The sequence below is a fragment of the Litoreibacter albidus genome (assembly GCF_900107015.1).
GTDB classification, from domain to species: domain Bacteria; phylum Pseudomonadota; class Alphaproteobacteria; order Rhodobacterales; family Rhodobacteraceae; genus Litoreibacter; species Litoreibacter albidus.
The window spans coordinates 560,082-672,580 of the sequence record NZ_FNOI01000002.1; the positions used below are offsets into that span (position 1 = coordinate 560,082).

The 112,499-nt window shown below is 57.4% G+C and carries 109 protein-coding genes (2 of these 109 cut by a window edge); 44 read left to right on the forward strand and 65 right to left on the reverse strand.

The window, feature by feature from the left end:
- Window positions 1-883, reverse strand: the 5' end (the start) of a protein-coding gene (locus BLW66_RS07790; protein ID WP_089946556.1) for an NADP-dependent malic enzyme. The gene continues 1,376 nt to the left of window position 1, outside the view; 883 of the gene's 2,259 nt are visible here — the first part of the coding sequence; it begins with the start codon at window positions 881-883; its stop codon lies beyond the left edge, outside the window.
- A 160-nt stretch (window positions 884-1,043) separates the two neighbouring features.
- On the opposite strand from BLW66_RS07790, the gene mutS reads away from it, so the two are divergent.
- A complete protein-coding gene (gene mutS, locus BLW66_RS07795) occupies window positions 1,044-3,662 on the forward strand; it encodes a DNA mismatch repair protein MutS (RefSeq protein ID WP_089946557.1) in 2,619 nt (872 codons plus the stop codon).
- Here the strand turns inward: mutS and BLW66_RS07800 are convergent.
- Both BLW66_RS07800 and hrcA read right to left on the reverse strand, forming a co-directional pair.
- Complete coding sequence (locus BLW66_RS07800) at window positions 3,648-4,199, reverse strand: nucleotide exchange factor GrpE (protein ID WP_089946558.1); 552 nt, start codon at window positions 4,197-4,199, stop codon at window positions 3,648-3,650. The genes mutS and BLW66_RS07800 overlap by 15 nt on opposite strands.
- A gap of 8 nt (window positions 4,200-4,207) precedes the next feature.
- Window positions 4,208-5,269: a heat-inducible transcriptional repressor HrcA gene (gene hrcA / locus BLW66_RS07805; RefSeq protein ID WP_089946559.1), complete on the reverse strand. Its 1,062-nt coding sequence runs from the start codon at window positions 5,267-5,269 to the stop codon at window positions 4,208-4,210.
- 96 nt (window positions 5,270-5,365) lie between these two features.
- Here hrcA and rph point away from each other — a divergent pair, with 96 nt between their 5' ends.
- The 3 genes from rph to hemW are packed head-to-tail and all read left to right on the forward strand — an operon-like array spanning window position 5,366 to window position 7,841.
- Window positions 5,366-6,079, forward strand: a complete 714-nt coding sequence (gene rph / locus BLW66_RS07810) for a ribonuclease PH (RefSeq protein WP_089946560.1) — start codon at window positions 5,366-5,368, stop codon at window positions 6,077-6,079.
- A gap of 3 nt (window positions 6,080-6,082) precedes the next feature.
- Window positions 6,083-6,691, forward strand: a complete 609-nt coding sequence (gene rdgB / locus BLW66_RS07815; protein WP_089946561.1) for an RdgB/HAM1 family non-canonical purine NTP pyrophosphatase — start codon at window positions 6,083-6,085, stop codon at window positions 6,689-6,691.
- Window positions 6,681-7,841, forward strand: a complete 1,161-nt coding sequence (gene hemW, locus BLW66_RS07820; protein WP_089946562.1) for a radical SAM family heme chaperone HemW — start codon at window positions 6,681-6,683, stop codon at window positions 7,839-7,841. The genes rdgB and hemW overlap by 11 nt, the downstream gene beginning before the upstream one ends.
- Before the next feature lie 5 nt (window positions 7,842-7,846).
- Here hemW and BLW66_RS07825 read toward each other — a convergent pair whose 3' ends face one another.
- The 7 genes from BLW66_RS07825 to hemJ form a co-directional block, all read right to left on the reverse strand.
- The gene (locus tag BLW66_RS07825) at window positions 7,847-8,728 is read right to left on the reverse strand and encodes a ParB/RepB/Spo0J family partition protein (protein ID WP_089946563.1); all 882 of its coding nucleotides are present in this window, start codon (window positions 8,726-8,728) and stop codon (window positions 7,847-7,849) included.
- Between the two features lies 1 nt (window position 8,729).
- Window positions 8,730-9,530, reverse strand: a complete 801-nt coding sequence (locus BLW66_RS07830) for a ParA family protein (RefSeq protein WP_089946564.1) — start codon at window positions 9,528-9,530, stop codon at window positions 8,730-8,732.
- Window positions 9,531-10,157 (reverse strand): 16S rRNA (guanine(527)-N(7))-methyltransferase RsmG, encoded by a 627-nt coding sequence (rsmG, locus tag BLW66_RS07835; RefSeq protein WP_089946565.1) that lies wholly within the window; start codon window positions 10,155-10,157, stop codon window positions 9,531-9,533.
- Between the two features lies 1 nt (window position 10,158).
- Entirely contained in the window at window positions 10,159-12,024 is a 1,866-nt protein-coding gene (gene mnmG / locus BLW66_RS07840; protein ID WP_089946715.1) for a tRNA uridine-5-carboxymethylaminomethyl(34) synthesis enzyme MnmG, read from the reverse strand.
- A gap of 11 nt (window positions 12,025-12,035) precedes the next feature.
- The gene (gene mnmE / locus BLW66_RS07845) at window positions 12,036-13,316 is read right to left on the reverse strand and encodes a tRNA uridine-5-carboxymethylaminomethyl(34) synthesis GTPase MnmE (protein WP_089946566.1); all 1,281 of its coding nucleotides are present in this window, start codon (window positions 13,314-13,316) and stop codon (window positions 12,036-12,038) included.
- Between the two features lie 31 nt (window positions 13,317-13,347).
- Window positions 13,348-14,619, reverse strand: a complete 1,272-nt coding sequence (gene rho, locus BLW66_RS07850; protein ID WP_089946567.1) for a transcription termination factor Rho — start codon at window positions 14,617-14,619, stop codon at window positions 13,348-13,350.
- 124 nt (window positions 14,620-14,743) lie between these two features.
- Window positions 14,744-15,196 carry a protoporphyrinogen oxidase HemJ gene (gene hemJ / locus BLW66_RS07855; protein WP_089946568.1) on the reverse strand — a complete coding sequence of 151 codons (453 nt, stop codon included), beginning with the start codon at window positions 15,194-15,196 and terminating at the stop codon, window positions 14,744-14,746.
- A 395-nt stretch (window positions 15,197-15,591) separates the two neighbouring features.
- On the opposite strand from hemJ, the gene BLW66_RS07860 reads away from it, so the two are divergent.
- From BLW66_RS07860 to dnaQ, 4 genes are read left to right on the forward strand one after another with little or no spacing between them, the layout of a single operon-like run.
- A complete protein-coding gene (locus BLW66_RS07860; protein ID WP_089946569.1) occupies window positions 15,592-16,191 on the forward strand; it encodes a Maf family protein in 600 nt (199 codons plus the stop codon).
- Window positions 16,188-17,021 carry a shikimate dehydrogenase gene (locus BLW66_RS07865; protein WP_089946570.1) on the forward strand — a complete coding sequence of 278 codons (834 nt, stop codon included), beginning with the start codon at window positions 16,188-16,190 and terminating at the stop codon, window positions 17,019-17,021. The genes BLW66_RS07860 and BLW66_RS07865 overlap by 4 nt, the downstream gene beginning before the upstream one ends.
- A complete protein-coding gene (coaE, locus tag BLW66_RS07870) occupies window positions 17,018-17,617 on the forward strand; it encodes a dephospho-CoA kinase (protein ID WP_089946571.1) in 600 nt (199 codons plus the stop codon). Before BLW66_RS07865 ends, coaE begins: the two co-directional genes overlap by 4 nt.
- Complete coding sequence (dnaQ, locus tag BLW66_RS07875; RefSeq protein WP_089946572.1) at window positions 17,610-18,296, forward strand: DNA polymerase III subunit epsilon; 687 nt, start codon at window positions 17,610-17,612, stop codon at window positions 18,294-18,296. The genes coaE and dnaQ overlap by 8 nt, the downstream gene beginning before the upstream one ends.
- A 1-nt stretch (window position 18,297) precedes the next feature.
- Here dnaQ and secB read toward each other — a convergent pair whose 3' ends face one another.
- On the reverse strand, window positions 18,298-18,798 hold the full coding sequence (gene secB / locus BLW66_RS07880; protein WP_089946573.1) for a protein-export chaperone SecB: 501 nt from the start codon (window positions 18,796-18,798) through the stop codon (window positions 18,298-18,300).
- 69 nt (window positions 18,799-18,867) lie between these two features.
- Window positions 18,868-19,356: an FxsA family protein gene (locus BLW66_RS07885; RefSeq protein ID WP_089946574.1), complete on the reverse strand. Its 489-nt coding sequence runs from the start codon at window positions 19,354-19,356 to the stop codon at window positions 18,868-18,870.
- Window positions 19,357-19,474: 118 nt separating this feature from the next.
- Here BLW66_RS07885 and BLW66_RS07890 point away from each other — a divergent pair, with 118 nt between their 5' ends.
- Genes BLW66_RS07890 through BLW66_RS07900 form a run of 3 tightly spaced genes read left to right on the forward strand, consistent with a single transcriptional unit; the run spans window position 19,475 to window position 21,763 of the window.
- Window positions 19,475-20,131, forward strand: coding sequence for a Tim44/TimA family putative adaptor protein (locus BLW66_RS07890; RefSeq protein WP_089946575.1), 657 nt, complete (start codon window positions 19,475-19,477; stop codon window positions 20,129-20,131).
- Window positions 20,132-20,175: 44 nt separating this feature from the next.
- Window positions 20,176-21,165 (forward strand): murein transglycosylase A, encoded by a 990-nt coding sequence (gene mltA / locus BLW66_RS07895; RefSeq protein WP_244508578.1) that lies wholly within the window; start codon window positions 20,176-20,178, stop codon window positions 21,163-21,165.
- A 4-nt stretch (window positions 21,166-21,169) separates the two neighbouring features.
- Entirely contained in the window at window positions 21,170-21,763 is a 594-nt protein-coding gene (locus BLW66_RS07900; RefSeq protein WP_089946577.1) for a Smr/MutS family protein, read from the forward strand.
- Here BLW66_RS07900 and BLW66_RS07905 read toward each other — a convergent pair.
- The 3 genes from BLW66_RS07905 to hslU are packed head-to-tail and all read right to left on the reverse strand — an operon-like array spanning window position 21,725 to window position 25,384.
- Window positions 21,725-22,969 carry an MFS transporter gene (locus tag BLW66_RS07905; protein ID WP_089946578.1) on the reverse strand — a complete coding sequence of 415 codons (1,245 nt, stop codon included), beginning with the start codon at window positions 22,967-22,969 and terminating at the stop codon, window positions 21,725-21,727. The two genes, BLW66_RS07900 and BLW66_RS07905, sit on opposite strands and share 39 nt — an antisense overlap.
- Window positions 22,969-24,060 (reverse strand): alpha/beta hydrolase, encoded by a 1,092-nt coding sequence (locus BLW66_RS07910; protein ID WP_089946579.1) that lies wholly within the window; start codon window positions 24,058-24,060, stop codon window positions 22,969-22,971. Before BLW66_RS07910 ends, BLW66_RS07905 begins: the two co-directional genes overlap by 1 nt.
- 4 nt (window positions 24,061-24,064) lie before the next feature.
- The gene (gene hslU / locus BLW66_RS07915; RefSeq protein WP_089946580.1) at window positions 24,065-25,384 is read right to left on the reverse strand and encodes an ATP-dependent protease ATPase subunit HslU; all 1,320 of its coding nucleotides are present in this window, start codon (window positions 25,382-25,384) and stop codon (window positions 24,065-24,067) included.
- A gap of 158 nt (window positions 25,385-25,542) precedes the next feature.
- Between hslU and BLW66_RS07920 the strand changes: the two genes are divergently transcribed.
- Window positions 25,543-25,926 (forward strand): DM13 domain-containing protein, encoded by a 384-nt coding sequence (locus tag BLW66_RS07920; RefSeq protein WP_089946581.1) that lies wholly within the window; start codon window positions 25,543-25,545, stop codon window positions 25,924-25,926.
- Here the strand turns inward: BLW66_RS07920 and BLW66_RS07925 are convergent, their stop codons facing one another.
- The 6 genes from BLW66_RS07925 to rimP all read right to left on the reverse strand — a co-directional run bounded on the left by BLW66_RS07925 (window position 25,927) and on the right by rimP (window position 33,034).
- Complete coding sequence (locus BLW66_RS07925) at window positions 25,927-27,012, reverse strand: hypothetical protein (protein ID WP_089946582.1); 1,086 nt, start codon at window positions 27,010-27,012, stop codon at window positions 25,927-25,929.
- Window positions 27,005-27,562, reverse strand: coding sequence for an ATP-dependent protease subunit HslV (gene hslV / locus BLW66_RS07930; RefSeq protein ID WP_089946583.1), 558 nt, complete (start codon window positions 27,560-27,562; stop codon window positions 27,005-27,007). The genes BLW66_RS07925 and hslV overlap by 8 nt, the downstream gene beginning before the upstream one ends.
- A gap of 120 nt (window positions 27,563-27,682) precedes the next feature.
- On the reverse strand, window positions 27,683-30,181 hold the full coding sequence (gene infB, locus BLW66_RS07935; protein WP_089946584.1) for a translation initiation factor IF-2: 2,499 nt from the start codon (window positions 30,179-30,181) through the stop codon (window positions 27,683-27,685).
- Window positions 30,178-30,813, reverse strand: coding sequence for an RNA-binding protein (locus BLW66_RS07940; protein WP_089946585.1), 636 nt, complete (start codon window positions 30,811-30,813; stop codon window positions 30,178-30,180). The genes infB and BLW66_RS07940 overlap by 4 nt, the downstream gene beginning before the upstream one ends.
- Before the next feature lie 23 nt (window positions 30,814-30,836).
- On the reverse strand, window positions 30,837-32,459 hold the full coding sequence (gene nusA / locus BLW66_RS07945) for a transcription termination factor NusA (protein WP_089946586.1): 1,623 nt from the start codon (window positions 32,457-32,459) through the stop codon (window positions 30,837-30,839).
- A complete protein-coding gene (rimP, locus tag BLW66_RS07950) occupies window positions 32,459-33,034 on the reverse strand; it encodes a ribosome maturation factor RimP (protein ID WP_089946587.1) in 576 nt (191 codons plus the stop codon). The genes nusA and rimP overlap by 1 nt, the downstream gene beginning before the upstream one ends.
- Window positions 33,035-33,247: 213 nt before the next feature.
- On the opposite strand from rimP, the gene BLW66_RS18190 reads away from it, so the two are divergent.
- Window positions 33,248-33,382: a hypothetical protein gene (locus BLW66_RS18190; protein WP_280140668.1), complete on the forward strand. Its 135-nt coding sequence runs from the start codon at window positions 33,248-33,250 to the stop codon at window positions 33,380-33,382.
- Between the two features lie 53 nt (window positions 33,383-33,435).
- On the opposite strand, the gene BLW66_RS07955 is transcribed toward BLW66_RS18190, so the two are convergent.
- The 6 genes from BLW66_RS07955 to pip all read right to left on the reverse strand — a co-directional run bounded on the left by BLW66_RS07955 (window position 33,436) and on the right by pip (window position 40,448).
- Window positions 33,436-33,603: a YegP family protein gene (locus BLW66_RS07955; protein WP_089946588.1), complete on the reverse strand. Its 168-nt coding sequence runs from the start codon at window positions 33,601-33,603 to the stop codon at window positions 33,436-33,438.
- Between the two features lie 295 nt (window positions 33,604-33,898).
- Window positions 33,899-35,443 (reverse strand): ABC transporter substrate-binding protein, encoded by a 1,545-nt coding sequence (locus BLW66_RS07960; RefSeq protein WP_089946589.1) that lies wholly within the window; start codon window positions 35,441-35,443, stop codon window positions 33,899-33,901.
- 77 nt (window positions 35,444-35,520) lie between these two features.
- Window positions 35,521-37,167, reverse strand: coding sequence for an ABC transporter ATP-binding protein (locus tag BLW66_RS07965; protein WP_089946590.1), 1,647 nt, complete (start codon window positions 37,165-37,167; stop codon window positions 35,521-35,523).
- The gene (locus tag BLW66_RS07970; protein WP_089946591.1) at window positions 37,164-38,363 is read right to left on the reverse strand and encodes an ABC transporter permease; all 1,200 of its coding nucleotides are present in this window, start codon (window positions 38,361-38,363) and stop codon (window positions 37,164-37,166) included. The genes BLW66_RS07965 and BLW66_RS07970 overlap by 4 nt, the downstream gene beginning before the upstream one ends.
- Window positions 38,360-39,358, reverse strand: a complete 999-nt coding sequence (locus tag BLW66_RS07975) for an ABC transporter permease (RefSeq protein WP_089946592.1) — start codon at window positions 39,356-39,358, stop codon at window positions 38,360-38,362. The genes BLW66_RS07970 and BLW66_RS07975 overlap by 4 nt, the downstream gene beginning before the upstream one ends.
- Window positions 39,359-39,470: 112 nt before the next feature.
- Complete coding sequence (gene pip / locus BLW66_RS07980; RefSeq protein ID WP_089946593.1) at window positions 39,471-40,448, reverse strand: prolyl aminopeptidase; 978 nt, start codon at window positions 40,446-40,448, stop codon at window positions 39,471-39,473.
- 71 nt (window positions 40,449-40,519) lie between these two features.
- On the opposite strand from pip, the gene ubiG reads away from it, so the two are divergent.
- Entirely contained in the window at window positions 40,520-41,260 is a 741-nt protein-coding gene (ubiG, locus tag BLW66_RS07985) for a bifunctional 2-polyprenyl-6-hydroxyphenol methylase/3-demethylubiquinol 3-O-methyltransferase UbiG (RefSeq protein ID WP_089946594.1), read from the forward strand.
- Here ubiG and BLW66_RS07990 read toward each other — a convergent pair.
- The 3 genes from BLW66_RS07990 to BLW66_RS08000 all read right to left on the reverse strand — a co-directional run bounded on the left by BLW66_RS07990 (window position 41,257) and on the right by BLW66_RS08000 (window position 42,912).
- Complete coding sequence (locus BLW66_RS07990; protein WP_089946595.1) at window positions 41,257-41,697, reverse strand: MarR family winged helix-turn-helix transcriptional regulator; 441 nt, start codon at window positions 41,695-41,697, stop codon at window positions 41,257-41,259. The genes ubiG and BLW66_RS07990 overlap by 4 nt on opposite strands.
- A 204-nt stretch (window positions 41,698-41,901) precedes the next feature.
- Window positions 41,902-42,156: a glutaredoxin 3 gene (grxC, locus tag BLW66_RS07995; RefSeq protein WP_089946596.1), complete on the reverse strand. Its 255-nt coding sequence runs from the start codon at window positions 42,154-42,156 to the stop codon at window positions 41,902-41,904.
- A 36-nt stretch (window positions 42,157-42,192) separates the two neighbouring features.
- Window positions 42,193-42,912 (reverse strand): ComF family protein, encoded by a 720-nt coding sequence (locus tag BLW66_RS08000; protein ID WP_089946597.1) that lies wholly within the window; start codon window positions 42,910-42,912, stop codon window positions 42,193-42,195.
- A gap of 122 nt (window positions 42,913-43,034) precedes the next feature.
- Between BLW66_RS08000 and BLW66_RS08005 the strand changes: the two genes are divergently transcribed.
- A complete protein-coding gene (locus BLW66_RS08005) occupies window positions 43,035-43,805 on the forward strand; it encodes a methyltransferase domain-containing protein (RefSeq protein ID WP_425283327.1) in 771 nt (256 codons plus the stop codon).
- Window positions 43,806-43,816: 11 nt separating this feature from the next.
- Entirely contained in the window at window positions 43,817-44,860 is a 1,044-nt protein-coding gene (gene hemH, locus BLW66_RS08010) for a ferrochelatase (protein ID WP_089946599.1), read from the forward strand.
- Here hemH and BLW66_RS17900 read toward each other — a convergent pair.
- From BLW66_RS17900 to BLW66_RS08025, 4 genes are all read right to left on the reverse strand, one after another.
- Window positions 44,857-44,994: a hypothetical protein gene (locus tag BLW66_RS17900; protein WP_170833432.1), complete on the reverse strand. Its 138-nt coding sequence runs from the start codon at window positions 44,992-44,994 to the stop codon at window positions 44,857-44,859. The genes hemH and BLW66_RS17900 overlap by 4 nt on opposite strands.
- 94 nt (window positions 44,995-45,088) lie before the next feature.
- Window positions 45,089-45,487 carry an 8-oxo-dGTP diphosphatase MutT gene (mutT, locus tag BLW66_RS08015; protein ID WP_089946600.1) on the reverse strand — a complete coding sequence of 133 codons (399 nt, stop codon included), beginning with the start codon at window positions 45,485-45,487 and terminating at the stop codon, window positions 45,089-45,091.
- Complete coding sequence (argJ, locus tag BLW66_RS08020) at window positions 45,484-46,719, reverse strand: bifunctional glutamate N-acetyltransferase/amino-acid acetyltransferase ArgJ (RefSeq protein WP_089946601.1); 1,236 nt, start codon at window positions 46,717-46,719, stop codon at window positions 45,484-45,486. Before argJ ends, mutT begins: the two co-directional genes overlap by 4 nt.
- Window positions 46,720-46,739: 20 nt before the next feature.
- A complete protein-coding gene (locus BLW66_RS08025; protein ID WP_089946602.1) occupies window positions 46,740-47,588 on the reverse strand; it encodes a peptidylprolyl isomerase in 849 nt (282 codons plus the stop codon).
- Window positions 47,589-47,768: 180 nt separating this feature from the next.
- Here BLW66_RS08025 and secA point away from each other — a divergent pair, with 180 nt between their 5' ends.
- The 3 genes from secA to BLW66_RS08040 all read left to right on the forward strand — a co-directional run bounded on the left by secA (window position 47,769) and on the right by BLW66_RS08040 (window position 52,973).
- Window positions 47,769-50,459 carry a preprotein translocase subunit SecA gene (secA, locus tag BLW66_RS08030; RefSeq protein WP_089946603.1) on the forward strand — a complete coding sequence of 897 codons (2,691 nt, stop codon included), beginning with the start codon at window positions 47,769-47,771 and terminating at the stop codon, window positions 50,457-50,459.
- Window positions 50,460-50,545: 86 nt separating this feature from the next.
- A complete protein-coding gene (locus tag BLW66_RS08035) occupies window positions 50,546-51,409 on the forward strand; it encodes a hypothetical protein (RefSeq protein WP_139254546.1) in 864 nt (287 codons plus the stop codon).
- Between the two features lie 13 nt (window positions 51,410-51,422).
- Window positions 51,423-52,973: a phosphate ABC transporter substrate-binding/OmpA family protein gene (locus tag BLW66_RS08040; protein WP_342027816.1), complete on the forward strand. Its 1,551-nt coding sequence runs from the start codon at window positions 51,423-51,425 to the stop codon at window positions 52,971-52,973.
- A gap of 2 nt (window positions 52,974-52,975) precedes the next feature.
- Here the strand turns inward: BLW66_RS08040 and radC are convergent, their stop codons facing one another.
- From radC to sfsA, 3 genes are read right to left on the reverse strand one after another with little or no spacing between them, the layout of a single operon-like run.
- Window positions 52,976-53,725 carry a RadC family protein gene (radC, locus tag BLW66_RS08045; RefSeq protein WP_089946605.1) on the reverse strand — a complete coding sequence of 250 codons (750 nt, stop codon included), beginning with the start codon at window positions 53,723-53,725 and terminating at the stop codon, window positions 52,976-52,978.
- Window positions 53,726-53,768: 43 nt separating this feature from the next.
- Window positions 53,769-54,581: a type I methionyl aminopeptidase gene (map, locus tag BLW66_RS08050; protein ID WP_089946606.1), complete on the reverse strand. Its 813-nt coding sequence runs from the start codon at window positions 54,579-54,581 to the stop codon at window positions 53,769-53,771.
- 48 nt (window positions 54,582-54,629) lie between these two features.
- Window positions 54,630-55,364, reverse strand: coding sequence for a DNA/RNA nuclease SfsA (gene sfsA, locus BLW66_RS08055; RefSeq protein ID WP_089946607.1), 735 nt, complete (start codon window positions 55,362-55,364; stop codon window positions 54,630-54,632).
- A gap of 46 nt (window positions 55,365-55,410) precedes the next feature.
- Here sfsA and BLW66_RS08060 point away from each other — a divergent pair, with 46 nt between their 5' ends.
- Genes BLW66_RS08060 through BLW66_RS08075 form a run of 4 tightly spaced genes read left to right on the forward strand, consistent with a single transcriptional unit; the run spans window position 55,411 to window position 58,366 of the window.
- Window positions 55,411-56,142, forward strand: a complete 732-nt coding sequence (locus BLW66_RS08060; protein WP_089946608.1) for a competence/damage-inducible protein A — start codon at window positions 55,411-55,413, stop codon at window positions 56,140-56,142.
- A complete protein-coding gene (locus BLW66_RS08065) occupies window positions 56,129-56,833 on the forward strand; it encodes a GNAT family N-acetyltransferase (protein ID WP_244508580.1) in 705 nt (234 codons plus the stop codon). Before BLW66_RS08060 ends, BLW66_RS08065 begins: the two co-directional genes overlap by 14 nt.
- A 13-nt stretch (window positions 56,834-56,846) precedes the next feature.
- Window positions 56,847-57,416, forward strand: coding sequence for a peroxidase-related enzyme (locus BLW66_RS08070; RefSeq protein ID WP_280140669.1), 570 nt, complete (start codon window positions 56,847-56,849; stop codon window positions 57,414-57,416).
- Window positions 57,413-58,366, forward strand: a complete 954-nt coding sequence (locus BLW66_RS08075; RefSeq protein ID WP_089946610.1) for an OmpA family protein — start codon at window positions 57,413-57,415, stop codon at window positions 58,364-58,366. Before BLW66_RS08070 ends, BLW66_RS08075 begins: the two co-directional genes overlap by 4 nt.
- A 30-nt stretch (window positions 58,367-58,396) precedes the next feature.
- Here the strand turns inward: BLW66_RS08075 and BLW66_RS08080 are convergent, their stop codons facing one another.
- From BLW66_RS08080 to ilvD, 7 genes are all read right to left on the reverse strand, one after another.
- A complete protein-coding gene (locus BLW66_RS08080; protein WP_089946611.1) occupies window positions 58,397-59,308 on the reverse strand; it encodes a LysR family transcriptional regulator in 912 nt (303 codons plus the stop codon).
- A 144-nt stretch (window positions 59,309-59,452) separates the two neighbouring features.
- Entirely contained in the window at window positions 59,453-60,319 is an 867-nt protein-coding gene (locus tag BLW66_RS08085; RefSeq protein WP_089946612.1) for a zinc transporter ZntB, read from the reverse strand.
- On the reverse strand, window positions 60,316-62,340 hold the full coding sequence (locus BLW66_RS08090; RefSeq protein ID WP_089946613.1) for an NADPH-dependent 2,4-dienoyl-CoA reductase: 2,025 nt from the start codon (window positions 62,338-62,340) through the stop codon (window positions 60,316-60,318). The genes BLW66_RS08085 and BLW66_RS08090 overlap by 4 nt, the downstream gene beginning before the upstream one ends.
- 85 nt (window positions 62,341-62,425) lie before the next feature.
- Complete coding sequence (locus tag BLW66_RS08095; RefSeq protein WP_089946614.1) at window positions 62,426-62,806, reverse strand: hypothetical protein; 381 nt, start codon at window positions 62,804-62,806, stop codon at window positions 62,426-62,428.
- 11 nt (window positions 62,807-62,817) lie between these two features.
- Complete coding sequence (locus tag BLW66_RS08100; protein ID WP_089946615.1) at window positions 62,818-63,591, reverse strand: DUF6478 family protein; 774 nt, start codon at window positions 63,589-63,591, stop codon at window positions 62,818-62,820.
- A 111-nt stretch (window positions 63,592-63,702) separates the two neighbouring features.
- On the reverse strand, window positions 63,703-64,326 hold the full coding sequence (locus tag BLW66_RS08105; protein WP_089946616.1) for a hypothetical protein: 624 nt from the start codon (window positions 64,324-64,326) through the stop codon (window positions 63,703-63,705).
- Between the two features lie 45 nt (window positions 64,327-64,371).
- Window positions 64,372-66,105, reverse strand: coding sequence for a dihydroxy-acid dehydratase (ilvD, locus tag BLW66_RS08110; RefSeq protein WP_089946617.1), 1,734 nt, complete (start codon window positions 66,103-66,105; stop codon window positions 64,372-64,374).
- 122 nt (window positions 66,106-66,227) lie between these two features.
- On the opposite strand from ilvD, the gene BLW66_RS08115 reads away from it, so the two are divergent.
- The 3 genes from BLW66_RS08115 to BLW66_RS08125 are packed head-to-tail and all read left to right on the forward strand — an operon-like array spanning window position 66,228 to window position 69,374.
- The gene (locus BLW66_RS08115; protein ID WP_089946618.1) at window positions 66,228-67,130 is read left to right on the forward strand and encodes a CPBP family intramembrane glutamic endopeptidase; all 903 of its coding nucleotides are present in this window, start codon (window positions 66,228-66,230) and stop codon (window positions 67,128-67,130) included.
- Between the two features lie 55 nt (window positions 67,131-67,185).
- Window positions 67,186-68,106 (forward strand): acetyl-CoA carboxylase, carboxyltransferase subunit beta, encoded by a 921-nt coding sequence (gene accD, locus BLW66_RS08120; protein WP_089946619.1) that lies wholly within the window; start codon window positions 67,186-67,188, stop codon window positions 68,104-68,106.
- Window positions 68,103-69,374, forward strand: coding sequence for a bifunctional folylpolyglutamate synthase/dihydrofolate synthase (locus tag BLW66_RS08125; protein WP_089946620.1), 1,272 nt, complete (start codon window positions 68,103-68,105; stop codon window positions 69,372-69,374). Before accD ends, BLW66_RS08125 begins: the two co-directional genes overlap by 4 nt.
- Here the strand turns inward: BLW66_RS08125 and zapE are convergent.
- Window positions 69,371-70,453 (reverse strand): cell division protein ZapE, encoded by a 1,083-nt coding sequence (gene zapE, locus BLW66_RS08130; protein ID WP_089946621.1) that lies wholly within the window; start codon window positions 70,451-70,453, stop codon window positions 69,371-69,373. The two genes, BLW66_RS08125 and zapE, sit on opposite strands and share 4 nt — an antisense overlap.
- Window positions 70,454-70,538: 85 nt before the next feature.
- Here zapE and BLW66_RS08135 point away from each other — a divergent pair, with 85 nt between their 5' ends.
- Window positions 70,539-71,777, forward strand: coding sequence for an MFS transporter (locus BLW66_RS08135; RefSeq protein ID WP_089946622.1), 1,239 nt, complete (start codon window positions 70,539-70,541; stop codon window positions 71,775-71,777).
- A 28-nt stretch (window positions 71,778-71,805) separates the two neighbouring features.
- Here the strand turns inward: BLW66_RS08135 and BLW66_RS08140 are convergent, their stop codons facing one another.
- Genes BLW66_RS08140 through mbfA form a run of 5 tightly spaced genes read right to left on the reverse strand, consistent with a single transcriptional unit; the run spans window position 71,806 to window position 76,108 of the window.
- Window positions 71,806-72,714: an ornithine cyclodeaminase family protein gene (locus BLW66_RS08140; protein WP_089946623.1), complete on the reverse strand. Its 909-nt coding sequence runs from the start codon at window positions 72,712-72,714 to the stop codon at window positions 71,806-71,808.
- On the reverse strand, window positions 72,711-73,331 hold the full coding sequence (locus tag BLW66_RS08145; RefSeq protein ID WP_089946624.1) for an HAD family hydrolase: 621 nt from the start codon (window positions 73,329-73,331) through the stop codon (window positions 72,711-72,713). The genes BLW66_RS08140 and BLW66_RS08145 overlap by 4 nt, the downstream gene beginning before the upstream one ends.
- A complete protein-coding gene (gene fghA, locus BLW66_RS08150) occupies window positions 73,328-74,158 on the reverse strand; it encodes an S-formylglutathione hydrolase (RefSeq protein ID WP_089946625.1) in 831 nt (276 codons plus the stop codon). The genes BLW66_RS08145 and fghA overlap by 4 nt, the downstream gene beginning before the upstream one ends.
- Before the next feature lie 9 nt (window positions 74,159-74,167).
- Window positions 74,168-75,091 (reverse strand): AEC family transporter, encoded by a 924-nt coding sequence (locus BLW66_RS08155; RefSeq protein WP_089946626.1) that lies wholly within the window; start codon window positions 75,089-75,091, stop codon window positions 74,168-74,170.
- Window positions 75,092-75,133: 42 nt separating this feature from the next.
- Complete coding sequence (gene mbfA / locus BLW66_RS08160; protein WP_089946627.1) at window positions 75,134-76,108, reverse strand: iron exporter MbfA; 975 nt, start codon at window positions 76,106-76,108, stop codon at window positions 75,134-75,136.
- A 162-nt stretch (window positions 76,109-76,270) separates the two neighbouring features.
- Here mbfA and BLW66_RS08165 point away from each other — a divergent pair, with 162 nt between their 5' ends.
- Window positions 76,271-76,537 carry a hypothetical protein gene (locus BLW66_RS08165; protein WP_089946628.1) on the forward strand — a complete coding sequence of 89 codons (267 nt, stop codon included), beginning with the start codon at window positions 76,271-76,273 and terminating at the stop codon, window positions 76,535-76,537.
- A gap of 122 nt (window positions 76,538-76,659) precedes the next feature.
- On the forward strand, window positions 76,660-77,277 hold the full coding sequence (locus BLW66_RS08170) for a TetR/AcrR family transcriptional regulator (protein ID WP_089946629.1): 618 nt from the start codon (window positions 76,660-76,662) through the stop codon (window positions 77,275-77,277).
- A 46-nt stretch (window positions 77,278-77,323) separates the two neighbouring features.
- Here BLW66_RS08170 and BLW66_RS08175 read toward each other — a convergent pair whose 3' ends face one another.
- Window positions 77,324-78,436, reverse strand: coding sequence for an S-(hydroxymethyl)glutathione dehydrogenase/class III alcohol dehydrogenase (locus BLW66_RS08175; protein ID WP_089946630.1), 1,113 nt, complete (start codon window positions 78,434-78,436; stop codon window positions 77,324-77,326).
- A 107-nt stretch (window positions 78,437-78,543) separates the two neighbouring features.
- Here BLW66_RS08175 and BLW66_RS08180 point away from each other — a divergent pair, with 107 nt between their 5' ends.
- From BLW66_RS08180 to BLW66_RS08205, 6 genes are all read left to right on the forward strand, one after another.
- Window positions 78,544-78,813, forward strand: coding sequence for an I78 family peptidase inhibitor (locus BLW66_RS08180; protein WP_089946631.1), 270 nt, complete (start codon window positions 78,544-78,546; stop codon window positions 78,811-78,813).
- Window positions 78,814-78,866: 53 nt separating this feature from the next.
- Complete coding sequence (gene mtgA, locus BLW66_RS08185; RefSeq protein WP_089946632.1) at window positions 78,867-79,625, forward strand: monofunctional biosynthetic peptidoglycan transglycosylase; 759 nt, start codon at window positions 78,867-78,869, stop codon at window positions 79,623-79,625.
- A gap of 57 nt (window positions 79,626-79,682) precedes the next feature.
- Window positions 79,683-80,348: an FtsZ-binding protein FzlA gene (gene fzlA / locus BLW66_RS08190; RefSeq protein ID WP_089946633.1), complete on the forward strand. Its 666-nt coding sequence runs from the start codon at window positions 79,683-79,685 to the stop codon at window positions 80,346-80,348.
- Window positions 80,349-80,398: 50 nt separating this feature from the next.
- Entirely contained in the window at window positions 80,399-81,373 is a 975-nt protein-coding gene (queG, locus tag BLW66_RS08195) for a tRNA epoxyqueuosine(34) reductase QueG (RefSeq protein ID WP_244508599.1), read from the forward strand.
- A complete protein-coding gene (locus BLW66_RS08200) occupies window positions 81,373-82,242 on the forward strand; it encodes an SDR family oxidoreductase (protein WP_089946635.1) in 870 nt (289 codons plus the stop codon). The genes queG and BLW66_RS08200 overlap by 1 nt, the downstream gene beginning before the upstream one ends.
- Window positions 82,243-82,414: 172 nt before the next feature.
- Complete coding sequence (locus tag BLW66_RS08205; RefSeq protein WP_342027817.1) at window positions 82,415-82,810, forward strand: L,D-transpeptidase family protein; 396 nt, start codon at window positions 82,415-82,417, stop codon at window positions 82,808-82,810.
- A gap of 10 nt (window positions 82,811-82,820) precedes the next feature.
- Here the strand turns inward: BLW66_RS08205 and dalA are convergent, their stop codons facing one another.
- Complete coding sequence (dalA, locus tag BLW66_RS08210) at window positions 82,821-83,330, reverse strand: divisome-associated lipoprotein DalA (protein ID WP_089946636.1); 510 nt, start codon at window positions 83,328-83,330, stop codon at window positions 82,821-82,823.
- Between the two features lie 158 nt (window positions 83,331-83,488).
- Here dalA and BLW66_RS08215 point away from each other — a divergent pair, with 158 nt between their 5' ends.
- Entirely contained in the window at window positions 83,489-84,091 is a 603-nt protein-coding gene (locus BLW66_RS08215; protein ID WP_089946637.1) for a L,D-transpeptidase, read from the forward strand.
- A 156-nt stretch (window positions 84,092-84,247) separates the two neighbouring features.
- Window positions 84,248-84,427, forward strand: coding sequence for a hypothetical protein (locus tag BLW66_RS08220; protein ID WP_089946638.1), 180 nt, complete (start codon window positions 84,248-84,250; stop codon window positions 84,425-84,427).
- Between the two features lie 72 nt (window positions 84,428-84,499).
- Here BLW66_RS08220 and rlmN read toward each other — a convergent pair whose 3' ends face one another.
- The 3 genes from rlmN to BLW66_RS08235 form a co-directional block, all read right to left on the reverse strand.
- Window positions 84,500-85,693, reverse strand: coding sequence for a dual-specificity RNA methyltransferase RlmN (rlmN, locus tag BLW66_RS08225; protein WP_089946639.1), 1,194 nt, complete (start codon window positions 85,691-85,693; stop codon window positions 84,500-84,502).
- A gap of 42 nt (window positions 85,694-85,735) precedes the next feature.
- Entirely contained in the window at window positions 85,736-86,350 is a 615-nt protein-coding gene (locus tag BLW66_RS08230) for a Hint domain-containing protein (protein WP_089946640.1), read from the reverse strand.
- 95 nt (window positions 86,351-86,445) lie between these two features.
- The gene (locus tag BLW66_RS08235) at window positions 86,446-86,976 is read right to left on the reverse strand and encodes an invasion associated locus B family protein (protein WP_170833433.1); all 531 of its coding nucleotides are present in this window, start codon (window positions 86,974-86,976) and stop codon (window positions 86,446-86,448) included.
- Between the two features lie 167 nt (window positions 86,977-87,143).
- On the opposite strand from BLW66_RS08235, the gene BLW66_RS08240 reads away from it, so the two are divergent.
- On the forward strand, window positions 87,144-88,136 hold the full coding sequence (locus BLW66_RS08240) for an asparaginase (protein ID WP_089946641.1): 993 nt from the start codon (window positions 87,144-87,146) through the stop codon (window positions 88,134-88,136).
- A gap of 3 nt (window positions 88,137-88,139) precedes the next feature.
- Here BLW66_RS08240 and BLW66_RS08245 read toward each other — a convergent pair whose 3' ends face one another.
- Window positions 88,140-90,251: an ATP-binding protein gene (locus BLW66_RS08245; RefSeq protein ID WP_089946642.1), complete on the reverse strand. Its 2,112-nt coding sequence runs from the start codon at window positions 90,249-90,251 to the stop codon at window positions 88,140-88,142.
- A gap of 127 nt (window positions 90,252-90,378) precedes the next feature.
- Here BLW66_RS08245 and BLW66_RS08250 point away from each other — a divergent pair, with 127 nt between their 5' ends.
- Together BLW66_RS08250 and pbpC are read left to right on the forward strand one after the other, a co-directional pair.
- Window positions 90,379-95,814: an alpha-2-macroglobulin family protein gene (locus BLW66_RS08250; RefSeq protein ID WP_089946643.1), complete on the forward strand. Its 5,436-nt coding sequence runs from the start codon at window positions 90,379-90,381 to the stop codon at window positions 95,812-95,814.
- Entirely contained in the window at window positions 95,811-97,838 is a 2,028-nt protein-coding gene (pbpC, locus tag BLW66_RS08255) for a penicillin-binding protein 1C (RefSeq protein ID WP_089946644.1), read from the forward strand. Before BLW66_RS08250 ends, pbpC begins: the two co-directional genes overlap by 4 nt.
- Here the strand turns inward: pbpC and BLW66_RS08260 are convergent, their stop codons facing one another.
- Entirely contained in the window at window positions 97,839-99,014 is a 1,176-nt protein-coding gene (locus BLW66_RS08260) for an acetyl-CoA C-acyltransferase family protein (protein WP_170833434.1), read from the reverse strand.
- An 83-nt stretch (window positions 99,015-99,097) separates the two neighbouring features.
- On the reverse strand, window positions 99,098-99,913 hold the full coding sequence (locus tag BLW66_RS08265; protein ID WP_089946646.1) for a metallophosphoesterase family protein: 816 nt from the start codon (window positions 99,911-99,913) through the stop codon (window positions 99,098-99,100).
- A 164-nt stretch (window positions 99,914-100,077) separates the two neighbouring features.
- Between BLW66_RS08265 and BLW66_RS08270 the strand changes: the two genes are divergently transcribed.
- The gene (locus BLW66_RS08270) at window positions 100,078-101,103 is read left to right on the forward strand and encodes an SDR family NAD(P)-dependent oxidoreductase (protein ID WP_089946647.1); all 1,026 of its coding nucleotides are present in this window, start codon (window positions 100,078-100,080) and stop codon (window positions 101,101-101,103) included.
- Here BLW66_RS08270 and BLW66_RS08275 read toward each other — a convergent pair.
- On the reverse strand, window positions 101,100-101,660 hold the full coding sequence (locus BLW66_RS08275) for a DUF2585 family protein (protein ID WP_089946648.1): 561 nt from the start codon (window positions 101,658-101,660) through the stop codon (window positions 101,100-101,102). The genes BLW66_RS08270 and BLW66_RS08275 overlap by 4 nt on opposite strands.
- Before the next feature lie 138 nt (window positions 101,661-101,798).
- Between BLW66_RS08275 and BLW66_RS08280 the strand changes: the two genes are divergently transcribed.
- Window positions 101,799-103,367, forward strand: a complete 1,569-nt coding sequence (locus tag BLW66_RS08280; protein WP_089946649.1) for a pentapeptide repeat-containing protein — start codon at window positions 101,799-101,801, stop codon at window positions 103,365-103,367.
- 63 nt (window positions 103,368-103,430) lie between these two features.
- On the opposite strand, the gene serA is transcribed toward BLW66_RS08280, so the two are convergent.
- Window positions 103,431-105,026: a phosphoglycerate dehydrogenase gene (gene serA / locus BLW66_RS08285; protein ID WP_089946650.1), complete on the reverse strand. Its 1,596-nt coding sequence runs from the start codon at window positions 105,024-105,026 to the stop codon at window positions 103,431-103,433.
- 73 nt (window positions 105,027-105,099) lie between these two features.
- Window positions 105,100-106,239, reverse strand: a complete 1,140-nt coding sequence (locus BLW66_RS08290; RefSeq protein WP_089946651.1) for a phosphoserine transaminase — start codon at window positions 106,237-106,239, stop codon at window positions 105,100-105,102.
- Between the two features lie 157 nt (window positions 106,240-106,396).
- Here BLW66_RS08290 and serB point away from each other — a divergent pair, with 157 nt between their 5' ends.
- On the forward strand, window positions 106,397-107,269 hold the full coding sequence (serB, locus tag BLW66_RS08295) for a phosphoserine phosphatase SerB (protein WP_089946652.1): 873 nt from the start codon (window positions 106,397-106,399) through the stop codon (window positions 107,267-107,269).
- On the opposite strand, the gene BLW66_RS08300 is transcribed toward serB, so the two are convergent.
- The 4 genes from BLW66_RS08300 to BLW66_RS08315 form a co-directional block, all read right to left on the reverse strand.
- Window positions 107,266-108,048, reverse strand: a complete 783-nt coding sequence (locus BLW66_RS08300) for a carnitinyl-CoA dehydratase (RefSeq protein WP_089946653.1) — start codon at window positions 108,046-108,048, stop codon at window positions 107,266-107,268. The genes serB and BLW66_RS08300 overlap by 4 nt on opposite strands.
- On the reverse strand, window positions 108,045-110,066 hold the full coding sequence (locus tag BLW66_RS08305) for an acetate--CoA ligase family protein (RefSeq protein ID WP_089946654.1): 2,022 nt from the start codon (window positions 110,064-110,066) through the stop codon (window positions 108,045-108,047). Before BLW66_RS08305 ends, BLW66_RS08300 begins: the two co-directional genes overlap by 4 nt.
- A gap of 3 nt (window positions 110,067-110,069) precedes the next feature.
- Window positions 110,070-111,233, reverse strand: coding sequence for an acyl-CoA dehydrogenase family protein (locus BLW66_RS08310; RefSeq protein ID WP_089946655.1), 1,164 nt, complete (start codon window positions 111,231-111,233; stop codon window positions 110,070-110,072).
- A gap of 104 nt (window positions 111,234-111,337) precedes the next feature.
- Entirely contained in the window at window positions 111,338-112,087 is a 750-nt protein-coding gene (locus BLW66_RS08315; RefSeq protein ID WP_089946656.1) for a class II aldolase and adducin N-terminal domain-containing protein, read from the reverse strand.
- Between the two features lie 100 nt (window positions 112,088-112,187).
- On the opposite strand from BLW66_RS08315, the gene ade reads away from it, so the two are divergent.
- Window positions 112,188-112,499 carry the start of an adenine deaminase gene (gene ade / locus BLW66_RS08320; protein ID WP_089946657.1) on the forward strand. The gene runs 1,491 nt beyond the window's last position, so only the first 312 of its 1,803 coding nucleotides appear in the window; the start codon lies at window positions 112,188-112,190; its stop codon lies beyond the right edge, outside the window.

Genomic DNA, 112,499 nt, shown 5'->3' on the forward strand with positions numbered 1-112,499 from the left:
TTTCCGGATCAGGGTTCGCCATCGCAAAGATAACGGGGTTGTCCGCCATCGACTTCACCATGTCCTGCGTGACCGCGCCCTTTGCCGATACGCCAAGGAAAACGTCAGCGCCAGTCATCGCCTCTTCAAGCGTGCGCTCCTTCGTGTTCGCGGCGTGCGCGGACTTCCACTGGTTCATGCCCTCGGTGCGGCCTTGGAAGATCACGCCTTTCGTGTCGCATACAATACAGTTGTCATGCTTGGCACCCATGGCCTTAATCAGCTCAATACACGCAATGCCCGCAGCGCCTGCCCCGTTCAAAACAATCTTGCAGTCCTCGATTTTCTTGCCAGTTAAGTGCAGCGCATTCAGCAGCCCGGCAGCGCAAATCACGGCAGTGCCATGCTGGTCATCGTGGAAGACGGGGATGTCCATTTCTTCACGCAGCCGTTGCTCAATTATGAAACATTCCGGCGCCTTGATGTCCTCCAGGTTGATGCCGCCAAAGCTGGGCCCCATCAATCGGACTGCGTTAATGAATTCGTCCGGATCTTCGGTATCCAACTCCAGATCAATGGAATTCACGTCAGCGAACCGCTTAAACAGAACCGACTTACCTTCCATCACCGGCTTAGAGGCGAGCGCCCCCAGATTGCCAAGGCCAAGGATCGCGGTGCCGTTTGAAATCACCGCCACCATGTTGCCTTTGGTCGTATAGTCATACGCCAGTTCTGGGTTTTCGGCGATTGCCTCTACTGGAACGGCGACACCGGGTGAGTATGCCAAACTAAGGTCGCGCTGCGTCGCCATCGGGGTGGAAGCGTTGATCTCTAACTTCCCCGGCGTCGGCTCCAAATGGTAGGATAGTGCCTCTTCATCGGTGACGCGGTTTTTCTTTGACATGAACGGTTTCTCCCTTGAGCCAACGCCAAAGATAGCCAGCTTGCAGCCGCTCGACAACACGCCTTGGAATTCGGGGTTTCGCCCCCCCGCACGGACCTTTAGAATTCGCGCAAACACCAGGGGTGAAGTCTTGAACGTCGCTAATGCATCCGTAACGCCAATGATGGCGCAATATCTGGACATCAAAGCCCAGTATCCTGACGCGCTACTCTTCTATCGGATGGGTGACTTTTATGAGTTGTTCTTCGACGATGCGGTCGCAGCGGCGGAAGCGCTTGATATTGCGTTAACCAAACGCGGCAAGCACTTGGGCAATGACATCCCGATGTGTGGCGTGCCCTTCCACGCGGCGGAGAATTACCTGTTAACCCTAATCCGCAAAGGGTTTCGGGTCGCCGTTGGGGAACAACTGGAAAGCCCCGCCGAGGCCAAAAAGCGCGGGTCAAAGTCCGTCGTCAAACGCGACGTTGTACGGTTGGTTACGCCAGGCACGTTAACCGAAGACAGCTTGCTGGAACCCCGCCGCCATAATTTTCTGGCGGCGTACTCCGAAATCCGTGGTGAGGGCGCGATCGCATGGGTTGATATCTCAACCGGTGACATGCGTGCAGGCCCCTGTTCCCGCATGCGCCTGTCGCCGGAGCTGGCACGGCTAGCCCCAAGCGAAATCTTGGTGTCTGATTCCGACTTCGACGAGCTGTCGCCGATTGTGGATGAAACAGGCTCTGCCATCACACCGCTGAGTAAAGGCAGTTTCGACAGTACATCTGCCGAAAAACGCCTTATTAGTCTCTATTCGGTCGGATCTCTGGACGCATTCGGGACATTCTCGCGCTCTGAAATAGCTGCGCTTGGGGCGTTGGTCGATTACTTAGATATCACCCAGAAAGGTAAGCTGCCCTTATTGCGACCACCGGTACGCGAAGCCGCCAACCGAGTAATGCAGATCGACGGGGCTACCCGCCGAAATCTGGAGCTTTCACAAACGCTTAGCGGATCACGTAAAGGTTCTCTGCTCGACACAATTGACAGGACGCTAACGGCGGGCGGTGGGCGTCTTCTTGACAGAAAGCTCTCGAGCCCCTCCACTGACCTGAGCGAGCTTCAGGATCGACTTGATGCCGTTGAGGCATTCTCCACCGCTGCAAGCCTGCGCACCGACCTGCGCGATGCCTTGCGCAAAGTGCCGGACATGGATCGGGCTTTGTCACGGATCGCCGTGAATAGGGGCGGCCCTAGGGACTTGGTGTCGCTTCGGACAGGGCTAGAACAGTGTCTAACACTGCATAAAATGCTTTCCGACGCTCGTTTGGCCCCAGCGGTGGAGCGCGCTGTCACTGACCTTGGCGGGCACGACGATATTCTTGGTTTACTGCAACAAACGTTGAACGCGGAAGTGCCCTTGCTTGCGCGGGATGGCGGGTTCGTAGCATCGGGCTACCACGCGGAGCTTGATGAGATGCGTCAACTCCGCGACGACGGCCGCAAGATCATCGCAGAACGTCAGGCACAGTACGCCGCCGAAACGGGCATTTCTGCATTGAAGATCAAGCATAACAACGTTTTGGGCTACTTTATTGAAACAACGGCGGCCCATGCCGAGAAGATGCTGGCCCCGCCCCTGTCGGATCACTTCATGCACCGCCAGACCACCGCCAACGCAATCCGGTTCACAACCCTAGAGCTGTCGGAACTTGAAACGAAGATTCTGAACGCTGGCGGTCGCGCCACCGCTATAGAATTGCAGGTGTTCACAGACCTATGCGCCCGCGTGCTGGACGTCAGCGCGAACCTCTTCGCTGCTGCCGGCGCGCTATCACAGATCGACGTATTCGCGGCACTCGCTGACTTGGCCGCGTCAGAGGATTGGGTCCGCCCCAAAATCGACGATTCACGTGCCTTTGCCATCACAGGCGGCCGCCACCCCGTGGTTGAGAAGGCGTTGAAAGATCAAGGTGCCGCACCGTTCATCGCGAACGGGTGCGATTTGTCTGCTGCAGCGAACGCGTCCAGTATTTGGCTGCTCACCGGTCCCAACATGGCAGGTAAGTCGACGTTTTTGCGGCAGAACGCGATTATCGCTCTTTTGGCCCAAATAGGGTCTTATGTGCCTGCTGACTCTGCCCACATCGGATTGGTTTCACAGCTGTTCAGCCGCGTCGGCGCGTCCGATGATCTGGCGCGCGGGCGCTCTACCTTTATGGTGGAAATGGTCGAAACGGCCGCCATCCTGAACCAAGCAGACGAACGGGCCTTGGTCATCCTTGATGAGATCGGCCGCGGCACCGCAACTTACGACGGCCTTTCGATCGCATGGGCCACGCTTGAACATTTGCACGCCACGAACACCTGCCGTGCCCTGTTTGCGACGCACTATCACGAGTTAACCGCCCTTGCTGGCAAGCTTCCCGGCGTGGAGAACGCCACGGTTACCGTGAAAGAATGGGACGGTGACGTTATCTTCCTGCACGAAGTAAAGCGCGGCGCCGCCGACCGATCCTACGGGGTGCAGGTCGCAAAGCTGGCGGGCCTGCCATCATCGGTGATTGATCGGGCGCGCGTGGTGCTAGAACAACTGGAAAAAGGGGAACGTGAAGGCGGGGCGCGCCAGAAAGCGTTGATCGACGACCTGCCGTTGTTCGCATCCGCGCCTGCACCGAAACCAGTCGCAAAAACGTCGCCCGCCGACGACCGACTAAAAGAAATCTCGCCCGACGAATTAACGCCGCGCGAGGCCTTGCAGTTACTTTACGAATTGAAAGACTTAAGCGGGGGTTGAGGAAACCCCGACCTGTGCGGGCCGCAGCAAGCGGTCGTGCAACAGGAAGCCTTCGGCCATCACTTGGATGATGTCACCGGCTTTGGTGCCTGGTAGCGGTGCTTCAAACATCGCTTGGTGCAGTTGTGGGTCAAAGCGGTCGCCCACTTCGGGAACAACTGGTTCGATCTTGTGTTTGCCGAAAACGTGGATCAATTCACGCAGCGTAAGCTCTACACCCTCGAAGACGGCTTTCGCCGCTTCGCGCTGTGCGTCGTCAGCGGCGTCCAGCGCACGGCGTAGGTTGTCATAGACCGGCAGCATATCTTTAGCCAACTTCGTGCCGCCATACTGCTCTGCTTCACGGCGGTCGCGCTCCCCACGTTTGCGTGTGTTTTCAACGTCAGCCATCGTGCGCAGGAGGCGGTCTTTCAGCATGTCGCGCTCTTCAATCAGCGCCTGCAGTTCATCATTTTCTTCCATGATATCTACAGTCTCTTCGGCCATGGCCTCCAAGTGATCTGTTTGGAAATCATCTTCTTTGTTCGCGTCAGACATTTGTACCTCTACCCGCCGTCCGAAATCAGTTTACCAACCATCTGCGCCGTATAATTCACGATGGGCACGATACGCCCGTAGTTCAGTCGTGTCGGGCCAATCACGCCCACTGCGCCGATGATCTTACGATCAGAGTTCATATAGGGAGAGACCACCAAAGAGGAACCCGAAAGTGAAAAGAGTTTGTTCTCAGAGCCAATAAAAATGCGCACACCGTCGCCTGCGTCGGTCAACTCCAGAAATTCGGCAATGTCACGCTTACGCTCTAGGTCGTCAAACAGCGCACGCACCCGCTCCAGCGCGCTTGAATCCTCCGCGCTCTCGATCAGATTCGATCTACCGCGCACGATAAGTCGCTCGATCGGCTCGCCCTCATTTTCCCAAACGGCCAATCCCGTTTCGACAAGATCCTGCGCCAGAACGTCCAACTCTTGTCGGCGCGATTTGATTTCGTTGGCGATGCGCCCGCGCAGTTCTGAGATGGTAGAGCCAACGGCGAGCGCATTAAGGAAGTTCGCCGCCTCCCGCATGGATGACGGTGTTTGCCCGATGGGCGGGGTGAACACGCGGTTTTCCACGTGGCCATCGGCGAAGACCAGCACGACCAGCGCCCGCTCCGCTGCCAGACTGACGAACTCAATATGTTTAATCGGTGCTTCATGCTTCGGTGTCAGCACGAGGCTGGCCCCGTGGGTCAACCCCGACAGCGCAGAACCGATCCTGTCGAGCATCACCCCCACATCGCGGTCGTTGCTGCCCAGCGTCGCATCCAGCTTTTCGCGGTCTTGATGCGTGACCTCGTCCATCTCTAGCAATCCGTCGACAAACATCCGCAAACCGGCTTGCGTTGGAATGCGCCCCGCAGAGACATGCGGGCTATCCAGAAGCCCCAACATCTCAAGGTCTTGCATCACGTTTCTAATAGTCGCAGCGCTCACACTTTCGGATAATGTGCGCGTCAACGTTCTGGAGCCAACTGGCTCCCCACTGGACAGGTACGATTCCACAATCCGTTGAAAAACCTCACGGCTACGGGCATTCATTTGGGACAAAGAGGTATCCTGGGTCATAGTCCTACTTCTCTCGCGGTGGTCTCATCCGTCAATGTGGCTTGCAACCTAGCGTATCACAAGGGTATCTGGACCCGTTCCAACAGGAGAATTGCCATGCGCCCCTCTGGCCGCCAGCTTGACGAAATGCGTTCCATCACAATCGAAACCAATGTGACCCGCCACGCGGAGGGTTCTTGTTTGATTAAGTGCGGCGATACGCATGTTTTGTGCACCGCATCAGTTGATGAGCGCGTTCCATCCTTCTTGCGCAATTCGGGCCTGGGCTGGGTGACTGCCGAATACGGCATGCTGCCCCGTGCGACGCACACGCGGATGAATCGCGAAGCCAAACGCGGCCAATCAGGTCGCACGCAGGAAATTCAGCGCCTTATCGGTCGTTCTTTGCGTGCTGGCGTTGATCGCGTTGCCATGGGCGAGCGTCAGATCGTCGTTGATTGTGATGTCATCCAAGCCGACGGCGGAACACGCTGCGCGTCGATCACTGGCGGTTGGGTCGCCCTTCGCTTGGCCGTTAACGCCCTGATGAAGGCTGGCGACATCAAAACCGACCCCCTTACCGATCACGTTGCAGCGGTCAGCTGTGGCATCTACGCGGGCCAGCCGGTTCTTGATCTGGACTACCCAGAGGACAGCGACGCCGGAACAGACGCCAATTTTGTCATGACCGGCAGCATGGGCCTGATTGAGGTCCAAGGATCAGCCGAAGGCGCAACATTCAGCCGCGCCGAGCTGAACCAGTTGATGGATCTTGCGGAAAAAGGCGTCGCGGAGCTGACCGCCGCACAAAAAGCAGCTGTTGAGGGCTAAGTCATGCGGAAATTTACTGGCGATACGTTGCTGGTGGCGACCCACAACGCGGGCAAACTGGAAGAAATTTCGGCGCTACTAGAACCTTACGGCATCAAAGTCACGTCAGCCGCAGATCACAGCCTGCCAGAACCCGATGAAACCGAAACGACCTTTGCTGGTAACGCGCGGATCAAAGCGCACGCTGCGGCAAAGGCCACAGGTTTACCGGCGTTGGCCGACGACAGTGGGATCGAGGTTGACTGCCTAAACGGCGCGCCCGGCGTCTATACAGCCGACTGGTCAGAAACACCGAACGGCCGCGACTTCGTGCTCGCTATGACGAGAACTCATGATGAGGTCATCAAAACCGGTGCGCCGGCCCCTTGGACCGCCCGTTTCTGCGCCACGCTCGTTTTGGCATGGCCCGATGGCCACGACGAGGTATTCGCGGGAACCATGGCAGGCCAACTGGTTTGGCCAATGCGCGGCGATCAAGGGCACGGCTACGACCCGATCTTCAAGCCCAACGGCTACGACATCACATTTGGCGAGATGGACCGTTGGGAGAAAAACAAGATCAGTCACCGCGCCAAGGCCTTTGCCAAACTGGTAAAAGCCTTTGAATCCTGAGAACTGGCAACGCGCCGGCTTTGGCGTCTACGTCCATTGGCCGTTCTGTCAGGCAAAATGCCCCTATTGTGATTTTAACAGCCACGTCTCGAAGAATGTGGACCAAACCGCGTGGGTTAGAGCCTATTTGAGCGAATTAGACCGGCTGGCCGCGGTTACGCCTGACCGCATCGTCAGCACCATTTTCTTCGGTGGTGGCACGCCAAGCTTGATGCTGCCCGAAACGGTTGATGCAATTATTGGGCGTATACGGAAAAACTGGCGGTGTACCAATGACATAGAGGTCACGCTTGAAGCGAACCCTACCTCAGTAGAAGCCTCTCGGTTTCGAGGGTTTCAGCTCGCGGGCGTCAACCGTATATCTATGGGCATTCAGGCTCTAAACGACCCCGACCTCAGACGCTTAGGCAGGCTCCACACTGTTAAAGAGGCAGAGCAAGCCTTTGATGTAGCGAGGAATATTTTTGAACGCGTCAGTTTCGATCTAATCTATGCACGTCAGGATCAAACCGCCCGCGACTGGGAAGCGGAGCTTACCCGTGCGCTTGATATGGCAGCGGACCACCTGTCTCTCTATCAACTGACCATTGAGGATGGCACTGCCTTTGGCGACCGGTTTGCACGCGGGGGGCTTGCCGGGCTGCCAAGCGAAGATTTGTCCGCTGATCTCTTCGAGATCACTCAAGACCTGACCGAACAACACGGCTTTTCCGCATATGAAGTGTCTAATCACGCCAAAGCGGGTCAAGAATCGCGCCATAACCTTGTATATTGGCGTGGCGGCGATTACGTCGGCGTCGGCCCAGGTGCGCACGGACGTTTTGATGCAAACGGTGCGCGCTACGCGACGGAGACCTATCTGGCGCCAACCAAATGGCTGGACGAAGTCAGTTCGCGTGGAAATGGTGAAAGTGTCAAAAACGCGCTCTCAAAAGAAGAGCAGGCCTTAGAGTATCTTCTAATGTCCCTCAGGCTAGCCGAAGGCTGTGACTTAGATCGGCTATATAGCTTAGATGTAAATGCTATTTCATCAAATAAAATCAACGAGTTGTCCGAATCTGGCCACCTAGTCGCGAATGCCGGACGCATAGCGGTACCCGCGAATTCGCGTATACTGCTGAACTCTATATTGGCAAGATTACTGGCGTAACGCCGCTAGTTTCCTGCCAATATGCGGCACAGCTCGTCTAGTTGCTCAAAGTCTTTGTAGCTGATGGTAATTCGCCCACCTTCGGTGCCCGCTTTGTGATCGATGCTAACTGGCATCTTCAAAGTCGCCGACAGATCGCCCTCCAACGCCTTAGTATCAGCGTCTTTTTCTTTCTGGGCCTTTGGCTTTACGGCCTTTGGGCCAGCCAAGCCAACCTTCGCCAACCGCTCCGTTTCGCGAACAGATAACCCGTTTTTCACCACCTTACGGGCGAGCTCGCTCGCGTTGTCCGTCGTGATCAGCGCGCGCGCGTGCCCGATCGTCAGATCCCCCTGCCTTAAAAGCAAAACGACATCATCAGGCAAATTTAGCAGCCGCATCAAATTCGCGATATGGCTCCGGCTTTTACCAAGGGCGCTGGCAAGCTGCTCTTGGGTGTGACCAAATTTATCTTGCAGTTGACGGTAGCCCATCGCCTCTTCGACAGGGTTCAGATCCGCCCGCTGGATGTTCTCGATAATCGCAATTTCAAGGACTTCCGTGTCGTTGAGTTCGCGCAAAACCACAGGCACTTCATGAAGTTGCGCCATTTGCGCTGCGCGCCACCGCCGCTCCCCTGCGACAATCTCAAACCTGTCCGCATGCTTAGGATGGACACGAACGATCAGGGGCTGAATGATACCCTTCGTGCGGAGCGATTCTGCCAGCTCTTCCAGGTTCTCTTTTACAAAATCACGGCGCGGCTGGTCCGGGTTCGGCTCGATCCGTTCAATCGGAACGATGCGTTCACCGACACCTGAACTGCTCTCTGACTTAGACGGCGTAGCCACATCAATATCCGCCATCAATGCGGATAAGCCGCGCCCCAAACCACGTTTTTCCACCATTTTAAGCTCCGTCCTGAAGTCTGTGCCGTTTAAGAATTTCTGTCGCTAGTGACTTGTAGGCGACCGCCCCAAGCGAGCTCGGGTCGTAGTTTATCACCGGCAAACCGTAAGACGGTGCCTCACTAAGCCGAACATTCCGCGGAATCATTGTTTTGAAAACCAACTCACGAAGGTTCTCGCGCACGTCCAACTCGACTTGATGGCACAAGTTGTTGCGCCTATCATACATGGTGAGCACAACACCTTCCATGCGAAGCCGCTTGTTTGCGGTTTCCCTAATCTCACGAATTGAAAGCATCAGTTGGGACAACCCCTCTAACGCAAAAAATTCCGCCTGAAGGGGCACAAGAACTGAATCTGACGCAACCATGGCGTTTAACGTCAGAAGGTTCAATGAAGGTGGGCAATCAATCAGAATATAGTCCAAGCCAAGCGCGTCCACATCCGGCCCAGCTAAGGCATCGTTGATGAGGAATATTCGTCGCGCCGTCGACACCAGTTCAATATCGGCAGAGCTTAGGTCAGAGTTTGCTGGGGAAATCAGGAGGCCCGGTACAGCGGTTTCTCTGAGTATCTCGCTCAGCGGCGTTTCGTTCAGCAGTAAGTCATACGTCGTTTTCTGGCGGTCCGAGTGGTCCACGCCAAGCCCAGTCGACGCGTTTCCCTGAGGGTCCAAGTCAATAATAGCGACTTTCATCCCTTTAGCCGCCAGTGAAGCGCCCAGGTTTATGGTCGTTGTCGTCTTGCCAACGCCGCCTTTTTGGTTTGCGACAGAGATGATTTTTGGTGGCTTAGTCGCCATTTATGCCGCTCGCTTTAATTTCTTTATTGTTAGAAGCGCAGAGGATGGGTTTGTTTTGCTCTGCTGCGTCGTTACGTCAAATTCCCACACCTTTGACGCCCTGTCTAGCTCCGTTAGATGCTGTTCGCCCTTTAAAAACAAGCCCGTCCCATCAGGCCTTAGGTGTCGCTCCGTCATGATAAACAGATCCGCGAGCGGCGCGAGCGCCCTTGCTGTGACCACATCAGATGACAACGGCGCTATGTCCTCTACCCGCTTCGCATGGATGTTTACTGTTAACCCCATTTCTCGTGCCGCCGTTGACAAAAAAGAAGCCTTTCGGACATCCGACTCAATCAATGATACGCTGAGGTTTGGAAGCTTTTCGGCCGCTATCGCGGCGATCACCAGTCCTGGAAATCCACCACCGGAGCCGAAATCGCTCAGGTTTTCGCTTCCCTGAGGTATTGCATCGAAAACCTGCGCGGAGTCCAAGAAATGCCGTGACCAGACCGAGTCAACTGTCGATCTCGCAACCAAGTTAATTTTAGAGGTCCATTTTCTCAGGACATTTTCATATGTTTGAAGCCGCTCTAGTGTTTCACGTGAAACATTTTGTTGGTCAGCGAACAGTTCTTTATCAGTCATACTATCCAACGCGTGCCTTCAAAACCTTCAGGCGCCCTAAGATCAAAGTAAGTGCGGCTGGCGTTACGCCGTCCACCTTCGCTGCCTGCGCTAGCGTCTCAGGTCGCGCCTTAGATAGCTTCGCCTTAAGCTCGTTTGATAAACCCGTAAGCTCCGTAAAATCAAAATCTATAGGAATTACAACGGCTTCATCCCGCTGCAAGGTCTCGGCATCCCTCGTCTGCCGCTCGATATAACTCGCGTAAAGCGCGTCTCTAGAGATTTGAGTAACGATCTCGGGCTCAACTGTATCTTCAGGCGGAAGAAGTGGCCTGATGTCATCCACAGTAATGTCAGGAAAGGACAGTAGCTCGAAAGCCGTCCTACGTTTACCGTCTTTCTTAACAGAAAGCCCCGCGCGCTCCGCTTCTTGAGGGGAGAGGCAAACAGCCTCCATACTCGACCGCAGCTTCGTCAGTTTAGATTTCTTCACCTCAAACTGGTTACGACGAACAGAACCGACACATCCGACTTGAATCCCCTTATCAGTCAACCTCTGGTCAGCATTATCCGCGCGGAGTGACATACGGTACTCCGCTCGCGACGTGAACATCCGGTAGGGTTCCTGTACCCCTCGAGAAATCAGATCGTCGATCATGACGCCGATATACGCCTCTGAACGGCTGATGATGAAATCATCAAGTCCCTGAGATTTGCGAGCAGCGTTGATACCCGCAATCAAACCCTGCGCGCCGGCTTCTTCATAGCCGGTGGTCCCGTTAATTTGCCCTGCAAGGAACAAACCCGGTGCAACCCGAAGCTCTAAGGTTCTGGTTAACGCCCTCGGGTCAACATAGTCGTACTCGATTGCATAGCCCGGCTGCAGGATCTTCGCACCCTCAAGTCCTTGAATCGACTGGACATAGCTCTCCTGAACATCAATCGGCAAAGACGTTGAGATACCATTCGGGTAAACCGAATTGCTGTCCAAGCCCTCTGGCTCAAGAAAAACTTGATGCGACGTCTTATCCGCAAACCGAACCACTTTATCTTCGATAGATGGGCAATACCGCGGACCAACGCCGTCGATATGGCCGCCATACATCGCAGAACGTTCCAGATTTTCGCGAATCAGGTCGTGCGTCCGCTCATTGGTGTGAGTGATCCCACAGGAGATTTGCCGAGCAGTGGCAGATTTCGACAGAAACGAGAACAACTCCGGCTCATCATCCCCGGGCTGCATCTCCAATATTGACCAATTAATACTGTCACTTGCTAACCTAGGGGGGGTTCCCGTCTTCAATCGACCCATATCGACGCCAAACCCGTCGATGCGCTCCGCCAACTTCACTACAGGCGAATCGCCAATACGACCACCAGGGCGGGATACGTCCCCGATGTGGATAACGCCCCGCAGGAATGTGCCCGCGGTCAGAACAACAGCGCCAGCCGTAATCTGCGACCCGTCCGCTAGGACAACGCCGCGAACAGTTTCATTATCCATAATGAGGTCGGCGACCTCGCCCTCCACAACCGAGAGGTTTTCCTGCTCTGAGATAAATGACTGAATCGCCTGTCGGTACAGCGCTCGATCGGCTTGCGCCCGCGGGCCTTGAACTGCTGGGCCCTTCCGTCTGTTCAAAAGCCGGAATTGAATGCCCGCGGCGTCGGCCGCGCGGCCCATAATACCGTCCAAGGCATCGATTTCACGCACTAAGTGCCCTTTTCCGAGCCCGCCGATAGCAGGATTACACGACATAACGCCAATGGTTTCGGCTTTTTGGGTAACCAACGCGGTACGCGCACCTGTTCGGGCCGCGGCATGTGCTGCCTCGGTTCCGGCATGCCCGCCGCCAATCACCACTACGTCAAACGACGAATGTTTCACGTGAAACACTCCTACTTACCTAAACAGAAACTTGCGAATATCTCATCCAAGACGGACTCAACATCGACACGGCCTATCATACTTTCAAGGGCTCGCACAGCGGTTCTAAGTTCTTCTGCCGCGATCTCCGCGCGATCCATCCCGAATCGCAGTTCTTCATCGCACGCACTAAGGGCGACAGAGGCTTTCACCAGCGCCACGCGATGGCGCTCTCGTATCGCCAAACCTGCTCCAGCCGCACGGGATTCCAATACCGCGTAAGCGCGGTCTAGCAGCTCCGGCACGCCTTCACCGGTTAGCCCTGAAACACCCGCCCCACTTTGATCCGACTTTCCCTGAACCACAATGTCGTCAGCTTGCTTAGCCAACGCAACATCACTACCCGATCCGTCTAGCAAGAATACCCTCAAGTCAGCGGTCTCCGCCCGTGCAACCGCACGGCTGATGCCAATTCCTTCGACCTCATCATCAGTGTCACGCAGCCCCGCTGTATCAAGGAACGTAACAGGCAACCCCCTAAGGTCCATACGGACCTCAATGATATCACGCGTTGTCCCTGCAACAGAGGAGGTGATCGCCGCCTCACGACCTGCTAACATATTGAGAAGCGTGGACTTTCCGATATTGGGTGGTCCGACGATGGCGATCTCGAAACCGTCACGGATACGCTCTGCCGCTCCCACACCTTCAGCGGTCTTATCAAGCTCTTGCCGCACGCCGCCGGTGAGATCTTGAACCTCTGGCGATACATCGACCGGCACATCCTCGTCAGCAAAATCGATCGTGGCTTCTAGCAAGGCCGCAGCGCGGATTAAATCCTTCCGCCATGCTTCAGCTTTTTCGCCCAATGCACCGCTAAAGACCTTAACCGCTTGCCGCCTCTGCGCTTCGGTTTCCGCGTCGATTAGATCTGCCAAGCCTTCGACCTGCGCCAAATCCAAACATCCGTTTTGCATCGCCCTGCGTGTAAATTCGCCTGGCTCGGCCAAGCGCAAGCCGTCAATGTCCCCTAGCAGGCCAAGCACAGCGGCGATGATTGCTGGGCTGCCGTGAAGTTGGAATTCGATGACTGCCTCGCCAGTGAAGCTCCCGCCCTCCGCAAAGCCCAGCACAAGTGCTTGATCGACAAGCTCACCCGCCGCGTCGACGACTTCTGCCAACACAGGTTTTCGTACGGGAATTTCCCTTTTCGTCAGCTGATGCGCGGCCTCAAAGGCCATTGGGCCTGATAACCTGACAATAGAAACGCCTGATCTACCCCGCGCAGTTGCGAGGGCGAATATAGTGTCCATATTCCATTACCTTTCTGTTTTTAAACAGAAATTAGGTGTTCATTGAATCGAAGAAATCGTCGTTTGACTTGGTTTGCTTCAGCTTGCCAAGCAAGAACTCAATCGCATCTGTCGTGCCCATTGGGTTCAAGATACGGCGCAGAACAAAGGTCTTTTGCAAGTCGTTCTTATCGACCAACAACTCTTCCTTACGCGTACCGGACTTGAGAATATCCATCGCAGGGAAGACCCGTTTATCCGCCACTTTGCGATCAAGGACGATTTCAGAGTTACCGGTCCCTTTGAACTCTTCAAAGATGACTTCATCCATCCGCGACCCAGTATCGATCAGCGCCGTTGCGATGATCGTCAAAGAGCCACCTTCCTCGATGTTACGTGCAGCCCCGAAGAAGCGCTTCGGACGCTGTAGCGCGTTCGCATCCACACCACCGGTCAAAACTTTACCCGAGGACGGCACCACTGTGTTGAACGCACGGCCCAAGCGGGTGATGGAGTCGAGCAGGATCACAACGTCGCGTTTATGTTCTACCAGACGTTTCGCCTTCTCGATCACCATTTCGGACACACCGACGTGGCGGGTTGCTGGCTCATCAAAAGTAGAGCTCACAACTTCACCCTTAACGGTGCGCTGCATGTCGGTAACTTCTTCCGGACGCTCGTCGATCAGCAGAACGATCAAATAGCATTCCGGATGGTTCTCTTCGATAGACTTGGCGATATTTTGCAGCAAAACGGTCTTACCCGTCCGCGGTGGCGCCACGATCAAGGACCGCTGCCCCTTACCGATCGGCGCAACCAAGTCGATAATCCGTGCGGAGCGGTCTTTGATCGTTGGGTCTTTCAACTCCATCGTCAGTCGCTCATCAGGGTAGAGCGGCGTTAGGTTGTCAAAAGACACCTTGTGACGCGCTTTTTCAGGGTCTTCGAAGTTAATCTGCGTCACAGATGTAATCGCAAAATAACGCTCATTCTCTCCTGGGGCGCTCATCACGCCTTCAACTGTGTCACCCGTGCGCAAGGAATGCTTACGGATCATTTCCGGCGATACGTAGATATCATCTGGGCCTGGCAGGTAGTTCGCCTCAGGCGAGCGCAGGAAGCCGAAACCGTCCTGAAGCACTTCCAGAACACCGTCGCCACTGACTTCCCAACCATCCTCAGAGTGCTCCTTGAGGATCGAGAACATGATATCCCCTTTCCGCATCGTGGAGGCGTTTTCAATCTCAAGCTCCTCAGCCATCGCAACCAGCTCGGCGGGGCTGATTTTTTTGAGGTCGGCGAGATTAATCTTATCTTCGGACATGAGGGATCACCCAATTCAGGTGGCAACGAGGCCAGTGCGGTAATGTATTTCTTAGGGATTCAGCGCAGCCGGACGGCCGCTAAGGGCGTTGGGTATCAATCAGGACGTGTTGAGTCAATCCGCTTCAGAATGGCCGCGCGATAACCATGACGACAATCGCGATCATCAGCACCGTCGGAACCTCGTTCATCAGCCGGTAAGTCCTACCCGTGCGCGTGTTCTTTCCTGCGGCAAACTCACCAAGTCGCGCTTGCAACCAATGGTGGAAACCCGTCATTCCAAGCACCGCGCCCGCTTTTACCCATGGCCAGACATCCGACCAATCGACAATCCCCGGTGTGAACACCAAAGCTAAACCAAAGACCCACGTGCTGATCATCGCGGGGTTCATGATCAACCGAAACAGCTTGCGCTCCATCATCTTGAAGAGCGCGTCGGTTTCCGAACCAATCTGAACCTTCTCTGTATGATGCACGAACAAGCGTGGAAGGTAGAACAGACCTGCCATCCAAGAGATGACAGAGATGACATGCAGACTTTTGGTCCAAGGATAGATCTGTGCCAGAAAATCGCTCATATGCGCCTCGCTCTCTTTTATCCTTCTTAAATAATTAAAGAAGAAAGAAAAGATGATGTTGTTAGTAGGTACAGTGGATAGTGTGGATCAAATACTTGTCCACTGGTGATTGATCACGAGTTTGAACTTCTGCACAGATACTTTCACTTCACATATTATTGTTTATTTACATATAGTTAAATGAAATACCGTCTCGGTAAGAATCTGGGGATAAATACGGGATCAAATTGCCTTCAGCGAAACCACTCACATGCATGATTTGGCCAATCCCCAAGGGATAAACGTAGGGCCAGAATCCTAACAGTGTGGGTAATATGCCCGAGTTCAGCAAACGCGGTGGATAAGCTCAGGTTACCGCAATATATATCCCTTAGCTTTCCCTCAGAGTTATCCACATGACCCGCCCCATAATTCTAGCATCAGGCTCCGAAACACGGCAGGCGATGTTGCGCCAAGCAGGTGTAGACTTCACTTCCAAGCTGGCGCGGATAGATGAAGATAGCATTAAAGCGTCTCTGCTGGCAGAGGACGCGCCCCCACGTGATGTTGCAGATGCTTTGGCGGAATTCAAAGCGCGCCGTGTGGCGCAGCAGCATCCGGAAGCCTTGGTTATTGGCAGCGATCAGGTCCTTGAGGTTGGGGGTGCTATCTTGTCAAAACCTGTCACGGCTGAGGATGCCATTGCGCAACTCAGCCAAATGTCGGGCAAGCAGCACAAGTTGTTGTCCGCTGTGGTGATATATGAAGACGCCAAGCCGGTGTGGCGCACCGTGGGCCAAGTCCGGTTAACCGTGCGTATATTGAGCCCCGACTATATAGAGAGCTATGTTGCCCGAAACTGGGAAGACATTCGCCATTGTGTCGGTGGATACCAGATAGAAGCCGAAGGCGCGCGGCTTTTCGCTCGGGTGGACGGGGACTATTTCACGGTGCTCGGAATGCCATTACTAGATGTGTTAGGTTACCTTACTATGTCGGGAGCGATAGACGGATGACCAGCGACACCATTCTTTTGGCAGGCGTAATTGGCCAGCCCATCGTGCAAAGCAAGTCGCCTGTCCTTCATGGACATTGGCTGCAACGCTACGGGATCAAGGGACATTACATCCCGATGGACGTTTCCAGCGCCAACCTGCCTCATGTTTTGAATAACCTGCCAAAGATGGGCTTTCGGGGGGTGAACATCACCCTGCCCCATAAGGAAAGCGTGCTGGATCTGGCAGATGTCATTTCCGACAGGGCCGCGCTGATTGGCGCAGCCAACACGCTGACCTTTCAAAGCGACGGTAAACTGCATGCTGATAACACGGATGGGTTGGGGTTCATTGCCAACTTGAAGCAGGAAGCACCCGGTTGGGATCCGAAAGCCGGTCCGGCTCTTGTGCTTGGCGCAGGCGGTGCAGCGCGCGCAATCGTCGCGGCCTTGCTCCATGAGAAGGTGCCGGAGATTATCCTGACCAACCGCACCCGCGCCCGCGCCGATGCGTTGAAAGCGCATTTTGGTGGGAAGATTAAGGTTGTCGATTGGACGCAGGCAGCAAGCCACCTTGATGAAGCGACAACCTTGGTGAACACAACAGCGCTTGGGATGACCGGCAAAGAGGAGTTGAAGTTCAAACTTGATGAGCTGACGCCGAAAACTCTGGTCACGGATATCGTCTATAGCCCGCTAATTACCCCCCTTCTTGCACAAGCCAAGGAACGCGGCTGCTACACGGTCGATGGTCTCGGGATGCTGCTTCACCAAGCCGTTCCGGGGTTTGAGCGGTGGTTTGGTCGTGCGCCGCAAGTCGACGCAGAACTGCGCCGTGCCGTGTTGGCATGACGAACCGCTGCTTTGTGCTGGGGCTGACTGGCTCCATCGGGATGGGTAAATCGACGACGGCCCAGATGTTTCGTGACTTGGGTGTACCGGTCTGGGACGCTGATCAGGCTGTAGCGGTGCTTTATGGCCCTGACGGGGGGGCATTGGCTGCCCTAGCCGCGATTGACCCCAGTTTCGTGAGGCAAGGCATCGCTGACCGCGATGCGATGAAACAGGCCATCTCAGGCGATTCCGTCGTGCTTGCAGCTATTGAGGAAGCCGTGCATCCACTTGTGCGTGCCAGCCGAGTGGGCTTTTTAAAGGAAAACCGGACAGCAGGTTTGGTAGTGCTGGACATCCCATTGCTGTTTGAGACGGGTGCAGAAGATCAGGTCGATGCAGTGCTTGTCGTTACTGCGCCCGAAGATGTTCAGTATGACCGCGTTATGGCGCGCGGGACCATGACGCCGGACATGTTCAAAGCGATACGAGCCAAGCAACTGCCCGACGATGAGAAGCGGCAACGGGCTGACTATGTAATCGAGACTTTGACCCTTGAAGGCACCAAAGCGGATGTGACATCTCTGGTCAAAGAATTGAGGGCAAAACATGCGTGAAATCGTACTGGATACAGAAACCACCGGTTTTGAGCCGGGCGAAGGGGACCGCATCGTAGAAATCGGTGCGGTGGAACTGTACAACCATATGCCAACGGGCAAGGTTTACCATCAATACATCAATCCAGAGCGGGCCATGCCACAGGGCGCGTTCGAGGTGCACGGGTTAGGTGACGAATTCCTGCGCGACAAACCTGTGTTCAAAAAGGTGGGCCAAGACTTCTTGGACTTCGTCGGCGATGCCACAATGGTCATCCACAACGCCGCCTTTGATATGAAATTCCTCAATGCGGAACTGGGTTGGGCTGGCTTCCGGCTCCTTCCCAACTCTCAGGCGCTTGATACGCTCGCAATTGCCCGTAAGCGTTTCCCCGGATCGCCAGCTACGCTTGATGCGTTGTGCCGTCGTTTTGGGATCGACAACTCTGCGCGTGAGAAGCACGGCGCGTTGCTTGACAGTGAAATTCTGGCGGAGGTCTATCTGGAGCTGATCGGTGGTCGGCAGCCGGATCTGGTGTTGGCGCCAACAGGTCACAACGACGGGCAGGATCAGTCCGCACCTGCTTGGCGGGCCACGGCGCGGCCGACGCCCCTTCCTTCACGGATTACCGAGGAAGAACGCGCCGCCCATGAGGCCTTTGTGGCAAAGCTGGGCGGCGCGGCTGTTTGGAACTCGTAGACTACGCGTCTGCGGTTTTGGTTGCAGCCTCTGCCTGCGCGCGGCGGGCCAGCTCGTTGCGGTAAAGCGCAAGGAAATCAATGGTTTCCAAGTTCAGCGGCGGGAAGCCACCGTCACGGGTTACGTCTGACACGATGCGGCGCAGGTATGGGAACAACATGCGTGGGCATTCGATCATCAGGTAGGGGTGAAGCTGCTCTTCCGGTACGTTCTCAACTTTGAAGATGCCGGTATATTCCAGCTCCATCAAAAAGATCGGTTTGCCTTCGCCAGTCGTTTTCGCAGTGACTTCCAGCTTGGTGGAAACCTCGAACTGGTTTTCTTCACCACGCTTTTTAGCGTCGAGGTTAACCTGAACCTGAATATCCGGCGTCTGGTCGCCTTCGCCTAGGCCCTTTTGGGCGGCGATGTTCTCGAAGGACATGTCCTTGATGAACTGAGCCAAAACTTGCATGCGGGGTGGTGTAGGGGCGGTTGGTGCCGCGCCATTTTCTTCGGCCATCTTAGGCGTCTCCTTAAAGCGGTAAACTAACTTGGCATGTGCTTAACAGGTCGTCACGTTCGCCTCAACTCAATGCCGTGTCCAGCCCGAAGGTGGCGTATGGGTCGGGCGAGGCGCGTCGTCGTCCAGCTCCGAAAACTCCCCGTCAATGACCCCGCCGTTGTCAGCTGGTCGTGGTTCGCGGCGGTAGTCGGTTTGGACGAAGCTTTGCACTTTAACCTTGCTCCGTAACCAGCGGAACAAGGCCAGCCGTACTGGCGGCACGAGCAGCGCGAACCCGACGGCATCAGTAAAAAACCCTGGGGTAAGTAGTAAAAGGCCGGAGGCGAGGATCATCGCACCGTGCGCCAAAGATTCTGTTGGGTCTTGGAATTCTTGAAGGTTCGATCGGATGTTAGTGATCGCCATAAGTCCTTGGGCGCGCACAAGAAAAGTCCCCATGATCGCTGTTAACACCACGATAGCCAGTGTGGGCCATAGTCCCAACCAGCCACCGACCTGAATGAACAGGGCGATCTCTACGATTGGGATCGAGACGAATAGTAAGAATAACCACATAGCAAAAGCCTGTTCCTGTTAGCGCGTCTTGTGGACTTGTGTCCTTCTAGCACCTACATAAGAGCCTGAGTTCCAATTTGCCAACTTTCCGGCACACAGAGGCGTTGCAGAGCACAATATGATCGAACTTCTAGTTTTGGCGGGCATCGCCGTCTTTCTTATCCTGAAGCTGAAATCGGTGCTGGGCACGCGTGAAGGCTTCGAGAAGCCGCCGTTGCCAATGCCGACACCTACGGACGCGGCGCAGCAAGCGCGTCAAAAGTTCGAAGTCATCGACGGCGGCACTGACCGCGACATCACCGATCACGTGGACGAAAACAGCCCTGCGGCCAAGGCCTTGGCTGATATGAAGCGCGTTGATCCGTCCTTTGGTGTCAGTGACTTTCTTGGTGGCGCACGCGGCGCCTATGAGATGATCCTAATGGCGTTCGAACTGGGCGAGATCGACGACATAGCCCCGTTCTTGTCCGGTGACGTTCTGGAAGCGTTTGAACAAGTGATTGAGCAACGCGAGAAAGAAGGCCTGCTGGTACAGGCGAACTTTGTAGGCGTTCGGGAGATGACGCTGCTCGATGCCGAGTTTGACAAGGACACGAATGAAGGTGAGCTGAAGGTCAAATTCGTGGGTGAGCTGACTTCTGTTGTGCGCGACTCCGCTGGCGACATTGTTGAAGGCGATCCAAACGCAATCAAGCGCGTCAAAGACATCTGGACCTTTGCGCGCATCATGGGCAGCGACGATCCGAACTGGCAACTGGTCGCAACTGGGGAATGAGGCATGTCCGGTGGGCAGCAGTATTTCTCGCGTTGGGACTGGCAATGAGCCCCGACGCGGCCGATGCCGCGCCCACTTACGAAATCCTTAAGTTTGAGGATTTGGACGGCTGGCAGGACGACGACCACAGCGCCGCACTTTCCGTATTTCTGAACACTTGTGCCGATATCAAAGATCCCGAGTGGGCCACGCTCTGCGCGTTGGCAACAAGCCAACCCTCCGCCCGCACGTTCTTTGAGCTGTTCTTTCGACCCGTCCTGATTAACGGCGATGAACCAGCGCTATTCACGGGGTACTTCGAGCCGGAGCTGCGCGGCTCCCGCACTCGTGGTGGGCCTTATCAGTATCCATTGCACAGCAAACCACCCGAAGTCCGAAATGGCACCACGTGGAGTTCCCGTCGTGAGATCGAGGAGCTTGGCCTACTAGAAGGGCGTGGGCTGGAACTCGTTTGGATTGATGATCCGGTAGAGAAGTTTTTCCTGCAGGTGCAAGGCTCCGGCCGCGTGAAGTTGGCTGAGGGTGGCGCGATGCGTGTGGGCTATGGTGGTAAGAACGGCCATGAATATAAGTCCATCGGCCGGGAGTTGATCAGGCGCGGCATCTATGAGCCGCACCAAGTCTCCGCGCAAGTCATCCGCAACTGGGTCAAGCGGAACCCAGTTGATGGGGCGGAGTTGCTGCGACACAACCCGTCGTATGTGTTCTTCCGCGAAGTCTCTGAGGTGCCCGCCGACAAGGGCCCTTTGGGTGCGATGAACAGGTCCATTACGCCGATGCGGTCCATTGCGGTCGATCCAAAGTACAATCTTTTGGGCGGGCCTATCTGGATTGAAAAAGCCGGTGCGAAACCGCTGAAACGCCTGATGATCGCGCAGGACACGGGGTCTGCCATCAAGGGCGCGCAACGCGCGGACATCTATTACGGCACGGGCGATAAGGCTGGTCGGGCGGCTGGCCGCATCCGCGATAAGGGCCGCCTTGTGTCGCTGATGCCGATCCAAACCGCATACACCCTCGTCCCTGGGGGATGACCTGATGAAACGCGGCAAGAGAAACCTAAGACCCGAGGAGCAAGAGCTTTGGGCGCGCGTTACGGAAACCGCAATCCCGATGACCGTGCGCGCGAAGGCTAAACTTGCCGATAAACCGATAAAAACGAAGGTGCCGGACCCAGTTTCCCCGCGCTCTATAAAGTCGTTCAAAATTGGTGAGCGGGCTGCGGCAAAAATCCCCAAAAACAATTTAGCGCCAAGCTTGGATCACCAGTTGTCCAAGGCGCATGTTGCGATGGATAAGAAAGCCTTCACCCGTTTGAAGCAGGGCAAGCTTAGCCCGGAGGCGCGTCTGGATTTGCACGGGATGACCTTGGAGCAAGCGCACCCTCGCCTCAACCGCTTCATTCTGGATGCACATGCGCAGGGAAAGCGCTTGGTTTTGGTGATCACGGGCAAGGGCAAAAGCCGCGATGACAACGGGCCGATACCTACGAGACTAGGTGTGTTGCGCCATCAGGTCCCGCAATGGTTTCAACAACATCCGCTAAAGCCCCATATCTTGCAGATAGCGCAGGCCAGCCTGAAACATGGTGGATCAGGCGCTTACTACGTCTACCTGCGGCGCACGCGATAGCGCGGCGCGCGCCGTGCGAAGACCAACGTATGCGATCAGCGTGGCAGCCACCATGTAGGCGGAGACCCAAACCATCTGGCGGCTGTAATCCACGCCCAAATCAATCACCAATCCCGTCAACCCCGGCCCCACTGCGGAGCCGAACACCATGATAGATGTCGCCATCGCTTTAATGCTTCCTAGGTGACGGGTGCCAAAAAACTCTGCCCAGAAGGCGGAAGGAAGCGTAGCCTGCATCCCTGACGTCATCGCAAAGAAGGCGATCCCTATAGCGCCGCCGAGCAGTGTGGTGCTTTGCGAGAAAATCAGAAACCCGATGGCCAGCGGCAAGGTGTAAACGGCCATGATGCGACCAGTGCCAAACCGGTCGATGGCAAATCCCGATGCCAGCATCGCGCAGATAGACATGCCGGTGTAGACGGGGAACAGGCGGACAAGATCGAAGTGGCTCCAGCCTTTGACCTCCGCCAAATGCACCTGCAAGAAAAAGAATGCTGTGCCGAATGCAGGTGGACCTATCAGAACCGGCGCGACCATCCAGAACAATGGCGACTTCAGCACTTCCCACCGTGTCCAGTGGCGGTCATTCATCCCAGCGATCTGGTTGTCCGTTGCCGACGATTGCGGCGTGCGTTCTTGCTTAAGCAGCAAGAAGATCACTGGCGCGATGACAACCAGCGCGCCAGCGGCGACCAGCCATGTGCTGCGCCATCCAACGAACGCCATAAGGCCAACAAACAGGATTGGCAGCGTCGCCTCTGCGATGGAGAACCCGAAGCTGGCGACGGCCAGCGCGCGACCACGCGCCGCCACGAACCAACGCGCCATAGCGGTGCTGGCGACATGGCTGGACATGCCCTGCCCCATCAGGCGTAGTACGAAAATAAGTGCAATCAGCATGGGCACGGAGGACACAAGCGCCATTGATATACAGGCCAGACTAAGAACCAGCAGAACACTGGGCCCAAGAACACGCACCCTGAAATGATCCGTAAGCCCGCCAACCCAGACCATCGCCACCGCCGAACACAACGTGCCGAGCATATAAATTCCGCCCCATTGGGCGTGAGTCAGGCTGAACTCCGCACGGATTTCACCGGCAAAAATGGATAGAAAGAAAGTCTGTCCAAAGGACGACGAGAACGTCAAAACCAGCCCAGCACTGAGCCAGCTTAGGTTTTCCCGAATAAACCGAAGGGTGTTCACTAGCGGCTCGCCACCGGTGATAGGATCAGGGCTGTCGCATTCTGGACGGTCAACACTGTGCCGGGCAGCAGTCCGCGCCGCCCGCCGTCACCAGATAGCGCGGTGTCCAGATCAGGTATGCCACCTAGCAGCTGTAAAAGCGCGGGCGATTGCGCATTCGGGAAATGATTCAACCCGCCCTCGCTATAGGCCGTGACGTCGATATATGTGATGTCGTAATCCGCGATTTCACTGACATCCTCTAGACGACCTAGGCGGTTCTTCTGGCCTGTTAGCTGCTCGATCAAGCGCAGCGCGCGGTCTTTCTTGGACGAAAAGATGATGAAGGGCTCAGGCAAGTCGCCGATCGCATCAGCCTGCGTTTTGAAAAGGTCTAGATCCAAATCCGGCGCCATTAGGACGACGCCGTCAATCTGGTTCAGAACTCCCGTTTTACCCGACACGCTGAGTTCGCGAAGGGTTTCCATCGTGACCATAGAGCCAAGGGAGTGAGCGACTAGGATGACCTTGTCAGCGTTGGATTTGGTGACTTCCTCGATCAAGCGGCGCAATCCGTCTCTGGCGAACAAGGCGCTGTCACGGTCGTAGGCGTAGTTCAGCGGGTTTCCAGCGGATGGCCATGAATAGGACGCCACGACGCCGGGCAGCCCAAGATCGTGGCTCATCTGCGCAATGCGGTAGATGCCGTCACTGAAGCGGTTGTTGAACCCATGCACAAAGATAACGACGTCGCGGTTCTTCGGCTTCTGCGCCGCCAGCGCTTTGTTCAGGTTCGCCCGCATTTCGCCTGCGTCGCGGTAGGCGTCGGTGGCCGCGACCAAGAAGTGCTTCTGGGGGTCAGGTTCCCTGTTGGGAAACTCTATCTGGCCCGCCTCATGTGACGGGGGGATGGAGACATCAATCAGCCCGTATTGCGACACCCGAGAACGCAAGGTTCCAAACGGTAACTCGTCTGTCTGCCGTGTTGTGGAAAAGAAAACGGGCCGGATCGTGGCGGCCTGCTCCCCCGCCGGTATCCGCGCCAGCCCCCCCTTGTGGGCGCAAGCCGAAAGCAGGACTGCCGCGACAACAAGGAGGAGCTTTACATTCATTTGTCTACAACATGTACCTACTGAGATCCGCTGACTTGCTCAGCTCCCCTAGATGTTTACCGACAAAATCTGCATCTACAACAACTTCATCGCCCGCGCGGTCAGGGGCAGAGAAGCTAAGCTCCTCAAATACACGCTCCATAACCGTGTAAAGCCTGCGTGCGCCGATGTTCTCAACGGATTGGTTCACCTCCGCCGCAATCCGCGCCAAGGCGGCGATGCCGTCGTCTGTGAAGGTCACGGTGACCTCCTCGGTGCCCATCAATGCGGTGTATTGGCGGGTCAGCGCGTTGTCGGTTTCGGTCAGGATACGCACGAAGTCTTCTTCTGTCAGTGCGCGCAGCTCTACCCGAATTGGAAGGCGGCCCTGAAGCTCTGGCAGCAAATCCGAAGGCTTGGCGATGTGGAACGCACCTGACGCAATAAACAACACGTGGTCGGTCTTAACCGGCCCGTATTTGGTTGAAACCGTGGTGCCTTCGATTAGCGGCAGCAGGTCGCGCTGAACACCTTCGCGGCTGACGTCGGCACCACGCGCGTCGGCGCGCGCGCAGACTTTGTCGATCTCGTCCAGAAAAACGATACCGTTTTGCTCCACGGCCTCGATCGCATTTTCAGTTACTGTTTCTTGGTCCAACAGCTTGTCCGCCTCTTCCGCGACAAGGACGTCGTAGGAGTCCGCGACCTTCAGCTTACGCTTGGTGGTTTTACCGCCCATGGCCTTACCAAACAGGTCGCCAAGGTTCATCATGCCGGGGCCGCCACCCATTCCGGGCTGGCCAGGAACCTCGAACATCTGGAACGGGTTGCCGCCGCTGGCGTCTGCGATATCCAGTTCAATTTCTTTGTCGTCCAGCACGCCGTCGCGCAATTTCTTGCGGAACATCTCTCGCGTACCCTCGCGGGCGTCGGGGCCGGCCAAGGCGTCCAACACGCGTTCCTCTGCGGCCAGCTTTGCGGCGGCGGTAACGTCTTCGCGCATGTGTTCGCGGGTGGTGATGATCGCGGCGTCGACCAAATCGCGCACGATTTGCTCAACATCGCGCCCCACATAGCCAACTTCGGTGAACTTGGTGGCCTCTACCTTCAGGAACGGCGCGCGCGCCAGTTTGGCCAAACGGCGAGAGATTTCGGTTTTGCCGACGCCCGTTGGTCCGATCATCAAAATGTTCTTCGGATAAACTTCGTCACGCAGGTCATCGGCCAACTGCTTGCGCCGCCAACGGTTGCGTAAGGCCACGGCTACCGCGCGTTTGGCATCGTTCTGGCCAATGATAAAACGGTCCAGTTCAGAGACGATCTCGCGGGGGGTCAGGTCGGTCACGGTGCATCCTTTTAGCTTTGGGAACGTTGTAGACCTATGATCGAAGGCTCGCAACTTTAAGGGGGCTGTCACGACGGTTGACGTTTGCGTGTGAGGGCTTCCCGAATTGAAATTTTCGCCGAATACTCCTCCTATCACTTTAACCAAAGGAGCATCCCATGATTTCTCGAAGAGCTATCTTACGTGGCGCCGTCGCCGTATCCACTGTAGCCGCGCTTCCTGCGTTCGCGGGCGGTCACGGGAGAATTGGAAAATTCAAAGGCGCCAGCAACCACAAAACGACCGGACGTGCGGAGTTGGTGAAGTCCGGCTCTGGCGGCACTGTGGAGTTGATGGGCGATTTTACCTTCGATGGTGCCCCTGATCCGAAAGTGGCGCTGGGCAAAAATGGCTATGATCCAAAAACCTTGATGGGGCCGTTGAAGTCACTGAACGGCGCATCGTCTTACAAAATCCCTGCTGGCATTAACCCGGACGACTACAACGAAGTCTGGATTTGGTGCGAGAAGTTCAACGTGCCGCTGGGTGTCGCCAAGCTGTAACTATTCTGACACCGCCAGCCCGTCCTCGAAAGGCGGCAGGCGGTGTTTTCCAGGGAAGTCCGGTAATGCGCCCAGAAGCCATGCGCGTGTCTGGGTCCAGAACGCGCCGAGCGACGTCACAAACAGGCCAAGCACTAGCATTGTCAAAATAGGTGCCCACTGCGTGCCCGCCTCGTCGATGGCGCTGCCAAGAAGCAGTCCCATATAGATCAGGCCCGCTGTTAGAAAGCTGCGCCGGTCGATGATGATCGCAAGCAGTGTGAATAACGCAAGGACTAGGATTGCTAAGGCTGTGCCGACAGATCCCCCCATCTGATAGTTCGACATAACCAACGTATTAACCAACGCGGGTGCCGCGAGGATGTGGAGCCAGAAGGCCGATGCTGACTTTCGGCTAACGCGGTGAGGGTCCTGCAGGTCGAACCAAAGTGCGCCGAAAAAGGCGCAGACACCAAACACCAAAGTGCCAAGCGCCAAATGCGGCTGGCGGCGGAGGTCAAAGTAATCAGTTAAGTTTGCGTTGGCAGGCGCATTGCCCGGAAACAGGAATTCAACACCGCCGATGATGGTTATGATCCCGAACACACCCAGCGTGAACATGGCAAACGGCAATCTGAACACGCGGTAATAGGCCAACATGCCTACCATGCCGACAAGCCCGAGGATCACTGTCTTGAGTGGAGAGAATTGGCCGTAATCACCTATGATCGCCGCGACCACTGCCAGCCCAAGCGTTGATGCAAACGCAATGCAAAGCGCGATGGATGGCAGCGACATCCGCCTCTTTTTGGTAAAGTAAAACGCCAGCGCGACGGAGATCAGCATGGCAATAGCGGGGATCAAAGTCACCTGCCCGAAGATGGCGGTGAGCCCGATAAGGCCCGACATCAGCAAGCCTAGCCCCACGGTCACGAATATTTCGGCAAACCCTTTGAACAGCTCGAACGGCTCGTCGTCGCCAATCATGTTGGCGCGGTAGCCCTGGCGCTGATCCGACAGGATCATCAGCTTGCTGGCTTGGGCCTCATCCAAGACGCCTGAGGCGACAGCAGCGCGAAGGTCATCGCGGGATACGCCATCACTCATTTACGCTCTCCACAGTCAGATTGCCGTTGGTGTAGACGCAGATATCGGATGCGATTTTCATGGCGTCCCGTGCGATGGCTTCTGCATCCTTGTCCGTGTCCATCATGGCGCGCCCAGCGGCCAACGCAAAGTTCCCGCCGGAGCCGATTGCGGCGATGTCGTGTTCTGGCTCCAGTACGTCGCCAGCACCGGTGATAACGAACAGATCCTTGCCATCGGTGACGATTAGCATTGCTTCAAGGTTTTTCAGGTACTTGTCCGTGCGCCAATCCTTCGCCAGTTCCACCGCAGCGCGGGCCAACTGGCCGGGGACGGCTTCCAGCTTGCTTTCCAAGCGTTCCAACAGCGTAAAGGCGTCAGCGGTTGATCCAGCGAAGCCAGCGACGACATCCATACCACCGGGGGACAGGCGGCGAACTTTGCGCGCGGTGCCCTTCATGACGGTTTGGCCTACGGACACCTGCCCGTCACCTGCGATAACGACTTTGCCACCTTTGCGAACGCCGATGATCGTTGTGCCGTGCCAGCCGGGGAATTTGTCGTCGGACATGCTGCTCTCCTGTGTTTCTTGGAAACATATAGTCACGGAAGCGGATCGGCGCAAAGCATCTGACATGAAAAAGGCCCCGGCATTTCTGCGCGGGGCCTTTTCGAATTTATGTTGGCGAAATTATTCGAGGTTACGCTCGACTTCTTCACGCGTGAAGATTTCGATCACGTCATCCGCGCGGATGTCGTCATATGCCTCAAAGGCCATGCCGCATTCTTGACCGGACTGAACCTCTGCAACTTCGTCCTTGAAGCGCTTCAGTGTTTTCAGCGTGCCTTCGTGGATAACCACGTTGTCGCGGAGCAGACGCACACCAGCAGAGCGACGCGCCACGCCTTCGGTCACGATACAACCAGCAACTTTGCCGACGCCGGTAACCTTGAAGACCTCTTTGATCGCGGCGTAACCGATGAAGGTTTCCTTGATCTCTGCGGAAAGCAGGCCGGAGGCCGCTTTCTTCACGTCATCCACAAGGTCATAGATGACCGAGTAGTACCGGATTTCCACGCCCTTCTGGTTAGCCGTGTTACGTGCAGAGGCATTGGCCCGAACATTAAAGCCGAAGACAGGTGCGCCGGAGGCTTCCGCAAGGCCGATGTCGCTTTCTGTGATCGCGCCAACACCGGAGTGCAACACGCGAACGCGAACTTCGTCGTTGCCGATTTTCTCCATCGCTTGAACGATCGCTTCAGCGGAACCCTGAACGTCGGTCTTAACCAAGATTGGCATCTCGGTCAGGCTTTCGTCGTCCTTGGCTTTGGCCATCAGCTGCTCAAGGGTGGTCGCGGCGCCAGCGGCAGCGCGTTTGTCCTTAGCGGCTTTCTCGCGGTATTCAGCGATTTCACGCGCCTGAGCCTCTGTTTCGACCACGTTCAGAACGTCGCCGGCTTCTGGTGTACCGTTGAGGCCAAGAACCTCGACAGGGACAGATGGGCCAGCTTCGTCGATGCGGTTGCCTTGATCGTCGATCAGGGCGCGAACCTTACCGTATTGCTCACCAACAACGAAGATGTCGCCTTTGCGCAGGGTGCCGTTCTGAACCAGAACAGTCGCTACAGGACCACGGCCCACGTCAAGCTGCGCCTCGATCACAGCGCCAGAGGCGGCGCGATCTGGGTTGGCTTTCAGTTCCAGAATTTCCGACTGAAGCGCGATGGCTTCCAGCAGAGTGTCCAGGCCTTGGCCAGTCGTCGCGGAGACTTCAACGTCTTGTACGTCACCAGACATTTTCTCAACGATCACTTCATGTTGAAGCAGGTCGGTGCGGACTTTGTCGGGGTTGGCGTCGTGTTTGTCGACTTTGTTGATCGCAACAATCATCGGCACACCGGCTGCCTTGGCATGGTGAATTGCTTCGATTGTTTGCGGCATGACGGCGTCGTCAGCAGCTACAACCAGAACCACGATGTCGGTAACCTGAGCACCGCGGGCACGCATGGACGTAAACGCCGCGTGACCTGGTGTGTCGAGGAATGTCAGCAAGCTGCCGTCTTGGTCGACTTGATAGGCACCAATGTGCTGCGTGATGCCGCCAGCTTCGCCTGCAGTAACGCGGGCGTTGCGGATGGCGTCGAGCAACGAGGTTTTACCGTGGTCAACGTGGCCCATGATGGTGATCACTGGCGCGCGAGGCTGCAGGTCTTTTTCGTCGTCCAAGACTTCCGTGATGATGTCTTCAACATCGGAGTCAGATACGCGAACAACTTTGTGGCCGAACTCTTCGATGATCAGCTCTGCGGTGTCGGCGTCGATGGACTGCGTTTGTGTTGCCATGATGCCGTTGGTCATCAGCGCTTTCACAACGTCGGATACGCGTTCCGCCATGCGGTTGGCCAATTCGGACACAACGATGACTTCTGGCAACTTAACGTCACGCACGATTTTTTCGCGCTCAACAGAGCCGCCCATCGCCTTTTGACGGGCACGCTCTTGCTTACGCTTCATTGCGGCCATGGATTTGTGGCGACCGTCGCCGCCGCGAAGCGCTTGGTTCAACGTCAGCTTGCCAGAGCGGCGCGCGTCGTCGTTGCGGTTCTTGGCGTTCTTGTTGTCGCGGTCGTCACGATCGCGGCGTGCAGGTGTTGGCGCAGCTTTGCCGCCGCCACGTGGGCCGGATGGTGCCACGGCTGGTTCACCGGGGGCTGCTGCCGCAGGTGGCGCTGCCGCAGGTGCTGCGGCGCGGGCTTTGGCTTCTTCTGCTTCGCGAATTTTGCGTGCTTCTTCTTCAGCCTTGGCCTTCAGAGCGTTTTCGCGCTCTCTCTCCTCGTCGGCTTTCGCTTCTGCTTCGGCGCGGCGGCGTTCGCGACGGGCTTGTTGCTCCGCCTCTTCGCGTGCGCGGCGCTCAATGTCGGCTGCCTCTTGCTCTTTAGCAGCCTGAAGCGCCTTCATGCGGCGTTCCATTTCTGCGTCGGAGATGCCGGCAGGACGTTTGGAAGGATCACCCACCGAAGGGGATCCCGTAATGGATGGCTTCGCGCCACCGGGTTTAGGCACCACTACGCGCTTGCGTTTGGTTTCCACCACCACGTTCTTGGTGCGCCCGTGGCTGAAGCTTTGCTTCACGTTGCCGGGACGTGCGCCTTTAAGGCCAAGGGGTTTTTTACCGTCACTATCGCTCATGCGTCGTCTTTTCCTTTCGGGCGGGATTTTTTTCCGCCGCTATGTCCGCGGACACCTTTCAGCCTGATTCCCTCAGCTTTGATCTGTCTGCTGAGGCCACCTGCCGTTAAGGCGCCATGTATCACACTTTCCCGACCGAAAGCCAAACCCAATTCCTGAGAGGTCAAACAGCCAATAAATACGTCTTTTCCGGGGGGCGAATGAAGCTTCGATTTGCCTCGCTCGGACCCGTCACTTGCCTGCACCAAGAGCGTTGCGCGCTCATTCTCTAACAGGCTCTTTACCTTCTCGTAGCCAGTGACCGCCTGCCCCGCCTTACGCGCGAGCGAGATTAGATCAACCAACCGACGTGCCAGCAACTTTTCCGTTTGCTCAAACAGTCCGTCTGGCACGCTCACTTGCTCTTTGGCAGAGCGCGAGAACGCTTTTGTTTTGATCGCCTTTTGCAAGGCGTCCTTGTCGGCGCTCACCCAAATGCCACGGCCTGGCAATTTGTTGCGAACGTCTGGTACGGCCTGACCTTCCGGCCCAACCACAAAACGGATCATCAAAGCTGGGTCGTGCAGCTCTCCCGTAGCGATACAACGTCGCTCCGGGCCGTTTTGCTCTTTTTCCTGACCGCCGCGGCTCATGCCGGGATCCCTGAGGCCTGAGATCAGGCCTCAGCCTCCGCAGCTTCTTCCGCAACATCGTCAGACTCTTCGTCTTCGGACGCCAGTTCGGCGGGGTCTACCCAACCAAGCTGGATACGGGCGGTCATAACCATTTTCTGCGCTTCCTCAAGCGACACGTCGAAGGGCTCCAGAACGCCGTCATCCTTTGAACGCTCGCCATTTACTGTGGTCCAGCCACCGGCCAGCTCCCAGTCAGCGCAGGTTGCAAAGTCTTCCAGCGTTTTCACGTCGTCCTTCGCCAGTGCTTCCACCATTTGTGGTGTCAGGCCGTCGAATTCAATGAGGCTGTCTTCTGCACCCAGTTCACGCGCTGTTTCCAACGCCTTCTTCGCAGCAGCTTCCAGATAGTCACGGGCACGGGCCTGCAACTCGGATGCGGTGTCGTTGTCAACACCATCGATGACCAGCAGTTCGTCAACTTCGACGTAGGCCACTTCTTCCAAAGAGGTGAAGCCTTCGGACACAAGCAATTGCGCGAAGAATTCATCAAGGTCCAGCGTGTCCATGAACAGCTTGGTGCGGACTTCGAATTCAGCCTGACGGCGCGCAGATTCTTCTGCTTCTGTCATGATGTCGATGTCGAGGCCGGTCAGCTGCGACGCAAGGCGCACGTTTTGGCCACGACGACCAATTGCCAAGGACAACTGCTCTTCCGGAACGACAACCTCGATACGTTCTGCTTCTTCGTCCAGAACCACTTTGGTGACTTCAGCAGGCTGAAGCGCGTTCACCAAGAATGTCGGCTGGTCTTCGTTCCATGGGATGATGTCGATCTTCTCGCCTTGCAGCTCGTTCACAACGGCCTGAACACGCGAACCACGCATACCAACGCAGGCGCCGACAGGGTCGATGGAGCTGTCGTTAGAGATAACAGCGATCTTCGCGCGCGAACCCGGATCACGGGCCACGGCTTTGATCTGGATGATGCCATCATAGATTTCCGGCACTTCCATTTTGAACAGCTCTGCCATGAATTGCGGATCGGTGCGCGACAGGAAGACCTGCGGGCCACGCACTTCGCGGCGCACGTCTTTGATGTAGACGCGGATGCGGTCGTTCGGGCGGTAGCTTTCGCGGCCGATTTTCTCGTTACGGCGCAAAATCGCTTCGCCACGACCGATGTCGACGATGACGTTGCCGTACTCTTCGCGTTTGACCTGACCGTTGATGATCGTGCCGGCGCGGTCTTTGAATTCTTCGTACTGGCTGTCACGTTCCGCTTCGCGGACTTTCTGCAAGATGACCTGCTTTGCGGATTGAGCGGCGATGCGGCCCATTTCCACTGGCGGTACTTCGTCAACGATCGTGTCGCCGACTTTCGGGTCATCAAGGTAGTCCTTGGCGTCTTCGACGTTCAATTCGGCGCGGTCGTTTTCGATCATGTCGTCTTCGACAACAGTGCGCACGCGGGTGAATGTCGCCTTACCGGTTTTGCGGTCGATGGAAACGCGGATGTCCAGCTCAGCGCCGTAGCGTGATTTGGCAGCGCGAGCGAGGGATTCTTCCATCGCTTCGACGACCAGTTCTGGGTCGATCATCTTCTCGCGGGCCACGGCCTCTGCTGTTTGCAACAGCTCGAGTTGGTTGGCTGAAGTAATTGCCATTAGTCGTCTCCTTCACCATCGACGATTTGTTGAACTTCGTCGAATTGGGTTTCGTCAATTTCGCCCGCGTCTTTGCGGTTTTTAAGTACGTCGCGGATCAGCTCGTCAGTCAGGACAAGTTTCGCGTCAGTGAGCCATTCAAATTTCAGCCCGATCGTGCCTTCTTCGATGGTGATCAGAACTTCGTCACCTTCAGTGCCCGCCAGTTGCCCCTTGAAGCGGCGGCGGCCGTCGATCAATTCTTCGGTTTCGATCTTTGCTTCGTAGCCGTTCCACATGTCAAAATCTTTAAGACGCGTTAACGGGCGATCAATCCCAGGGCTGGACACTTCTAGGGTGTATTCGCCCGACACCGGGTCTTCGACGTCGAAGATGGCTGACAAGGCGGTCGAAATCTTGGCGCAGTCATCAACTTCGATGCCGCCCTCAGGCTTTTCGGCCATCACTTGCACGATGTCGGTCTTGCCGGTGAGCAAACGCATCCGCACGAGTTCATAACCCAGATCCTCGATAACGGGTTGGGCGATCTCGGCCAGACGGCGGTCGATGGCGGCTTTGGCGATTAGGTCAGACATAGTATCCTTTGAGGCACAAAAAAACGGGCGCGCGGCCCGTTGATGTTTCCCGGTGGGCGCTGGGGGTGGAAACCAGCGCGCCGCTGTTGAGGGGGATATAGGGTAAGACGACTGAGTCTGCAAGTTTTGTTTCCGTGGGGGCCGCAAACCGGTCTAAAAACCGCCCCAATCCGAAATTAACCCTTTCTTCAGGTAGTTTAACTGGAGAAGAAAATGGATATTAGCAATTTGGGTGTTTTGGCCTCTGTCAGCGGCGGCGCGTTCTTATGTGGTGTGGCTGTAATGTACGTCGTCATGAACCGCACTTGGAAGAAGCGTGACGCCGAGCGCGCAGCACCAACAGCCTAATCAACGAAAAACGCCCCGCCAATTGGACGGGGCGTTTCTCACTAAATAAGCAACTATTCGTAAACAGGCGCTGATGACGAGCCTTTTACAAGTGATATGCCATTTAAGCAGTCGGATTTATTCCGATAGCCTTCAGCAGAATCTGCAACAATGCGGCCGTTAGAAGCTTTGAGATTCCAACGCCAGTCACCAATCGTATCTTTATAGATATAGTAGTTCATTATGCTGTCCTTGAACAAGATTGTCTTCAGAATGTCGAATGACACTTGACGGAGTCCAACATGCGTGAAAATCTCACGTTGTCTGATAAAGACTTCCGTCGGTCACCGACGGTTTAGGCGCTCTGGACCACGAATCCATGAGCGCCTTATTGATTCCATACCTAACTAACTGAGTCGACTCATTTTTGTATGGGCTGCCACAATTTGTTGTAAGTTGCATGCTGAAATGAACAATATAATGTAAAAACGCCCCGCCAATTGGACGGGGCGTTTCTCTATCTTTAATTGGCGGGGCTTACGCGAACCACCAACGCTCCATAAAGCGGGAGCTGTCCATCTGGAACACGTTACCTGTGGTGCCAGAGTTCGTCAGTTTGGACGAATGCGCGTCAACGTAGTTGGCGTACATCGGAACCACTGTGCCGCCCTCTTGGGACATGATCATCTGCATCTCGTGGTACTGCTCACGACGCTTGGCGGAGTCGAGTTCCGCACGGGCAGCCAGCAGCAATTCTTGGAAGCGGGCGTTTTCCCAGCCAGTATCGTTCCAAGGAACGCCGGTTTCATAGGCGCTGGAGAACATCCAATCCTCAGTCGCACGGCCAGACCAGTAGCACGCACACCACGACTTTTTCAGCCATACGTTGGACCAGTAGCCATCATCCGGCTCTTGAACCACGTTGATGTTGATGCCAGCAGATTTGGCAGATGCTTGGTATAGCTGAGCCGCATCAACCGCGCCCGAGAACGCAGCGTTCGCAGCGGAGAGGTCAACGTCCAAGCTGTCTAGGCCAGCCTCTTTCAGGTAGAACTTGGCCTTGTCCGGATCGTAGGAGTTTTGCTCCAGATCGTCCGCGTAGTACTGGTTTGCAGGCCCGATCGGGTGGTCGTTTGCAACCTTACCGTGGCCTTGCAGGATCTTATCGACCAGCTCTTCACGGTTTACACCGTGCTTCAACGCTTTGCGCACGTTCAGGTCGTCGAACGGGCCAGTGCCTGTTTGCATCGGGAAGGTGAAGTGCTGGTTGCCCGTCACTTCCATGATCGTGACCATCGGGTTGGCCTTCAACAGCGCTTCTGTTTTCACATCAACACGGTTAACGGCATCAACTTGGCCAGTCATCAACGCGTTCATCCGCGCAGAGGAGTCGTTGATCGCGATGACTTCAACTTCGTCGAAGTGGCCCGCAGCGTCACCTTTGTAGTGGTCCGCATAGCGCTTACCGACAAAACGAACACCTGGGTCGAAGGATTCGACTTGGTACAATCCTGTGCCGATGCCCTTGGCGATGGCTTCATCGACTTGGCCAGCTGGGAACATCAGGATGTGGTAATCCGACAGCAGGAACGGGAAGTCGGCGTTGCCAGCAGCCAGCGTCATTTCGATTTCGTGGTCGTTGATCTTCTTCATCTCGGAGATCGCGGAAACGATTGGTTTGGCGGCGGACTTGGCCCCTTCGGCAGTGTGCATGCCCAGCGACTCGATCACGTCGTCGGCGCCGAACGCTTTGCCGTTGTGGAACGTCACGCCCTGACGCAGTTTGAAAGTCCAAACTTTGGCGTCGGCAGAGGCTTCCCAGCTTTCCGCGAGCTCACCCTTGAGCTGACCGTCAGCGCCAATTTCCGTCAGGCAATCAAACACGGCGCCGTGGGCGCACATGATCATGAAGCTGTCAGAGTGCGTGCGGCCATCCCAGCTGTCGGATGTGTTGGCCCCAGCGATACCAAGGCGAAGGCGGCCGCCTTTCTTGGCCTGTGCGCGGAGGGGCAGGCCGGTCGCGGATAGAACGCCAGCGGCTACGCCCGTCTTTAGTAGGCTGCGTCTTGAAATTTGTGACATGAGTGTCTCCCAGTTGATTATTTATAGAAGCGGTTGTTCCGCATTTTTATCGGCCCCTTTCGGTGGGGCGATTCGTGTTACATCTTATCAGCAGCTGCGTCGCCGATGTTATCAACTCCGCGTTCCTGCAGAAGATTGGTAAGCCAGTCCGGATCCATTTCAGGCACGGAGCTAAGCAAAAGATCGGTGTAGGGGTGGTGCGGGGGTTTGAACATTTCCTTCTTCGGACCCTGCTCAACGACCTTGCCTTCTTTCATCACAACCACCTCATCCGCGATGGAGCGCACGGTGGCCAGATCGTGGGTGATGAACATATAGCTCAGCCCCAATTCGTCCTGCAGTTTGGCGAGCAGGCGCAAGATCCCTTCCGCCACAAGCTGGTCTAGGGCTGATGTCACCTCGTCGCAGATAATGAACTTCGGCTCTGCTGCAAGCGCGCGGGCAATACCGATGCGTTGCTTCTGGCCGCCGGATAACTCCGATGGCAGGCGGTTGAAGTACTCGGTCGGTTCCAGCTCAATCTCAGCCAGCAATTCCTCAACCCGTTTGCGCTTCTCGCGGCCGGTCAGCCCCATGTAGAATTCAACGGGCCGCCCGATCGTTTCCCCGATGCTTTTGCGCGGGTTAAGGGCGGTGTCGGCCATCTGATAGATCATTTGCGCTTGGCGAAGCTGGCTCTTGTCGCGTTGCTTGTAACTTAACGGCAGTTGCTGGCCGTCAAACTCCACGTGCCCGATCCGTGGCGGCAAAAGCCCCGTGATGCAGCGCGCAGCCGTTGACTTACCTGAACCGGATTCTCCAACCACGGCAACCGTGCGACCCGCATGAATGTCAAAGCTGACGTCGTGCAGCACATCGACGGTGCCATAGGCTGCTGTGACATTGCGCACGCTGACAACGGGCGTTGCGCTGGTGTTGATCGCGGGTTTCGCGGGGCGCTCGAAGCTGCGTACCGCCCACAGCGACTTGGTGTACTCTTCCTGTGGCGCCGACAGCATCGTGTGCGTGTCGGCCTCCTCGACTTCGTCGCCTTTGAGCAGCACTTTGATCTTATCAGCCATCTGGGCCACGACGGCCAAATCATGGGTGATGTAGATCGCGGCGGTGTCGAACTGCTCCACGATATCGCGGATGGAGGCGAGCACCTCAATCTGTGTCGTCACGTCGAGCGCCGTCGTCGGCTCGTCAAAGATGATCAGGTCCGGACGGCAAGCCATGGCCATGGCTGTCATGGCACGTTGAAGCTGCCCGCCGGACACTTGGTGCGGGTAGCGGAAGCCGATTTCTTCAGGATCTGGCAGACGAAGACGGCGATATAGCTCTATGCCGTCGAGTTCACTTTCTGCGCGGCTAGAGACACCGTGCTGAACGGGGCCTTCGGTGTGCTGGTCGATAAGCTTATGCGCTGGGTTGAAGCTGGCGGCGGCGGACTGCGCGACGTAAGCGATGCGCTTACCAAGCAACGCGCGCTTGGTTGAGGCGGAGGCCGTGACAAGATCGACGCCATCGAATTCTACAGAGCCATTGCTTATTCGTACACCATCGCGGGTATACCCCATGGAGGCGAGGCCAACCGTGGATTTGCCTGCGCCAGACTCCCCGATCATACCAAGGACTTCGCCGCGTTTCAGGTCGACATCAATGCCGTTGATAATCGGGTTCCATGTCTCATCCGACCGGCCTTCGATCTTCAGGTCACGGATTTTTAGCAGCAGATCGCTCATTCTTTTAGCCCCGACGATTTATGAAGCATCCAGTCGACGACGAAGTTCACGGCCACAGTGAGTAGCGCGATGGCGCCGGCGGCCAAGAGCGGTGTGACGGCAACGTTCGGTGCGAAAGCCGCGAAGTTGATAAATTGCGATAGATCCCGAACCATAGTGCCCCAGTCAGCCTTGGGCGGCTGAATACCCACACCAAGGAAGCTGAGGGACGCAATCGTCAGGAAGACAAAGCAAAAGCGAAGGCCGAATTCGGCTAACAGTGGTGCAAGCGCGTTTGGCAGGATTTCACGGAAAATCAGGTATCCCATGCCTTCGCCGCGCAGTTTCGCAGCCTCGATATAATCCATCACCACGATGCTTTGCCCCACTGCGCGTGATAGGCGGAAGACCCGCGTGCTGTCGATCACGGCGATGATGAAGATCATGTACACGGTAACCAGCCACGCCTCACTTCCGGCCCATGCCGTGGCGATTGTCATTAACAGCAGCGAGAAAATCAAAGAAGGGATGGCCATCAGCGCGTCGACCATGCGCGACAGCAACTGGTCCAGCCAGCCGCCCAACACCGCAGCCAGAAATCCGAGCGTGCCGCCTAACAGGAATGCGAGGCAAGTGGTGACAAACGCGATGCCGACTGTGTTCTGCGCCCCGTAAATCAGGCGGCTTAAAATGTCTCGCCCGATTTGGTCAGTACCTAGCGGGAATTCGGGGTTACCACCCAAGGCAGGGTTGCCGCCCGCAACGACATTGGCAGAGCCTAGAATTTCTTCCTGACCATAGGGGGCGATGAAGCCCGCGAAGATTGACACGAACGCGTAGGCGATAATGATCATAATGCCGAAGGCCGCAGTCAACGGCATCGAGCGGAACAACTTCTTGCTGCCCTCCGACCCGACATTGCGAAACACCGTGCGAAACAGCCAAGACGCTGCCGCGAAGCCGAGCAGGCCGATCACCGCCCAACGGAAGAAGATCACCCCAGGTTGCGGGATGTCGTTCACTGCCTGCGGTTGGAAGAAGTACCAAACGCTGAACAGCAGCGCGGCGGCAGCAAACACATAGCCGAACGCCACGCCAAGAGGCATATCGCGAAAGTAGGGCTTGTTGCCCGTCAGCTTTTGCGCGGCGAAGCGAAATGCCCACCCAAGGGCGAGCAGCAGTAGTACCCCACCTACAATCCAAATTAATGCGTTCATTTGGGATGCCTCAGGCGTGGGTTGGAAATAATGGACAAGATATCCGCCGTCAGGTTGAGGAGGATGTAGACCGCAGCAAAGATCAGGCAGCAGGCCTGCACCACGGGGATGTCGCGAATTTTAACACTATCCACGAACAGTTGGCCGATGCCCGGATAGACGAAAACGACCTCCACCACGACAACACCGGTGACCAGATACGCAAGGTTCAGCGCAACAACGGTGATGATCGGCGCAAGCGCGTTCGGTAGTGCGTGCTTCACGATCACACGCATTGGCGACAGACCTTTTAGCCGTGCCATCTCGATATAGGGCGACGCCAGAAGGTTGATAATCGCGGCCCGTGTCATGCGCATCATCTGCGCGGTGACGGCCAAGGTGAGCGTGAGCGCGGGGAGCATGGTTTTGTTCAACCGGTCGCTGAACTCCATTCCGGGGAAGATGTTCGACAGCGACGGGAACACTGGGTTCAGCACGGCAAGGAACAGGATCAGGATGTAGGCTAGGAAGAACTCGGGGCTGGAAATTGCTGACAGGGTCGTGACGTTCATCGCCTTGTCAAACGCAGTGTTGCGGTAAAGCGCAGTCAAAATGCCAAGCGTAACCGCTAGCGGCACCGAAATGGCGGCACTCACGCCCGCAAGAAACAACGTGTTTTTCAGGCGCGGGACGATCTGCTCAAAAACGGTGATAACGTCGCCACCAGTGCTTGATCCGGTGAAGGATTGGAACAATGCCTGTGACATAGGAACACCAAGATCGCCTTGGATCGCGGCAACCAGCCATTTCAGGTATCTGGTGACAGGGCCTTCATTCAGGCCGAGCTGTTCCCTGATTGCGGCCACGGATTCAGGCGTTGCCCCTTGTCCAAGGATGGATTGGGCAAAATCTCCAGGAAGCGCATTGACGGCGACAAAGATGATTATGGAAACGGCGAAAAGCGTTGCGATCCCGAGCAACAGTCTTTGAAGGATGATCTTTGCGAGTCCGGCCACTGGCGTTTTTTACATCCCAATCATTACTAAGAGTTCCTGAGATTAACGCCTGAGCGCGGCCTGTAAACCCGTAGCGCCGAAATTGCCCCATTTTTACGGCGCTGGGTCTCAATTATGCGTATTGGCCGCGTAAGTTGTTCATTATTCGCACAAGTTCGGCGGTGATGGCGGGTTCAGACAGCGCATGACCAGACGCCGCAATCATCCGCAGATTGGCATTTCGCCACCCATTTGCCAGCCTGTACGCAGACACGGGCGGGCAGATCATATCGTAGCGACCCTGCACAATATCGGCTGGGATATGCTCAATGGTTTTGCGGTTGGCGATGATTTGGTCGTCGCTGTCCAGAAAACCGCGATGGGTGAAATAGTGGTTCTCTAGCCGTGCGAATGCGCGGGCATAATCAGCTGGCGCATGTCCAACGGGGTGATTGACCCGAAGCGCCGCCAGTGCATTTTCCCATCCCGCCCAAGCACGCGCATAGCGCGTTTCTTGCGGGGTATCGCCGGAAAACAACCGGCGGTGATACGCGCCGATCATGTCGTCTTGCTCCGCCAGCGGAATCAGATCGGAAAACAGCGCCCATTGCTCGGGGAAGAACTGCCCAGCGCCGCCGCCGTAGAACCAGTCCAGCTCCGCTTGGGTCATCAGGAAAACGCCGCGTAGCACCAGATGCTCCGCACGGGTGGGGTGGCTTTGCGCATACAGCAACGACAGTGTGGCCCCCCAGCTGCCACCGAAGATGATCCACTTTTCGATGCCCAAATCTACGCGGATCAGTTCGATGTCGTTGATCAGGTGCTGGGTGGTGTTGTTCTCCACGCTGGCATGCGGGCGGGACCGGCCACAGCCGCGCTGATCAAATAAGACAATCCGGTAAACGCTTGGGTCAAAATATCGCCGCATCGCAGGGGAGCAACCGCCCCCAGGTCCGCCGTGAAGTACCACAACGGGGATGCCGTTCGGGTTTCCGCATTGCTCCACATACACTCTGTGACCGTCGCCCACGTCCAGTATTCTTTGGTCGAAGGCGTCAATCGGGGGGTAGAGATGCGCAACCGCGCGGTTTTGTCCTGACGATCTGTCCATAGAGCCCTATATAGTCTGCAAAGCGCTGGGCGCCATGCCCGAATGTGTCCAAGTTATAGGCGAGTCTGCACATGAATACTTCTACAGTCGACCCCTCCGAAATCGCAAAGTTCGAGGCCATGGCCGCAGAATGGTGGGACCTCAACGGTAAATTCAAGCCGCTGCATATGCTTAACCCGTGCCGTCTGGACTATATCACAAGTCAGATAGCGGCGGAGTATGATCGTGATCTGGACGCTTCGCTACCGTTCGAGGGGCTTCGCATCCTTGATATCGGGTGCGGGGGCGGGCTGTTGTCAGAGCCTATGGCGCGGCTGGGTGCCGACGTAGTCGGCGCAGATGCGGCCGGTGGAAATATTCCTGTGGCCCAAGTCCACGCGGTGCAATCGGGGTTAACCATTGATTACCGCCACACCACCGCAGAGGCGATGGCCGAAGCGGGGGAGCAGTTCGACGTCGTTCTGAATATGGAAGTCGTAGAGCATGTGGCCGACCCGCTTGCGTATCTGACGGCATGCCAAACACTCCTAAAACCCGGGGGCCTGATGGTGTGCTCTACCATCAACCGAAACCCGAAAAGCTTTATGATGGCGATCATCGGGGCGGAACACATCATGCGCTGGCTGCCAAAGGGCACACATGAATGGAACAAGTTTATCACGCCGGATGAGCTGTTTGAGTTGATATCAAACGCCGGTCTCAACCCTGTTGACCGCAAAGGCTTCGTGTTCAACCCGATAGCTTGGAGCTGGTCCCTGTCGGATCGCGACTTGTCCGTGAACTATGTGACGGCCAGCACTAAACCCAGCTAGTCTTCGGCAAGGCAGCGGCGCAATTCTCGAAGGACGGGAATTGCGTCCCGCACCTTGTCGCTTCCGACGCGGTCAATGATTGCAAGGATCATGGGGGCGACCGAGTCCAGCGCCGTGTCACGCGCACGGCGACCTGCGGGGCTGATCACAACTTGTTTGCGACGTGCATCGTCCCAGTCCGGTGAAATGTGGATGTGCCCAGCCCACTCCAGCTTTGCCAGCGTGTTGGTAAGGGCGCCGCGCGTCAGGGCAAAGCTTTTCGCCAGTTGTGCGGGCGTGCGTGGCTCCGTCAGCTGGTAGAGGTGGTTCAGCATGGTGAAGTGGGACAGCTCCATTCCTTTGGGCAGCGCTTTGCTCAACCGGTTCCGCGCAAGTTGGTCGGCCATGAACAACTCTCCAAAGAGTGTTACAGCGATTTGATTTTTGTTCTCTGCCATAAGTCGCAAGTGCTTGGGGACGGTGAAAAAAGATCGTCGGACACGCTGTCGCGTCCTCGCAACGTCTCGGGTTTAGTCTTGCGCAGACCATAGCCAGATCGGCCCGTGGGTCCAGAAATACTTGCCCGCTGTGAGCCAGTCTTGCGGTATAGCGGTGGTGCCCTCGGTAAACTCTGACTTGGATTGTCTACCGAGGGCGGGGAGTTATTTCAGCAATGCATCAAGCTTGCCCGCGCGGTCTAGCGCGTTGAGGTCGTCGTAGCCGCCGACATGCTTGTCGTTGATGAAAATCTGCGGAACGGTCCGGCCACCATTTGCCCGCTGGATCATCGCGGCTTTCTTGCCGGAGTCGCGGCTAACATCGGTCTCGTCGTAGGAGACACCTTTTTGGGCCAACAGGCGTTTCGCGGCGTGGCAGTATCCGCAAGTCGCAGATGTGTAGATTTCGACAGTTGCCATGAGAATGTCCTTCTGACTGGTGTGTTGACGCCTTAACTAGTCATCTTTCGTCACGCGCGCTAGGACCAGCACGTCAACTTGCCGTGCGCCAGCTGTAACGCAGGCTTCGGCGCAGGCGGCCAAGGTGGCGCCGGATGTCATGACGTCATCAACCAGTAGCACCGACCGCCCTGTTAGCTGCGTTCCTCTTTTGGGGTGGGGGATGATGGCGCCGTCCAATGCCGCAAACCGGCTGTCGCGCGACTTTCCGTCCAGCGTATCCGTCATCCGTTGCCGTAAAAGCGGATCGGGCAGGTAGGTCACCCCCAGTGTCTCCGCCACAACTTTCGCCAGTAACGCAGACTGGTTGTAGCGCCTTTTTACACGCCGGAGCCAGTGAAGGGGAACGGGCACCACTACTGTATCAGCGTCCAACGGCGGTGCCACGCGGACCATCCAATGCGCAGCAGGTCTTGCCAGATCGGTGCGGTCCCCATGTTTTAACCGCAACACGATGTCGCGCCCCTTCCCGCGGTAGAGCATGGCTGCCGCCCCGCGGTGCCACGGGCGGGCGATGGTCATGCAGTCATCGCACTGAATGTCCGTGCCCCGATCAGTCCCTGGCAACGGTAGGCCGCAGGTTTTACACGTGAGACCCTGAATGAAGTGGGTTTCGCGCCAACACGCGCCGCATAGCGACAGATCGTCCTCTACCGCTGCGCCGCAGGTCAGGCACTGTGGCGGGTAGATCAGCCGAAGCGCGGATTGCAATTTCATGCGTTTCCTCTAAGTAGCGGCGTCTGAGCCGTAGGAGTTCTATCGTGTCCCAACCCCGCCCCCTAACAGACCGTGAAGCCTTGCAGCGACAACGTGCGCGGGCCAGAGCACAAGGGCCCGCCATGTTCTTGCATGACGAGGCACTGTTCGAGGTTCAAGAAAGACTGATCGACGTTAACAGGTCGTTTACGTCACCTGCGATTGTGACGGGCCACCCCGAGTATTGGGCGCAGGCCTTCCCCAATGCGGTGGTGGTTCCCGATGATGATGTTGTGGCGCTAGAGGTTGGCGCGCACGATCTGGTGATCCATGCGATGGGGCTTCATTGGGCGAATGATCCTGTTGGCCAATTGGTGCAGTGCCGCCGCGCGTTGAAGCCCGATGGCCTGTTCATCGGAGCCTTTCTGGGTGGGCAAACCCTTGTGGAGCTCCGCGCCGCGTTGTCGGAGGCCGAAGCAGCGCTTTCCGGTGGGCTGGCACCGCGCGTTGCGCCAATGGGCGAAATCCGCGATCTGGGCGGCTTACTGCAACGCGCAGGGCTTGCTTTGCCAGTGGCTGACAGCTCCAAAAGGAGTGTGAGCTACGGCTCTCCTATGGCCTTGCTGCGGGACTTGCGGGCGATGGGCGAGGGCAATGCGTTGATGGATCGGCAAAAAACACCGCCACCACGTGATCTATTTACGCAAATGGCCCGTATATATTCAGAACACTACGCTTTGGACGCGGATCGGGTCACGGCAACGTTTGAGATGATCTTCCTGACCGGATGGGCCCCGTCTGAATCGCAGCAGAAACCTCTGCAACCTGGGTCGGCCTCGACCCGACTGGCGGATTTTTTAAACACGACCGAGTTGGGGCAAGACGCGAAACCGGTTAATGGTGACGACAAATAAGGAATATGCAGATGATGAACCCAACACCGTTGCCACATGCTGACGCAGACCACCCCAAGGTGAAATTCGGCAAGGTGGGCGTGCTGGTTGCCAACCTTGGCACGCCGGACGACTACACCTACTGGCCGATGCGCCGGTATCTGAATGAATTCCTGTCGGACAAACGGGTTGTCGATATCGCATCGTGGAAGTGGCAGCCCCTGCTGCAACTCATCATTTTGACGAAACGCCCCTTCGCGTCCGGTGAGGCGTACAAAAGCATCTGGAACCACGACAAGGGCGAGAGCCCGCTTCTGACGATCACCAAGGAGCAAACTGCAGCCTTGAAGAAGGTCATGCGTGACAAATACGGCGACAATGTCGAGGTTGATTTCTGCATGCGCTATGGCAACCCGTCGACCAAATCCAAGGTCAAAGAATTGATCGCAAAAGGATGCGACAAGATCGTGTTCTTCCCGCTTTATCCGCATTACGCGGGCGCAACCTCCGCGACGGCAAACGACGAATTCTTCCGCGCCCTTATGGATGAAAAGTGGCAACCTTCCTCGCGCACTGTTCCGGCGTACTTCGAGAATGAGGCCTATATTGAAGCCTTAGCCCAATCGGTGGAGAAGGCTTACGCGGGGATTGAGCGGCCTGATGTGCTGGTGTGCTCTTACCACGGAATGCCGATCCGGTATTTGATGGAGGGCGACCCGTATCACTGCCAATGCCAGAAAACCACGCGCCTGCTGAAGGAACGGCTGGGCTGGGCGGACACGGACATCATCACGACTTTCCAGTCGGTTTTTGGTCGTGAGGAATGGCTAAAGCCCTACACTGTAGAAGAAGTGGCCCGACTGGCCGAGAGCGGTAAGAAAAAAATCGCCGTAATTGCGCCTGCGTTCTCTGCGGATTGCATCGAGACGCTTGAGGAGATCAACGAAGAGATCAAGGAAAGTTTCGAGGAAGCAGGCGGCGAGCAGTTTACCTACATCCCGTGCCTGAACGATGACCCAGCGCATATCGCGGCGCTGGCCCAAGTCATTGATGATAACCTGAAAGGGTGGGTCTAGCCCGTGCGCTGGACGATAGGGCGACCGTCATAAGTGTTGTTGTCGACCTTGATGCGGATAAATCCGTTTTCAAGCGCCTTCACGAAGATGCCCTGAATAGAAACGCAGCTGCCGATTGTCACGGTACGTAGCATAGTAACTTCCCCCAAAGTTAATTGAGGGGGATTCTACCTAGGTTTTCCCCGTGCGCCACAAAAAAACCAAATCAATTTTTGGAATTCTGTAACCCTATAGCCAGTCTCGTAAAATCGGGATCAGCGGAATGTCGGCAGGGGGCATCGGGTAGTTTTTCAGCGCGTTCGGGCGTGCCCATTCCAATGTTTGGCCCTCTTGCGGGGTCGGGATGCCCTCCCATTTCCGGCACGCGAACAATGGCATCAACAGGTGAAAGTCATCGTAGCTGTGGCTGGCGAAAGTCAGCGGGGCCAAGCAGCTTTGCCACGTGTTAATTCCCAGTTCTTCCTGTAGCTCACGGATCAATGCCTGCTCTGGCGTCTCCCCCTGTTCCACTTTGCCGCCAGGAAACTCCCAAAGGCCAGCCATCGACTTGCCGGCGGGGCGCTGCGCCAGCAGCACCCGACCGTCTGCGTCGATCAAGGCGACGGCAGAAACAAGGACGGTCTTCACGACCGGTAGTCCGCGTTGATTTCGATGTAGCCATGCGTCAGGTCACAGGTCCAAACCGTGCTATGACCTGCGCCAAGCCCCAGATCGACGCGGATGCGTAGATCTTCGCCCTTCATATGGGCGGCAGCGTCGGCTTCGACGTAGTCGGGCGACACCCAACCATCCTTGGCCACAAGAACATCGCCGAACCAGATCGACAGCGTGTCGCGATCTGCATGTGCGCCCGATTTACCGACGGCCATAACGACGCGACCCCAGTTCGGATCCTCTCCAGCGATAGCTGTTTTAACCAAGGGGGAGTTGGCAATGGACATGGCGACCTTGCGGGCATCAACGTTGTCTGTTGCGCCTTCGACGTGGATTTCGACAAATTTGGTTGCCCCCTCTCCGTCGCGCACCACTTGGTGGGCAAGGTCTTTCATCACAACGCCCAAAGTGCGTTCAAAGGTTTCGTTGTCGTCGGCAATTGCGCCGGATGTGCCCGTTGCGGCAACCAGCAGGCTGTCGGAGGTGGAGGTGTCGCTGTCCACGGTGATGGCGTTGAACGTGTCCTCATTCAGGCGCGACACCATCTCTTGAAGGCCAAGCTGGCTTATTTTGGCGTCCGTGAAAATGTAGACCAGCATCGTTGCCATATCCGGCGCGATCATGCCGGAGCCTTTAGCGATGCCCGCCACGGTGACCTCTACGCCACCGATTTCGCAGGTGGCTGTTGCCCCCTTGGCGAAAGTATCGGTGGTCATGATGGCGCGCGCCGCGTCTTCGATGGCGTCCGCGCTTAGAGTGGCGGCGAGATCATCCAAGGCCGCCGTGATCTTGGCGTGGGGCAATGGCTCCCCGATGACGCCAGTGGATGATGTATAGATGTGAGACACAGGAAGGCCCAAGGTTTTGGCCGTGGCGCTGGTGATCGCCTCCACAGCTTCAACGCCTACGCGACCGGTAAAGGCGTTGGAGTTTCCGGAGTTCACCAGAAAAGCGAAACCTTTGTTGTCATCCTCGACGCGGCCCAGCTTCGCTTGGCAGTCAAGGACAGGTGCAGACCGTGTGGAGGATCGTGTGAACGCGCCCGCGATTGTGCTGCCCGCGTCGACATGGGCCAGCATCACGTCGGTGCGTCCGGCGTATTTGACGCCCGCAGCGACGGTCGAAAAGCGCACGCCGTCGATATTGGGTAGCTGGGGGAAGCCCCCCTTGGGTGCAAGGGGGGATACTTTGGTAATCTTGGCCATGATGGCAGACCTTGTGTCGGTTACTTCGACAACAGGCCTACATTGCGGATGGCTGTCGGATCAACAGCTACCTCTACACGGGTGACGTCTGCCGCGTCCGTAAGGCGGTTTATTTCGTCATCGATGGCTTTTGCGCGCAGCTCACGCTCAATCTCGTCGCGGACATCGTCCAGCGCGGGGGCTTCTTTGATGCGGCTCTCATTGCGCTTGATAACATGCCAGCCGAATTGGGTTTGGACAGGCTCGGACACGGCACCATCTTCAAGCGCCACAACGGCTTGTTCAAACTCTGGGACCATCGCGCCTTTGCCAAACCAACCCAAAGAACCGCCGCTCGGGCCGCTTGGGCCAGTCGATTTTTCTTTCGCAAGCTCTGCAAAGTCGACGTCGCCTTCCAGAAGGGTCACCAGCTCTTTGGCTTCCTCTTCGGTCTCGACAAGAATGTGGGACGCGCTGAATTCGGTTTCTGGCTCACCTTCGGCGTAACGGGCCTTGTAGGCGTCTTGGATCGCGGACTCGTCAAGGTCGGCGGTGCCAATCTTGGCCAGCAGTTCGCCCGCAAGGAACGCGCGAATTTCGTTCTCTTTGCTAAGCTCGATCGCGCCCGACAGATCTTTCTCCATCTCTTGGCTCAGAGCGGTTTGCTGGATCAATTGATCCAAAATGCCCTCAAAAAGAACTGCATCTTCCAATTGTTTGTACTGTTCTGGCAGGCGCTCTTGCAGCGCGATCATGTGACCAAGCGTGATGTCAGTGCCATTCACGGTTGCCATGACGGTCTTTGCGTCCTGCGCAAGTGCAGGCATCGCTGGCATTGCGACGGTGACGGCAAGGCCGGTTGCACGCAGAAGTGTTGAAAATTTGCCCATATTATCTGTCTCCTCAGGGGCTGCACGGGGGCGCAGCGTTGACACTAATAGACACGGCCCTTACATCGCCAAGAGGTCTGAGGCGCGTCTTGTCTTAGCTGTCGAGATATGATGCGGCGGCGTAAGGGGCAAGGTGGAGCCAGACACTAAATTGTTAGCCATCACAAAAGGCGCGGAAATATGCTGGGTTTGGGTACCATTACGAAAAAGGTCTTCGGAACGCCGAACGACCGCAAAGTAAAGGCTGTCCGGCCGTTGGTGGCAAAGGTCAACGCGCTGGAGGCGGAGTTCGAAGCCCTCAGCGATGACGAGATCAAACAGCGCACAGAGCAGCTTTCCATGCGCGCGCAATCCGGCGAAAGCCTTGATGATCTGTTGCCCGAAGCCTTCGCGAACGTGCGTGAAGCGGCGCGGCGCGCGCTGGGCCTTCGTGCCTTCGATACCCAAGTGATGGGTGGTATCTTCCTTCACCAAGGCAACATCGCCGAGATGAAAACCGGTGAGGGTAAGACCCTTGTGGCTACCTTCCCCGCGTATCTGAACGCCTTGTCTGGTAAGGGCGTCCACATCGTAACCGTGAACGACTATCTTGCGAAGCGCGACTCCGAATGGATGGGCAAGGTCTATGCGGCCTTGGGTTTGACCACGGGCGTCGTGTATCCGCAGCAGCCTGACGAAGAAAAGCGGGCCGCCTACGCGGCTGACATCACCTATGCGACCAATAATGAGCTGGGTTTTGACTATCTGCGCGACAACATGCGCTCCAACTTGGACGAAATGGCGCAGCGCGGCCATAACTTTGCGGTTGTGGATGAGGTAGACTCGATCCTGATCGACGAAGCACGCACGCCGCTGATCATTTCCGGCCCCTCGGAAGATCGCTCAGAGCTTTACATCACCATCGACAAGCTGATCCCGGAACTGACCGAGGAACACTACAAGCTTGATGAGAAAACCCGCGTTGTCACGATCACTGACGAAGGCAACGATTTTCTGGAAACCCGCCTGCGCGAAATGGAGCTTCTGCCGGAAGAACAGTCGCTCTACGATCCGGAAAGCACATCGCTTGTCCACCACGTCACCGAGGCGTTGAAGGCCCACAAAGCGTTCCACAAAGACAAAGACTACATGGTGCGCAACGACGAGGTTGTGCTGGTTGATGAGTTCACGGGCCGCATGATGGCGGGTCGCCGCTTGTCTGGCGGTTTGCATCAGGCCATTGAGGCAAAAGAAGGCTGCGCGATCCAGCCTGAGAACATCACGTTGGCTTCGGTCACGTTCCAAAACTACTTCCGTCTGTATGATCGCCTGTCCGGCATGACTGGTACCGCCGCGACCGAGGCCGAAGAATTTTCGGAAATCTACGGCTTGGGCGTGGTTGAGATGCCAACCAACAAGCCAATCGCCCGTATTGATGAGCATGATGCGATCTACCGCACGGCCAAAGAGAAATACGAAGCGATCGTCGAGGAAATCAAAACCGCGCACGCTACGGGGCAGCCGGTTCTGGTCGGCACGACCTCTATTGAGAAGTCCGAATTTCTGTCGCAACTGCTGGAACAAGCCGGCGTACCGCACAACGTGCTGAACGCGCGCTTGCACGAACGCGAAGCCGAAATCGTGGGCAACGCAGGCATGTTGGGTGCGGTGACCATTGCCACCAACATGGCGGGTCGCGGTACCGACATCAAGCTTGGCGGCAACGTCGAGATGAAGATCATGGACGCGTTGGAAGCAGACCCTGAGGGCGATCCAGAGGCCATTCGCGCACGCATCGAGGCGGAGCAATCCAAAGCCGAAGAAGAAGTTAAAGCCGCCGGTGGCCTTTACGTTCTGGCAACAGAGCGCCACGAAAGCCGCCGCATCGATAACCAGCTGCGTGGTCGTTCCGGCCGTCAAGGCGATCCGGGCCGCTCCAGCTTCTTCCTGTCATTGGAAGATGACCTGATGCGCATTTTCGGGTCTGAACGTCTGGATAAGATGCTGTCCACTCTGGGCATGAAAGAAGGCGAAGCAATTGCGCACCCATGGGTGAACAAGTCGTTGGAGAAGGCCCAAGCCAAGGTGGAAGGCCGCAACTTCGACATTCGCAAACAACTTTTGAAGTTTGATGACGTGATGAACGACCAGCGCAAAGCCATCTTCGGCCAGCGTATGGAAATCATGGAAGCCGAAGACGTCGGCGAGATTACCCAAGATATGCGTCATCAGGTGATTGACGATCTGGTCGACCAATACATCCCCGCGAAATCCTATGCAGACCAGTGGGATACCCAAGGCCTGTATGTCGCGGTGATGGAGACCCTCGGGCTCGACGTTCCGGTCATCGCTTGGGCGGAGGAAGAAGGCGTCGATGACGGCGATATCCGTGAGCGTCTGTATGACGAGTCCGACAAGTTTATGGCTAAGAAGGCCGCAGACTTCGGCCCAGAGCAGATGCGCAACATCGAAAAGCAATTCCTGCTGCAAACCATCGACGGCAAGTGGCGCGACCACTTGCTGAAGCTGGAGCACCTGCGTTCGGTTGTCGGGTTCCGTGGCTATGCGCAACGCGATCCGCTGAATGAATACAAAACCGAAAGCTTCCAGTTGTTTGAAGGCATGCTCGATAGCCTGCGCGTCGATGTGACGGAGAAACTGTCGAAGGTACGTCCGCTGTCCGAGGAAGAACAAGAGCAGTTGATGCAGCAGTTCCTAGCCCAGCAAAACGGCGGTGCCGCCGTTGAGGAGTTGGAGGCGGAACACGAGGGCGTCGCAGCACCTGGCTTTGATGAGAATGACCAGACCACTTGGGGAAATCCGGGACGCAACTCCCCCTGCCCGTGCGGCTCTGGTAAAAAGTTCAAACACTGCCACGGTGAGATTGGCTAAGGGGTAAAATACCCCTGTTCCGCTAAGGCCGTTATTCTGCTACGCTGACTGCACATTGTAACGAGAATACTCGGCAAGGCAGGCAGATGAGCAGAATAATAAGAAACGTGGTGTTGGCCGCGTGGTGTGGTGTCGCATCCCCCGCGGTGGCCGAGAGTGTTGTTGCGGCGATCACCCCGCCGCTACCAAAAATGGCCCTTCCTTCTCCCGATATACCGCAAGGTGCCGCGCTGGATGCCGAGGCGTTCACGCCAGTCTCCATGCCCGTGCATGATGCTATGGCACCGGTTGCGGATATGGTGATGCGGCAGGCGAATATCTCTAACTTCGGGAGCGCATGCGGCCCGTCGCTGTCGATGGCGGTTGCTATTGATGCGATGCTGGCCGTCAGGGTCTCCGCCCCGTGCATCCCATACGATATGGTCCGGCTGGAACACGAAGGTCTCTCGTTTACCGTACCCATGCCCATGACCGGAGAGCTTGATCTGCTCCTGCCCGCACTCACCGCAGATGCGGTGGTCAAGGTATATTTGTCTGACGGCACGGTCCTGTCGGCTGATGCCGAAGTGCCGGACGCGCGCAACTATGCGCGTGTGGCCTTGCAGTGGGATGGCGTCGATCCGGGCGCGTTGGTGGCCAAGGCACCGAAGGCGCTGGACGGCACGCTGATGCATCTTGGCCAGTCGGTTGACGCGAAGGGCTCTGTGCTGCACGTCTTCTCCAGCCGCATGGATACCCAGACGGCATCTGGCGTTGTTCGACTGTCCGTACTGGCGCCTGTCACGGCATCCAACTGTAGATCCGGCCACGAAGCCCGTGTGCGCAGGGGCGTTCCGGGGGAACCTGCGGCCACTTACGATCTGAGGCTGAAAGGGCTAGGATGTGACGCAATTGGTGAAAGTCTTGAACTGAAGAACGTTCTTCAGGACCTGCAGCTTTCGCAGTATTAAGGCGGGCACTCTCTTGCGATTTTTCTGGCGTGGTATCTGGGCGGCAACCTTGCTTTGTGCGTCCGCAGCGATGGCGGTTGCGAATGATGTGCAGCTAACGTCACGCGATGGCGCGATCCAGATCGAAGGCACATTGCTGACCTATGATGGTGAGTTTTACCGCGTTGAGACGATTTACGGGCCGTTAACCCTTGATGGTGGGGGTGTGACTTGCGACGGACCGGGATGCCCTGATCTGAACGCGTTTGTCGCCGATGTGCGCTTCTCTGGCGCGAACCGCATGGCGGAGGTTTTGATCCCCGCGCTTATCCAAGCTTTCGCCATCCGCAACGAGCTATCTGTTGTGCGTGAAGTCACGGATGAGCGGCAATCAACCTTTGTGTTGAGCGACCAAGAACGCATTCAAGCGCGTTTCGAGTTGTCATCGGGGACCACGGCGGAAGGATATGCCGACCTGATCGCCGAAGAGGCGGACATCGCGATGGTCTTGCGTGAGCCGCGGAAATCCGAGGTTTCGATGGCTAGAACAGCGGCGTCCGGTGACTTGTTGAAAGGGCGGCGTGCGCGCGTAGTTGCCTTGGACGGGATCGTCGCGGTCACAGCGCCGGGCCAGCCGTTGCGGAGCCTTTCACTGGATCAAATGGCGGCGGCCTTGTCGGGACAAGCGACGCGGTGGTCCGATATTGGTGGGCCCGATGTCCCGATCGTCCGTCATCTGCCGATGCCGGAATCGGGATTACTAGAGACTTTTGAAGACCGTGTGTTGGCACAAAGCGATAGCACTATCGGAGCGGGTGCAACGCATCATACGTTGCTCCAAGATGTGGCCGACAGTGTTGCGGATGACACGTTCGCCATTGGTTTGACGACCCTCAGTGAGACAGGCAATGCAGTTCCGATGCGTGTAGCGGGGGCTTGCGGGTTTGAAACGAGTGCGACCCTTGCCGCATTGCGGGCGGAAGATTACCCGCTGACGCTACCACTGATGCTATACACGCCAGCCCGCCGGTTGCCCCTTATCGCGCGGGAGTTTCTGGATTTCACCCAAGACCCCGCTGCCGATTTAGTAATTCGCAGGGCGGGGTTTGTGGACCAGGCCATCACCAAAACAAGTTTTGATGATCAAGGTGACAGGTTGGCCCATGCAATTTCGCAGGCTGGGCCGGAGGTGTCACTAGAAGACCTGCAACGGATGGTGGAAGCCCTGCGTGAGCGCGACCGACTGTCCACGACGTTCCGGTTTACCGGCGGCACGCGGCTGGACGTCCAGTCGGAAGAAAACATCATCCGCCTTGCCCGCGCGCTGGAGACGGGTGCATTTAACAATCGCGACCTGTTGCTTGTCGGGTTTAGCGACGGCGAAGGCCCCGCTGGGCCGAACCTGTCTTTGTCCAAGAAACGCGCCCGATCCGTACTTCGTCTACTGAAGGAGGCGGCGCCGGACGCCGATTTCAAGCGCGTGACGGTGCGGCCTGATGCCTTTGGGGAGGCGCTTCCAATGGCGTGTGACGACACGGAGTGGGGCCGCGCGATTAACAGGCGTGTAGAGGTTTGGGTTAAATAACCTCAGATCAACCCGTGAGAGCGGAACGAGTAGTTCCCCGCGGCCCCGATGATCAGGTGGTCATGCAAGCTCAACCCCAGTGTTTCGGCGCCGGTCGCGATCTGGCGTGTCATGGCGATGTCCTCATCCGATGGTGTGGCGTCGCCAGACGGGTGGTTATGGACGAGGATGAGCGCGCTTGCGTTAAGCTCTAACGCACGTTTCACCACTTCCCGTGGGTAGACGGGGACATGATCCACCGTTCCCGTTTGAAGTGCTTCATCGGCGACCAACCTGTTGCGGCGGTCTAAGAACAACACTCGAAACTGTTCACGTTCCATGCGCGCCATCTTGGTGCGGCAGTATTCTAAAAGCGCATCCCATGACGACAGCACGTCGCGGTGCATCACCTTGCTGCGGGCCATTTTCTGCGCGGCTGCCTCGACGATTTTCAGCTCCTGTATGACGCTGGTGCCCACGCCTTGTACCGCTGCCAGTCTATTGGCTGAGGCCGCGATAACGCCGTTAAAGTCCCCGAATGTCGCCAGTAGACGCCGCGCCAAACTATGAACCTCCCGCCTTGGGATAGCGCGAAACAGAACCAGTTCCAGCAGGTCGGAATCCAGCGTTGCATCGCAACCAGCTTTCAAAAATCGATCCCTAACCCGTTGCCTGTGGCCATGTTGTTCTGCGCGCACTGCGCGCGGGATGGAAATGCGGTGCGGTTGGAGTCCCGGCAAGGCGTCATTCATATGAGTCTGGTGCAATGTCATAGCGCCAGTTCATTCGATTCGACTTAATTGTGGGTTAAGCGCCCTAATATGTAGGGTGAAACTTCCCGTTGGGGGACAGCGTGAAGATCTGGCACCCGTCCGCCGTAACCCCGATTGAATGCTCAAACTGGGCTGACAGGGATTTGTCTCTGGTCACGGCTGTCCAGTCATCGGCAAGCACCTTTGTCTCTGGACGACCAAGGTTAACCATCGGCTCAATGGTGAAGAACATGCCCTCCTCCAGAATAGAGCCGGTGCCGGGGCGACCGTAGTGCAACACGTTCGGTGGGGCGTGGAAGACGCGGCCCAGACCGTGGCCGCAAAAGTCGCGCACGACGGACATGCGGTGGCCCTCTACGTACTTCTGGATCGCATGCCCGATGTCACCAAAGGTGTTTCCGGGCTTCACCGCCATGATGCCTTCAAACAACGCGTCATGTGTCACCTGAATAAGGCGCTCCGCTTTGCGGTTCGGCTTTCCGGCGACATACATGCGGCTGGTGTCACCGAACCACCCATCTACGATGACCGTGACGTCGATGTTCAGGATGTCGCCATCTTTGAGCAGCTTAGGACCGGGAATGCCGTGGCAGACCACATGGTTCACGCTGATGCAGCTGGCGTGCTGGTAGCCCTTGTAGCCAATCGTGGCCGAGGTGGAGCCCGCGTCATTCACCATCTTCGTGATAGCGGCATCGAGCGCTTCTGTCGTGGTACCCGGTTTCACAAGGTCGACCATGCTGTCGAGGATTTGCGCAGCCAACTCGCCTGCTTTTGCCATGCCTGCAAAGTCCGCTTCGTCATAGATGCGGATGCCTTGCTTGGTGATGCGGCCTTTGTGCGTTTTGTCGTCCACGGGTCACTCCGATGTTTTCTTTTCGCACATATAAGGCGCGATTTAGCGTTAGACCACCCTTGGGCCAGCTTGCGGGGATGGATCAACCGGAAGCGCGCTCGTTAGTGTCATGCCCTCCGGCGAAATATCGCAGGCATAACATAGCATCTCCACGCCACGGGCACGGGCGATATCGAAGGCTTGGGCGTAGTTAGGATCTAAGTCTGCGGCAATCTTCAGTTCGGAACAATCGGTGCGGCTAAGTAGGTACAGCATCACGGCACGCGCGCCGTTCTCAGCGATTTGACTGAGTTCCCGCAAATGTTTGGCGCCGCGGATGGTGACGCAATCCGGAAACTCCGCCAATGTTTCATCACGGCGCAGTGTTACGCTTTTCACTTCGACATAAGCGTTTGGAAGCCCGTCTTGCGACAGCAGGAAGTCCACGCGACTGCCCGTGCCATAAGCTACTTCGGGCTTTACGCTATGGTAGGCTGACAGTTCTGGGACATGTCGCGCCAACAGCGCTTCCTTCACCACGTGATTGGGAATTCCAGTGTCTATACAGGCAAAATCACCCCCCGAAAGCTCCGCGACCCGCCAACCGTACTTCAGCTTTTTCTTGGGATCGTCGTTGGGTTCCAGCCAGATGCGCAGCCCCTCGTCTTTCAGCCCCAGCATGGCACCGGGGTTGGGGCAGTGCGCGGTAACCTCCTGCCCGGTATCTTCCAGCACGACATCGGCAAGGAAGCGTTTGTAGCGGCGGATGAGCCGCGCGGGGACAAGTGGGGTTTGAAAGCGCATAAGCGGGGCCTATACCGAAAGGGAGTAGCCAATCAAGGATAACACCATGCCCAACCCCACCGCCGCCATGCTTGTTATCGGGGACGAAATATTGTCGGGCCGCACAAAGGACACCAATACCAACCATCTGGCCTGTGCGCTGACTGCCGCTGGTATCGATCTGAAGGAGGCGCGCGTAGTCTCAGACGAACATGATCACATCGTCGACGCGGTAAGGGCGCTTAGTGCACGCTATGATCATGTATTCACGTCTGGTGGCATTGGGCCCACCCACGACGATATCACCGCCGATGCCGTCGGGGCCGCGTTTGGCGCAGATGTTGGTGTGCGCGATGATGCCCGCGACCTGCTGGCGGCGCATTACGCGGAGCAAGGCAAGGAGTTCAACGACGCGCGTAAGCGGATGGCGCGTATTCCAGATGGCGCAACGTTGATCGACAATCCGGTGTCCATCGCGCCAGGTTTCAGTATCGGGAATGTGCATGTCATGGCCGGCGTCCCAAAAGTGTTTCACGCTATGGTCGCGACAGTCATCGCCACGTTGTCAGGCGGAAAACCGCTGCTATCGGAAACGTTGCGGGTGTTTATTGGCGAAGGCGACATCGCGGGGCCGCTCGGCGCTTTGGCGGATGGGAACCCTGATATCTCGTTGGGCTCATACCCGTTCCAGATCGACGGGGTGTTTGGCAGCAACATTGTTGCGCGCGGGACTGACCCTGTGCGGCTGAAATCAGTCATTGAACAACTCGCAAAGGCTCTTGGCGTTGAACATAAGTGATCTCTTTGACGTCGTGGATGCGACGTGGCCCGCAGCCCTAGAAACCCGCGTTGGCCCATGGTTGATCCGCGACGGGCAAGGCGGCGGCAAGCGCGTCTCTGCCGCGCGTCCGGTGGGGGCTGTTGAGCAAAGTGATGTGGCGGATGCCGTATCTGCGATGAGGGCGCTCGAACAATCGGCGCTGTTCTCATTAAGGGAGGAAGACGGCGGATTAGACTCCATTTTGGACGGACTGGGCTACCAAGTCATTGACCCGTCCATCCTCTTTTTCGGGCCCATTTTTGAGGAGGAAGTGCCACCCGTCACCGCGTTTGATATCTGGCCGCCTTTGCAAATTATGAAGGACGTTTGGGCCGAAGGCGGCATAGGCGCAGGACGGATCGCGGTTATGGAGCGCGTTACGGGACCCAAAACATCAATCCTTGGCCGCATATCGGACCGTGCGGCGGGCTGCGCCTTTGTCGCGATGCACGGCACAACAGCAATGGTTCACGCGGTGGAGGTGCTGCCAGACTACCGCCGCCACGGGTTGGCGCGGAGCATGATGCATGCGGCGGCGCATTGGGCGAAAGCGCAGGGCGCGACCCACTTTTCATTGGTGACGACCGGATCAAACGTCGCGGCGCAATCGCTCTATAGCTCTCTGGGCATGTCGGTCGTTGGTCGGTATCATTACCGCATCAAACCCTGAAAGGCCCTGCCCCGTGACAAACACACCCGTGACCGCGCTTGATCTTCCGATGGCTGACCCGCTGCCCGAGGCGACGCAGAAGTATTTTGACATTTGCACCGAAAAGCTGGGAATGGTCCCCAACGTCTTGCAGTCTTACGCTTTTGATCCTGTAAAGCTGGATGCCTTCACCGGCATGTATAATGATCTGATGCTTGGCGACAGCAACCTGTCCAAGCTGGAACGCGAGATGATCGCCGTCGCGGTGTCTTCTGTGAATAAATGCTTTTATTGCCTTGTGGCTCACGGCGCAGCAGTGCGCCAGTTGTCGGGAGACCCCGCGCTGGGCGAGGCGCTGGTGATGAACTACCGCGTGGCCCCGTTAGACGCGCGCCAACGCGCCATGCTTGATTTCGCCGTTCAGATGACAGAAGCCAGTTACCGGATCGAAGAATCGGACCGTGACGCGCTGCGCCAGGTTGGGTTCAGCGACCGCGATATTTGGGACATCGCGTCAGTGGCCAGCTTCTTTAACATGACAAACCGAATGGCCTCTGCCGTGGATATGCGGCCGAACGCGGAATACCACGCGGCTCATAGATGACCCGCTACCTTTATCTTTGTGTGCTAGGCGTTTTGTTGGCGACGCCAGCCGCAGCCGAGTTGACGTTGAGCTTCCCCGGCCCTGCCACGGAAACCTTTTCGCAAACCGAGGAATTCGAAAGCTACAAGCTGCCAGTCGGCCCCTACGCGGACGGCTTTGTGCAAACGCTTGTTGCCGAAGGGCGCCAAATCACCCGTGCATGGCGGGTGGATGTGGGTGTTGGGACGTCCCTTTTGGTCATGGACAGTCTGCGCCAACAGTTGGAGGCGTCGGGGTTCGAGCTGTTGTACGAATGCACAACTGATATTTGCGGCGGCTTCGATTTCCGCTTTACCACTGAGGTTCTGCCAGAACCTTTGATGCATGTCGACTTGGGCGACTTCCGGTTCCTGTCCGCACAGCGTCTGGGCGGCGCGGTACCGGAATATGTGAGTTTGTTTGTGAGCCGCGGCGCGGATAGCGCCTTTGTTCAAATGGTGTTGATGGGCAGTCCTGATGCCACATCCCTGACTGCAAAGTCCGGCGGTAAAGTCGCCCAGATCGCCCCTTCCGTGCCCAGCGTTAAGTTCGGCTCCGTGGTGGAGGTCCTTTTACGCGACGGGCATGCGGTTCTTGACGATTTGGAGTTCAACACTGGCTCTTCGGCATTGGGCGAGGGCAAGTTTTTGTCGCTGGTCGACTTGGCCGGATACCTGAAAGAGAACCCAACTATTCGCGTAGCCTTGGTTGGCCACACCGACGCGGAAGGGTCGTTGGACGGCAATGTCAGCCTGTCGCGCAAACGGGCGCAATCCGTGGCGGCACGTCTGCGGTCTGAGTTCGACATCCCGAGCAGACAGATCGAAGCTGAGGGGGTTGGCTACCTATCCCCCCGCGCCAGCAACCTGACGGAAGAAGGGCGGACCTTAAACAGAAGGGTCGAGGTGATTATCACCTCGACCCAACAGTGATGCTGCCAAACATCGGGGAAAATTCGTCGCTTAGTTGGTCCAGACCTCTGGGCCTTTTTCTTTGAACGCTTCGACAAGGAAGTCGATGAACGTTCGCACCTTGGGCTGCGTGTAGCGGCCCGGCGGGTAGACGGCGTAGATGCCTTGTGTCTCTTTCGGAAGCTCTGGCATGGCTTCTTCCACCAAACCTTGGCGCAGGGCGTCGGCGTAAAGGAAGCTTGGCAGATACGCGATACCAAGTCCTGAAACACATGCGTTCAAAAGCGATTGGCCGTCATTCACCGTCAGCCAGCCCTGCGTGCGCACTTGGCGTTTCTCGCCAGATGGGGCAGTGATCTTCCACACGTTCCCAGCCGACTGGTTGGAATAATGCAGTAATTTGTGGTTGTTCAGATCGTCGATCTTTTCGGGGCGACCGAACTGTTCGAAGTAGGCAGGCGAAGCGATCAGACGCTTCGTTGTTTCTGTCAATTTGCGCGCACGGAGCGAGCTGTCTTCCATTTCGCCGATGCGAATTGCAAGATCGAAACCCTCCGAAATCAGCTCCACAAAGCGGTTGTTGAGAACCATATTCACGGTGATATCGGGGTAATCCACAAGGAAATCGCCCAAAATCGGGGACATGTGATTGACCCCGAAGTCTGTCGCAACCGAGATACGTAGCAGCCCAGACGGCGCGCTTTGCATTGATGATACCAGCGCGTCTGCCTCGCCAGCATCATTCAGGACGCGGCGTGCGCGGTCGTAGTAGGCAAGTCCGATCTCGGTAGGGCTGACGCGCCGTGTCGTACGGTTCAGAAGCCGCGCACCAAGGCGTGTTTCAAGGGAGGAGACGTGCTTCGAGACGGCGGATTTGGAAATCCCCATCTTGCGGGCAGCGTCGGTAAACCCCCCTTGGTCCACCACAGTGGCAAATGCTTCCATTTCGGTCAGTCGGTCCATTCGGATACCTCAATAACTCATGACGTTTGAGCCGTTATCGGGACCAATTGGGGCAGGAATGCGATGTCTGTTGGACGATTCAGGGGAATATGTAGGGATCGTTGAGGGCATGGAAACAGGTAAACAGGCGTTTCCGAACAGGTTTTATATCCAGTCGAGCCACTTAAACACGGCAATCAGCGCCACAGTAACTGCGACCATCGCACCACATAATGCGGCAAACGCCAAGGGCCAATCCGTGCCCGGTAGGCCCGCGACATTCATACCGAACAGACCCGTCAGGAAGCCCAGTGGCAGGAATATTCCGGCAATGACGGACAGAACGTAGCCGTTGCGCCCTTGGCTGAGTGACACCTGCGTATCCAAATGATCCTGCAAGCCCACCAACCTGTCGCGCACGGCATCAAGTGTTTCCACAGCCAATGCCATGCGGTTCGCCGGTTCGCGAAGATGCTGGCGGTCCGAGTCCGTCAGGGCTGGCGTGTCGAGTGTCGCCAGTTTCGCCAATGCATCGCGCTGCGGCCCGATGTATCGGCGCAGCTTGATTGTGGAGTGGCGCAGCGGGCTGAGCTTTGGTGCATGTGCGGACTTACCGTCCAATATGTCATCTTCAATGTCGTCGGTTGCAGACGACAGACGGAGCGCGGTGGCTTCAATGCGGTCAGTCAGACCGGTGACCAGCGCGGTTAGAAATTCTCCCACGGTGTCCGGCCCGGCGCCGTCGGCAATTTTCCGGCGAATATCGTCGAGCGCAAAAATGCGGCGAACGCGAACAGTGACAACCATGCCCGAAGTGACCCACAGGCGAAGTGACACCATATCGTCGACCTCCTGACCCTCGTTCATATTGACGCCGCGCAGGTTCAATATCACGCCGTCCCCCAAGCGATCGCAGCGCGGTCGTGTTTCAGGCTGCGTTAATGCAGCTGCCGCGATATGCGGCACGTTGGCATCAAGGAAGGCCCCCAATTTGGGGTCTCCCAGCTCAAAATGATGCCACTCGTAGGTCATAGTGATGCAGCCAATCGGGTGCCTTGGTTAATCGCACGTTTGGCGTCCAGTTCTGCGGCTACATCAGCGCCGCCGATCACATGGGGGACGCGGCCTGCGGCCTCCAGTTCGTCGGCCAACGCGCGCATCGGCACCTGACCGGCGCACATCACGATGGTGTCCACTTCGATCACGCGCGGGTTCTCCCGCGCCTCACCGTCGGACACATGCAGCCCCTGCGCGTCGATCCGTTCGTAGTTCACGCCGCCAATCATCTCGACGTTTTTCATCTGTAAAGCGGCGCGGTGAATCCAGCCGGTGGTTTTACCCAACCGTTTGCCTAGCTTCTCGGACTTGCGTTGGAGCAGGGTGACGTGACGCACCGCCGGTTCGGGCTTCGGGCCGCCGTCGGCCAAGCCGCCGCGCTTGGCTTCTGGGTCGGTGACGCCCCATTCTGCCATCCATGCGTCGAGATCGACGGTCGGGCTGTCATCCGTTGTTAGAAACTCGGCCACGTCAAAGCCGATACCGCCTGCGCCTATGATCGCCACGCGCTTACCAACCTTTGCGCCGCCGCGCAGCACGTCGATATAAGACAGCACGTTTGGGCCATCCTGCCCAGCGATTTGGGTGTCACGCGGGGCAACGCCAGTGGCGATGACAACCTCGTCAAAACCGGCGAGTAAGTCGGCGGTGGCTTCGGTACCAAGCTGCACATCAATCGCGCTTTTGGAAACCATCGTGCGGTACCAGTCTACCAGCCCAAAGAACTCCTCTTTGCCCGGAATTTTCTTGGCCATGTTCAGCTGGCCACCTAGCTCCGCAGCTTTGTCGAACAGGGTAACGGCATGCCCGCGGTCCGCTGCGGTCAAGGCTGTCGACAAGCCTGCTGGTCCTGCACCGACGACGGCCACGGTTTTCACATTGGTGGCGGGTTCGACCAGAAGCTCCGTCTCGAAGCAGGCCTTGGGGTTCACAAGGCAGGTGCTCATCTTGCCGCTAAAGGTGTGGTCAAGGCAGGCTTGGTTGCACGCGATACAAGGCGCGATTTCGGCGCTGCGGCCCGCCGCTGCTTTCGCAACGAAATGGGGGTCCGCAAGGAATGGGCGGGCCATGGACACCATATCCGCGCAACCATCGGCCAAGACGTCTTCGCCGACTTCCGGCGTGTTGATGCGGTTTGAGGTGATGATCGGGATCGACACTTCACCCATCAGCTTCTTTGTCACCCACGTGAATGCACGGCGCGGGACGGAGGTCGCGATCGTGGGAATGCGCGCTTCGTGCCAGCCTATGCCCGTGTTGATAATTGTGGCGCCCGCTTTCTCGATCTCCTTGGCCAGCAGCACAACCTCTTCCCAGCTGGATCCGTTCGGGATCAAGTCAATCATGCTGAGGCGGTAGATAACGATGAATTCAGCGCCAACGGCTGCGCGCACGCGCTTCACGACCTCAACCGGCAACCGCATGCGGTTTTCATAAGAGCCGCCCCAACGGTCTTCGCGTTTGTTGGTGTGCGTCACGAGGAACTGGTTCAGGAAGTATCCTTCAGAACCCATAATTTCGACGCCGTCATAGCCAGCGTCTTTGGCGCGGCTGGCAGCGGTCGCGATGTCGGCGATCTGCTTTTCAATGCCAGCCTCATCCAACTCCTTCGGCGGAAACGGAGAGATCGGCGATTTGATTGCGGAGGCGCTCACGCATTCTGGGCTGTATGCATATCGCCCCGCGTGCAAAACCTGCATTGCGATCTTGCCCCCCGCACCGTGTACGCGGTCAGTCACGATCCGGTGGTTGGCAATGTCATCGTCTGAAAACAGCCCAGCTGCGCCGGGAAAAACGCCGCCTTCACGGTTTGGCGCCATGCCGCCTGTGACCATCAAAGCGACCCCGCCCCGTGCGCGTTCCGCGTAGAATTCGGCGACGCGGTTCCAGTCTTTGGTTTCCTCAAGGCCGGTGTGCATTGACCCCATGAGAACGCGGTTCTTTAAGGTGGTAAAGCCAAGGTCGAGCGGGGCCAAAAGGTGCGGGTAAGTTGTCATGAAAGTCCTCCAACGTTCGAAGTCACATTACCCAGCCTTACGCGCACGTCACGCAAAACGCGGCGTCATGCAAAGCTTTGTTGCGTCAGGTTGTTTCAACGCAATGCCGGCGGAACGCCTTTTTCAACATATCGAGTTCTGCACGAAGCAAATCCATTTCGGCGCGAATGTCATCGGAGAGAACCTCACCCGTCACGATTGCAAAGCTGTCCAGCGTGTCGCCTGTCGATTTCTCGTTAATCAGGAATGTTTGGACGCCATCTGTCAGAACCTCGCGCGGGATGGTGAACCGCACGTGCCATGTGTTGCCAAGGCTCTGATCCTCGGTGACGGACAGGCCGTCTAATTCTTGTTCCAGATGTAGCGCGACAAGGTCGGGGTGGTAGTTGTCGTCGGTCTGGGCGGTCAGGACCGCCTCGTAAATTCCGGCCTGAATGCGGGTCTTGGTAAGGATGACATTGCTCATTGGCGTATTCCTTAGAAATCGGCGCGTGGGCGGCGGCTGAACGTGATATCGCGCAGGTTGATCTCGTTCATCTCCGGACCCTCAAAAATAAGATCCATCCAGATGCGCTCCAAACGGCGTTCGCTGATCTTTGTGTGGGCCAAGTCGAATTCAACCATCATTTCGGAGCCATCCAGCGGCAGCTCGCGCACAACTTGTTCGACGTTGGGGCCGTATTTGATGTTCAGCCGTGCAAAAATCTCTAGCGGCTTCTCGCTTTCGACTTCCGTGTCCATGCGTAAAATGTGGTTCTTGCGCAGCCCGTCCGTGGCGCTCTCCGGCAGGTCCAGCACAAGGCTAAGGAAACTGCCGTCAAATTTGAACACGTCCATACGAAGGCCAAACGGCGCAAGATCCCCTTCGCGGGTGTTACGGACTTGGCGCAGCGTCAGTTCGGAGATCTGGCAGTCATGGTAAATCGTGGCTGAGTTTCCGATGCGCGTCCGGCTTTCTACCGCAGCCACGCCAGTTGGCGAAACAGGACCGCGCCACAGTTCGGGTCGGTGCGCCCAATCAGACTGCGCAGGTTTACGGATCGCGTTGGAGCCGATTCGCGGCAGCGTGAGGCGCGCATCGGCCATATGGGTCACCTGATCAACGCGGCGACGCATCTGGCGGGCTTGCGTGCGCAGGTGGCGCAGCAGCGACAAATCAATGGTCTCCGCGTCGCGTACGGCAGCTTCCCAGCGGCGCAAGGTCCGGCGGTGCAAACGCCGCCGTACAAATTCTCGCAACCGATCCATCATGGTCTTCAGACAGTCCTATCTACTTGGCTCTACAGCGCTACCACTGTTTCTATATTGCAAACAATGGTTTCAGCGAAATAAACGGCGAAACAGTCCCGTGGCTGCAACAGCCTAGGACGTGGTAGCGGTGGCAGGGGTTTTGGTGACGGGCTGGTCCTCCAGCAACGCGTTGGCAAAGTCGTACAGGGTTTGAAGCCCCTCGGTGCTGCTTACGGGGGCGCCTTTCAGGCCAATGACCGACAGCGCCACGACGGAATTCTTCACGTCAAAGTAGCCGCGCCAATAAGTGTTATCCGCGCCGGGTGTCGTGGGGGCAGACGTGTCGCGCGCATGTACGAAGAACGCGCCGTTCCGGCTGAAACTGTCAAGAATGTCGACGCTGTCGGGCGTGTTGGACGCGCTGAGCGAGGCCTTGCCCGCATCGGTTTCAAAGAAATCCGCCAATGCCACGGACGACTGGCTGATGCTTGGCCCCTTTTTGTCAGCGGGATGCACCGTGGCGGTGGCAATTGCTGTGACAAATGGTTGGGGCAGTTCGTCGTCACCGGCAATCGCCGCGCAATTGCCAAAGACGATGAAAGCTTTGGCGGGGTTGTGGTTGGACGACTTCGGATCAACGCAAAATCCAGTAGGGCCGCGCAAAACGACCCTGTCTGACGTCACGGTGATTTCAGACAGGGCGTCATTCGGGCCGACGGCGGTGAAGTTGGCCAGCGGGTTTTCCCCGCAAGCCATCAACCCTAGCGTGGCCGACGCAAGTACACTCCAAGGACGCACTAATCAGAGGTCCATGTAGATGTGTTTTTCGTCACGCGCGCCCGGATGCGTGCAGGCGCCCAATTTGGCGGAGCCTACAAGCTGTGAATACTTCCACAACGCACCTGATGCATAGATCGTTTGACGCGGGCCTTTCCAGTTTGCCTTGCGCTCCGCAAGCACCTCGTCGGTCAGGTCAACGCTGATCTCGCCTTCAATGGCGTTCAGCGTGATCACATCGCCATTTTCGATCAAGGCAATCGGACCGCCGTGCGCAGCCTCGGGGCCGACGTGGCCCACGCAGAACCCGCGGGTCGCGCCGGAGAAGCGGCCGTCCGTGATCAGGGCCACCTTTTTACCCATGCCTTGACCAGACAATGCAGCAGTCGTTGCCAGCATTTCGCGCATGCCGGGGCCGCCTGCTGGGCCTTCGTTGCGGATAACCAGCACTTCGCCTTCTTCGTACTCGCGCTTTTGCACGGCTTCAAAGGCGTCTTCTTCGCACTCGAACACACGTGCAGGGCCAGTAAACATTTGGTGTTGGGAGGACATGCCAGCGACCTTAACAATCGCGCCTTCTGGTGCGAGGTTGCCTTTCAGGCCAACAACGCCGCCAGTTTTGGAAAGTGGTTCACCGATGGAGTAGATGACCTTGCCGTCTGCTTCCAATGATACGCGGTCGATTTCTTCGCCGATGGAATATCCGGTAGCCGTCATGCAGTCTTCGTTGATCAGGCCAGCCTTGCGCAGCTCTTTCATGATCACCGGCACGCCGCCTGCTTCGTACAAATCCTTCGCCACGTACTGACCACCTGGCTTCAGGTCGACGAAATAAGGTGTGTCGCGGAAGATTTCGCAGACGTCATCCAAGTCAAAGTCGATGCCAGCTTCATGCGCCATTGCTGGCAAATGCAGGCCAGCGTTAGTGGAGCCACCGGTGCAGGCCACGACGCGCGCGGCGTTCTGCAAGCTTTCAAGCGTTACGATGTCACGCGCACGGATGTTCTTTTCCAGCAGGTTCATCACGGCTTGACCCGACGCGATGGAGTAGTGGTCGCGGCTTTCATACGGGGCCGGCGCACCTGCGGAGTTTGGCAGGGCCAAACCGATTGCCTCGGACACACAGGCCATGGTGTTGGCAGTGAATTGACCACCGCACGCACCAGCGGACGGGCATGCAACACGTTCCAGCGTGCGCAGGGCCTCGTCCGACATGTTGCCTGCTTGATGCTCGCCCACGGCTTCGAACACGTCTTGGACAGTAACGTCCTTGCCGTTCAACCGACCTGGAAGGATGGAGCCACCGTAGATAAACACGGACGGCGTGTTGAGGCGGATCATCGCCATCATCATACCCGGCAGGGATTTGTCACATCCAGCAAGGCCCACAATCGCATCGTAGCAGTGGCCGCGCATGGTCAGCTCTACCGTGTCCGCAATGGCCTCGCGCGACGCCAAAGAGGACCGCATGCCCTCATGACCCATCGCAATACCGTCGGTTACGGTGATTGTCGTAAATTCGCGCGGGGTGCCGTTGCCCTGCTTAACACCCAGCTTCACGGCTTGCGCCTGTCGGTTCAGCGAAATGTTGCAGGGCGCAGCTTCGTTCCAGCAGGTCGCAACGCCTACGAATGGCTGGTGAATTTCCTCATCACCAAGGCCCATTGCGTAGAAATAGGACCGGTGCGGCGCCCTTGAGGGGCCTTCCGTCACGTGGCGGCTTGGCATGTTGGTTTTGTCGGTGGGTTTCTTAAGCATGGCTGGCTCCCTCAAACGCGTTGCAAAATGGAATAAAGCGCAAGCCCTACGGGCACAAGCGCGATTGCGTCGCAGGTTTTCCAGCGATATCGTGACATAAAATTACCAAGAGGCGCTTTGGCATGCTTAGAACTCCGGCCTTTGAGGGCTTCATCGCCCCTGCACGCGCCTACCCCGCATTCTGGCGAATACTGGCTGCAACCGTCACCGGTGTTATGGTCTACGCCTTGGGGGCTGCCGCCGTTCTAAAGTTTGCGATCAAGCCGCTGGCGTATTTTTTCCCTGAGCTTGCAGGGATGGACGCCTTTTCGCTGTTGAACGCAAACGGCATTTCGCCAGGGCAAATGGCGATCATTCTGACGACGTTTATACCAATGGGGCTTGCGGCGTTTGTTATGGCCGCGTGGCACTGGCGTGGTCCGCTGTCACTATTTGGCGCAGGATCGGGGTTTCTTCGAAACTTCATGATCGCCATCGCGGTTCTTGCCGTCGCGAATATCATTCTGTTCGCGGTTGAGCGGATGTTCGGCGTCGTGAACTACAAGCCCAACCTGGAGTTTGGCGTTTGGGCCAAGCATTTAGTTTGGGCCGTGCCGCTGTTGTTCATTCAAACCACGTCGGAGGAGCTGGTCTTTCGCGGGTATTTTCAACAGCAACTTGCAGCACGGTTTAAGAACCCGTTCATCTGGATGGTGCTGCCGTCCCTTGTGTTCGGTTTGGGGCACTACGACAACACAATTGACCCAACGCTTGCGGCGTCGATTGTTTTTGCCACCACGCTGTTCGGGGTTATCGCGGCAGACCTCACGCGCCTGACTGGCAGTCTGGCCGCCGCAATGGGGCTTCATTTCGCCAACAACTTCGTCGCCTTGCTGCTCATTGGCATCCCGGGGGAGTTGTCGGGTCTTGCGCTTTTCCACGCGCCCTTCACGATGAGCGACACGTCGATCCTGTTGAACTACATTATGCTGGATATCGTCGTTCTAATCGTGATCTGGGCCGTGATCCGTCGCGTGCTGCGTTGATTGCAATTTCCACGCCTCGCGATTATCTGGACGTAAGCAACGGGAGCAGAGCCTCATGAACTGGATTTCGAACTACGTCCGGCCAACGATCAATTCGCTATTTTCGCGTCGGGAGGTTCCAGAGAACCTTTGGACCAAATGCGACGAGTGTGGGACCATGCTGTTCCACAGAGAGCTGTCGGACAATCTGAACGTATGCACGAGCTGTAATCACCACATGGCGATCACTGCGCGCGACCGCTTTAAGGCGATGTTTGACGGCGGGATATTCTCCGAAGTTGACGTGCCAGCGCCTGTCGCGGATCCGCTGCACTTCAAAGACCAGAAAAAATACCCTGACCGCATGAAAGCGGCGGTCAAGAAAACCGGCGAAAAAGAAGCAATGCTGGTTGTTGAGGGTGAAATCCTGCGCACGCCGATCGTGGCCGCTGGACAGGACTTTAGCTTCATGGGCGGGTCCATGAGCATGTATGTCGGCAACGCGATTATCGCAGCGGCAGAGCGTGCGATTGAAACTGGTCGCCCGTTGGTGCTGTTCTCCGCCGCGGGTGGCGCACGTATGCAGGAAGGCATTCTTGGCCTGATGCAGATGCCACGCACCACGATTGCGGTCGAGATGCTGAAAGAAGCAGGGCTGCCCTATATCGTCGTTCTGACACACCCGACCACAGGCGGGGTCACGGCCTCCTATGCGATGCTGGGCGATGTTCAGATCGCTGAGCCAAACGCGCTGATCGGCTTCGCAGGCGCGCGGGTGATTGAACAAACAATCCGTGAAAAGCTGCCTGAGGGTTTTCAGCGGGCTGAATACCTGCTGGATCACGGCATGTTGGATCGTGTCACGCACCGGAAGGATATGAAGGGCGAACTCGTCACGATTATCCGTATGCTGATGGGCATGCCCCCTGCCGTTCAGGGTGACCTACCCGCGCCGGAACCGGTGGCTGAGGCTGAGCCAGCGGAACCCGCCAAGTGAGCAACACCAGCGACGCCATCCTCGACCGGATGATGGCGCTTCACCCGAAGATTATCGACCTGACGTTGGATCGCGTCTGGCGCTTGCTGGCAACGCTGGATCATCCAGAGCAGAAACTGCCGCCCGTGATCCATATTGCAGGGACCAACGGCAAAGGCTCCACGCAGGCGATGATCCGTGCGGGGCTGGAAGGCGGCGGCAAATCTGTCCACGCCTATACCTCCCCCCATTTAGCCCGCTTTCACGAGCGTATCCGGCTAGCAGGGGAGCAGATTTCAGAGGCGCATCTGACGGAAGTTCTGGACGAATGCTATACGTCCAACGGACCCGACTCGATCACGTATTTTGAGATAACGACCGTTGCGGCTTTGCTTGCTTTCAGCCGTGTTAGAGCCGATTTCACGCTGCTTGAAGTCGGTCTGGGCGGGCGTCTTGACGCGACCAATGTGATTGCCAAGCCAGAGGTTACGGTGATCACACCGATCTCTATCGACCACGAAAGCTTCCTCGGTGACACGCTCGCAAAGATCGCGTTTGAGAAAGCGGGAATTATCAAGCGTGGCGTTCCTTGCGTCGTGGGGCCACAACCCGACGAGGCGATAGATGTGATCGAGGCGCAGGCGGCCAAGCTCGGTGCACCGCTGCTGGCCTACGGGCAGCATTGGCATGTCTGGGAAGAACGGGGTCGTCTCATCTTTCAAGATGAACGCGGCCTGATGGACTTGCCCTTGCCTGCGCTACTGGGCGCACATCAAATTCAAAATGCGGGTGCCGCGCTGGCTGTGCTACGGCATCTTGGCCTCAATGACGCCGCGTGCGAGGCTGCTATGACCGAGGCCGTTTGGCCTGCGCGGATGCAGCGGTTAGCGTTGGGGCCGTTGGTTGACGCTGCGGGCAATGCGGAGCTGTGGCTTGATGGTGGTCACAATCCAGCTGCAGGAAACGCATTGGCGGACGTGTTGAAGACGCTTCCACCTAAGCCCACGCATTTGATCTGCGGGATGCTCAACACCAAAGATGTCGTGGGATACATGACGCCGTTGGCCAATGTCGCGACAACCTTGCACGCAGTCGCGATACCGGGGGAGCAAGCGACGTTGTCGGCCGAGGAAACCGCGAAAGCCGCGCGCAAGGCCGGATTGCAGGCGACAGAAGCGGACACAGTTTTGGCGGCAATTCAAAGCATCACCGCGACCGATCCGACTGCGCGCATCCTGATTTGTGGGTCACTCTATTTGGCAGGCAACGTGTTGCGGGAAAACGCTTAATCGTCTCCGTGCTCTGTACCCCAATCCGCAGCCTGCATCTCGCGCAGACGCGAGGCGGTGCGCTCAAACTCGAAGACTCCTTCGCCCTCCAGATATAGCCGTTCAGGCTCTGCCGCAGCGGAGCAGATCAGACGGATATTTGCTTCATAAAGAGCATCTATCAGCGTGACGAAACGCTTTGCCTCGTTGAAATTATCCCGTGACAGGCAGGGGATGTTTTCAAGGATCAGCACGCGCACCTTCTCCGCGATGGCTAGGTAATCACCGGCTCCTAGGGGTTGGCCGCACAGGTCGAAAAAGCTTGCCCGCGCGATCCCGTTCCTGAATTCAGGAAGCAGGACGTCACGCCCTTTGACGCGAAGCGTAAGCGGCGCGGCCTCTCCGCCCGTGAGGCTGTGCCAAATGTCCGATATTTTCGCCTTAGCGACAGCGTTAGCAGGCGAGAAGTAAACCTGCTCCCCTTGCAGTCTATCTTGGCGGTAGTCGGTTTCCGACGCTAATTCGTGAACGGTTAGACGGTCCTTCAGCAGCTCTATAAATGGCACGAACAGATCGCGGTTAAGCCCGTTTCTGTACAAATCGTCGGGTACCCTGTTGGAGGTGGTGACAATCACGACGCCGCTGGCAAACAGGCTTTCAAACAACCGCCCGACGATCATTGCATCTGTGATGTCGGTGATTTGCATCTCGTCGAAGCACAAAAGCCTGACGCCTGCGGCGATGTCGTCAGCCACCGGTTTGATTGCATCATCGACGCCGGATTTTCGGGCTTCGTGCAACGCGCTATGCACTTCTTGCATGAACGCGTGAAAGTGGACGCGGCGCTTTCGCGGCTCTGGCGCGGTTTCAAAAAACAAATCCATCATCATGGATTTTCCGCGCCCGACACCACCCCATAGATAGAGGCCTTTCACAGGCTCGGCGTCGCTTCCGAAAAGCCCAAAAAGCTTCTTCTTGCTCGGGGGGGCAGTCATCTGCCGGGCCACCTCGTCAAAGAATGGCAGCGCTTCTATCTGCGCCGCATCGGCGTTGATCTCACCCGCTTCAACTTTGGCGGTGTAGGCGTCTGATAGAAGCATTCCGGTCCGTCTCATCAATATTGCTTACCTCGTGTCGCAATAATTCTGAATTGACGCAAACCGGAAATTCCATGACGGTCGCCTGATGGACCAGTCACGCACCCCGCTTTTCACGCCCGTTCTTATTGTTGGGTGCATCATTATGATGCTGGGGTTCTCCATTCGCGCCAGTTTCGGCGTCTTCCAGATCCCCATTGGGGAGGAGTTTGGCTGGCCGCGCGCGGAGTTCAGTCTCGCCATCGCCATTCAAAACCTCGCTTGGGGGATCGGGCAGCCTATTTTCGGGGCGATCGCGGAGAAGCTGGGCGACCGGAAGGCTATTGTACTGGGTGCGCTTCTTTATGCTGCGGGCTTGGTTTTGTCGTCCTTCGCAATCACGCCCGGGGCGCATCAGTTCTATGAGATATTGGTCGGGTTCGGTATCGCGGGCACGGGGTTCGGCGTGATCCTAGCGATGGTCGGGCGTGCGACGTCCGATGAAAATCGCTCAATGGCGCTGGGCATAGCCACCGCGGCGGGGTCCGCGGGGCAGGTTTTCGGCGCCCCTGCGGCGGAGTTACTGCTAGGGTACTTCCCCTGGCAGACTGTCTTTATCATCTTCGCGGCGGTGATGTTGCTGTCGTTGTTGGCGCTGCCGTTCATGCGGGCACCTGCCGCGACACGGACGGAGCTAGAGGAAAGCTTGGGCACCGTGCTGAAGCGTGCGTTCAAAGATCCGTCCTACACCATGATCTTCTTGGGCTTCTTTTCATGCGGCTATCAGTTGGCCTTTGTAACCGCGCATTTTCCTGCCTTCATCACGGAGGTGTGCGGCCCCATTTCTAGCGGCGGCATGCTCGCAGGCATGGGGATTACCACGACTTCGGCGCTGGGTGCATTATCAATCGCGTTGATCGGGGTGGCGAACATCGGGGGCACGATTTTGGCGGGCTATCTTGGTAAGAGGTATTCCAAAAAGTACCTGCTCGCCGCGATCTATACGGGCCGCACGATCGTCGCAGCGTGGTTTATCTTGGTGCCTATGACGCCGACAACGGTGATCATATTTAGCCTTGCTATGGGCAGCCTGTGGCTGGCCACGGTTCCGCTGACATCCGGTCTGGTCGCGCATATCTACGGGCTTCGCTACATGGGGACGCTTTACGGGATCGTGTTCTTTTCCCACCAGTTAGGGTCTTTTTTAGGGGTTTGGCTGGGTGGCAAGCTTTACGATATCACCGGCGATTACACGCTTGTTTGGTGGATTGGCGTAGGCGTCGGCGCGTTCAGCGCAATCGTGCATCTGCCCGTCCGCGAGAAACCGTGGTCGGCGCAGCCAGCATAGGCCGCACCAACCTGTTGTGCGGATAAAACTACGCTGGCTTCCACTGATCCAGAATGTAGCGGCATGTCATCAGATCGAGATGCGCGCCGCCGCCATTCTTACAAATGGTGATGTCGTCTGCCGCGCGTTGGAACTTGGACGGATCGTAGTAGTCCCCCAAGACATGGTCACGTTTGATTGCGCCGGAGGCGAGCGGGATTTTAAGCTCCCCAATGTGATCAAGGGTTGTCTCAAAGCTGTCCACGAACAGCTTGGCGCGTAGAAGGGCCACGTCATCCACTTCGCGCATGTCGGGGCGATAGGCGCCGATCAGGTCTAGGTGCTGACCGGGCTGTAGCCATTCGCCCTGAATGATTGGGTCTGTGGTCATGGTGGCGGTGCAGATGATCTGCGCCTGCTGAACCGCCTCGCGCAAATCAGCCACGCCCGTGGCGTTGTGGGATGCGGCGAATTTGGCTGCGTAATCCGTGTTCCTGCCCCAAACGATGTAGCGCGCGCCCGGAAAGGCGCTGCGGTACGCCTCTATCATGTTCGCCGCAACGGAGCCGGTGCCCACAACCAGAATTGTTTCTGGGTTGGGGTTTGCCAGCAGCTTGGCTGCATAGAGGCTGTCGCCGACTGTTTTCCACTTCGTCACAAGGTGGAAATCGACGAGCGCTTCCAGCTCTCCGGTTGCATCCGAAAACACCGAGACGGAGCCGTTTACGGCGGGCAGTCCCTTGGTCTTGTTCTCCGGAAAAATCGTAGCTGACTTCACAGCAACGCCCAACCCGTCGATCCAAGCGGAGCGCGACAGCAATGTGTCAGGTGTGCGGTAGAGAAAGGTATCGCCGATCTCTGCCTTTGGCAGTGTGTGGCCGTGCGCGAAAGCGTCCGTGAGGCCTTCCCACCTCAGGGCTGCTTCACCATCTTCAAATCCGATTATCTTGATACTCACGCCGTCGCCTCCTCAGCAGTTAATAGCCCATGTGACACCAGACACTCTGCCCAGCCCTGCGGGTTCTCAAACAAATGTGCGTTCCAGCCACGTGACCGCGCCATGTCAATATTATCCGCACGGTCGTCTGCGAACAGCAGTGTCTCGGGTGCGTGCCCGCAGTCGTCTTCCAGCATCTGGTATATTTTAGGGTCCGGCTTGATCACCTGCATATGGCCAGAGATGTAGCGCCGGTCGAATTCACCCAGATAGCTGTAAATGGTTTCTGCGTAGTCAAAGCTGCCGATCCCGAAGTTGGTAAGCGCGAAAACGGGCACCCCTTTCGCCCGAAGAGCACGGAGCAGTTTTACCGAGTGGTCTATCGTCGGCGATGCCATCTCGATCCAGTGATCGTGCCACATCCGTATCTCATCACGCCATTCTGGATAGGCTTCGGCAGTCTCGTAGATCGTTTCCTTGAACGGCTGCCCCATGTCGACCTTGTCGTTCATGCCGTGCAAATCCACCGCCGCGAACATGGCTTTGCGACGCTCCTCGCCGATGGCGCTGTCGTAGAAGCGTTCGGGGTTCCACTCGATCAGCACGTTGCCGATGTCAAAAATAACCGCTTTTATCATGCGTACAACGCCTCTGCGTGGAAGGTGATGTGATCTTCGATGAAGGTAGATACGAAGAAGTAAGAGTGGTCGTAGCCCGGCTGCATCCGGAACGTCAGCTCTTGCCGACGTTGTGCAGCAGCGCTCGCTAGGGTTTCGGGTTTAAGCAGATCAAGGAACTGGTCTTTCGTTCCCACGTCAATCAGGACAGGCCCATCAAATCCACGCTCCGCCATCAGAAGGCTGGCGTCATGGCTTGCCCATGCCGCTTCGTCAGACCCTAAATATGCGGTCAGTTGCTTTTTGCCCCAGTCGGATCCCGTCGGGTTACAGATGGGGGCGAAGGCGGATACGCTGGTAAAACGGCCAGCTTCCTTCATTGCCATGGTCAGCGCGCCGTGTCCGCCCATGGAATGTCCTGTGATCGCCTGACGCGCGCCATCAATCGGGAATTCCTTCAGCACAAGATCCGTTAAATCCTTGGTGACGTAGTCGTACATCTGAAAATGTGGCGCCCACGGTTTTTGGGTCGCGTTTACATAGAACCCCGCGCCCTGACCCAGATCGTATGCGTCGTCATCTGCGACGCCTTCGCCGCGTGGTGATGTATCGGGAAAAATCAGGGCGATGCCTTGTTCAGCGGCCCAGCCTTGGGCTGCGGCTTTCACCATTGCGTTTTCATGCGTGCACGTCAGGCCGGACAGGTACCACAAGACAGGCACGGGGCCGTCTTTCGCCTCCGCGGGAAGGAACAGGCCGAACGTCATATCGCAGTCGCAGCTGTCGGACCGGTGCGAATAAACCCCCTGAACCCCACCAAAGCAGGCGTTTTCCGAAATCGTTTTCATGGTGTCTCCTTAACTTACCCAACCGATGATTAATGAAACGGTAAGGATGCTGACGGCGGTTGAAATCAAAATACTGGCGGATACCCGTGTCGGGGCAACCCCGTAATGTTGGGCTATCATGTAAACGTTGCCCGCGACTGGCAAAGCGGCGGCGGCGACCATCACGGATGCCGCGTAAGGATCCACCGAGAAAAGCCAAAGGGCGGAAACGGCAACGAAGGCGGGGTGCAGCGCCAGCTTGCAAAACGACAGCCAAGACGCCACTTCCATCCGCTCCGCAGATTTGGAGGCGAGCGATGCGCCGATCGCGAACAAGGCTCCGGGCGTTGCTGCGCCCCCCAGAATGAATAAGAATTCGTTGAGAGGATCAGGAATGGGCATGGCGGAAGCTGACCAAGCAAAGCCAAGAACTGAGGATACGATCATCGGGTTCTTCACCAACCCAAGGCCCACAGTTTGCAAGACGCTGAAAGACATGCGACCCTCGCGCGAACCTGTGATCAAGATCACGACGAGGCTACCAAAGAAGATCAGGTCGACGGCTAAAGACAACATCACAGGCCCGATGGCCTTTTCACCCATTAACAGGACCAGCATCGGCACACCCAGAAAGCCGACGTTGCCGATGACGCCGCACTGCGCCTCGATGGCGGCTTCCTCTATGGGGCGTTTTCGGATCAACGCAACGACGGTGACCACAACATAGAGGAGCGCGGTCGCCCAGAAGTATGCGCCGATATAGGACCAATCCAGTATCTCCGCCAACTCTAGGTTGGCCGAAAATCGGAACAGCATGGCAGATAGCGCGAAGTAGAAGACGAACTTTGTCAGATAGCCTGTGGCCTCGGGCGTGAAAAACTTCACGCGACCGGCCCAGTACCCTACGCCGATAACAGCGAAAAACGGCAGTGTTTTTAAGAATATTTCCAACATTGTACCCCCCGATAGCATGGTCTCGGGGGGCGCAAAAGCCGCTTAGCCGCTGCCGATCAAAACACCCGCCGCCAGCACAAGTGCGCCGCCCAGAACGACTTGCATCGCAGCCCTGAAAAATGGCGTCTCCATAAAGCGGTTTTGAATCCACGCGATGGCCCACAGCTCAATAAACACAACGATCACGGCGATGGTTGTCGCGGTCCAGAAGTCAGTGATCAGATATGGCAAGGCATGACCGAGTCCGCCGATGGTGGTCATGATGCCAGAGGCAAAGCCGCGCTTCCATGGGGAGCCACGGCCCGACAATTGACCGTCATCCGACGCTGCTTCTGTGAACCCCATGGAGATACCGGCCCCCACAGACGCCGCCAATCCAACTAGGAAGGTGTCCCACGTGTTTCCCGTCGCAAACGCGGCCGCAAAAATCGGTGCCAAGGTTGAAACCGACCCGTCCATCAGGCCGGCCAGCCCAGGCTGTACCCACGTCAGGACAAACTGGCGGTGCGCTTCCTTGTCTTCGGTCTCCAACGTCTGGCCGTCAATTTTTGCGGCCAGGTCGGTTGCTTGCTGCTCATGACCTGCTTCTGCGGCAGCGAGATCGCCCAACAGCTTGCGGGTGTCGGCGTCTTGGGTGCGCGTCGCGGCCAACTCGTAGAACCGCTGCGCATCGCGCTCCATCTGTGCCGCCTGCTCGCGGATTTTTTCCAAGCCCAGGTTTTCGACTAACCAGATAGGCGCACGCGCATAGAAGCCTGCCACGTGTTCGCGCCGCAAAAGCGGGATGACCTCGCCGAACCGCTTCTTGTGTAGGTCAATCAGCATCTTACGGTGGGTGTCTTCTTCTGCGGCCATGACGTCAAAAATCTCGGCAGTCGCCGCGAAGTCGTCGCGCAGGCGTTCCGCATAGCCACGATAAATGCGCGCGTCATCCTCCTCTGAGGATATGGCGAGGGCGAGAACTTCTTGTTCGGACAGGTCGGTGAAGCGACGGCGGAAGCTGATGGACGGAAGCATGTGAACTCCAAGTTTAGAATTATTCTAAGGTACACGGGTTGGGGTAAGTTTCAAGCCCTTCGAAAACTAAACTGATTAGTTCATAAGTGACTTGAATATCTAAACGACTCGGTTTAGATGGAAAATATGAACCGAACGGTTTACTTTTTAAGGATCGAAACCATGACTATTCTCAAGCCTGCCATCATCGCCGCTATAATCGCCTTTGCTAGCCCTGCGCTGGCAGGTGGCGGCCCGTCGTTTGTCTACTTTCCCACCCTGACCTACCCAGAGCACGGCGCGACCGTCAGCAAGGACGCGCAGGCGCGTCATGTGAACACCGGAAATGTATGCGCGCAGCCTGTGCACAGCGCTGATGCGCGCCCAAATGCCTGCGGAACCTTGGCCGGACACGATCTGGCAAGCCGCAAGCCTGATCGCGACCGGTAGCTCCCCCCTACTTTGGTTGCTGATCGGGGCGGGCTGCGAAGTCCGCCCTTAACCCTGCGGCAGTTGTTGCCGAAACTAAACTGGATGGTCTATATAAGCAGAAAGTGGCGGGAGACACTGACTTGGACGGAAGCACACCTGAAATAAAGCGCGGTCGAAAATATGACCAAGTGATCGCGGGCGCACGCGACGTTTTTCTAGCTCAAGGCTTTGAAGGCGCAAGTGTTGACCTGATCGCGAAAGAGGCGAATGTTTCCAAGGCGACGCTCTATAGCTACTTTCCAGACAAGCGAATTCTATTCATTGAGGTGGCAAAGCAGGAATGCGCGTCGCAAGCGGAGCGAGCGTTGCAAGTCGATGCGCCCGATGTGCCTGTTCGGGAAATGCTGACGACGACGGCGCACAAAATGATGGAGTTGCTGACTTCCAACTTCGCCCAACGTATTTTCCGTATCTGCGTCGCGGAATCTGACCGCTTTCCAGAGTTGGGTCGAGAGTTTTACTTGTCCGGCCCCAAGTTGTTGGAAGACCGCCTTAGCGCCTACTTTGAACATGCCTGCGCGCGCGGCGAGCTGAAAATCGACGATATCGAGCTTGCAGCGATGCAGTTTCAAGAGCTGGTAAAGTCAGAGATTTTTGTGAAGATGGTTTTCAACATCATCGAAAAGCCTACGAAGGCCCAAGTTGACCGGATCATTGACGGCGCTGTCGAGATGTTTCTGGCCCGTTACGGCGTTTAACGCGGACGGTTGAGGGCGACCAGAAGCCGCCCTCATAACCCTTGATCTAGTAGAGCACGACCGAGCGGATAGACTCGCCCGAATGCATCAGATCGAACCCTTTATTGATGTCTTCAAGGCCCATGGTGTGGGTGATCATCGGGTCGATCTCGATTTTTCCTTCCATGTACCAATCCACAATTTTTGGCACATCCGTGCGCCCGCGCGCGCCACCAAACGCAGTCCCGCGCCAGCTGCGGCCCGTCACCAACTGGAACGGGCGGGTGCTGATTTCTGCACCAGCAGGCGCAACCCCGATGATGATGGATTCGCCCCAGCCTTTGTGCGCGGCTTCAAGCGCGGTACGCATAACGCTGACGTTGCCAGTCGCGTCGAAGGTGTAATCCGCGCCGCCTTTCGTAAGGGCCACGAGGTAGGCCACCAGATCGCCGTCCACCTCCGACGGGTTCACGAAGTCAGTCATGCCAAACCGCGTGGCCATTTCTACTTTGGATGGGTTCAGATCAACGCCGACGATTTGGTCAGCCCCTGCAAGGCGCAGCCCTTGGATGACGTTAAGGCCAATGCCGCCCAATCCGAACACGATTGCGCGGGAGCCGATTTCCACTTTTGCTGTGTTGATGACCGCGCCGATCCCGGTTGTGACGCCGCAGCCGATGTAGCAGATCTTGTCGAACGGCGCGTCCTCGCGGACCTTCGCCAGCGCAATTTCGGGCACCACGGAGTGGTTCGCGAAGGTGGAGCACCCCATGTAATGCAGAATCGGGTCGCCATCGAGCGTGCTAAACCGCGACGTGCCGTCAGGCATTAGCCCCTGCCCCTGCGTGGTGCGGATGGACTGGCACAAGTTGGTTTTCGGGTTCAGACAGTATTCACACTCACGGCATTCCGGCGTGTAGAGCGGGATGACGTGATCCCCCTTCTTCAGTGTAGTGACGCCGGGGCCCACGTCGACAACAACACCCGCACCTTCATGGCCAAGAATTGCAGGGAACAGCCCCTCAGGGTCAGCACCAGATTTGGTGAATTCGTCCGTGTGGCAAATGCCCGTGGCCTTCATTTCAACCAGAACCTCGCCCTCACGTGGGCCGTCTAGGTTCACATCCATAATTTCCAGCGGTTTTCCGGCTTGGACGGCGACAGCAGCTCTCGTACGCATATGGGGAGATCCTTCAATGATGAGTTCGGGGCAATCTCGCGCATAGTTCCGCCGAAATCAATTGGCTAAGGTTTGCCCTGCAAGCGCTGAGGCACTAAACCGCTGGAATGCGATTCCTTATCCCCCTCCTCGTGTTGCTGGCTGCGTGCGGCGACGAATTTACTGATCCGGCCGAGTTTGACGGCGAGCCGCGTTGTGGCGCTGAGAACTACTATGAGCTGCTGGGAAAGCGGGCATCTGTGCTCGACACCATTGATCTGCCAAGCACCGCCCGTGTGCTGCGTCCGGACGATGTGATCACAATGGATTTCAGTCCTGACCGGCTCACAATCGACATCGACCGTTCCGAGCTGATCACAAGCGTGACCTGCCGTTAACCCAGCGCGTGACAAGCCTTTGACCACGTCCTCAATCGCGATAGAACAACGATATGGCAAAGGCAGCAAAGAAACCGCGTAAGCGGACGAAACCGGCACCGAAGGCGCAGCCCAAAAGGTCGATTTTCTGGTGGATCGGTGTTGCGCCGATATTGGCGGTGCGCTGGGGCTGGCGACTGCTGATGGTCGCGCTGCTGTTTACTGTCCTGATCGTGGCGCTCTATGCCTTCGTGAATCCGCCGACCACGATCTACATTTTCTCGGAGACGTGGCGGCTGGATGAAACCCGCCGCGAATGGCGTGATATCGAAAGCATTTCGCCGCATATGGCCAACGCCATCGTCGCCGCTGAGGATGCCAATTTCTGCAATCACTGGGGCTTCGACATGGCCGCGATCCGTGATGCGCTGGAGGACGGTGGCGGTCGGGGGGCCTCCACAATATCGCAGCAAACCGTCAAGAACGTGTTCTTGTGGCATGGCCGGAACTGGACCCGAAAGGCGCTAGAGGCCGCGATCACCCCGATTGTCGAGGCGATTTGGAGCAAAAAGCGTGTGCTTGAGGTTTACATGAACGTCGCGGAATTTGACGAAGGGGTGTTCGGTGTGGGCGCTGCGGCACCTTGGTATTTCGGTGTGGACGCGAAGGATCTGACCATGCGCCAAGCCTCCCTGCTCGCTGCGATACTCCCGAACCCGAAGCAACGTTCAGCGAAAAATCCGACGGCTTATATCCAAAAACGTGCGCGATCTATTGCCGCTGGCGCGGCTACGATCCGTGCCGACGGGCGCAACGCCTGTTTCGAAGGTTGATAAATTCGTGCAAGGTTGCCATGACATTCAAACTGTTCTCTCCCAATGGATAATGCGATGAACCGCCTCTATCACGCCCCCCTTTCCCCTTTCTGTCGCAAGGTGCGCCTCGTCCTGGCCGAAAAAAAGGTCGAGGTTGAACTGGTTGAAGAACGCTACTGGGAACAGAATACCGACTTCATGCAGCGCAATCCTGCTGGCAAGGTGCCGATCCTGAAGATTGACAGCCAAACGTTGAGCGAGAGCCAAGCGATCTGCGAGTATCTGGAAGAAGTGATTCCAGAGCCCGCCTTGCTGCCCAAGAAACCCGAGGACCGCGCAGAGGTTCGGCGGCTGATTTTCTGGTTTGACGACAAGTTTCACCAAGAAGTGACGTCGAAGCTTCTGTATGAGCGCGTGAACAAAAAGATTATGGGTCAGGGGTATCCTGAAAGCCGCAATGTTAAGTTGGGCGCGCAGAAGATCAAATATCACATCGACTATATGGGCTGGTTGCTGGACCAGCGCCGCTGGCTTGGCGGTGATCAGTTGAGTCTCGCGGACTTTACCGCGGCTGCGCATTTCTCTTGTTTAGACTATATTCGTGACGTTGATTGGAACCGCAACGCGAACGTTAAAGACTGGTACGCCAAAATTAAATCGCGGCCAGCGTTCCGGTCCATTCTTGCGGATCAGGTTCCGGGTTTCATCCAGCCGCCGCATTACGCGGACCTCGATTTTTGAGCTTAAAAGACAAGCTCCAAGCGCAGGCGCTTGCGGAAGGCTTTGCGAAAATGGGTGTTTGTCGGCCCGATGCGATACCGCAGGCACCGGAGCGCCTGAAGGCATATGTGGATGATGGGCGCCACGGCCAGATGGGGTGGATGGCGGAGCGTATGACGTGGCGCGCCAACCCTGCCGCACTGTGGCCCGAAGCGCGATCGGTGATCATGCTTGCTGAGGTCTACACCCCCGATCAGGACCCGCTGGAGATACTCACGCATCGCGATAGCGCTGCGATCTCGGTCTACGCGCAGAACAAAGACTACCATGATCTAGTCAAAAAGCGTCTCAAGCGCGTTGGTCGCTGGCTGATTGAGCAAGCGGAGGATGTGGAGATAAAGGTGTTCGTAGACACCGCTCCGGTTATGGAAAAACCTCTCGCTGCCGCCGCAGGACTGGGTTGGCAGGGCAAGCATACGAACCTTCTGTCGCGTGATCTGGGGAATTGGTTTTTCCTTGGCGCGATTTTCACAACTCTAGAATTAGACCCTGATATCGCCCAAACTGACAATTGCGGTAGCTGCACAGCTTGCTTGGATATTTGCCCGACGAGTGCCTTCCCTGCCCCGTTCCAACTGGATGCCCGCCGGTGCATTTCCTATCTGACGATCGAGCATAAGGGGCCTGTTGCCGAAGACTTGCGCGAACGGATGGGCAACCACATCTACGGCTGCGATGATTGCCTTGCCGTGTGCCCGTGGAACAAGTTTGCGCAGGACGCGACAGAAATGCGCTATGCGGCACGGGATGAATTGCGCGCCCCGAAGTTAGCCGACCTCGCGGGGCTAGACGACGCTGAATTCCGGCTGAAGTTTTCAGGTTCTCCCATCAAGCGTATCGGGCGTGATCGTTTTATACGAAACGTGCTTTACGCGATCGGGAACTCCGGCAACCCTGCCCTTGTCGCGCATGCGCAGCAGCATCTTAATGATCCGGACGTCGCCGTCGCCGACGCCGCCCGCTGGGCCGTAGAAAGGTTATCCTAATGCCGCATCTGTTAAGTTTCGGGCACGGTTATTCTGCCCGCGCCTTATCGCCGTTGCTTCTGCAAAAAGGCTGGACGGTCACTGGCACCACTAGGTCCGCTGACAAAGCACAGGCGCTACAAGCAGAAGGCGTGCAATCTGTCGTCTGGCCGGGGTTTGATATGGGCGAACACCTGTCAAAGGCCACGCACGTGCTGATTTCGGCGGGCCCTAATGACGATGGCGACCCAGTACTGCACGCATTGCGCGATGAAATTGCAAAGGTTGCGGGGCAACTTGAATGGGTCGGTTACCTGTCCACCACTGGTGTTTACGGCGACCATAATGGCGGCTGGGTCGACGAGACGACGCCGCTATCGCCCTCCACAAAACGCGGTCAGCTTAGGGTGGAGGCAGAGGCGGGATGGCACGAATTGGCGGCGGAGACTGGCCTGCCGCTTCACATCTTCCGGCTTGCAGGAATATACGGTCCCGGTCGTGGCCCTTTCTCGAAGGTGAGAAAGGGAACTGCGCGTCGGATTATCAAAGAGAATCAGGTTTTTAGTCGCATTCACGTCGACGATATTGCGCAAGTTTTGGAGGCGTCAATTCGCCAACCAAACGCGGGCGCGGTCTACAATCTTTGCGATGACGACGCCGCGCCACCGCAAGATGTGATCGGTTACGCGGCAAAGCTGTTGGGCCTGCCATTGCCGGAGGCCGTACCGTTCGAGAGTGCGGGGATGTCACCTATGGCACGAAGCTTTTACGCGGAATCGAAACGGGTCAGAAACGACCTGATCAAAACAGAACTCGGCGTCCGCTTGCTCTACCCCGATTACCGCAGCGGGCTAAATGCGCTGCTTGAGGCTGATAACACATCGGTGTGACGACCAACTTAATGGATTTCGGCACGTAGTTTTTGCGCTATAACCGGAAAAAAACGGGATGGTAACTTTGATGCGTTTGGTAGTTTTGCGGGGCCTGTTGCTGGCCTGTGTACTTGTTCTTTCGGCCTGTTCGTCGAAGTTTGCGACTTATAATGGCCCTGAGGTCACGAAAGTGGAAATTTTCAAAAGCCAGCGGCTGCTGCGTGTGTTCCACGGAAACCGCCTGCTGAAGTCCTACGACGTTGAGTTGGGATTTGGCGCGACGGGCCATAAGCAGTTCGAAGGCGACGGTCGCACACCCGAAGGGCGCTACACCATTGATAAGCGCAACCCGAATAGTTCGTTCTATCTGTCATTGGGGATTTCCTACCCGAACGCGGCCGATAAGGCCTTCGCGGCGTCTCACGGCAAATCGCCGGGTGGTGATATTTTCATCCACGGCCAGCCGAACAAAAAAGGAAAACGCGGCCCAGATTGGACCGCGGGATGTATCGCTGTAACGAACCGCGAAATGCGCCAGCTTTACGCGATGGTAAAAGACGGAACAGTCATCGACATATTCCCGTAAGCGGGCAGCCTTAGCTGCCCGTTACCATCGTCCACCAGATTTTGCCGTTTGGTTCTTGGTACCAAGAAAAGCCCAACTTGTTGGCGCGTGGGGACAGGATCACCTCGCGCGTCGGCGGGGTCTCCATCCACGCGGCAACTGTTTCGGTTTCATTCTCGTAAGTCTCCGAGATGTTTTCGCCGATCATCTGACCTTCGTAGCCAGTGCGTGCCACGCGATCCAGCGGGGACGACCCGTCAGAGCCAAAATGCCAAGGGCGGTTTTGAACCGACATATCGCGCGAGTGCGTTGCCGCAGCAGCAGTCAACTTGCTGTCCAATTCCAGTGCGTTACGACCAGCGGCAACCCGCAGGGCGTTCACTGAATCGAGTACGCGGAACTGAATTTTCGCCGTGTCGTTCGCCTTGATGCGGTAAACGCGCGGCAATGGTTTGCCGTCCGGACCGACGGTTGGGCCGATTGGGGTACATGCAGCCAGCGCCAGAAACGCTGAAGTTAGGATGAGGAGTAGTCTAGCCATGCCAATTATTCCTTAGAATTTTGACAATCCTTAAACCGATCCGTAGGGCTGTTCAAACGCAGTGGTGTAAAATGGCCGATCACTAGATGGTTTGATTTGTGATTGAGGCATTCTCGCCATATTAACATAGAGTGTATTTACTTTAGGAGGGTAGTTCCGTGAGCAATACGAAATTGATCGGCCTAAATCGCCGCAACTTTATTCTTTCCGCAGGGGCAGCGGCGACCGGCTTGGCCTCGCCCGCGATTGCGCAGTCCATCGCCAGTAGCGATGTGGTTGAACGCGATGTGACCGATGTTGTGAACCGCAATGTGTCGAGTTTTCGGTCGCTAGAGTGGCAGCCTTACTTCAGCAATCTCAGGAAAGGCGCGATTTTGGTCGATATCGACAGCCGCGCTTTGCACATGTGGACAGAAGATGGCGGATACAAGCTTTACCCGTCTTCCGTGCCTCAGTCAGAGGATTTGACCCGACGCGGCCGGACAAGCATCATCCGCAAAGTTGACGGCCCAACATGGAGCCCAACCCCGGCGATGTTAAGGCGGAACCCCGACTGGCCGCCGTTTGTGCCCGCCGGACCTGACAATCCACTTGGCACGCACGCGCTCTACCTGACGTGGACGTATTACCGGATCCACGGGACCCATGATACGCGCAAAATCGGGCGCAAATCCTCGAACGGCTGCATCGGCTTGTTCAATGAGCACATCGCCGAGGTTTACGCCAAGGCAAAAGTGGGCACTCAAGTGTTGCTTATTTGACGACATTTTGTCGGTTCGACACAGGCCTGCCTCATCCTCCCATTGTGTTGAGCGAAGAATCTTGGTTATAGGAGGTAACGAGATACTGTCTTGGGTGTCTGTGAATGGACCGGATAGTCTGGGTTCAGCAGACGTGTCTTGGAAGGATATATAGAGATGAAAAAAATCGTACTTGCCGCCGCTTTCACTGTTGCTGCTTCTTCTGCTTTCGCTGGCAGCTTGTCTGACCCGATCATCGAAGAGCCAATTATCGAAGCAACGACTTCTTCTTCGGCTGGTGGCATTCTGATCCCACTGCTGTTCCTGGTTCTGGCTGCTGCAGCTGCTTCTTCCTAAGCGCACGCTAAACCAAGTTTTTGAAAAGGCGTCCGAGTAATCGGGCGCCTTTTCTACGTTTAGCGCCTTTTTCTAGGCGTCAGGAAGTCCGGCTTCGCTTTCGATCTGCTTGCGCGACTTGCGGGCGCGTTCCGTCGCGGATTTCAATTGACCGCAGGCGGCCATGATGTCCTCGCCACGTGGTTTGCGCACAGGTGATGCATAACCGGCTTGATATACGATCTCGGAAAACGCGCGGATGCGGTTATTCGATGAACGCTCATAAGGGGCGCCGGGCCATTCGTTGAACGGGATCAGGTTGATCTTTGCCGGAATGCCCTTGATCAGTTCGACCAGTCGATGCGCATCTTCATCTGTGTCGTTCACGCCCTTCAGCATCACATATTCGAACGTGATTCGTTCGCTATTGGACGCTTTTGGATATGCGCGTAACGCGCCCAGCAGTTCCTCAATGTTCCATTTCTTGTTAATCGGCACCAGGGTGTCGCGCACTTCGTCAGTCGTCGCGTGGAAAGAAACCGCCAGCAGACAGCCAATTTCTTGTGCGGTCCGGGCGATCTCGGGAACCACGCCGGATGTTGAAAGTGTGATGCGGCGGCGTGACAGGCTGATGCCCTCCGGGTCCATCGCGATTTTCATCGCGTCGCGCACGTTCTCGAAATTGTAGAGCGGCTCCCCCATGCCCATCAAAACGATGTTGGACAGTTTGCGGCGGGCCTCGTCGTTTGGATTGTGGCCTGGTTCCGGCCACTCGCCCAAGTCGTCGCGGGCCAACATGACTTGGCCAATAATCTCACCAGCTGTCAGATTACGTACCAGTTTTTGTGTCCCAGTGTGGCAGAAGGAGCAGGTGAGCGTGCAACCGACTTGGCTGGAGATACACAGCGTGCCGCGATCTTCTTCGGGAATGTAGACGACTTCTACTTCGTGACCGCCCGCAATCCGCACCAGATATTTGCGGGTGCCGTCTGTGCTAACCTGACGGGTCACAACCTCGGGCAGGGAAATTTCGAACTTGCCGGCAAGCAGCGCACGGTAGTCTTTCGACAGGTTTGTCATGCTGTCAAAGTCGCGCACGCCCTTTTGGTAGAGCCATTGCCAGACCTGACCGGCCCGCATTTTAGACTGCTTTTCGGGTGTCCCGGCTTCAATCAAAGCGTTGCGCAGCTGATCGCGGGTAAGCCCAATCAAGTTGGTCCGCGCACTGTCGGGCAGTTTGCGGGGAATGGTCACTAGGTCTTGTGTGATCGGAGCAGTCGCTGACATCGGAGCCTCACTGAGAGCGGGAAGGCCGCCGAATACACTAAATCAGTGTAAAGGGAAACCGTAGGAGTTCTGTTCAGGTACGACTTGGGGGCGCACAAGGCCACACGCAAGACGTGCTTCCTCAGCGGAAAGGGCAGGGCGCGAACCGGGCTGTCCCGTGGGGCCAAGATCAACCGCCATGTTCCCACAATATAGTAGATGGCTTTGCAGGAAGCCTAGCGACACATAAGTCACCGCGCGCAACCCTTCGACTTGGCGCACGTTGCCAATGCCGATCAGGTCTTTGGCCGAAACGAGCACCTCCCGGGCGGAGAAAAGCACGTCGAACATTTGGTGGCGCAACGCGATCCGTTGATCGGGCGCAAGATAAAGATCGGCACATGGGCGGTCGCCGCCAAAGGTTCCTGCAGGGATATGAATGGGGGATCTGGCAGCCTGCGCGATCAGGTCAACATCCCTGAATGCCACGCATTTCACGGTTTGCATGCCAAGGTCTTTGGTTAGGACGCGGTCACCTGCCTTCAAATCCTCCACAAACTGCTCGCCTGAACTGGTCATGAGAGGTGTGCCGACGCTAAGCCCTGCGGGTGACAGCCGGACGGCGGTAACCTTCTTGGAAGCGGGAAGGCGGATCGGGGTGGTGTTGGGAGTCGTCATATGGTGCTGCCTGTTGGCCGGTTACCCCGGTCTTAGTGTGGAAAAGTTAAGAGGCCTTGGCAGCCGACCCCTTAACTTTGAAAAATTTGTCTAAACTACCCGCCGCAGCGCTTCGATGCGTCCTCTAGCGCGGCGGTGAAGCCGAGCAGGGAGAAGGAGTCTTTCGTCGTTGTGCCGCGCTTCGACACGCCGGTGACAACCGCGCTAGAGCCGCGCTTCATCGCAGAGATGATTTTGTTGTCGTCGGCAGGGGTCGGGGCCCACGCCGTTTCGTTGCTGGTGAACAGCTCAAATGTGCTGCCGCCAATCTCAAGGCTGACTGTGGCGCCATCCGGATAGGGGTAGCCGCCGGTGAAGGAGACTTCGCCAAGCTTGCCGGCACCAGGCCAGTAGCTGACGAACATCAAGGTGTCGCCACGGGTCACAGCAACGACGCGGCCACCTTTGGTGTTCACAACTTCTTTGGGGCTAGAAACGATCCAACATTGTGTCGGGTTATCTTCGACAAAAACGCTCCAGTCCGTTTTGGACGCAACGCGGTTTGTTGACTGTTCCTGCGCGGAAAGGGGGCCAGTGGCCAGTACGAGGGCCGTGCTTAGGGCCATGCTTTGCAGCATATTTTTCATGTATCTCACAGCTCCAGCTGTTTTTCTGCCTCTTGTGTGCCGAACGATCCTTGGCGGATTCAATTTGTGCCGACACACTGTTATTATCTCGATTGCCAAACGATAGCCCACAATGCATGTGTTGGGAAAGGCTTATTGGCGGATTTTCGCTTTAGAAGGAGGCGTCTATGACACAACCCATCCCTATGGTCGAAATCTGGCGGGGCGACCTGCTTGAGTCACAACATATGGGCCATGCGGTGGTCTGCGATGCGGACGGTCAAGTGGTCGAATCTTGGGGTGATGACGAAAAGGTGATCTACCCAAGGTCGTCTTGCAAGATGTTACAGGCCCTTCCGCTGATCGAAAGCGGGGCCGCCGACGCCTACGGGCTGACGCCGGAGCATCTGGCGCTGTCTTGCGCATCCCATCAGGGCGCCGCGATCCACACAGACCGTGTGCAGGTTTGGCTCAACGATCTGGGGTTGTCGGTTTCCGATTTTCGGTGTGGTCCGCAAAAACCATCCGATAAAGACGCTCATGAAGCACTGGTGCGGGCTGGCAAGGAACCTTGCCAAATTCACAACAACTGCTCTGGCAAACACTCCGGTTTTCTGACGCTGAACAAGCACCTCGGGACGGGTTCCGAATACGGGGAGGTCGATCATCCCGTGCAACGCGCGGCGCGCGCATCTTTTGAGGAGATGACGGGTGAGACAGCGGAATTCTACGGCATCGACGGGTGCTCCGCCCCGAATTTCTCGACCTCTGTGACGGGGCTGGCGCGGGCAATGGCACGTATGGCTAAGCCATCGGGCACAGGTGTGCGTGCGCAGGCCGCGACGCGTTTGGTAGACGCCATGCGGGCACATCCCGACTTGGTCGCGGGCGAGGGGCGCGCTTGCACTGAATTGATGCGCGCGATGGACGGAAAAGTTGCGATTAAGACCGGTGCGGAAGCCGTGTTCGTGGCGATCCTGCCGGAGCAAGGCTTGGGCATGGCGCTTAAAATTGTGGATGGCGGCACCCGCGCCGCCGAAGCCGCAATCGCGGCGCTTTTGGTGAAATACGGCGTGCTGGACGCCAACCACCCGATGGCGCGAAAGCGGATGCACGGCCCGATCCTGAACTGGAACGGTTTAAACACGGGCCATATCCGCATCAGCCCCGCGTTTATCTAAACGTCAGTTTGTAGCGGTCGCATCGGATGTTAGCTCTCTAATCAGATCGTGGATTTTATCCTTCTTTAGAGGTTTGGTTAGGTAGTGGCTTAGACCCGCCTCTTTTATGCGTTCCTCGTCGCCGCCCATTGCATGGGCTGTCATCGCGATGATCGGCACGGGGGGCGTGCCACGATCCTGTTCACACTGGCGAATGATCCGGCTGGCTTCCATGCCGTCCATCTCCGGCATGGAGATATCCATGAATACCAGATCGAATTCGCCTGCTTTGAATGCGTCCACGGCCTCCACACCGTTTTGAACCAGCGTCAGGTCAACGCTTAGGTCCTTCAGCATCTTGCGAAAGACAAGCTGGTTGGTTTTGTTGTCTTCTGCGGCCAAAATTTGCAGCGGGCGGGCGGCTGGCTTTGGCGCGGCCTGAATACAGTTGAACAGGTCCTCACGACGAAACGGTTTGCGCAACGTCGCCACGCCATCGGGCACTTGCAATGGATCAGCGGTGACTAGCATCGCTACCACGGGCACGCCTGGAAACTGCGCCTGCATAGTCTCAACATCTGCTACGCTGTTTGCTGTGTGGCTGACGAATATGATGTCTGGTGTCAGGAGCCTCCGCGGGGTGGCGGCATTTGGAAGGATGGTGAATTCTAGCCCCAATAGGGTCATCTGTCGGGTTAGGATGTCCAAGTCCATCGGGTTTGGTTCAATAACAATTGCGGTCTTGAAATTGCGGGGGATCATCGCGGGTGCGGATTGTGCGGGGGAGACGACGGACAGGGTGATCTGGAAGCCGAAACATGCGCCTTCGCCCTTAACGCTGTTGATCCACACCTCGCCGCCCATCAACTCAACGAGTTTACGGCTGATAGACAGCCCCAGTCCGGTACCCTCGTATTTCCGGTTCGCCTCGTCTTCGATCTGGTTAAATTCACCAAAGATGTGGTCGACCATTGACGCCTCCACGCCAAGTCCGCTGTCTTCGACCGTAAAATGCAGTTGGCACTGTTGGGCTTCGTCATCCACAATGCCGACCACCCGCACCATCACGTGACCGGAATCGGTGAACTTCACTGCATTACCCACAAGGTTGGTCAGAATTTGGCGGATGCGACCCGCGTCGCCGATGTAGTCTGATGGCAGGTACTGATCGTAGTCGATCTGGAAATCGAGCCCCTTTTGCTGAACAGTTGGCTGCACGATCCGCCCTACATCTTGGACCAAAAGTTCCAGATCGAACGGCAGTGGCTTCAGCTGAATTTTCTCCGCCTCGATCTTGGAGAAATCGAGCACGTCGTTGATGATCTCCAGTAATGCCTCGCCGGAACTGTGGATGGTTTGCGCATAGAGGGTGCTTTCCTCATCAAGCCCGTTTTCCATCAGAAGCTCCGCCATGCCGACGACACCGTTCATCGGGGTGCGCAGCTCGTGGCTCATTTTTGCCAAGAACGCTGATTTGGCGCGATCCGCAGCCTGTGCTTTATCGCGGGCATCACGCAATTCGCCCTCCCTTAGGACGTTATCGGTGATGTTGAGAACCATCGAAACCACCCCGCCGTCGGAGGTGCGCCGGTCCATCATCTTAACGTAGATTCCATTCCAGAAGCGAAGGGTCAGGGGCTCTATCTGCATGGGCGACCACCGCGAGAGCATCATCGCGTGCCATTCGTCTGGATCTTGTCCGTTCAAATCCACGATCCCCTCGTCGATGCACAGGTCGATGATATCGCCATAAAAGCTGCCGGGGCCGACGCTTCCTGCCCCCTCAAAGGCGGCCAGATATGGGGGGTTGGCTGCGATCAACTTCAGGTTGGCGTCGAACAGCGCGAAGCCGTCGTGGATGGTATCAATCGCGTCCCATAACAGCCGTTCCACCGCGACGACCTTGTGATTTGCCGCCTGTAAATCCTTCTCGACGCGGGTGTTCTGGCCCTCCAGTTCTTTAACCACACGGCGCTGGGTCACAATCTGACCGCTTAGGTCCAACGCATGGGCAGAGAGCTTCCTGTTGGCAGCGGTCAATTCGGCTTGCTTTTGCTCCAGCAGCCGCTCCGCAGATAAGCGCGCGCGGCGTTCTTGCCTGATGTCTTGTTCCGCCAAGGAATGTTCCGCTGCCATCGAATCGCCACCTGCTGTCCTGCCCACAGATTTGCGGAACTTGGTGAAAACCCGCTTAACGTGATTGGCTTGCGCGACTCAGCGACCCTGTGCGAGCCTTGCGACGATTTTAGATTAAGAGGTTGTTATGATTTTTCGCATTGTGTCGGCAGGCCTGATTTTTGCAGTGACAACAACACTGGCGCTGGCTGACGGTTTGATCCCTGAACGGCGCATGACGTTGTCGAATGATGTTGATTTTTATGGCAGCGACCTCGCGAATATCTTCGATACTAACTTCAAAGCCTGCACACGCGCGTGTCTGACGGACCCCGCCTGCCAAGCGTTTACCTTCAACACGAAGTCGAAGGCGTGCTTCCCCAAATCCAGCATCACCCAGAGCGAACCTTTTGAGGGGGCTATTTCCGTTAAAGTGAGCACTGCGACGACCAATGAGCTGCAACTTGCAAAGTCGCAGAACGCGCAGGCGCCATTCTTGGAGAAGCGCGATGTGGAGGCGGCCTATACGCAAGCCGCGACGATGACGAGCCGTTTCGCCGCCAACGCCTTCACTGTAGACCAATTCGTGGACGCGGCCCGCAACGCACGTAACGAGGGAAAGCCCGAAGTTGCTATGCGGTTTATGGGGGCGGCCTTGACGGTCGATGATCGCTCCGACCTGTGGGAGCAGTTCGCGCGCGATGCGGCGGCTGCGGCAAAGGCGAACAGCAAGAAGCGGCGCGATTACAACCGCCGCTATCTGTCCGCGTCGATCAATGCCTACCTGCGTGCTCCGAATGCAGCGATGTCCGTAAATGCGCTGACACTCGTTTCCCGTGCCATGGAGCGGAACAACCGTGGCCGTGACGCCATCGCACCCCTGCGGCTTGCGCAATCCCTGCAGCCCAGAACCGACACACAAGACGCCTTGGACCGTGTGGTAAAGTTGTTTGGCTTCAATGTCGCCGACACGCAGGTTGAAAGCGATGCGAAGGAGCCGCGTATCTGCGTCGCCTTTTCCGAAGACCTATCGAAAACCGTGGATTACGCGCCGTTCGTGCAGTCCCAAATCGAAGGTGCCAGCGTTGAAGCCCAAGACCGACAGCTGTGCGTTGCGGGTCTGACCCACGGGGAACGCTACCGCATCACGCTTCGCCAAGGGTTGCCCGCGGCGTCCGGCGAGGTGCTGCAAAAGCCGGTTGAAATCACCCAATACGTGCGGGACCGCACGCCGTCCGTTCGCTTTCCAGGACGGTCCTACATTCTGCCAAGCAGCGGGGATGCCGCCCTGCCGGTTGTCGCGGTGAACGCGGATAAGGTTGATTTGACGCTCTACAAAGTGTCCGACCGCAACATCCTGCGCACAATGCAAAGCGACTTCTTCGCCAAGCCGCTCAGCTATTATGGGGAGCAGGAGTTTTCGCGCTCCATGGGGGTCGAGGTTTGGAAAGGGTCTGGCGACGTCCAGTCCGAGCTTAACAAAGACATCACAACCCGCCTGCCGATGTCCGACATTGTGGGGCAGATGAAACCGGGCGTCTATGCCTTGCAGGCCTCGGTGCCTGGGCCGTCTTCGGATAGGTCTGCTGGGGCCACTCAATGGTTTGTCATCAGCGACCTTGGGCTGACCAGCATGGAAGGCGTCGACGGCATGCATGTTTTCGTGCGCGGGCTGTCGGACGTGGCGCCCAAGTCGGGGGTGTCGGTGTCTTTGATCTCCCGCGCAAACGAGGTGTTGGACACAATCGAGACAGATGCGCAGGGTTACGCGCGATTTGATCCGGGTTTGGTGCGCGGCGTCGGCGCCGCCGCGCCGGGCCTGCTGACGGTCCAGCAAGGCGACGACTTCGCGTTCCTGTCATTGCGCGATCCTGAATTTGACCTGTCAGACCGTGGCGTCGAAGGACGCCCTGCGGCCAAGCCGGTTGATCTGTTCGTGACGACCGAACGTGGCGCTTACCGTGCGGGAGAGGTGGTCAACGCGCTAGCCTTGGCACGTGACGGTACCGCCAAGGCCATTGATGACCTGTCGCTGACGGCTGTTCTTACCCGTCCCGACGGCGTGGAATATGCGCGGGTGACACAGGCAGACGTGGGCGCTGGCGGGCGGATGTTCGCTTTGCCACTGGGCACGGAAGTGCCGCGCGGGACGTGGACGCTTGCGATTTATGCCGACCCCGACGCGCCAGCGCTGTCGACGCAAAACCTGCTGGTGGAGGACTTTTTGCCGGAGCGGATCGACGCAACGCTGAGCCTACCGGATGGACCTATCGCCACGGCGGGTGCTGCCGCCACGCTTGGCATTGAGGCACGGTATTTGTTTGGCGCGCCGGGCGCTGATTTGGCGGTAGAGGGCGACATGATCCTGCGCGCCGCGACGTCGCTCGACGGGTTCGCGGGGTACCGCTTCGGGCGACACGATGCGCCATTTCGCACGACCCGCAGTGGTTTCGGATCAGGCGTGCGCACAGACACAAACGGGCTGGCAAATGCCACGCTGGAGGTGCCGGAGTTGGCGGAGGTCATGCAACCCTTAGAGGCGCAGATCATCGCGCGCGTGCGCGAAGGATCGAACCGCCCCATTGAACGCCGGATCACCCGTGCATTATCACTTGATAAGCCTTTGATCGGGGTGAAGCCGGACTTTGACGGCGTGTTATCGGAAAATAGCGAAGCCAGTTTCAGGGTCGTGGCCTTGGCACCCGATTTGCAGACGCAGGACATGCAAGTCCGCTGGACCATCAACCGCGTCCGGACGGAGTACCAGTGGTACTCCAACTACGGCAACTGGTACTGGGATCCTGTGACAAGCCGCAGCCAGATCGCGAGCGGCGACGCCACATTAACGGCGGGTGCACCTTTGCAGATCAGCGCGCCCGTCAAATGGGGTGAGTACGAAATCAAGGTGGAGCGCACTGACGGGCCATATGTGGCGACCTCCATGAGCTTCAACGCCGGATGGTACGCCAGCGCCAATGCGGCCCAAACGCCCGACCTCCTAGAAGCCTCTTTGGATAAGGAGCTCTATTCCGCTGGCGACACAGCAACGCTGCGCGTTGTGTCACGCTACGCCGGCACGGCTTTAGTGACGGTAATGTCAAACCGCTTGGTTGATATGAAAGCTGTTGAAGTCACGGAAGGTGAGAACCTGATTACCCTACCCGTGACGGACGAGTGGGGCAGCGGTGCCTACGTGTCCGCGTCGGTTCTTCGCCCGATGGATGTGGCGGCTGGTCAAAACCCTACACGGGCTTTGGGGCTGTCCCATGCGGCAGTGGAACCCGAAGACGGCAAACTTTCCGCACGGTTCGATACCGTCGGGGAGGCTGCGCCACGCGGTCCTTTGAACGCACGTCTTATCGTGGACAACGTGAAGGGGGACACCTACGCGATGATTGCGGCTGTTGATCAGGGCATCTTGAACCTGACGGGCTTCACGCCGCCACAGGCATCAGAGCACTACTTCGGGCAGCGCAAACTTGGCATGGCAATTCGCGATGTCTACGGGCGTTTGATTGACGGCACATCAGGGGCCTTGGGCACGGTGCGCTCCGGCGGGGATGCGGGCGCGCAACTGCGTGCGCAGTCCAAGCCACCGACTGAAGACCTTGTCGCCTATGTCGCGGGCCCACTTCAAGTGGGTGCCGATGGGGTGGTGGAAACCAACTTTGAGTTGCCTGCGTTCAATGGGTCTGTCCGCCTCATGGCGGTCGTTTGGTCGGAGGACGGCGTCGGGGAGGCCGATGCAGAGGTTCTCGTGCGCGACCCCGTCGTTGTGAGCGCGACACTCCCCCGCTTCATGGCTCCAAATGACAGCAGCCAGCTGATGTTGGAAATTGTTCACGCAGATGGGCCGACGGGTGACATGCCATTGTCGGTAACGGCCTTGGGCGCGCGGCTTGTGAGGCAGGTTCCGACGTCGGTGTCCGTTACTGAACAAGGCACCACACGGCTCACAGTGCCGTTTGTAGTCACCGGCGCAGATGCGGTGGCGGTCGATGTGGTGCTGACACTGCCGGACGGGCGAAGGCTGTCCCAGTCCCACCGCATCGATGTGCGGCGCAACGACCCCGTTATCCAACGGCGCAGCCAATTCGCACTGGCGTCTGGCGGCACGTTCACTCTGGATCAGAACGCGTTCGCGGGTTTCGTGAAAGGCTCCGCTTCGGTCACGTTGGCGGCTGGTCCGTTGGCACAATTCGATGTTCCGGGGCTGCTGAATGCGCTGGACAAATATCCTTACGGCTGCACCGAACAGGTGACGTCCAAAGCGCTGCCGCTGCTTTATCTGGACCAAGTCGCTAGCGCGATGGGGCTGGAAAATCGCGATGGTATCGCGGAGCGGATTAGCCAGTCGATCTCTCTGGTTTTGACCAATCAGGCGTCAAACGGTGCCTTCGGCTTATGGCGGCCGGATCGTGGCGACTTGTGGCTTGATGCCTATGTCACAGACTTCTTGAGCCGCGCCAAGGCGACAGGGCACGACGTTCCCGATATTGCCTTTAGGCAGGCCATCAACAACCTGCGCAATCAGGTGAACAGCGCGTCTGACTTCGAGAATGGCGGCGAAGGACTGGCTTATGCGATGCTGGTTCTGGCGCGCGAGGGCGCGGCGTCTATCGGCGATCTTCGGTATTACGCTGATACGAAAGCGAATAATTTTGCGACCGCATTGGCGGTGGCGCAGCTTGGTGCGGCCCTTGCATCCTACGGTGATCCAACGCGTGCCGACGCCATGTTCCGCCGCGCCGCAACCTTGCTGGATAAGGCACCCGATGACGCGCAAGTCTGGCGTGATGATTATGGCACCGACCTGCGGGATACGGCTGCGGTTCTGACGCTTGCCGTGGAGGCTGGCTCATCAGTGATGAACATATCGCAACTAAGCGCTAGAATTGCGCCGTCCATAGGGGAGGTCGTCGGACGTTCCACGCAAGAATCCGTGTGGACGTTGCTTGCGGCGAACGCCTTGCTGGACCGCCCGATGTCAGGCCTGTCTTTGAATGGCGAAAGCGTCTCCGGCCCCTTGGTAAAGGTGCTGGATGAGGAGGCCGGCGAGCCTGTCGAAATCTCCAACGCATCTGGTGAGGAAACCACCGTGACGCTGACTGCGTTCGGTGTGTCGGATGAGCCTGTAGCAGCGGGTGGCAACGGGTACCGCATCAAACGTGACTACTACGATCTGGACGGCAATCCCGTCGACGCTCGTCGCGTGACGTCCGGCACGCCTTTGGTCGCGGTTCTGACGGTCATCCCCCTTGCGACAGGTGAGGCGCGTTTGATGGTTAGTGACCCGCTGCCTGCTGGGTTCGAGATCGACAATCCCAACTTGCTGCGCAGTGGTGACGTCAAGGCGTTGCCTTGGCTGGATACCGACGCAAACGTTCGCAACTCCGAGTTTCGCGATGACCGCTTTTTGGCGGCAGTGGACCACTACGGCACAAAGGAATTCCAGCTGGCCTACATCCTGCGCGCTGTCGCGCCGGGCGAGTACCATCATCCAGCGGCAAGTGTGGAAGACATGTACCGCCCCTTCTACCGTGCGCGGACAGATGAAGGCCGAGTGGAGGTTGCGGCACAGTGAACCTAGCGCGCGCCCTTGGGGTTGCGACCGTCGCGCTGTGGGTCGGTGCGCTCGGGCGCGACGGTTTTGATGACTGGATAGACCGCACGACGCTTCCTGCTTTGACGATAGAGACCGGTGTGGAAGTCGTTGATCGTAACGGCGCGTTGCTGCGGTCGTTTCAAACCTCAGACGACCGTTGGCGGCTGACGACCTCTATCGCTGACGTTGATCCAGAGTTTTTGCGGCTCCTGATCCGGTTCGAGGACAAGCGATTCTATCGCCACAAGGGCGTTGACGTGCTGGCGATGCTTCGGGCGGTCGCACAAGCCGCGTGGAATGGCCACGTGGTGTCCGGTGGATCGACATTGACGATGCAGGTCGCGCGGCTGTTGGAGGAAAGCGGCACCGGATCTTGGGCTGGAAAGCTGCGCCAAATCCGTCTCGCCACCGCGTTGGAACGGCAATTGAGCAAGGATCAAATCCTCTCTCTCTACCTCGCGCGTGCGCCGTATGGGGGGAATTTGGAAGGGTTGAGAGCGGCAAGTCTGGCCTATTACCAAAAGGAACCTCATCGTCTAACGCCGTCGCAGATTGCGTTGCTCATAGCGCTACCACAGTCCCCCGAAGCCCGCAGGCCCGATAGGTTTCCCAAGCGTGCGGCGCAGGCTCGCGACAGGGTTTTGGAACGGTTGGTTGCTTCAGGCGCGTTGCCTGCGGAAACGGTTATCGGCCAAAGGTTGGCCGCGACGCGCCGCGACTTCAAGGCGCTGGCCCCCCACGCCGCCGACCGTTTGCACAGCACAGGGGGCGGGCAGTTGATCCGCACGACCTTAGACGCCGAGTTGCAAACCGCGATGGAGCAACTTGCGGCTAAAGCTGTGGCGGATGGAGGGCGGCACCTGTCGGTGGCCATTGTTGTGGCCGATCACGGATCAGGCGAAATCCTCTCCTCCGTTGGCTCGGCGAATTACGCCAATGACCGGCGCGGCGGGTTCATTGATATGACGCAGGCGCGGCGCTCCCCCGGTTCCACGTTAAAGCCATTGATCTACGGGATGGGGTTTGATCAGGCTCTAATCCACCCTGAAACGCTGATATCGGACCGGCCTCTGCAATTCGGCTCCTACGCACCGCAAAACTTTGATGGTGAGTTTCGTGGCGACATCCGCGTGCGCGAGGCGCTGCAACTCTCTTTGAATTTGCCAGTGGTGAGTGTCTTGGACCGTCTCGGTCCCGCCAACTTGATTGCGAAGCTCAGGCAGGCAGGGCTGTCGCCGCAGCTTGCGGGCGACAAAGCCGGATTGGCCATCGCGCTGGGCGGGTTGGGGTTGAGCTTGGCGGAACTCGTTCAGATATATGCAGCCATCGCCCAGCCAGATGCGCCCAAGCGGCTTGCAGTGACGCAGGCGGAAATTGTGCCGCTGCCACCGGTGATCAGTAAAAAGGCTAGCTGGTATCTGGGCGATATCTTGAAGGGCGTGCCGCGGCCGAACCTAGCGTCTGGAAAAGACATCGCATTCAAGACGGGCACGTCCTACGGGCATCGCGATGCATGGGCGATTGGCTACGATGGGCGCTATGTGATTGGCGTCTGGATGGGGCGGGCGGATGGAACGCCGGTTCCTGGCGCGTTCGGCGGGGAGTTGGCGGCGCCTTTGCTTTTCCAAGCTTTTGACCGCGTGGCGGGTCAAAGCAATCCCTTGGCAGCACCTCCGCGCGATGCGCTTTTGGTCGGCAACGCGGCGCTGCCCTTGCCTTTGCAGCGGTTCACAAGTCGCACGGAGCGTCGCGGTGTTGCGCAAGATCATCCCAAAGTGGCCTTCCCGCCGAACGGTGCGCGCGTTGCGCTGCGCGGTGGCGCTGTGACGGTGCAAATTCGGGATGGGGTGGCACCGTTTACATGGCTGCAAGACGGTGCGCCGGTGCTGACAAACAGCTGGACACGCCAAGCTGACCTGACGCCCGCTGGGCGAGGCTATGTGCAGGTGCGGGTGATTGATGCCCACGGACGCGCCGCGGGCACCACTATCTTTGCTGAGTGATCAGACCCGCTCAATCGCCAATGCGACACCCTGACCGCCGCCAATACACATTGTGATCAGCGCCTTGGAACCGCCAATGCGTTCCAGCTCATGCAGTGCCTTCACGGTGATGATCGCACCTGTTGCACCGACGGGATGGCCCAAGGCAATGGCACCACCGTTCGGATTTACTTGGTCGGGATCAAAACCCAGTTCTTGGCTGACCGCTAGCGCTTGCGCGGCGAAAGCCTCGTTGGATTCGATTACATCAAAGTCGCTGGCCTTGAGGCCGGTCTTTTTCAGCAGGTTTTGCACGGCGGGCACAGGACCGATCCCCATGACCTCTGGGCGCACGCCCGCGTGGGCGTAGCCGATGATGCGTGCGCGGGGCGTTAGGCCCGATGCTTTGGCGGCGGCCTCCGTCGCAAGAACGAGTGCGCCCGCCCCGTCGTTGATGCCTGACGCATTGCCAGCCGTCACGGTGCCGTCTTTTTGGAACACGGCGCGCAAGCCGGACAGCACGTCTAACGAGGTCGCTTTGGGGTGCTCATCCGTATCGAAGGCCACCATGTCGCGTTTCACGCGGACCTCGACAGGGACGATCTGGTCCTTGAAATATCCCGCCTCGATCGCGCGGGCGGCTCTGGTTTGACTTTCCAAGGCAAAGGCGTCTTGCGCCTCGCGGGTGATGCCATGCTCCGATGCGACGTTCTCAGCAGTGATGCCCATGTGGCCCGTTCCGAACGGGCAGTTTAACGCGCCGAGCATCATGTCTTGGGCTTGGGCATCGCCCATTTTCTGGCCCCAGCGGGTTTGGGGCATGATGTAGGGGGCGCGGCTCATGTTCTCTGCGCCGCCCGCAAGGCCGAACTCGGCGTCGCCCAGCATCAGGGATTGGATGATCGATACAATCGCCTGAACGCCAGAGCCACAAAGACGGTTCACGTTCATCGCCGGCACTGTGTCAGGGATGCCCGCCTGCATAGCGGCCGCGCGCGACAGATACATGTCGCGCGGTTCGGTGTTGATGACGTGACCAAATGCGACGTGCCCGATCTGCGCGGGGTCCACGCCTGCGCGTTCCATCGCGGCTTTGGACACCGCAGCGCCTAGGTCGATGGGTGGCGTCCCTGCAAGTGCGCCGCCAAAGGTGCCGATGGCGGTGCGCGCGCCGCTTAGGATCATGATTTCAGACATTATAGGTCTCCCGTAAGTGTTGGCCGAAGCTTACCGCAAACAGACCGAATGACAGTGGTGACGTTGCGTTGCAAAAGACAAAGTTATTGCGCTTCGCGGGGCGCGGTCGTTTGCAAAAACTCCACCGTTCCATCGGGTAAAACGACGGCGGCCGTGAGGCAGCCGCTGGAATAAGCGCCCGTGTCAATGGAGATGCGGCCATCGGCGCATACGGCGTTTTCCATAACCGTGTGCCCATGTGCGACCCAATGGCCGTCGGTGCGGGTGCGCGTCAGGAACTCAGGATGTCCCCAAAGCAAAACACGCGGTGATTGATCATCAATGGCGCGGCCCGGGTCGGTGCCAGCGTGGGTGATCAGAAGGTTGCCTGTTTTGATGGATGTCGGCATCGACCGGATCCAATCCTCCATCGGGTCCCCCAACTGTCCACGCAAAGCCATGGCGACCGCGTTCGCGGTGGCAGGCCAATCAGGTTCCGCAGGCAACGCAATCCCGAAACTGGCCAAGGTTTCGGCGGCGCCGTTGCGAAACCATCGGGCGTGGCGGGCTTCGGGGGCCTCCATGAAATCCAGCATCATTTGCTCATGATTGCCTAATATGCAGGTCACGTTGTCTGAAAACTCGGTCGACAACTCATAGAGCCGTTTCAGGACGGCGGCACTGGACGGGCCGCGATCAATGTAATCGCCCACGAAAACCAGTTTGGGGTCACGCACTTCAAGCGTGCCAATAACGTGGTCGATCTGCTCTAGAATATGCTCCAGCAGGTCAAGATTGCCGTGCAAGTCCCCAACGATGAACTGCGGGGTTTCGGGGCTGGGGTAGGCCGCGGCTTTGCGGTGCGGCTGGTCCTTTTTGGGCGCCTTCTTACCTTTAAAAAAAGAGCTCAGGATGTTCATAGGGGAGGGCTTTCAATTGGTTGAGCTACAGTTGGTCACCACGCGCCTGAAATGCAAGCGAAACAGGTGCCAAGCATAGAACGCGCGGAATGCCGCATTATTTTCCGGTTTGACCTGTAGGCCAATATCGAAGACGTAAGCACAAGCAATCTGGAGTTTAGACAATGACAGCGACGCAACGCACTGCTTTGGTGACCGGTTCGGCCGGATTTATCGGCTACCACGTGGCCGCGCGCCTGCTGGCCGATGGCTTCAAGGTGGTGGGGTTCGATGGCATGTCGGATTACTACGACGTTAATTTGAAGAAGCGCCGCCACCAGATGCTGTCTCAATCTCCGAACTTCACGCCAATCGAGGGGCTGTTGGAGACGGACGGCGCGGTCATGGATATCATGGAGCAGCACAGGCCGGACGTTGTGGTGCACCTTGCGGCGCAAGCTGGTGTGCGCTGGTCTATTGAGAACCCGCGGGCCTATGTAGACGCAAACCTTATCGGCGCATTCAACGTCTTGGAGGCCGTTCGGGCGCACCCTTGCGCGCATTTGTTGATGGCGTCCACATCGTCCATCTACGGCGCGAACACCGCGATGCCCTACGAGGAGACGCATAAGGTCGACACGCAGATGAGCTTTTATGCCGCGACCAAGAAGGCGAATGAGGCGATGGCCCATTCCTACGCGCATCTCTACGACATGCCAGTCACGATGTTCCGGTTCTTTACTGTCTATGGCCCTTGGGGTCGCCCCGATATGGCACCGATCAAGTTCACCAAGGCAACGCTGAACGGTGACCCGATCGACGTCTATAACCACGGGGATATGAGCCGCGATTTTACCTACATTGACGATCTGGTCGAAGGCATCCGGCTTTTGATCGACACGCCCCCCGTTCGCCCGAGCGACGCAAGCGAGATTGAAGAGGGGGATAGCTTGTCCTCCGTGGCACCTTGGCGTGCGGTCAACATCGGCAACGGGGAACCGGTGCAATTGATGGCCTTTATCGAGGCAATCGAGGATGCGACCGGAAAAGAAGCGCAGAAGAACTACATGGATATGCAGCCCGGCGACGTGCCAGCGACATGGGCCGATGTGGCGCTCTTAAAACGGCTTACCGGCTATCAGCCCAAAACCAACGTGCGCGATGGGGTGGCCAAGTTCGTGGAATGGTACCGCGATTATTATCAGGTTTAGCCGGCGGCCTGCCACTCGCGTATCGCATCCAGCGGATACAAGAGCATGATGATGTTCAGCGCCAACCCGTCACGGATGGCGGCGATAACCACAACCTCTGCGATGATGACGATGGCGACGCTAACCCAGACGGGAACGCGTCTGGACAGCCAGAACCCGAACCACATCGCCAGAATATCGCAAACGGAGTTCAGGACGCTGTCGCCGTAGTAATCCAGCGCAATCGTCACCTCGCGGTAGCGGTTGATCACGGCGTCGGTGTTCTCGAGTACCTCCCAAACAGCTTCGATCAGCGTGGCGATTGCCAGCCGCCAGCCGATGTCGATCCGGCGGGCAAATAGCCACAACACGGCGTAGAAGATGAAACCGTGCAACACATGTGACGGGGTGTACCAATCCATCATGTGTTGCGAGTTCTCTGAACTCATCGTCTCTAGGTGCAGCAGCTTGATGTAGCCGCATTTGCACATCGGAATCCGGCCCATCCAAAGCAGAATGGCGGCGGTGGCGATAAGAATGCCAAGAGTGATCCAATAGGGAAGATAGCGTTTACTCATGGTGTCGACGGGATCACATCTGCTTGCGTGCTGTAAACCCTGTCCGTGCTCCTCAAGGGGACCTGAGTCTTTTTTGTCCCAGATCTACAGCTGTGCCTTTTCCTTGCTTGCCGACATCCTGCGTGCGACGGTTCGGATATGAATTCTTTAGACGCATTTAGCCCGTTTTCCGCCGCTGAACAAAAGCTTATCGACGATGCCGCAAACCCAGAACGCACCAGCGTCGGCGATGGGGAGCTGCCGCCCTCCGATGATCCTGATCGGGTCATAAGGGCGGAATTGATCCGGCATCTGCTCCTGCGGTTTGATGCGCTGCATGACAAAGGTATCCGCCTTCGCGGCGCGTGGATCAGCGGCACGCTAGACCTTCAGGGCTGCGATTGCGAACGTGACATTTCCCTATCCCACTGCCACCTGCGCGCGCCGATCAACCTGGTCAACGCACGCCTTCGCGGCTTGCATTTGTCCGGATGTAGCTTGACGGGCCTATCGGCAGACAACGCGTCGTTCTCCGGCTCGGTTTATATCAGGGCGGGCTGTGTCATCGAGGGCGAGATATCAATCGCGGGCGCGCGCATCAGTGGCGATCTGCAAATTTGCGACGCGACGATCCGGAGCCCCAGACAAGACGCGATTTTCGCACCATCCCTCCGTGTGGAAGGGTCAGTTTTTCTTGGCAATTACCCCTACGCAGAAAAGGTGACCGAGCTACACGCAACAGGGCTGTTGTTCTTTTCGTCGGCGCGGGTTGATCATGACTTCTTTCTCACCAACACGCTGATCTCGCTGCCGCAGGACCCGATCGCCTCCACACCCGTTTTTGATCCGTCGGAGGAGCATGGTCGCGATATGGCTGTCAGCCTTGCGCGGGCGAAGGTCAACGGAATTCTGTATCTGGCGGACAATCACATTCCCCGCGGGATCGTAAATTTTGCGGGTGCTGAAGCAGCACGCTTCCGCGACGAGCCCGTGGGGCCGGGTTCGGCATACCCTGTGCGGCTGGACGGTTTCAGGTACACAGATTTCTCTCGCCATGCGGATACAAATATCAACGCGCGGCTGGATTGGCTGGCCCGCACGCCGGATGATATGCCGTTCACGTCGCAGCCTTACGAGCAGCTTGCCGCAGTGCTTCAGGAGCTTGGGCACCGAAATGACGCGCGGACGGTTTTGATGCGCAAGGAGCGCCTGCTTAGGGCCGAGAACCGCAGACTGATGGAGGCCCGTGGCGCACCGTCGATCGTGCGCGGGATGTCACGTGTCGCAGATGATTTTCTGCGGTGGAGCATTGGCTACGGGTATCGTCCCGGCCGCGCGGTGGTGGTCGCGGTTGCGCTGGTTGTCGGGCTGGGTTTCTTCTTTGAAAGCACGTGGCGGGCAGGGGACATGGCCCCGAACGCGGCCCCGATATTGGTGTCGAAGGACTGGGTTGATGCGACGGAGACCCATGCTGAAAATCCCGCGGTGTTCTGGTCGACACCGGGTCAGGCCGGACAGGATTGGGAGACCTTCAACGCCTTCGCGTATGCGGCGGATGTAGTTATTCCGCTGGTGAATTTCGGGCAGGAAAGTGCTTGGGCCCCGTCAACGTCGCGCTCCCCCTTGGGGAAAATTGCGTGGTGGGTGCGGTGGTTTGCCAAGTCCATTGGTTGGATCGTGACCGCTCTTGTAGCCGCTGCAATCACCGGCGTCATTCGTCAGGACTAACGCTACGAAAAACGCCGCCACCCATGGGGGTGACGGCGTCATTTCCAGCAATCGCGCGGTGGTTTATGCCACGTCGAAGCTCAGCGTTTTCACTTGGTTGAACATGCCGGTATCGCGCAGCTTTTGCAGGACGTCGGCTGGCACGGGGCTGTCGACATAGAGCAGCGCGATTGCACCATTGCCCGACGACTCGCGGCCCAAGGTGAAGTTCGCGATGTTCACGCCATTCTCGCCCATGGTTTGCCCTAAGGTGCCGATGATGCCGGGAACGTCTTTGTTGGTGGTGTAGACCATGTGTTCCCCGATCTCGGCGTCGATGTTGATGCCTTTGATCTGGATGAAACGCGGCTTCCCGTCCGAGAAAACCGTCCCCGCGATGGAGCGTTCGCGCTTGTCTGTCACCACGGTCAACTTGACGTAACCATCAAACACGCCGGACTTATCCTGCGTCGTGGTTGAAATTTTAACGCCGCGCTCTTTGGCGATGACCTGTGCCGAAACCATGTTCACGTCAGGGTTGGTGGCCTTCATGATGCCCGCGATGCCCGCACAGTTTAGGGCTTCCAGGTTCATATGGGACACGGTGCCGTTGTAGGTGATCTGGATCTCCTTGATCACTTCGTCGGTCATCTGACCGATGAAGGCGCCAAGGTGCTCCGCCAGTTTCACCCAAGGGCCCATGACTTTCGCTTCCTCAGCTGTCACGGACGGCATGTTCAAGGCGTTGGTCACAGCACCTGTCAGTAGGTAGTCGGACATTTGCTCTGCCACTTGCAGGGCCACGTTTTCCTGCGCCTCGGTGGTTGCCGCGCCAAGGTGCGGTGTACACACGACGTTGGGCAGGTTGAACAGCGGGCTGTCGGTGGCGGGTTCGACCTCGAACACGTCAAAAGCTGCACCGGCAACTTTGCCCGATTTCAGCGCGTCGGCTAATGCGGCTTCGTCAACCAAGCCACCACGGGCGCAGTTGATGATGCGTACGCCGTCTTTCATCTTGGCAATGTTTTCTGCCGAGATCATACCGCGTGTTTTGTCGGTGGCAGGCACGTGCAGGGTGATGAAATCGGAGCGTTCGAACAGCTCGTCCAGCTCTACTTTGGTGACGTTCAGTTTCTCCGCGCGTTCTTCCGAGAGGAAGGGATCATACGCGATGACCTTCATTTTAAGGCCGACACCGCGCTCGCACACGATCCCACCGATGTTACCTGCACCGATCACACCAAGTGTCTTGCCGGTCAGCTCAACGCCCATGAACTTCGACTTTTCCCACTTGCCCGCATGGGTAGATGCGGAGGCTTCAGGGATCTGGCGCGCCACCGCGAACATCATCGCGATCGCGTGTTCTGCGGTGGTGATCATGTTGCCGAACGGGGTGTTCATAACAATGATCCCCTTCTTTGATGCGGCGGGGATGTCGACGTTATCAACACCGATACCAGCGCGGCCGATGACCTTAAGGTTTGTCGCGGCGGCGATCAGCTTTTCGGTCGCTTTAGACGCGGACCGGATGGCGAGGCCGTCATATTGGTCGATGATCGACAGCAGCTTCTCTTTGTCTTTGCCAAGCTCTGGCATGAAGTCCACATCAATGCCGCGATCGCGGAAAATTTGGACGGCGGTTTCAGACAGTTTGTCGGATACGAGTACTTTGGGGGCCATGGTTTTGGGCTCCTATTCTAGCGATATGATTACGTCTGCTTTGCGTCGGCAAAGCGTATGGCACGAAATGGGCTTAGGAATTGATCTCTTGCTCGAAGGCATAGGCCAGCCACGGAAGCATTGCTTCAATGTCCGCAGTCTCGACTGTGGCACCGCACCAGATGCGAAGACCCGCAGGCGCGTCGCGGTAAGCGCCGATGTCGAGGGCCACGTTCTCTGCTTCCAGACGCTTGGCGATGGCCTTGGCGAATGCCGCGCCGTCGGTGATCCGGTCGTCGGTGAACTTCAGGCACACGGATGTGTTGGAGCGTGTCGCAGGGTCCGTGGCAAGGAAGTCGATCCAGTCGTTCGCAGCCACGAAATCATTGATCGCGCCAGTATTGGCGTCAGCGCGGGCGATGAGACCTTTGAGGCCGCCAACCGATTTGGCCCAATCCAGCGCAAACAGGTAATCTTCGACGCAGAGCATGGAGGGGGTGTTGATCGTCGCACCGGTAAAGATGCCGTCGATCAGCTTGCCGCCTTTGGTGAGGCGGAAGATTTTTGGCAGAGGCCATGCCGGCGTGTAGCTTTCCAACCGCGCAACGGCACGCGGGGACAGAATGATAACGCCGTGACCGCCCTCGCCGCCCAGAACTTTCTGCCAGCTGAATGTGGTGACGTCCAAGCGATCCCAAGGAAGGTCCATCGCGAAAGCGGCCGATGTGGCGTCGCACAGGGTCAGGCCGTCGCGGTCCGCTGGGATCACATCTTTAGATGGGACGCGCACGCCGGATGTGGTGCCGTTCCAAGTAAAGCAAACGTCGTTGTCAAAGTTCACATCGGCAAAGTTGATGATCTCGCCATAGTCGGCCGTGGTCACTTTCGCGTCGATCTTCAGTTGCTTCACAACGTCGGTGACCCAGCCGGAACCGAAGCTTTCCCATGCGAGCATCTCGACTGGGCGTTCGCCCAGGAGGTTCCACATGGCCATTTCGTAGGCGCCAGTGTCGGAGGCGGGCACGATGCCGATTTTATAGTCCGCAGGGATGCCAAGCACATCGCGGGTCGTCTCGATGGCGGCAAGCAATTTCGCTTTGCCAACAGCGGCACGGTGCGAGCGACCCAAGGGGGCGTCGGCCAGCTTATCGAGCGTAAATGTCGGGGGTTTGGCACAGGGGCCGGAGGAGAAACGCGGATTCGTCGGCTTTGCAGCCGGTTGTGTCGTGGTCATTTTGCTACCCTTACAGATATATAGCCTCTCGTTGGGGAGAGGTGTCCCACTGGCGTCACTAAGGGAGGAGGCGGGCTTTCACAACAGCCAAAACGTCGCTATAGCGCCGCTTAAGTGATTATTTGCGACACCCACAACCACGATCGGAAACCTGCCCATGTTCGTAGTGACCCTGCTTTGCGCCCCGTCGGCCCCCAAACTTGATGCGTCCTTGGCGACCAATTTGCGTAACGCTTGGGGTGGTGGGGATGTGATCTGGTTGATGCCGGACGTCGCAGCCGAGTTCGCGTTGGAGGCAGCGCCCGCGAATTTTGACGAGGTCTGGAAAGACTGTGACGCGCTGGGTATTGATCTGGTGATCCAGCCGATGAAGGGACGCCGCAAGAAGATGTTGCTGGCTGACATGGACAGCACAATGATCCAGCAAGAGTGTATCGACGAATTAGCTGACGAGGCCGGTGTCGGCCCGCGCGTGGCCGATATCACCGCGCGCGCAATGAACGGGGAGCTGGACTTCGAGGCGGCCCTGAAAGAACGCGTCGGGTTGCTCGAAGGGTTGGATTCAGCGGTAATAGACACTGTTTTAGCTACGCGCATCACCCATATGCCGGGTGGAAAAACGCTGCTGGCGACGATGAAAGCCAATGGCGCTTATGCGGCGTTGGTGTCGGGCGGGTTCACGGCGTTCACGTCGGCTGTGGCGCAGGCGCTGGGTTTTGACGAGAATCGCGCGAACACGTTGATCGAGGAAGGTGGCAAGCTGACTGGCAAGGTTGGGATGCCGATCTTGGGGCGCGAGGCGAAGGTGCAAGCCTTGGAAGAAATCACCGCGCGGTTGGGTTTGACGGACGCAGATGTGATTGCCGTGGGGGACGGCGCGAATGATCTGGGCATGTTGCAACGTGCGGGCGCAGGGGTCGCGCTTCACGCGAAGCCGACCGTGCAGGCGCAAGCCAAGCTGCGGGTCAACCATGGCGACTTGACCGCGCTCCTGTTTTTGCAAGGTTTCGCCGCCAGCGAATTCGTTTAACGGCCCTTCCAAACGGGATCGCGTTTTTCGGCAAAGGCTTTCGCGCCTTCAAGCTGGTCCTCACTGGAATAGAGCCGCTTTACCGTCTCAAACTTGCTGCCGGTGATCTGATCCATGGTGTCTTGGAATTTCTTATCCTCGGCCTCGCGCACGATTTCCTTAATCGCGGCGTAGACTAACGGCGGACCGGAGGCGATCAGCCGCGCCATGTCCCATGCCTGATCCATAAGTTGATCGGCCGGATGGATGTGGTTCACGATGCCCCAACCCCGCGCCTCCTCGGCGTCAAACCAACGGCCCGTGAGCAGTAGTTCCATCGCAATATGGTAGGGGATGCGCTTGGGTAGTTTGACCGATGCGGCATCGGCGACCGTGCCGGAGCGGATTTCGGGCAAGGCAAACGTAGCGTGATCAGCGGCCAATATGATGTCGGCTGACAATGCCAGCTCCAACCCACCGCCGCAGGCGATGCCGTTAACGGCGGCAATGACAGGTTTGTTCAGGTTGGGCAGTTCTTGCAGGCCGCCGAACCCCCCAACGCCATAATCGCCATCGACCGCGTCACCCTCTGCGGCGGCCTTGAGGTCCCAGCCAGGGCAGAAAAATTTGCCCCCCGCACCGGTTATGATCGCCACCCGCAGATCGGGATCGTCGCGAAAATCCGCAAAGACCTGTCCCATGACCCGTGATGTCGCAAGATCGATCGCGTTGGCTTTTGGGCGATCTAAAGTGACTTCGAGTATCCCGCCTTCGCGGCGGGTTCTGACGGGGCTGGTCATAGTGTTCTCCGAATAAGAGCGTCTACGGCAATTGCGGTGTCCGGCCCGCAGATGAGCGGGTTCACTTCGACCTCCGCAACGGGCTTGGGTTGGGAGACGACATATGTTTGGATGGCTAGGATAGCATTAACGATTGCATCCATATTGCAGGCGGTCGCACCACGATACCCTGTCAGCAAAGGGTACATTTTCAGGCGTGTTAGAGCCGTTTTTATGTCTTCGGCGGCGCTGGGGATGAGGACGGATTCTGTGTCGTTCAGTAGCTCCGCCAAGATGCCGCCCGCGCCTATGGTGAGCAGGTAGCCATGCGCAGGGTCTTGCGTAACGCCAACCAGCAGTTCGGCGCCGGGCGCACACATTTCCTCCACATGAAAAGACGTGGCGTCCGTCATGCTTTCCATCGCGACCTGCACGTCGGTGAAAGAGTTGCAGTCAAGGATCACGCCGCCGACGTCCGATTTGTGGGCCATGCCTTCGGCTTTGACGACCACTGGGAAGGCTAAGGCGTCCAATCCGGCGGCGCTATGATTTGTTTGGATGGCCTTGGGAACGTTCAGCCCATGCGCCGCTAATTCGGCCTTTGCGTCGTACTCCGACAGTGTTTCGGTATTCGTCGCTATTTCATGACGCAAAACGGGCTTGGGGGCAGGTGGGCGGACCCCAGAAGAGGCCGCAGCGATGGCGTTCAGCGCTTCGCTAAGACCCGCGAAAGGAACAACCTCATTCGCTAACAGATGTGCGGCGACATGCTCTGGCATTAGCTCCGCCAAAGTGGCCGCTACTGCGACGGGGCGGCCCGTGGTTTTGCGCATCCTAACGGCAGCGTTTGTCGCGCACGCCCAATCGGACGGGTCGCAAATATCCCCGCGCGGATAGTCGAGCACGACCAAGGTTATTGCGATGTGCGGCGCGGCCATTGCGGACCAAGCAGCAGTCATCGCGTCCTCGTCGCGCCAGATGTAGGTGTGATAATCGAGAGGGTTCGCAAGGGCGACTTTAGGCCCCAGCCCCTTAAATAGGGTCTCTTTCTGCGCGGGTGTTAGCTCTGGAAACGTCAAATCGTGATGGCTGGCCATATCCGCAACCAAAGACGCCTCCCCGCCGGAACAACTGATTGACGAGATTTGGTTCGACGCCAAGCGGCCCGTCACATGCAACAGTTTCAAGGTCTCCAAGAAACTTGGGACGTCGGGTGCGCGCAAAATACCAAGGCGATCCAAAAACGCCTGCGCTGCCGTATCCCCCCCCGCCAAAGAGGCTGTGTGGCTGATCGTTGCGGCCTGCGCATGGGCCGATTTCCCGACCTTCAGCGCGACGAGCGGCACGGATTTCGCATGGGCTTTGGCAGCGAGCGCCTCCCAACGTTTCAGATCGCCGAACCCTTCGATATGCAGCCCGATAGCAGTGACACGCGGGTCATCAAGTAGGGCCAACGCAATATCGGCCTGTGTCGTTTGGGCCTGATTTCCGGCGGTGATCATGTAGCCGATTGGCAATCCACGCGCCTGCATTGTCATGTTAATCGATATGTTCGAAGACTGGGTGAGGATCGCGACGCCAGTGTCGACGCGGGTGCATCCGTGTTGATCCGGCCAGACGGCCACACCGTCCAGCGCATTGACGAAGCCATAGCAGTTGGGGCCAAGGATAGGCATGTCACCGGCAGCCTTAAGCAGCCGCGCCTGCGCATCGGTGCCAGACGCGTCTTCGCCGCTGACCTCTGCGTACCCGGAGGCAAAACAGACCGCGCCGCCCGCGCCAATCTTGCGCATCCGCTCCACCGCGCCAATGGTCGCTTCGCGGTTGATGCCGACAAAAGCGGCATCTGGCGCTTCGGGGATGTGCAACACGCTTGGGTACGCTTTGACGCCCGCGATTTCAGACTTCACCGGATGAACGGCGTGAAGCTTGCCCGAGTATCCGAACTTCTGGGCCTGCGTCAGAACGGCCTCGCCCCATGTGCCGCCGCCGATGACGGCGAGAGATTTCGGATTGAGAAGACGAAAAAGGTCGCTCATTGCTCAGGCCCCCAAAGCGCGCAACAGATCGCGACTGATAATATGGCGTTGGATTTCGGAGGTGCCGTCCCAGATGCGTTCCACCCGCGCATCGCGCCAGAACCGTTCCAACGGGTAGTCATCCATCAGCCCCATGCCGCCGTGAATTTGGATAGCGGCATCGGTCACGCGAGACAGCATTTCAGTGGCATAGAGTTTCGCGGACGCGATTTCACGGTTCGACGACAGCCCCTTGTCGAGCCGGTCCGCGGCGGCGAGCGTCAGCAGGTCTGCGGCGTCGATCTCTGTGATCATATCGGCCAACTGGAAGCTGACGCCCTGAAACTTGCCGATCGGCTGGCCGAACTGCTCGCGCTCCGCCGCATAGTTGAGGGCGTAGTCGAACACGCGGCGCGCGCGCCCCGTCGACATTGCGGCGACTGTAATCCGCGTAGCGTAGAGCCACGTGTTCATGACCTCGAACCCACCGTCGACAGCGCCCAGAACCTGCGCATCGGGAAGTCGGCAGTCATCAAAATCAAGGATCATGTTTTTGTAGCCACGGTGCGACACAGATTTGTAGCCGTCGCGCACGGTAAAGCCTGGGGTGTCACGGTCGACAAGGAAGGACGTGATCCGCTTTTTCCGGCCGCGCGGGGTGTCGTCTTCACCAGTCGCGATGAAAACAATGAAGAAATCGGCGTGCTCCGCACCGGAGATAAAGTGCTTCGTGCCGTTCACCACCCAATCGCCGCCACTGCGCACGGCTGCACATTTCATGCCGCGAATGTCGGAACCAGCCCCCGGCTCTGTCATGGCTAGCGCGTCCATTCGCTCGCCGCGGACGGCAGGCATAAGGTAGCGTTCTTTTTGCTCCGCTTCGCAGGCCATGAGGATGTTTTGCGGACGGCCGAAAAAGTGGTTAAGCGCCATGGAGCCGCGCCCCAGTTCACGCTCTACTACCGCAAATTCAACGTGATTCAGGCCTGCGCAGCCAACGCTTTCGGGAAAGTTGCAGGCATAGAAGCCCAGATCGAGCGTTTTTTGTTTGATGTCTTGCGCGATCTCTGCGGGAACTTCGCCGGTGCGCTCAACCAGCTCCTCATGGGGGTAGATTTCATTTTCTACAAAGCTGCGGACGGTATCCGCGATCATTTGATGTTCTTCGGTCAGGCCATAGGTGGTCATGTTGACTGCCTCTCGGGAAAGGGGATTTTTCACAGGGTTAGAGCCTGTTTTTCCGTCCCAACCGCCGCGTGCTTGTCCACGCGCTGGCATCATCAATTGAGAAGCTAGGACGCATAGTTCGACCCCTCTTCGTCTAAAATACCCTTCAGCTCTGCCAGGTGGCGGATGTCTTGTTCAGGGTAATTTTCTATCTCATCGGCTGTCTTGGCAGCGATATCATCGGGTAAAATAGACAAGGGTTGGCCCGTTTGAAGGGCGCGGATGTAGACCTCGCAAGCGCGTTCAAAGAAATACATTCGGTTGAACGTCTCCGCGACGGTGTCACCGATGACCATGATGCCGTGATTGCCCATGATCATGACTTTCTTTTTCGGGTCGGTAAACAGCTGGGCGCAGCGCTCGCCCTCCTCCTCGAATGCCAGTCCGCCATAGCTGTCATCAACAACTTGGCGGTCGAAGAACATCGCGGCGTTTTGGTCCAATGGAGGGAGGATCTTATCCTGTAAGCATGCCAGTACAGTCGCGTGGATCGAGTGGATATGCATAGCACAACGCGCGTGTGCGCAATAGCGGTGCAGTCCACCATGCAGACCCCAAGCGGTTGGATCGGGCGCGTTCGGACTGTTCAGCGCGTCAGGGTCATTGGCGTCCAGAAGCAACATGTCGGAGGCGCTAATCCGCGAGAAATGAACCTGATTGGGATTCATCAAAAACTTTGTGCCATCGTCGTTAACGGCCAGTGAGAAGTGGTTGGACACGCCTTCGTGCATATTGAGGCGCGCTGTCCACCGAAAGGCGGCAGCTAGGTCTACCCGCTCTTCCCAATGCTCGATATTTGCCTGCGTCCCGTCCATGTCATTCCTCCGTCGCTTTGGGGGAGTAAGCCACGGCGGGGCGCGTATGACTAGTAATTTTGCGCCTTGCACCTCGGCTTAAAGTCTGGACAATTGGAACATGGAAAACCAACCCCTTAAATCATGGGCCGACAGCGCTGCGACTTTGGTTGCCGTTGCGGCCGGACGCGCCCCAGCGGACACGGTTCTGCGTGGCGGCAAAGTAGTTAACGTACACACCCGCGAAGTTCTGGACGGCTGGCAAGTCGCGATTAGTGCGGGCCGATTTGCCTATGTAGGGCCGGATGCTAGTCATTGTATCGGGCCAGATACCGATGTGATCGAGTTGGCGGGACGCTACCTTATTCCCGGCCTGTGCGACGGACATATGCACATCGAATCCGGTATGCTGACGCCTGCCGAATTTGCCAGC

What these genes read in the sequence shown, in the direction of transcription:
- BLW66_RS08175 (WP_089946630.1), bottom strand. Translation starts at nt 78,436, where the DNA reads ATGCGTACGAGAGCTGCTGTCGCCGTCCAAGCCGGAAAACCGCTGGAA.
- BLW66_RS08280 (WP_089946649.1), top strand. Translation starts at nt 101,799, where the DNA reads ATGAATTCTTTAGACGCATTTAGCCCGTTTTCCGCCGCTGAACAAAAG.
- ilvD (WP_089946617.1), bottom strand. Translation starts at nt 66,105, where the DNA reads ATGCTTAAGAAACCCACCGACAAAACCAACATGCCAAGCCGCCACGTG.
- BLW66_RS08235 (WP_170833433.1), bottom strand. Translation starts at nt 86,976, where the DNA reads ATGAAAAATATGCTGCAAAGCATGGCCCTAAGCACGGCCCTCGTACTG.
- BLW66_RS17900 (WP_170833432.1), bottom strand. Translation starts at nt 44,994, where the DNA reads ATGCTACGTACCGTGACAATCGGCAGCTGCGTTTCTATTCAGGGCATC.
- radC (WP_089946605.1), bottom strand. Translation starts at nt 53,725, where the DNA reads ATGACATTGCACCAGACTCATATGAATGACGCCTTGCCGGGACTCCAA.
- hslV (WP_089946583.1), bottom strand. Translation starts at nt 27,562, where the DNA reads ATGTCCGACGACAAATTCCCCGGCTGGCACGGCACAACGATCATCGGC.
- BLW66_RS07965 (WP_089946590.1), bottom strand. Translation starts at nt 37,167, where the DNA reads ATGAGCGATCTGCTGCTAAAAATCCGTGACCTGAAGATCGAAGGCCGG.
- BLW66_RS07865 (WP_089946570.1), top strand. Translation starts at nt 16,188, where the DNA reads ATGACCAGCGACACCATTCTTTTGGCAGGCGTAATTGGCCAGCCCATC.
- BLW66_RS08260 (WP_170833434.1), bottom strand. Translation starts at nt 99,014, where the DNA reads ATGTCTGAAATCATGATCCTAAGCGGCGCGCGCACCGCCATCGGCACC.
- rdgB (WP_089946561.1), top strand. Translation starts at nt 6,083, where the DNA reads ATGCGGAAATTTACTGGCGATACGTTGCTGGTGGCGACCCACAACGCG.
- BLW66_RS07970 (WP_089946591.1), bottom strand. Translation starts at nt 38,363, where the DNA reads ATGAACGCATTAATTTGGATTGTAGGTGGGGTACTACTGCTGCTCGCC.
- BLW66_RS08135 (WP_089946622.1), top strand. Translation starts at nt 70,539, where the DNA reads ATGGACCAGTCACGCACCCCGCTTTTCACGCCCGTTCTTATTGTTGGG.
- BLW66_RS08315 (WP_089946656.1), bottom strand. Translation starts at nt 112,087, where the DNA reads ATGGACGGGACGCAGGCAAATATCGAGCATTGGGAAGAGCGGGTAGAC.
- BLW66_RS08305 (WP_089946654.1), bottom strand. Translation starts at nt 110,066, where the DNA reads ATGAGCGACCTTTTTCGTCTTCTCAATCCGAAATCTCTCGCCGTCATC.
- infB (WP_089946584.1), bottom strand. Translation starts at nt 30,181, where the DNA reads ATGAGCGATAGTGACGGTAAAAAACCCCTTGGCCTTAAAGGCGCACGT.
- BLW66_RS08290 (WP_089946651.1), bottom strand. Translation starts at nt 106,239, where the DNA reads ATGACCACGACACAACCGGCTGCAAAGCCGACGAATCCGCGTTTCTCC.
- secA (WP_089946603.1), top strand. Translation starts at nt 47,769, where the DNA reads ATGCTGGGTTTGGGTACCATTACGAAAAAGGTCTTCGGAACGCCGAAC.
- ubiG (WP_089946594.1), top strand. Translation starts at nt 40,520, where the DNA reads ATGAATACTTCTACAGTCGACCCCTCCGAAATCGCAAAGTTCGAGGCC.
- fzlA (WP_089946633.1), top strand. Translation starts at nt 79,683, where the DNA reads ATGAACCGCCTCTATCACGCCCCCCTTTCCCCTTTCTGTCGCAAGGTG.
- BLW66_RS08005 (WP_425283327.1), top strand. Translation starts at nt 43,035, where the DNA reads ATGTTCTTGCATGACGAGGCACTGTTCGAGGTTCAAGAAAGACTGATC.
- hemH (WP_089946599.1), top strand. Translation starts at nt 43,817, where the DNA reads ATGATGAACCCAACACCGTTGCCACATGCTGACGCAGACCACCCCAAG.
- BLW66_RS08080 (WP_089946611.1), bottom strand. Translation starts at nt 59,308, where the DNA reads ATGGACCGACTGACCGAAATGGAAGCATTTGCCACTGTGGTGGACCAA.
- dnaQ (WP_089946572.1), top strand. Translation starts at nt 17,610, where the DNA reads ATGCGTGAAATCGTACTGGATACAGAAACCACCGGTTTTGAGCCGGGC.
- serB (WP_089946652.1), top strand. Translation starts at nt 106,397, where the DNA reads ATGTTCGTAGTGACCCTGCTTTGCGCCCCGTCGGCCCCCAAACTTGAT.
- BLW66_RS08090 (WP_089946613.1), bottom strand. Translation starts at nt 62,340, where the DNA reads ATGACAACTTACCCGCACCTTTTGGCCCCGCTCGACCTTGGCTTTACC.
- BLW66_RS07925 (WP_089946582.1), bottom strand. Translation starts at nt 27,012, where the DNA reads ATGAGTGATGGCGTATCCCGCGATGACCTTCGCGCTGCTGTCGCCTCA.
- fghA (WP_089946625.1), bottom strand. Translation starts at nt 74,158, where the DNA reads ATGAAAACGATTTCGGAAAACGCCTGCTTTGGTGGGGTTCAGGGGGTT.
- rlmN (WP_089946639.1), bottom strand. Translation starts at nt 85,693, where the DNA reads ATGTCAGCGACTGCTCCGATCACACAAGACCTAGTGACCATTCCCCGC.
- BLW66_RS18190 (WP_280140668.1), top strand. Translation starts at nt 33,248, where the DNA reads ATGGATATTAGCAATTTGGGTGTTTTGGCCTCTGTCAGCGGCGGCGCG.
- BLW66_RS08275 (WP_089946648.1), bottom strand. Translation starts at nt 101,660, where the DNA reads ATGAGTAAACGCTATCTTCCCTATTGGATCACTCTTGGCATTCTTATC.
- BLW66_RS07960 (WP_089946589.1), bottom strand. Translation starts at nt 35,443, where the DNA reads ATGTCACAAATTTCAAGACGCAGCCTACTAAAGACGGGCGTAGCCGCT.
- BLW66_RS08155 (WP_089946626.1), bottom strand. Translation starts at nt 75,091, where the DNA reads ATGTTGGAAATATTCTTAAAAACACTGCCGTTTTTCGCTGTTATCGGC.
- BLW66_RS08180 (WP_089946631.1), top strand. Translation starts at nt 78,544, where the DNA reads ATGCGATTCCTTATCCCCCTCCTCGTGTTGCTGGCTGCGTGCGGCGAC.
- BLW66_RS08035 (WP_139254546.1), top strand. Translation starts at nt 50,546, where the DNA reads ATGAGCAGAATAATAAGAAACGTGGTGTTGGCCGCGTGGTGTGGTGTC.
- dalA (WP_089946636.1), bottom strand. Translation starts at nt 83,330, where the DNA reads ATGGCTAGACTACTCCTCATCCTAACTTCAGCGTTTCTGGCGCTGGCT.
- BLW66_RS07940 (WP_089946585.1), bottom strand. Translation starts at nt 30,813, where the DNA reads ATGAGCCGCGGCGGTCAGGAAAAAGAGCAAAACGGCCCGGAGCGACGT.
- rho (WP_089946567.1), bottom strand. Translation starts at nt 14,619, where the DNA reads ATGTCCGAAGATAAGATTAATCTCGCCGACCTCAAAAAAATCAGCCCC.
- BLW66_RS08250 (WP_089946643.1), top strand. Translation starts at nt 90,379, where the DNA reads ATGATTTTTCGCATTGTGTCGGCAGGCCTGATTTTTGCAGTGACAACA.
- grxC (WP_089946596.1), bottom strand. Translation starts at nt 42,156, where the DNA reads ATGGCAACTGTCGAAATCTACACATCTGCGACTTGCGGATACTGCCAC.
- BLW66_RS07990 (WP_089946595.1), bottom strand. Translation starts at nt 41,697, where the DNA reads ATGGCAGAGAACAAAAATCAAATCGCTGTAACACTCTTTGGAGAGTTG.
- argJ (WP_089946601.1), bottom strand. Translation starts at nt 46,719, where the DNA reads ATGGCCAAGATTACCAAAGTATCCCCCCTTGCACCCAAGGGGGGCTTC.
- pip (WP_089946593.1), bottom strand. Translation starts at nt 40,448, where the DNA reads ATGGACAGATCGTCAGGACAAAACCGCGCGGTTGCGCATCTCTACCCC.
- BLW66_RS08270 (WP_089946647.1), top strand. Translation starts at nt 100,078, where the DNA reads ATGACAGCGACGCAACGCACTGCTTTGGTGACCGGTTCGGCCGGATTT.
- mbfA (WP_089946627.1), bottom strand. Translation starts at nt 76,108, where the DNA reads ATGCTTCCGTCCATCAGCTTCCGCCGTCGCTTCACCGACCTGTCCGAA.
- BLW66_RS08025 (WP_089946602.1), bottom strand. Translation starts at nt 47,588, where the DNA reads ATGGGCAAATTTTCAACACTTCTGCGTGCAACCGGCCTTGCCGTCACC.
- BLW66_RS08100 (WP_089946615.1), bottom strand. Translation starts at nt 63,591, where the DNA reads ATGATGGATCGGTTGCGAGAATTTGTACGGCGGCGTTTGCACCGCCGG.
- BLW66_RS08075 (WP_089946610.1), top strand. Translation starts at nt 57,413, where the DNA reads ATGACCCGCTACCTTTATCTTTGTGTGCTAGGCGTTTTGTTGGCGACG.
- BLW66_RS08310 (WP_089946655.1), bottom strand. Translation starts at nt 111,233, where the DNA reads ATGACCACCTATGGCCTGACCGAAGAACATCAAATGATCGCGGATACC.
- BLW66_RS07830 (WP_089946564.1), bottom strand. Translation starts at nt 9,530, where the DNA reads ATGGCGACTAAGCCACCAAAAATCATCTCTGTCGCAAACCAAAAAGGC.
- BLW66_RS08300 (WP_089946653.1), bottom strand. Translation starts at nt 108,048, where the DNA reads ATGACCAGCCCCGTCAGAACCCGCCGCGAAGGCGGGATACTCGAAGTC.
- BLW66_RS08265 (WP_089946646.1), bottom strand. Translation starts at nt 99,913, where the DNA reads ATGAACATCCTGAGCTCTTTTTTTAAAGGTAAGAAGGCGCCCAAAAAG.
- sfsA (WP_089946607.1), bottom strand. Translation starts at nt 55,364, where the DNA reads ATGCGCTTTCAAACCCCACTTGTCCCCGCGCGGCTCATCCGCCGCTAC.
- BLW66_RS08240 (WP_089946641.1), top strand. Translation starts at nt 87,144, where the DNA reads ATGACACAACCCATCCCTATGGTCGAAATCTGGCGGGGCGACCTGCTT.
- BLW66_RS07890 (WP_089946575.1), top strand. Translation starts at nt 19,475, where the DNA reads ATGATCGAACTTCTAGTTTTGGCGGGCATCGCCGTCTTTCTTATCCTG.
- queG (WP_244508599.1), top strand. Translation starts at nt 80,399, where the DNA reads ATGGGTGTTTGTCGGCCCGATGCGATACCGCAGGCACCGGAGCGCCTG.
- mtgA (WP_089946632.1), top strand. Translation starts at nt 78,867, where the DNA reads ATGGCAAAGGCAGCAAAGAAACCGCGTAAGCGGACGAAACCGGCACCG.
- rph (WP_089946560.1), top strand. Translation starts at nt 5,366, where the DNA reads ATGCGCCCCTCTGGCCGCCAGCTTGACGAAATGCGTTCCATCACAATC.
- serA (WP_089946650.1), bottom strand. Translation starts at nt 105,026, where the DNA reads ATGGCCCCCAAAGTACTCGTATCCGACAAACTGTCTGAAACCGCCGTC.
- hrcA (WP_089946559.1), bottom strand. Translation starts at nt 5,269, where the DNA reads ATGACCCAGGATACCTCTTTGTCCCAAATGAATGCCCGTAGCCGTGAG.
- BLW66_RS07800 (WP_089946558.1), bottom strand. Translation starts at nt 4,199, where the DNA reads ATGTCTGACGCGAACAAAGAAGATGATTTCCAAACAGATCACTTGGAG.
- BLW66_RS07920 (WP_089946581.1), top strand. Translation starts at nt 25,543, where the DNA reads ATGATTTCTCGAAGAGCTATCTTACGTGGCGCCGTCGCCGTATCCACT.
- BLW66_RS08095 (WP_089946614.1), bottom strand. Translation starts at nt 62,806, where the DNA reads ATGAGCAATGTCATCCTTACCAAGACCCGCATTCAGGCCGGAATTTAC.
- BLW66_RS07885 (WP_089946574.1), bottom strand. Translation starts at nt 19,356, where the DNA reads ATGTGGTTATTCTTACTATTCGTCTCGATCCCAATCGTAGAGATCGCC.
- BLW66_RS07900 (WP_089946577.1), top strand. Translation starts at nt 21,170, where the DNA reads ATGAAACGCGGCAAGAGAAACCTAAGACCCGAGGAGCAAGAGCTTTGG.
- zapE (WP_089946621.1), bottom strand. Translation starts at nt 70,453, where the DNA reads ATGCTTCTATCAGACGCCTACACCGCCAAAGTTGAAGCGGGTGAGATC.
- BLW66_RS08165 (WP_089946628.1), top strand. Translation starts at nt 76,271, where the DNA reads ATGACTATTCTCAAGCCTGCCATCATCGCCGCTATAATCGCCTTTGCT.
- mutS (WP_089946557.1), top strand. Translation starts at nt 1,044, where the DNA reads ATGATGGCGCAATATCTGGACATCAAAGCCCAGTATCCTGACGCGCTA.
- BLW66_RS07955 (WP_089946588.1), bottom strand. Translation starts at nt 33,603, where the DNA reads ATGAACTACTATATCTATAAAGATACGATTGGTGACTGGCGTTGGAAT.
- BLW66_RS08230 (WP_089946640.1), bottom strand. Translation starts at nt 86,350, where the DNA reads ATGACGACTCCCAACACCACCCCGATCCGCCTTCCCGCTTCCAAGAAG.
- BLW66_RS08200 (WP_089946635.1), top strand. Translation starts at nt 81,373, where the DNA reads ATGCCGCATCTGTTAAGTTTCGGGCACGGTTATTCTGCCCGCGCCTTA.
- BLW66_RS08145 (WP_089946624.1), bottom strand. Translation starts at nt 73,331, where the DNA reads ATGATAAAAGCGGTTATTTTTGACATCGGCAACGTGCTGATCGAGTGG.
- BLW66_RS08000 (WP_089946597.1), bottom strand. Translation starts at nt 42,912, where the DNA reads ATGAAATTGCAATCCGCGCTTCGGCTGATCTACCCGCCACAGTGCCTG.
- BLW66_RS08245 (WP_089946642.1), bottom strand. Translation starts at nt 90,251, where the DNA reads ATGGCAGCGGAACATTCCTTGGCGGAACAAGACATCAGGCAAGAACGC.
- mltA (WP_244508578.1), top strand. Translation starts at nt 20,176, where the DNA reads ATGAGCCCCGACGCGGCCGATGCCGCGCCCACTTACGAAATCCTTAAG.
- BLW66_RS07860 (WP_089946569.1), top strand. Translation starts at nt 15,592, where the DNA reads ATGACCCGCCCCATAATTCTAGCATCAGGCTCCGAAACACGGCAGGCG.
- BLW66_RS07910 (WP_089946579.1), bottom strand. Translation starts at nt 24,060, where the DNA reads ATGAATGTAAAGCTCCTCCTTGTTGTCGCGGCAGTCCTGCTTTCGGCT.
- BLW66_RS08105 (WP_089946616.1), bottom strand. Translation starts at nt 64,326, where the DNA reads ATGGCTTGCGGGGAAAACCCGCTGGCCAACTTCACCGCCGTCGGCCCG.
- BLW66_RS08085 (WP_089946612.1), bottom strand. Translation starts at nt 60,319, where the DNA reads ATGACCTACGAGTGGCATCATTTTGAGCTGGGAGACCCCAAATTGGGG.
- coaE (WP_089946571.1), top strand. Translation starts at nt 17,018, where the DNA reads ATGACGAACCGCTGCTTTGTGCTGGGGCTGACTGGCTCCATCGGGATG.
- mnmE (WP_089946566.1), bottom strand. Translation starts at nt 13,316, where the DNA reads ATGGACACTATATTCGCCCTCGCAACTGCGCGGGGTAGATCAGGCGTT.
- secB (WP_089946573.1), bottom strand. Translation starts at nt 18,798, where the DNA reads ATGGCCGAAGAAAATGGCGCGGCACCAACCGCCCCTACACCACCCCGC.
- BLW66_RS08115 (WP_089946618.1), top strand. Translation starts at nt 66,228, where the DNA reads ATGCTTAGAACTCCGGCCTTTGAGGGCTTCATCGCCCCTGCACGCGCC.
- BLW66_RS08060 (WP_089946608.1), top strand. Translation starts at nt 55,411, where the DNA reads ATGCCCAACCCCACCGCCGCCATGCTTGTTATCGGGGACGAAATATTG.
- nusA (WP_089946586.1), bottom strand. Translation starts at nt 32,459, where the DNA reads ATGGCAATTACTTCAGCCAACCAACTCGAGCTGTTGCAAACAGCAGAG.
- BLW66_RS08220 (WP_089946638.1), top strand. Translation starts at nt 84,248, where the DNA reads ATGAAAAAAATCGTACTTGCCGCCGCTTTCACTGTTGCTGCTTCTTCT.
- accD (WP_089946619.1), top strand. Translation starts at nt 67,186, where the DNA reads ATGAACTGGATTTCGAACTACGTCCGGCCAACGATCAATTCGCTATTT.
- rsmG (WP_089946565.1), bottom strand. Translation starts at nt 10,157, where the DNA reads ATGACTGATAAAGAACTGTTCGCTGACCAACAAAATGTTTCACGTGAA.
- BLW66_RS07825 (WP_089946563.1), bottom strand. Translation starts at nt 8,728, where the DNA reads ATGGTGGAAAAACGTGGTTTGGGGCGCGGCTTATCCGCATTGATGGCG.
- rimP (WP_089946587.1), bottom strand. Translation starts at nt 33,034, where the DNA reads ATGTCTGACCTAATCGCCAAAGCCGCCATCGACCGCCGTCTGGCCGAG.
- hemJ (WP_089946568.1), bottom strand. Translation starts at nt 15,196, where the DNA reads ATGAGCGATTTTCTGGCACAGATCTATCCTTGGACCAAAAGTCTGCAT.